The sequence below is a fragment of the Thioclava sp. GXIMD4215 genome, assembly GCF_045291555.1.
In the GTDB taxonomy this organism is placed as follows: domain Bacteria; phylum Pseudomonadota; class Alphaproteobacteria; order Rhodobacterales; family Rhodobacteraceae; genus Thioclava; species Thioclava litoralis.
Map to the genome: position 1 here is coordinate 567,483 of NZ_CP149515.1, position 115,343 is coordinate 682,825.

The window sequence follows — 115,343 nt, forward strand, 5'->3', positions numbered from 1 at the left end:
CCTGCGCGCCGCCGACCGTATCCGGCAGGCCGACGCCATCCTGTTCGATGATCTCTCTGCCGGACCGATCCTTGATCTTGCACGCCCCGATTGTGACCTGATCGGCGTTGGCAAGCGGGCAGGGCGCCCCTCGCCGAAACAGGACCATGTCAGCCGCCTTCTGGTCGACCATGCCCGCAGCGGCGGCAAGGTGGTGCGGCTGAAATCCGGCGATTGCGGTATTTTCGGGCGGCTGGAAGAAGAACTGGCCGCCTGCCGTGCGGCGGGGATCGCCTTCGAGATCGTTCCCGGGGTGACGGCGGCCTCTTCGGCGGCAGCGGCGGCGCAAATCCCGCTGACACGGCGGTTGACGGCGCGGCGGCTGCAATTTGTCACCGGCCATGATGTCACGGGGGCGCTGCCCGACGAGATGAATATGGCCGCGCTGGCCGATCCACAGGCCGTTACGGCGGTCTATATGGCACGCCGGACCTTTGTTGCGCTGTCCGAGCGGCTGGCCGAGGCGGGGCTGGATCTGGACACTCCGGCGCTGATGGCCGAATCGATTTCCCATCCAGACGAGGTGATCTGGCGCGGCACGATGCGCGCGCTGGCGGCCAAGATAACGGCGGAACTATCCGCCGGAGCCGTGTCGCAAAAACCGGCATTGATCTTTTACGGGGCGCTTGCCCCCGCCTGAGACGCGAATCCGAGACAGCTATAGAGAAAAAATTTTCGCTCGGGGCTTAGGTCTTATTGACCTGAGCCCTTTGCTTATTCAAAACCGGAGAGACGGTTTCCGGCAGCCAAGAGGTGTTGCCGGATGAAAAGGGAATCCGGTGCGGTGTAGCCATCAGGCGCCAAATCCGGAACTGCCCCCGCAACTGTAAGCGGCGAGTCCGCGCCTGACAGCCACTCCGGTCCGAAATCGGGGGAAGGCGGCGCGATGGCGATGAACCGCAAGTCAGGAGACCTGCCGTGCGTCGGGGCGCAAGCCCTGTCTGTTCCATCAATCACGCCGTCGGGGTCGACGGCAGGGAGATACCGCTATGCATATCGAACCGGGCGTCGTTACGGGCGCCAAACTGTTTCTGAGCTATGCCACCGCCGCAGGCGCGGCCACCTATGTCACCCGCGAGGCGATCAAAACCCTCCATCTTGGCGACCTGCCGGTCACGCTTGCACGCGCCGTTGCGGCCACCGCTGCCGTTTTCGTGTTTTTCGAAGTCTTTCCGCATCACGCGGTCGGCGTGTCCGAAGTCCACCTGATTCTGGGCTCGACGCTGTTCCTGACTTTGGGCCTTGTGCCGGCGGCCATCGGTCTGGCAATGGGGCTGCTGCTGCAGGGGCTGTTCTTTGCCCCCTTCGATCTGCCGCAATATTTCATGAACGTCACCACGCTGCTGGTCCCGCTTTTTGCGCTTTCGGCACTGGCCAAACGTCTCATCGCGCCTCACACGGCCTATGCCGATATCACCTATCGTCAGGCGCTGGCACTTTCGACCGCCTATCAGGGGGGCGTTGTCGCCTGGGTCGCGTTCTGGGTCCTTTATGGCGAGGGCGTCTCGGCGGCGTCTTTGGCAAATGTGGCGACCTTCGGCATTGCCTATATGTCGGTGATCCTGCTGGAGCCGCTGATCGATCTGGCCGTTCTGGCCGGTGCCAAGGCGATCGGGCGCAACCGTTTCGTGCTTTCGCGGGTCTATACCGCCTGAGGCCGCGCGACGGTTTCGCGGAAGAAACGGGGCGAAGAACTGGTGAGCCCCGTTCCAACCTGTTAAAGACAAGGCGCGTTCCGCAAGGGGCGCGCTTTTCATCTTTCGGGGGAGTAGGATGTTCCATCTGTCGCTGATCGGGATCGGGGCCGGTAATCCTGACCATCTGACCTTGCAGGCCATTGACGCGATCAGGGCCTGCGATGTGATCCTGATCCCGCTCAAGGGCCCCGGGAAAGACGATCTGGCCGAAGCGCGCCGCGCGATCTGTGCCAGGGTCACCGGCACGCAGGGGCCACAGTTGCGCGAATTCCGGTTGCCGGTGCGCGACCCCGCCCAACCCGATTACCGTCGCAGGGTCGATGACTGGCATGACGACATTGCCCGCATCTGGGAGCGCGAATTGCACGCGGCCTTGCCAAAAGGCGGGCGCGCGGGGTTTCTGGTCTGGGGCGATCCGTCGCTTTACGACAGCACCCTGCGCATTGCCGAAAGGGTGGCGCGCGCTACCCCGCTCGAGCTGAGCGTTGTGCCCGGGATCACCGCGATACAGGCGATGACTGCGGGCCACGCGATCCCGCTGAACGAAATCGGCGCGGCCGTGGCCATCACCACCGGACGCAAGCTGCGCCAGGAGGGCTGGCCCGAAGGCATCGGGACAGTTGTCGTAATGCTGGATCAGGGCGGAGCCTTCGAGGCTCTCGACCCGGAAGGTCTCGAGATCTGGTGGTCCGCCTATGCCGGTATGAAAGAAGAAATCCGCCTGAGCGGCCCGCTCTCGCGCATGGCACCGCAGATCATGAAGACCCGCGCCGAGGCCCGCAGAACCCACGGCTGGATCATGGATATCTATCTGATGCGCAAAACACGGCACAGCGCCTGAGGCAGAAAGGCGGGAAACTATCGCCCCCGGGCGATAGGCGCATGGTCCCTGCCTGGCATGGGCCACGCTCGAACCGCGCTCGACACCGCATATCTGAAGGACGCATATCGGAAGGATCAGGAAAAGGTCGATACCGCGGACCGACTGGCCCAACGGTACGAACCCTGAGAACCTGCACTCGTAAAACACGCCACTGTACTTGGCCGCGTCATCGAAAGGGCATCCACTTCTGGAACGAGCGGAGCCGATCCCGAAGCCAAGCAACCGGATTTTCGAACAGTATCCGGATTAAAAGGAAACTCGTTACGCTTTCAGCCTACTTTCGTAAGCTAGGCCGTTTTATAAATTGATCTGCCTAACGCACAATCCGCATTTGCGCGCAGGCGATATGCGGAGATATCATAAGACAATTACACGTAGTTGTGCTAAGGGGATAAATATACCCAATATACTGATCAAAACATATTGGATTTCTTTTTCCAACCATAACAGGGCCGATCCCCCGCCTTCTGCTAGTGCAGGTCCCGCCGTCCTTTGCGCTCTGACCGCCGAGGGCGAACATCCGCTTTGAGCCCGTTCGGCTTCCGAGCTCCTCGGCGGCGGTTTGTGCGCTTCCCCGAATTGCCCCAATCCCCCTTAAGAAGCCCCCCGTGAAATTCACCCTCGCAAAGACCGTACGCTACTGGTGGCCTGTCGGTGCAAGGTGATGTCTGTCGGTGACAGTTTCACGGGCGGGTGTACGACGGATGGCAGCGGGGTGTCCGCTCCCGTCGAAAGCACATCGTCTCCTATGTCATGTCGAAGTGCCTGACGGGCGTTATCGCAACTGCTGATGCGATTGTCGGCAGTAACGGGTATGATGACGGTGCTGCTTACGAAACCTACTGACCTGACGTGAGTGTGCAGGGTAGGCATTCGGCAGCTTCGCCTTGGTGCCTATGTGGACCCGTTCCACCACGACTGATCCTGTCGTTATGATATTCTGCGAAGTCTATGACACTGTTGACACTGTCGAAGTCATCACGGCCTGTGACGCTGCGGGCGTGATCAGTGTCGCAGGCCAAGAGTTCATGTCGACGGTCGGCGTATTGCAGCGGATTACCATCAGCCTCTCGCGGACCTCGGATCCTCTTTTCTTCGCACGAGTTTCGGGCGCCATCCAGATTGTGAGAGTCCAGTTTTACGATAGTGAGACACCACGCATTGCTATTGCCAATAGCGGACGAAAGGGACGCATGCGTGGGCACAGAGGTCGAATTAATGAAAAAGAGAGTGAAGAAAATTTTCTAACACTCTGTTTTATAATTCATTCTTGAAAGAATGGCTCCGGCGGTAGGGATCGAACCTACGACCAATTGATTAACAGTCAACTGCTCTACCGCTGAGCTACGCCGGAACACGGTATTTCATCTTGACCCAGATGACGGGATGTTGGCTCCGGCGGTAGGGATCGAACCTACGACCAATTGATTAACAGTCAACTGCTCTACCGCTGAGCTACGCCGGAACATGTGGCGCTGTATAGCGACGGGTTTTCGGGCATGCAAGAGGCTAAATGACGTTTTTTTGGCAGAAATTCATCTTCGTTGAAAAATCGCCTGATCGGTGATGGGACCTGCCACCGAAAGCTCATCTTTTTCCATCATGTCAATGAGATGGGCCAGACAATTCCGGGTTGCGGCTTGCAGGATGCGGGGGGGCAGATCGCCATAGATCTGCCGCGCGAGCGTTGTGGCGCAGACGGGGTCTGCGTGTGTGGCCTCGGTAATCTGGGCATGGCGGGCAAGGCGATGGGCGCGCAACTGGCCGATCCGTTTGCGCGGGGCAAGGATTGGCGCGCCATGTCCGGCCAGAAGCTGGTGCGGGGCAAGTGACTCGAGCCGGTCGAGCGCGGCGAAATAGGAGGCCAGATCGCCATCGGGGGGAGAGATCACCGTCGAGGTCCAGCCCATGACGACATCACCGCTAAACACCGTCGTGCCGAATTCGAAACTCAGATGGTTGCTGAAATGACCCGGTGTGTGATGGGCGGTGATTCTTGCCCCGCCCACAGTGATCTGCGCCCCATCTGCCAGATTGTGGTCGGGTAGGAAGTCATGATCGATACCTTCGCCCCCTCCAAGCTGGCCTTCCTCGGCCAATCGCTGCATCAAAGCGCTTCGACCCGCTTGGGGCGCCCCGAATCCATAGGTGGCCGCGCCCGTTTTCGCGGCAAGCGCCCTGGCACCGGCGCTATGATCAAGATGGGCATGGGTCACCAGAATATGGGTGATCCGCTCATCCGGACCCAGCGCCGCCAGAATCGCCGCAAGATGGGCCTCATCCAGCGGCCCCGGATCGATCACCGCCACATCGCCTTGCCCCAGCAGATAGCTGTTGGTGCCGTTCTGTGTCATCGGCGAGGGATTGGGGGCCAGCACGTGGCGGATGCCATAGGCTCCCGTGGTGCCATTATTTTCGTCGGAACACGGCATCTTGGCTTTCCCTTTCTGCGGCTGCTCGCTACGGTTTTGGCATGAAATTCCAGTGGCTGAAACAAATGATGCCGCGCGGGCTCTATGGTCGCGGCGCGCTGATCCTCCTGCTGCCGATCGTTACGATCCAGCTTGTGGTATCTATTGTCTTTATCCAGCGCCATTTCGAGCGTGTGACCGAGCAGATGACCGGCTCGATGCTGCTGGAAATCGACCTGCTGATTGATGCCGTGGATGAGGCCCCCGATCTGTCCGCCGCGCGGGCCGAGGTGGAGCGCCTCGGGACACCTTTGCAGATGACCACCGATCTGCCCGCGATTCTCGACGAGACACGCGGCGACCATCGCAAGTTCTATGACCTGACCGGATTGGTGGTCATGGACGTTCTGCACCAGCTTGTCCGTCCGGTGCGGGCCATCGATCTGACGGACGGGGATCGGGTGGTGCTGTGGGTTTCAACCGACAAAGGTCTGATGAAGATAGACTTTTCCCGTCAAAGGGCCTCTGCGTCGAACCCGCATCAGCTTCTTGTGCTGATGCTGGTGGTCGGGCTGCTGATGACGGTCGTGGCGTTCTTGTTCCTGCGCAACCAGCTCAAGCCGATCCGGCATCTGGCGTTGATGGCCGAAGCCTTCGGGCGTGGTCAGTCTGTGCCCTACAAGATTTCGGGGGCGACGGAGGTGCGCTCGGCGGGGGCGGCCTTTCTGGATATGCGCAACCGGATCGAGCGGCATATCGAACAGCGCACGATGATGCTGTCGGCCATTAGCCATGACCTGCGCACCCCCCTGACGCGGTTGCGTCTTGGCCTGTCGATGCTGCCGCGCGACCCCGAAGATGCCAAGGATATCGAGGATATGGAGATGGATGTGGCCGAGATGGGCCGTCTGATCGACGCTTTCCTCGAATTCTCGCGTAATCAGGCACAGGCCGCCGCGCCGGATGACACCGATATCGGCCAGCTTGTCCGCGAGGCGGTGCACTATGCCCAACGCAGCGGGCGCCCCGTGATTCTGGGTGATTGTCCGGAGGCGGGAGAGGTCATTGCGAAACTGCGCGGCGACGATATCCGGCGCGCGCTCGACAATCTGATCGGCAATGCGCTGCGCTATGGCGGGCAGGCCGAGGTTGGTGTGAGTTTGGGAGAAAAGACCATCAAGATCGCGGTCGAGGATCCGGGGCCGGGCATCGCGCCCGAGCGCCGCGAAGAGGCCCTGCGCCCGTTCACGCGCCTTGATCCGGCGCGCAATCAGGATTTGGGGCAGGGCGTGGGCCTCGGGCTGTCAATCGCATCCGATATCGTGCGCGCCCACGGTGGCAATCTCAATTTGCGCGAAAGCCCGTCGCTTGGCGGTTTGATGGCCGAGATCGTGCTGCCCCGTTAAGGGGCGGCACCTGCTGCGCTCAATGGGCCGACCAGATCGCCAGCGCCACCAGCAGATAGCTTGCCAGACCCAACCCCGCACTGGGAAGGACCCACCATCCCGAAGGCAGGGTGACCGTTGCGGCATGCGCCATGCATCCCTTGATCGAAGAGACGCGGAGGAATTGCCGAAGAGCGGCTTGCGCTGGACGTTGCTGGGTATTCATGGCGCTTATCCTTTAGGTTATTCTCACCTATCCACGAATTAAGATTACCGAATGCAATTCGCATACGCAACAATATTTCACGAAAATTCTGAAAAATATATTCGCACTCTTGCGATCCATATATCGCTTTCCGCCCGTGCTTGACGTAACATTTGCGTAACGCAGAGGTGGTTGAACAGGCACGAGACGCCGCCTATCTATTGCTGGACTAGGGAAGAGACGGGGTTGCCGAAACGGGGCCGGTTCTCTTTCGCCATATAAGGAATGACCATGACCGAAATCTCCTCGCAAACCCATCCGGTTCTGCCGCTGCGCGATATCGTTGTGTTCCCGCACATGATCGTGCCGCTGTTCGTGGGCCGCGAAAAATCGGTACGTGCGCTGGAAGAGGTGATGGCCGAGGATCGTCAGATTCTTCTGGCCAGCCAGATAGATCCCAGCGTGGATGAGCCCGATACCGATGGTATCTTCCGGACCGGCGTTCTTGCCAATGTGCTGCAACTGCTGAAATTGCCCGATGGCACCGTTAAAGTGCTGGTTGAGGGCAAGACGCGCGTGCGCATCACCGAATTTGTCGATAATGAGGATTTCTTCGAGGTCCGCGCCGAGCTTCTGGAAGAGGTGCGCGGCGACGAGGAAACCATCTCGGCGCTGCTGGGGTCGGTCGCCGAAGAATTCGAGCGTTACGCCAAGATCAAGAAGAATATCCCCGAAGAGGCGCTGACCGCCGTCTCCGACACGCGCGAGCCGGCAGAGCTGGCCGATCTTGTCTCGGGTCATCTGGGGCTGGAAGTCGGGCGCAAGCAGGAACTGCTGGAAACGCTGGACATCTCCGAGCGTCTGGAAAAGGTATATGGCCTGATGCAGGGCGAGGTCTCGGTTCTGCAGGTCGAGAAAAAGATCAAGACCCGCGTCAAGAACCAGATGGAGAAGACGCAGCGCGAATACTATCTGAATGAGCAGATGAAGGCCATTCAGAAGGAATTGGGCGATGGCGAGGACGGTCAGAACGAGATCGCCGAGCTGGAAGAGAAGATCGCCAATACCAAACTGTCGAAAGAGGCGCGCGAGAAGGCCGATGCCGAGGTCAAGAAGCTCAAGAATATGAGCCCGATGTCGGCAGAGGCGACCGTCGTGCGCAACTATCTCGACTGGATGCTGTCGATTCCGTGGGGCACCAAATCGCGCGTGAAGAAAGATCTGGGCCGCGCCGAAGAGATCCTTGATACCGATCACTACGGTCTGGAAAAGGTCAAAGAGCGGATCGTCGAATATCTCGCCGTGCAGGCGCGTTCGGCCAAGCTGAAAGGCCCGATCATGTGCCTTGTCGGCCCTCCGGGCGTGGGGAAAACCTCGCTGGGCCGGTCGGTCGCCAAAGCCACGGGGCGCGAGTTCATCCGCATCTCGCTGGGGGGCGTGCGCGACGAATCCGAGATTCGTGGCCACCGCCGGACCTATATCGGCTCGATGCCGGGCAAGATCATTCAGGCGCTGAAGAAAGCCAAGACCACGAACCCGCTGATCCTCTTGGACGAGATCGACAAGATGGGGCAGGACTTCCGTGGCGATCCGGCGTCGGCTATGCTGGAAGTGCTTGATCCGGAACAGAATTCGACCTTTGTCGACCATTACCTCGAGGTCGAATATGACCTGTCGGATGTGATGTTCCTGACCACGGCCAATAGCTATAATATGCCGGGTCCGCTTCTGGACCGGATGGAGATCATTTCGCTCTCGGGCTACACTGAGGACGAGAAGCTCGAAATCTCCAAGCGTCACCTCGTGCCGAAACAGGTGAAGGCGCATGGTCTGAAGAAGTCCGAATTCGAGATCGAGGATGAGGCGATCACCGATATCGTGCGCTATTACACGCGCGAGGCCGGTGTGCGGAACCTTGAACGCGAAGTGGCCAAAGTGGCGCGGAAAGCCGTGACCGAGATCATCAAGTCCAAGGGCGAGATCAAGCATATCGACGTGGATAGCGCGAAGCTTGGCGACTATCTGGGCGTGAAGAAATTCCGCTATGGTCTGGCCGAGAAGGAAGATCAGGTGGGCGTGGTGACCGGCCTTGCGTGGACGCAAGTGGGCGGTGATCTTCTGCATATCGAAGCGCTTCGACTGCCCGGTAAGGGCCGGATGAAGACCACCGGTAAGCTGGGCGATGTGATGAAGGAATCGATTGATGCGGCTTCCAGCTATGTCCGCTCGATCGCGCCGGAAATCGGGATCAAGCCGCCGCGTTTCGAAAAGTGGGACATCCACGTGCACGTGCCGGATGGGGCAACCCCGAAGGACGGGCCTTCGGCTGGCCTTGCCATGGTGACCTCGATTGTGTCGGTTCTGACGCAGATTCCGATCCGCAAGGATATCGCGATGACGGGCGAGGTCTCCTTGCGCGGGAATGCGATGCCGATTGGTGGCTTGAAAGAAAAGCTGCTGGCCGCTCTGCGCGGGGGCATCAAGACGGTGTTCATCCCCGAGGAGAACGAGAAGGATCTGGCCGATATTCCGGAGAATGTGAAGGAAGGCCTGAAGATCATTCCCGTGACCCATGTACGCGAGGTCTTGGAACAGGCGCTGGTGCGCAAACCCGAGCCGGTCGAATGGGATGAAGAGGCCGAAGAGGCCGCCGCAGCGGCCAAAGCGGCGGCAGCGGCCCAATCGGGGCAGGGCGCTGTGACCCATTAAGGGGCATGGTCTTTATTTGGAACGGGCGTGGGGAAACCTGCGCCCGTTCTCTTTTGTGGGGCCCTTCCGATTCGACCATAGAGCCGCTAATCTGAGGGCGCACCATCTCGCAAGAAAGGTTGTTAGAGCATGTCGTCTGATACTCCCGAGCCGGGCGCTGGCCTTGAAGCCATGCCGGTCGATACCGAGGCCGCTACCCCACCGCAGGCCCAGATTGCCTTGCGCAAGAAAGATCTGATCGAACGGGTCGTGGCGCGGAGCGGGTTGAAAAAACCGCAGGTGAAAGCGGCGATGGATGCGCTGCTGGAAGAGCTGGGGGAGGCTCTGTCGCAGGACGTGCCGCTGATCTTGCCGCCGCTTGGGAAACTGCGCGTCGCGCGGCGCGACACTAAGGGGCAGGGCGAGGTTATGGTCTTGAAATTGCGACGCAGTTCTGCCGCGCAGGGGCCGGAAACGGCTGATGAGGAAGAAGTTTAAAAAACTTCATATAGCCTCTTGCACCTGCGCGCGCGGGAGGCTAAACACCGCCTCATGGAGGGCGATTAGCTCAGTGGTAGAGCGCATCGTTCACATCGATGATGTCGGGGGTTCAAATCCCTCATCGCCCACCATCTTCCTCTATATGGAAACATGCTTTCTGGGCATCTTTCTTTATGACCGGTCTCAGGGCAAGGACGCGATAAGAGTGGCGATTCTTGCCGCTTGGAGCGTGAAAAGCAGCCCCCGTTTCACGCAGACCCGCGTAGCGGTCAATATGCTGGGTCAGGGGGCGTGACATGCTCCCTTAATTGGGGAAGATGCGGGTGACGGCGGCAGAATTGCGTATGCCGTCCGTTGTGATCACAGCCCCATCCGCAATCGCGTCCCAACAGGCAGCTTTGGTGGTGATGCCGCTTTCAGGCTGGCAGGCCGGATTTGCGCGCCAGTCCTGCAGCAGCAGGGCTTTGACCGCATCGCTTCGGGCCGCGATTTTCCGCAACGGCACAAGCGGACCAAGGTCAACGCCCGCCGCAAGCGCCGCGCGATAGGGCAGTTCGGCATTATAATATCGCCCATTGCCCAACTGCATCCACGGGTCAAAAGGCGCTTCATAGGCCTTACGCAGCGCGAATTTCGCAATCGGCCCCTGTTCCATCTGCTTGCCCGTGCGGTTGGGATCGAGCGCCTCGATCCGGTAGACGGCATAATCCCCCTCGTCCAACCCATCGAGAAACTGCTCGACCATAACTTCGGTCACGCCCTCCACCTCATCGGCATAGACTACGCGCGGGCTGCCGCTGGAGGCCCGCATAATGCCGACCGAAGCCCATTCCGCACCCTGTGCCTGCCGCAACGTGTCGTCGAAGGCATTGAGCCCATTGCGGAAAACAAGATCCCCCGGATGCCAGTCCCAAGCGGTTTCGGCCATAATCGCCGCCCAGTCCGTTTCTTGCGCAGCGAGCGCAGAGGCGAAAGTCATCGGTAATAGAATGGCAAAAAGCGGAAAAAACCGGTTCATAAATTCTGCTCCAAATGCATTTGGGCAGATCATCGTCCTTGTCCGGTAAAGGATCAACCCTGTCCTCAGGACGATAGGTGATCCGCCTCCATCCATGCACGCGCGGCAGAGCCGCCCGAAGGCTGCACCCCCGAAGAGACCTGTCACATAGCCGTTGTTTTCGCCAGACAGGCAGAAAACCGCGTAAAATCCGTCCATCATTACGCAAAGTCATGACAGTTTTGAATCATTTGTGATCCATCTTTCCTAGCGCGATTATGGCATCATTAACCCATAATCCGATAAGGTGCCCGCGAGCGAAGACTTTCTAAACCTCCTCTCTTAAAAGGACGCAAGGAATGGTCTTATACATAAAATCCGGTACCTCATCGGAAGACATTCAGAAAATCGTCTCGGGCGCAGAACCTGGGACGGTGATCGAACTTGAGGCGGGGGAATATACCTTCACCTCGACCGTCAAGATCGAGACGGATAATGTCGTTTTGCGTGGCGCGTCGGATGGTCAGACGGTGATCACCCTTGATGCTTCCATGAAGGGCGACCCCGCATTTCAGGTTGGCGACGATCTGTTCAAAGAAGATCTCGGGTCCGATATCGGTGTGACCTCGGGGGTGAAAGGAAGCCAGAGCCTGACACTTGCCTCGACCGACGGGGTTCAGGTCGGGGATGTGCTCTGGATCGAGACCCCGAACACCGCGGCGCTTTTCGCAGAAATCGGCGATACGCAGTGGCAGAAGGACAAGCCGCTGCAGACGCAGATGGTGGTGGTCACCTCGGTTGACGGCAAGACCGTCGGGTTCGATTCCCCCCTGCAATTCGATTTCGGCAAGGCCGCCACCGCGCAGGTTGTGGACACCGTCGATAATGTCACGATCTCGAACCTGACACTGAAGGGCGATTACGGCACCTCCGATCCGACCGATTTCACCAATACGATTTCGGCGGAAGATGACGGGATGATGATCCTCGTCAACACCTCGCGCGGGTTCACTCTCGAGGATGTGTCGATGATCGAACCGGGGTCGAACGGGCTGGTCGTGGCAAAATCGATCGATGCCGATATCGACGGGCTGTCAGTCTCGGGCGCGCATAACAAAGGCGATTCCGGCAATGGCTACGGGCTGTGGATCCGCGATGTCTATGACAGCTCGTTTACCGACCTGACGATTGTCGATACGCGCCACGCGGTCCTGTTTGCGTCCTACACCTCGGCCTCGGGCAATGAGGTACAGGTCAGCTATACCAATCGCGATATCAACTTTCATGGCGGGCTGGATCAGGACAATACCATCAGCGTTGACAATTCCATCCGTGACACGCTGGCCGAACAGAAGGCGCTCGGTTTGACGCTTTTTGTCAACGAAGAGGGGGCAAGCTATGGCCCGCCGACCGAGCGCGAAGCCAATACCGTGCTTTTCACCACGGTCGAGGGCAGCGTGCGCGCCGAAGAGATCACCCTGTCGGACAAGGGCGGGCATGTGCAGATGTATGGCAGCGCCGATACCGTCACCGGCGGGGCTGGAAATGACTATATCGACATGGGGACGGGGACCGATGTGATCGTGCTTTCGGCGGGCGAGGATACGCTTCAGGGCGGATCGGGCACGGACACGCTTGTGGTCAATGGCGGCTTGGCCGATCTCAAACTGGTGCAGGAGACGGAGGGGCTGTGGCTGTACCATGCGGGCGGGCGCTCGCTGCTGGAAAAGGTCGAGGTGCTGCAAACCACCGATGGCACCTATTCGCTGTCCGATGATCTGGACTATCTGCTGAAGGCAGGGGGGTATAGCGCGACGCAGATCCCAAGCGATGCGGATGTCAGCGCCAAAGATCCCGCGCCGCAGCAGGCGGTTGTGCAGGACACGGTGCAGGCGGACGCGGTCATCGCTGACGATACCGCCCCGACGGCGCTGGTCACCGCGCCAGAAGAGATCCCAGCAGCCCCCGTCACCGCCGAAACCAGCACCGAGACAGGCACCGAGACCGGCACCAAGACCGATGTCACGCAAGCCGATGCCGATGTTCTGGGCACGGCCTCAAAGGATTCGATCTCTCTGAGCGGAGGCGACAGTATCTGTTTCTCGCTTGCGGGCAATGACACGGTCAAGGCCTCGGATGCGGGGGCCTATATCGATCTCGGGGCCGGTGCCGACAAGGGAAACGGTGCCTCGGGCGATGACACCATTCTGGGCGGCGATGGCAATGATGTGCTGCGCGGCAACAAGGGTGTGGATGTCCTTTGGGGCGGTGAGGGCAATGATACGCTGTACGGAAATAATGATGACGACCTCCTCTATGGCGGGGCCGGAAATGACAAGCTGAACGCCGGAAGCGGTTCGGCCACCTTGGAAGGCGGCACGGGGGCGGACAAGTTCATCCTGACCGATGGCGACAACCTGATCCTCGATTTTTCCTTCGAGGAAGGCGATAGCGCCTATCTCAACGGTCACAAAGCCGACGAGATTTTCAAGGCGGCGCTGCTTTGGTCCAAAGACGGGGTGGCCTCCGACATCTTCTCCTTCTCTGTCGAAGACGATGGCAGCCTGACCGTTGCCACACCGGATGCCTCGATCGAATTCAGGGGGATTACGATGGATGTCGTCTCGGAGTGGTATGACCACGGGTGAGGCGCCACGCAAAGGGGCGGACACGCCCCTTTTTCCCCACCGGCCCGTGAGCATCCGGTGACTGTCTGGTGGACAGCACTCGGCGAATAATCGCTTGGGTTGAAATACCCCCGTACAGCACTACCTTGGCCACCGCAAAGCTCGCATTCTGTTAAAAAATAATCACGCACAGATATTCTTATTGAAAATCATCGTGCTAATATTGACGCAACGTAAGAATTGATCGGGGTTTCAGTGAAATCTCCGCGTCGCATCGGCAAGAAAGTTGCATTCAGGGATCGACTCTCCATAATTTGAATTAGCTAGATAAAGGCAGAATACGATTACGGCGAAAAATTGCCGAATGCTTCGTCCATTTACCGCCGAGCGCGGTAAATCCCCTTTAGCTTCAAATCCACAGATCGTGGTAGCCAAGGACCACATATGTTCAGAGACGATATCGTTCAGGTCGTTCTCGCCATCGACAGTAACCCGCTTCTTGCAAGAGGAATTTCCATGCTGCTTTCGGAGGAAAGCTGGCTGGAGGCGCGGTCTTTGTCTTTGCCGGGAGATTGGTCAAAACCGGAAGGGCTGAAGCGCGAGCATCTGCCCTGTCTGCCCAATGTTGTCATTCTTGATCCGTCCCAGTTTGAAATGGATGTCTCCACCATCGTGGGGCGGCTCAACGCGATCATCGGCAAGCCGCCGCTCTATATTGCCTATTGCGAGGCCCCCGATGACGATCTGATCGAGAATTTCTTCGATGTCGGATTTCGCGGCATCATCTCGAAACATCTCAATCTGGAAGCCGTGAAAGTGGCGGTGGCTTCGGTCTGCCACGGCTTCATCCATCTGGAAGAGACCTTCGCCCGCGAGGTGCTGGCAAAGGGGCGAGAGGTCGGGCCGCCCGTATCGGGCCGCGGCGGCAGATCCGACCCTCCGCAGCCGATCTTACTTGAGAAAGACGGGGGCGATCTGGCCGAAAGGATGAAAGACCGGCTGACGGACCGCGAAGCTTTCGTCGTGCAATCCATCGCCTTGGGCAAGAGCATGAAGGAGATTGCCCGAGAGCTCGACCTGTCCTCGAAAACCATTGAAACCTACAAGGCACGCGCGGCCAACAAACTGCAGCTGAAATCCCGAAGCCAGATCGTCGACTATGCGATGCGCAACGGTCTCGTTTAAGACTATCCACCTGATTTTATGACGAAACGAGCAGCCGAGAGGCTGCTTTTTTAATGCGCGTCTCCCAGCGGAAAATCCCCTACGACCCCGAGGTTCCGCCTGTAGGAAACCGATCAGTTCAGCGGCTCTTTTCCTGACAAGAATAGGCTTTTTTACGGACTATTTTTTCTTCCGCAGCGGCGCAAATCTTAACTTGTCATTAACGAAATTGATGGTCGGCCTCCCCGCCGATCTGTCTGGCCGAAGACCGGAACCGGCATGGCATTCGGTTTTCCTCCAAGGGCAGACACGGCTTGTAAGCTTGATGAAAGGAATGGGTATGGCGAATATCGCTGTGATCGGAATTGGATATGTCGGGGCTGTTTCGGCAGCATGTCTGGCACGGGACGGGCATGTTGTGGTGGCCGTGGATGTCGATCCGGGCAAAGTGGCGGCCATCAATGCGGGCAAGTCCCCGATTGTCGAAAAGGGCCTGCCCGAACTCATCGCGCAGACCGTGGCCGAGGGCAAGCTGAGCGCGACCACCGATATCGCCGAAGCCGTCGCCAGAACCGAGGCCTGTTTCGTCTGCGTGGGCACCCCCTCGGCGCCGGATGGCTCTATCGGGCTCGATTACGTCAAATCCGCCTGTGCCCAGCTCGGGCAGGCCATCGCCCATGAGCGCAAATGGTATTCGGTGATCATGCGCTCGACCATTGTGCCCGGATCGATGGAAACCACCTGTATTCCGATGCTGGAATCCGCCTCTGGCCTGACTGCGGGGGACGCCTTTGGAGTTGGCTATTACCCTGAATTCCTTCGCGAATCTACCGCTATCGAGGATCACAAAGAGCCGGGTCTGATTGTCTTCGGCTCGCTTGATGCGCTGACCGGCGATTTCCTGACCGAGCTGAACAAGAACACCATCGGCAAAATCCATTCGGTCGATCTGCGCACCGCAGAGATGGTCAAATACACCTCGAACAGCTGGCGCGCCGTCAAGGTGACCTATGCCAACGAGATCGGCAATATCGCCAAGGCCTCGGGGATTGATGGCCAGCTTGTGATGCGGATCCTGTGCTCGGATAACAAGGCCGCCATGTCGCCCTATTTCATGCGTCCGGGCTTTGCCTTTGGCGGGTCCTGCCTGCCCAAGGACGTGCGTGCGCTGCGGGCACTGGGCGATCAGCATGCCGTCGAGACCCCGCTTCTGGACGCGGTTCTGGTGGCCAATGACGAACAGATCGCCCGCGCCGAGAAGATGCTGGAGGAGGGCGGTCATAGCCGGATCGGCATGGTCGGGATTTCGTTCAAACCGGGCACCGATGATCTGCGCGAAAGCCCGCTGGCCACATTGGCCGCACGGCTGATCGAGAAGGGCCGCGAGATCAAGGTCTATGATCCCTATGTCAACGAAGCCTATTCCAATGACCATTCCGCCGCAGGGCGGGGCAATGATTACGGCATCGAATTGCGCGACCGTCTGGTGCCCTCGATCCAGGATCTGCTGGCGGAGACCGATGTGATTTTGGTCGGCAACAGCTATGCCGAGACGCTCGAACCGCTGACCCGCGCGATGGACCGCCCGATCATCGATCTGACGCGGATCTCTCCCGAAGCCCGCTCGAATGGCGTCTATGAAGGGATCTGCTGGTAACATGCAACGGATCGCTGCGCATTTTCTTTATCTCGCGGTCATGGTCTGGCTTATGACCCTGGTGGCCAGCGCCGACCTTCAGGCCGTCTCGAAAGGGCTGCTGGTGATCGGCGTCATCGGGATCTGGCGCTATAGCTGGGCCGCGCTGAACTTCACCCGCGCAGCGATCTATCTCAACTATGCCTTTCCGCGCCTGCGCGCCCGTGCCGAGCAGGCCTATGCCGCCCGTCCCGCACCGGCCCATGCATGGTTTCTGGTGACCTCCTTCAAGATCGAACCCGAGGTCACCGTGCCGGTCTACCGCTCCATCTTCCGCGCAGCGGCGGCATCGCGCGGCGGCGCCTCGGTGGTGGTTTCGGTGGTGGATCTGGCCGATCAGGCGCTGATCCAGCGGGTCTACGACACGATGCCGGTCGCTATGGGCAATGTCGCGCTGCTGATCGACCGTATTCCGGGCACCGGCAAGCGCGACGCGCTGGCGCGGTCGTACCGGCTGATTGCGCGCCAGCACCCGACACGCCACGATATCGTGGTGGTGGTCGATGGCGATACCTGCGTGCCCGAAGATATCGTCGAGACCTCGGCCCCGTTTTTCACCGATCCGCGGGTGGGCGCGGTCACCACCGACGAGATTGCCGAAACCCCCGAACCCGGCCTGTTCCGTGACTGGTATAACCTGCGCTTCTCGCAACGTCAGATGATGATGTCCTCGCAAGGGCTTGCAGGCCGCGTGCTGACCCTTACGGGACGGATGTCGGTTTTCCGCGCCGATCTTCTGATCGAGCCCAGCTTCATTGCTCAGGTGCAATCGGACCATGTCGAGCACTGGCGGCTGGGGCGCGTGAAATTCCTGACCGGCGATGACAAATCGACCTGGTTCTGGCTGCTGTCGCATGGCTATCTGATGCGCTATCTGCCCGATGTCGCCTCTGTCTCGATGGAAAGCCAGCCCAAACCCGGCTTCATGGACAGCGCGATAACCCTGATGACGCGCTGGTTCGGCAATATGCTGCGCACCAATGGCCGCGCCTTGGCACTGCCGCTGCGTGTGACGGGGCTTTACACATTCTGGGCGCTTCTCGACCAGCGCATGGGGATATGGACAACGCTTGCGGGGCCGATCTCGGTGCTCTTCGGCACGGTCTTCGTCAGCCCGATGGTGCTGCCCGCCTATATCGCGTGGATCCTGTTCACCCGCTACATCTTCTGCTGGATCCTGTCGCTGGTCCGCAAACCGGGCTTCCCGATCACCTATCCCTTCCTGCTGTATTTCAGCCAGATCGTCGGGGCCTCGGTCAAAAGCTTCATCCTGTTCCGCATCGACCGCCAAAAATGGACCCGCCAGCCGGGCGGTGCGAAAGGCAAACTCAAACCCACCCCCAGACAGAGACTGCGCGCATGGTCCTCGACCTATGTCCATGCGCTTGCACTTGGCTGGCTGGCTCTGGCGACGCTGATTGCCTCCGGTTCTCTGTGACCCGCCAGAATCTGCCCGACCCGAAGATCACGCCCCCTTTTTCGCGCCAACTCAAGGAGCCTTTCCCCGATGTCCACGATGGCCGATCCGCATAGATCCAACCTGACCACCCGAACCGCCCAAAGCGCCTTTCCGCCCCCCGACCTCACCCCCGATCTGGCGCTGCCGGGCGATCACCCGCTGCTGGAACTGCCCTTTTCCGCCGAAATCGACGGACGCCAGTTTCAAGGCCAGTCCATCTCGCTGATGCGCGCCAAACTCGGCGGTCTGGCCGACCCCCATATCGTGGGCGAACAACGCCTGCTGCGCGTGATCTTCCCCTTCGAGGGGTTCAACCTGACCTTGCCGATCCCTGCGCTGGTAACCGATATCGACCCCGGAAAGGGCACGATCGCGGTTGATTTCATCGACCCTTCCGGTAGCCATCTGCCACAGCTCCGCCATGTGCTGAACAGCTATATCGCAGGGGATGTGATCTCGCTCGGGCGGGTGCTGGGCGTGGCCTTGCAACCGATGCAGGTCGCCGGTGCCAAAGGCCATGCCGCCGCAACCGGCGGGACGGGCCTCGGGCGGCGTCTGGTCAATGGCACGCTGATGCTGCTGGCCACGGCCCTTCTGGTCGGAGGCGGGGCATGGCTCCTGCGCGAGCGCCTGTTCACCCTTGCCATTCCCGCCCCCGCACAGGCGCTTGCCGCAGGGCCGCAACTGAACGCCATCAGCGCGGGCCAGATCGACTATATCGACCCCAGCGCACAGATGGGCGAGGTCGCGTTCTCGATCCGCTCGACCACCGGCCAGACCCTTGCGGTCGCTATGCCCTGCGACTGTAACGCGCGCTCTGTAGGGCCGCAGCTTGGGGCCACCGTGCAGGAAGGCCAGCCGGTGTTCCAGCTCTCGGAGGCGGACGCCCCTGTTGTGCTGAAAACCAATATCGCCTCCGACCAGCTTTATGCGCTGGCGCAGGCCCGCGAGATTACCGCGCAATTTCCGGACGGGACGCGCATCGCGACCCATGCCGATGCCGCCTCTCTGGCTGCGGCGGCCGCCCTTGGTGCCAACCGTCAGGTTCGCGTGGATCTTGTGCCCCAGACACCGCTGCCTGCTGACCGCGAAGGTCAGTTGGCCCAGTTGACCATTCACCGCGCCACACCGCTCGACAGCCTGGTTGATCAGTTCACGCGTAAATCTGTATCGGAGGAGTAATTATGTATAATGCAATCCGACCGACCGTTCTTTGTGGCGGCATGGGATCACGTCTTTGGCCGATGTCCCGCGTCGAACAGCCCAAACAGTTCCAGTCCGTCAACGGGCGCGGAGGGGCCACCTTCTTTCAGGAAACCGTGCAGCGCCATACCGGCAAGGAATTCGGCGACCCGATCGTGGTGACCAACGCGCGCCAGACGGCGATTGTCAAACGCCAGTTGCGCGACATCCAGAAGACCGGCCAGATCATCGGGGAACCGATGGGCCGCAACACCGGACCGGCAGTGCTGGCGGCGGCCCTTTATGCCCTGCGCGACGACAGGGATGCCAAGCTGCTGGTGCTGCCCTCGGATCATATCATCTCGGGCGATATCAACACCATCATCACCGCCATGCTGCCCGCCGCAGAGGCCGGACAGATCATCACCTTCGGCGTGATCCCCACCTATGCCGAAACGGGCTATGGCTATATTACCGACGGTGGGGCCTATGACCATTTCAGCGGCCTGCACCGTGTGCTGCGCTTCGTCGAGAAGCCTCCGGCGGAGGTGGCGCTGAAGATGCTCGAGGACGGGCAATCCTACTGGGCCTCGGGCATCTCGATGCTGCGCGCCGATCTTCTGGTCGAGGAATTTGCCAAATTCGATCCCCAGACACTGGCCGCCGTATCGGACGCGCTGGCCCATGCCTCCGAGGACCAGCTCGGGGCCAGCGTGCTGGAGGAAAACGCCTTTGGCAAAGCCGCCAACGAACCGACCGAGCGGCTGATTTTCGAACGCTCGGAGCATATCTCGCTGGCGCCGCTGCCGGGGATCGACTGGAATGATGTCGGCGCTTGGAATTCGGTCCATTCGATTTCCGACCAGAAGGAAAACGGCAATGTCACCTTTGGCGATGTTGTCACCCATGACACCGCCAATTCGCTGATCCGTTCCGAAGACCGGCTGGTGGCGGTGATCGGTCTGGATGATGTGATCGTGGTGGACACGCCCGATGCGCTGCTGCTGGCCAATCGCGAACGCTCGCAGGATGTCAAACTGGTGGTCGAACAGCTCAAGAAAAACAAGCGCAACGAGGTCATCAGCCACCGCCTGCGCGATGTGACATGGGGCCAGAGCGAGACATTGCGCAGTCAGGGCGATTGCGAGATGGAAATGATGCGGGTGGAAAGCGGTGCCAAGCTGACGGTGAATGGCACGGGCGAGGGCCGCTCGATCCTGACCATGATCTCGGGGCAGGGCGAGTGCACGCTGCCCGAAGGCGAACGCACGTTGTTCGAGGGGTGCTCGATCATGATCGATGCCGATTACGCCATGCCGGTCAGCAATATCTCGGGCCGTGCGATCATCATGCTGCATGTCAAGCTGACCGAGCTCGAGAAGGTCCGGCAGGCGGCACTGGCCGAAACCCGCACCGAGGATGCGATCCGCAAACTTGTCGCCTTGGAGGAAGAGGTGGCGCAGGTCACGCTGGCCGCCAATGTCGCCGATATCCGCTGAACGGAGCCTGCATCCATGATCCGCCTCCCGCGCCCGCGATCCGCCCGTCCCGCTTGTCCGCCCCGGCACTTCTGGCCCAAGACCCTGCCGCTGGCCACTGCCGTGGCTTTGTGGGGGCTCGGGGGGGCGCAGCTCTCCGCTCAGGATATGACGGTCGGCAAGGGGTCACTACGGCTCGGGGGGCTGGCCGCACCAAGCTCGTTGCTGCGGCACGCCCCCACGGCCATGCCCGCCCCGCAGCGCGGGCGCGCGGGGCTGTCGCTGGACAGCCATGACGGGCTTGGCGGTTTTGGGCAGGCGGCCCAAGACGCAGACCCGACCCTTCTTTATGCCGCCTTCCGCAAGGAGATCGGCGCGCCCCTCATTCCGCAGGCAGAGGCCGCCCCACAGGCAGAGGCCGTTCCAGCCCCGCCTGTGGCGCTCCAACGGCCCTCCGCGAAAGCGGAGCTGAGCGAAGGCTCGCTGAACACCGCTTTGACATGGCTTGCCGTGATGGCAGGGCCGTCGAATTTCGCCCCGCTCGTGGCCGCCCGCGCGGGAGAGGATACGGCGATCTATATCACTGGCGGCACGGCCGATCTGGCAACGCTTGCCAAAGCGGGCCTGCCGGGGCTTTACGCGGTCGAGGACGGGGTGGTTGTCGAACGTCCACTGGTGTTGTGGAACGACGCCGCGCTACGGATGGCACCAGGCGAGACTCTTTATCTGTCACGCGCAGCCGGAGCCTTCGTGCTGGCCTTCGGAACGCTGGAATTGCAGGGCGCCACCATTGCCAGCACCCGACCGGTCAATCCCCATCTGGCCAGCTATGAACCCTTCGTGACGGTTGCGGGGCAGGGTGTGCTGCTGGCCGAGCATGCGGCCTTTATCGGGCTGGGGGCGCAGGGCAGCACCAATGGCACAGGCAGCGTTGGTACAACGGGCATGGGCGCGATAGCCGGCCTGTCGATCAGCTCCGGCCTTCTCTACCATGCCGAAGAGACCTCGCGCATCAGCGAGAGCCAGTTTCTGGATGTCGCGGAATTGCGCGTCGAAGGGGTGGACGGGTTTTCCCTGACCGATAGCCAGTTCGAAGGCCGCACCCGCGAAGGGGTCGTTTTGCGCAATCTGGCCAAGGCAGAGATCCGCAATGTCGCGTTCCGCACCACCGGCAGCGCCTCGGCGCTGGAGCTTGCGGGGCTGCGCCAGAGCCGGATCGAGCAGAACAGCTTTGCCGCCGGATCGGGGGGGATTCTGGTCAGCGGCGGATCACAGGCCCTGCGGCTGCGCCAGAACATGCTGTTGAAGCCCCTCGCCACCGGCCTCGAAATCCGCGACAGCCGCTGTGTGCTGATCGAGCAAAATCTGGTGGTAGGGGCCGGAACCACGGCCCTGCGCCTCAACCATGCCGATGCGGTCACAATCCACCAGAACGGTTTCCTGCAGGCCCGCACCGCAGCGGTCGAGCTGGTGGATATGGCGGCGGGGGGGCTGTCGCTTTCGGACAATCTGATAGCTCATAACCGCGAGGGCCTGCGCGGGGATCGGCCTGCGCGGCTGCATCTGCAGGGCAACCGGCTGGCGGCGCAATTTCCCCGCCTGATGAGCGGCCCCGTTGCCAGCCAGCAGCCCGCGTGGCTGGCGGCGCAAAAGGCCCATACCGCACTTTCTCTCACCACGCCGACAGCGGCGCCATCTGTCGCGCCCAGCTGCGAAGGGATCTGATCTATGGTCTTTGCCTCCGAAACGTTTCTGTTTCTGTTTCTCCCCCTGTTCCTGCTGGCCTATTTCCTGACACCGCGCCGCGGCAAGAACCTGACCATCCTGCTGGGCAGCTATCTGTTCTACGCATGGTGGCGGATCGATTTTCTGGGCCTTCTCGTGGCAACCACCGTGTTCACATGGGTCTGTGGCCGTGGCATCGCGGCGCATCTGGGCCGTCGGCGCGGCAAGGCATGGCTGGTGGCGGGGCTTGGCGGCAATCTCGCGGTGCTGGGCACGTTCAAATATCTGGGCTTCTTCATGGACAGTCTTGCCGCCGCCTTCGGTACCACGCCCGACCAACTCGGCTTTCACTGGCAAATCATCCTGCCCATCGGCGTCAGCTTCTATGTCTTCCAGTCGATTTCCTATCTTGTCGATGTCTGGCGCAAGGATGCGCCCGCCGATACCGGACTGATCGATTTTGCCGCCTTCATCGCGTTGTTCCCGCAGCTGATCGCCGGACCGATCCTGCGCTTCAAGGATCTGGCCGACCAGTTCCGCGACCGTCGCTCGACGCCCGAAATGGTGGCCGACGGCTTTGCCCGCTTTACCATCGGGCTGGCGAAAAAAGTGCTGCTGGCCGATGCCATCGCGCCTCTGGCCGATCTGGCCTTCACCACTGCCGATCCGGCGAGCCCCGTGGCGTGGCTTGGGGCGGTTGCCTATATGCTGCAGCTTTATTTCGACTTCTCGGGCTATTCCGATATGGCCATCGGTCTGGGCATGATCATGGGGTTCCGCTTTACCGAGAACTTCAACACCCCCTATGTCTCGCGCTCGATCACCGAATTCTGGCGGCGCTGGCATATCTCGCTTTCGGTCTGGCTGCGCGATTATCTCTATATCCCGCTGGGCGGAAACCGCTTTGGCACGGCGCGGACCTATTTCAACCTCTGGATCGTCATGGTGCTGGGCGGGTTGTGGCACGGGGCAAACTGGACCTTCGTGATCTGGGGCGCATGGCATGGCACATGGCTGGCGCTGGAGCGGGCAAAAATCGTGCCGCAGGGCAACGGGGCGCTATCGGTGCTGCGCACACTGCTGACGGTGCTGGTCGGCTGGGTCTTCTTCCGTGCCGCCGATCTCGATCAGGCGCTCGGGGTGCTGGCGGGCATGGCAGGGCTGAACGGCACCGCCATTCCGTTCGACATCGCCGTGCAGATCCGCAACGAGGCACTGGTTTTCCTTGCCCTGGCCATCATGGTCGCAGCCCTCGAACCCCGCCTGAAGGATCTGGTTCGCCAGTGGCGGGCACAGGACATCTCAAGCGGCACCGCCGCGGGTCTTGCGGGGGCAGATAGCGGGACCTCAGGTATGGCCTCCGTCATGGCCCCCACACGCAGCGCCACGGCGGCAGCGAGCTCTCTGGCGAGCTCTCTGGCGGGGTCTCTGGTACTGGCGCTGTTGTTCACCGCCTGTGTTTTGCGGATCTCCGAGGCCGCCTTCACGCCCTTCCTGTATTTCCAGTTCTAAGAGGGTGCCATGATCTCCACCACCATCCGCCTTGTCTTTCCCGCAGCCGTTCTGGCCTATGCCGCCTATGGCATTGCCGGTGCCCTTCCGGCGCTGGACAGAACCACACAGGACCACCGCTGGACGCTGGCCGACTGGATGCAGGGCCGCGCCAGTGCCACCATCAACGACACATGGCGCGCCGCGCTGCCGCATCACGATTTTGCCGCAGGGGTCGTGGGGGCCGGACGCTGGCTTGCGCTGAAAGAAGGGCGCAAGGGCGTGGTTTCGGGCCGCAATGGCTGGCTGTTCACGCAAGAAGAGGCCCGCAAGATGGACGAGCCGATGGAGGCCGTCTTTGCCCGCACCGAGATCCTGCGCGAGACTCTGGCCGATAAGGGCATCGATCTGGTGGTGGTGCCGCTGGCGGGCAAGGCCGATATCTATCGCAACGAACTGGGCGGCAGCGGAATGGCCCGCGATCTGGAAGAACGCTACGCGACCTTCTTCGCAGGGCTTCAGGCGATGGGCATCAAAGTGGTCGACAGCCGCAGCGCCTTGCTGGATGCCGCCCGCCACGCGCAGGTGTTCTATAGCTCCGACACCCATTGGACACGTGCAGGCGCCGCCGCAGTGGCCGAGGCCGTCGCGCAGGTGGTGCCGCAAGGATCGGCCAGCGTGAGCGCACAAGAGGAACCCTTGCAGCAATTCCACGGCGATCTGACGAAATTCATCACCTCGGCGGAATGGACCCAGCGGGTCGGGCTGCCGGAGGAAACCGCAAGGCCCTTCGTGACGCAGGTCGCGGAGAACGGGGACGATCTGTTCGACACGCTGCTGGGGCCTGCCTCTGTCGAGACGGTGCTGGTCGGCACGTCCTATTCGGCCAATCCCAACTGGTCCTTCGCGGAAAGCCTCAAGCTGGATCTGCATCAGGATGTGCTGAATTACGCCAAAGAGGGACAGGGGCCCGTCAAACCCTTCCTGGAAATGCTGGCCGATCAGGCCTTCCAGCTTTCGCCCCCCAAACAGGTGATCTGGGAAGTGCCCGTGCGCTATCTGGCCGACCCCGACATCTGGACCGCCCCCGAAAACCTGCAGGACGCGCCGCTTCTGGCCGGCCAGCGCGCCGCGATGGTGCTGGCGCATATCGGGGCCGACCAGTCGCCCGTGCGCAGTGCCGATCTCGCGCTGACCTATCCTGCCCGTTTCGCCGATCTGGGCGCGGGGCCGGACCTGCCGAAAGGACCGATATTCAATGACAAATAATCCCCGTCTGCATCCCGAAGTGACCACTCATGGACAGGACTGCCCGTCAGTGCAGATGGAACATGCCCGGCTAAAGCCACGGAGGTATCCGTATGGTCTTCGCTCACCGTCGGGTATGGTGCTTCTCCTCGTCGGTGCGGTGCTGGGCCTCGGCCTTGCACCGGCTGGCGGGGAGAGCATTCGATCCCCGTTCGGAGTATCCGCCACGCGCCAGTTGCCCAGCGCGCAGTTGCGCCATACCCGCCGCGCGATGATCGAGGACCGTCCGGTGACCATCAACCGCCTGCGTGCGCTGGCGGATGCGGGCGACGGGCTGGCGGCCTTCAATTTTGCCAAGATCCTCGAAGCCGAGCACCGGTCCGACCTGCGCGCAGATATCGCGCATTACTACGCGATTGCGGTGCATACGGGGCGCGTTTTTGCAGTCAACCGCCTGATCGAGACCACCGATCGCGGTCTGGCCGAGGGGGCCTTCGAGGGAGCGGCGACGCGGCTGAGACAGATCGGGCAGGCACTGGAATTTGCCGCGGTTCATGGCAATGCCAATGCCGCCTCGCGCGTGGCGGAGGCGTGGCGGACAGGCGATCTCTTCGGCACGCAGGATGCGGAAAAAGCCACCGAATACGGGCAGCTCGCGATTGCCAATGGCAACCTCAATCTGGCGTCCCAGATGATTGTCGAGAAGGCAAAAGCCAAGGATAGCGACGGGTTACAACAGGTTCTCGAGTTGGTTGGTCAGAATGCAAATATTGGAATGCTTGCCTTGGGGCAAAATGTTGTGCGCTTGGAAACTGACAGGAATTGAGAGGCAACACGCATGAAGGCTGACAGAAAGACCAGCGGATGCAGATGGGGACTGGCTGTGGCGCTTGCGGTCTGGGCGGTACCGGCTTTAGCCCGCGATGTTTCCGAATTCGGATGCTACGGGCTGAAGGAAGAGGCCGTTGTACCCGCGATGGAGGGCAAGGACGGGGTATTCTACCGTCTGGCCACGGATCTGACCTTGGGGCAGGATCTTTCGCCCGCCGCCGTCGAGGCCGTGGCGCGTCTGTCCGCCGCTCTCGAAGAGGCGGGCACGACGCTGATTTTCGCGCCCGTGCCGACCAAGGCTGAGGCTATGCCCGAAGCCCTTCCCGATGATCTGAGCGCCTTGGAATACGATTGGGCCAGCGCGCAGCAGGAATACCGCCAGTCGATCCGCGCGCTACGGGCGCGGGGGGTGATCACCGCCGATCTGCTGCACGGGATGCTGGAGGATATCGGCCCCGAGGATGTAGCGCGATATGGCACGGGGCAGGTGCCGCTTTTCTTCCGCTCCGATTATCACTGGACATCCGAAGGTGCGCGCCGCGCGGCCCGCCAGATTGCTGGCCAGATGCGCCAGCAAGCCAGCTATGAGGCCCTGCCGAAAACCACTTTCGAGACCGTGTCGATCGGCGCGCGCGAGGGGTTCTCGACCATGCGCCGCACCATGCAGATGCGCTGCCGTCAGGCGCTGCCCGAGGTCGAGACGATGGGGTTTGACACCACCCCCGTGGCCGACCCGTCGCAAACGGCCGACGAGCCTCTGGATATTTTCGCCGATGCCGACGAGCAGGTGCCGGTCGTGCTGCTGGGCACCTCTTTTTCGGACAATCCCACCAATAATTTCGCAGGCTGGATCGAACAGTATAGCGATCTTGAGGTGCTGAATTATGCCGTCACCGGCGGCGGGCAGTTCGGCGCGCTGCTATCTTACCTGACCAGCGATGACTATGCCCGCCAGCGTCCCGCCTTCATCGTGTGGGAAAGCCCGATCTATGCCGATATCATGCAGTTCGGCTCCGGCCCGATGGAGGAACTGGTGGCAGCAGCGGATGCCAAATCCTGCAGCCACAAGCTGGTCTTGCACGATGTCGACGGCACGCTTGAGGCCCAGCTGAACGGGTCCACCTTCGGCACATCCGATGCCATTTTCGCCCGCTTCGGTGATGAGGGCCCGCGCAAGGCAACCTTCGTGCTGCGCACCGAAAGCGGCATCGAACGGCAATACCATTTCCGGCGCGGCGACCGCCTGCGGGCCACCGGAAATTTCTGGCTCAGCCTCGCTCCCTATTCGCAAACCCCGCTCAATTCGGTGCGGGTCACCTTTGACCGCCCCGTCAATAACGGCTCGTCCCTATCCCTGTGCTTCGATATCGGAGAATGACCATGCGCAAGATTATGCTTTCCCAAGCCGCTTTGCCCCAAGCCGCTCTGGCTCAAACCGCTTCGATGGCGCGGCACAGACCTTTGGCCATCGCGATCCTTGGTCTGGCCATGCTGGGCCTGCCTGCCGCAGGCTTTGCGCAGGATGCCAAGCTTTATGCCGATGCCGTCAATCCCGATGCGGGCTATCTGCGGGTGATCATGCCCGGAAAATCCTCGGCCATCGTGGCGGGCGACAGTTTCTCGGAGCTGGATGACGGGGTCTCGCCCTATGTGATGATCGACACGCCCGGCACGATTGCCGTCAGCGCGGGGGCCGCGCAGGGCGAGGCTGAGGTCGGCAAGGGCAGCTGGAACACCTATCTGATCACTGCCAGCGGCGAAGGGCATATGGTGACCGATCCGCTGACCCATAGCCCCGCACAGGCCGATGTCACCTTCTACAACATCTCCGATCTGGATGATGTCGATCTTTACGTGCCAGCCGCCAAACGCGCGGCCATGACCGATATCGATACCGGCACCGGCGAATGGATTGCCCTCAAGGCCCCGTTATCGCTGGAGTTTCAGGTGCGACACGGGGAAGACGTTCTGGCCTCGGTGGCCGATGTCGCGCTGGTGCGGCGCGAGGGAACCACGCTGGTCTTCCGTGGCCAGTCCGGCCGCTACGAATTGGTGGCCCTGAAAGCTGCGACCAAAGCCAACTGAACAGAACGAGGGTTTCCATGACATATCGCGTCCATTCTCTTGCCGCCTTCTTGCGATTTCAGCCTTCGTCCGCTGGCCTGTCAGGACCCTCTCCAAGGGCCGGTTTCCTGCATGGCCGGTCATGGGCCAGATACGGTCTGCGCGCGCTGGCTGTCGGGACGCTCTGGGGACTTGCGCAGACGGCCTCGGCCAAAGATCTCGTTGCTGTGGATTTCGAGCCGCCGGTGATCGAGATGCAATCGGTCTGCGCCCCGCGCCTGAGCGACGAGCAGATCGAGGATCGCTGGAAAAGCTGGGACCGCAAGACATTGGCGGGCAGAAATGCCGAGGAGGTGCGGGGCGATATGCGGCGGCTGATGGAGGTCGATGCCGCCGAATGGAAGCCGGTCTATGCACGTGTGATCGCGCTGCTGCCGCAAATCGACCCCAGCTTCGACGCGGATAAGCAGCTTTTCGAGACCATCGCGATGCGGGTGGCGGCCGGAGAGGCGGCTGCGGTGAAATCGGAAGGGCTGGTGCGCAAGGCGCTGGACACGCCCGGTGCGAAGCTGCCGCATAACCAGCGGCGTCTGGGCGAGTATCTTGTATCGGGACAGGGGATCGACAAAGATCGCATGCGCGGCATCGGCCTGCTTGTCGAGGCCGCGCGCGGCGGTGACGCACAGGCGCTGTTGACCCTTGCCGATTTCCAGAACCGTGGTGTCGCGCTGCCCAACTGGACGGTGGATCCGCAGATGACAATCATGCTGGGCTTTGCCGCGCAGGTCGGGGCGATGAACCCCACGATCTGTGACCGCGTCATCAATATCGCCCGTGCCTATAACAATGGCGAACTGGTCCAGCCCGATTATGCTCTGGCGGAGAAATGGTATCGCTTTGCCGCCGATCTCGGGGATGGGAACGCCGCCTATGCGGTGGCCGAGATGCATTTGCGGTCTGAAAAGATCAAGAAGAACAACGAGGTCATGCTGAAATACCTGCATCAGGCTGCCAAGAACGGTTCGCCTTCGGTGCTGATTGCCTTGGGGCGGCTTTATGAAGAGGGCGCGCTGATCGGGCAGGATCTCGGCAAGGCAGAGGCGCTCTATGATCAGGCAGCCGCCAGCGGGGCGCGCGGGGCGCTGGTGCGTCAGGCGCTGTTTCTGGAAAAACGTGCCGATGTGAATCCCGGCTACAAGCCGCGGTTCGAGGCCGCCCTGACCCACCTTCTGGCGCGCGATGATGCCCCCGGTTGGGCCTATGCGCGGGCGGGTCAGATGGCGCTCGAGCGCAAGGGCCGCTGGGCAGGGCAGGACGAGGCTCTGGCGCTGTGGGAGAAGGGGGTCGCCTTGGGAGATGCCGAGGCCATTCGCGGGCGCGCCAGAGTGGCAATGAGCCTGAATGACAAGATGGACACGTTCTATTCCGGCGTGGATGACCTGATCTTTGCCGTTGAACAGATGGGCAAGACCGGCGCGGTTCGGGAACTGGTCGACGCCCATCTCTGCCTTGCGCCGCAGGGGCCTTTGCCCGAGCAGGCCGATTACTGGTCCTCGATGGCCGATCCTGCCGCGCTTGGTGCCAGCGAAACCCTGACGGCGGTGCTTGGACGCGTGGAAGAGGCGCAGGTGCCCGATCTGCCGCGCGAGATAGCGCGCAAGGTGATGGCACATGCGCAGGACGTGCTTCCGGCAAGCCCACAGCTTGCGGATCTCGCGACGCTTGCCACCAATCCCGCGCTGTCAGATGCGGAACAGGCCTATTGGACGCGCGTGGCGGGGCTTTTGCAGGTGGCCGCACCGCAATCGGTTCAGGATTATGTGACGCTGCTGCAACCGCGCCTTCTGATGCAATTCGCGCAGCTCTATCCGGCAAGCGCCGATACGCCCGCCCTCTTGCTGGCTCTGGCGCAGCAGGGCAATGGCGTCGCGATGGAGGCCCTGATGACCGCCGATCCCACACATTATCCCGATGAGGCCTCGCTCCTTGCCGCCTTTGACGATGTGATCCGCGACAGGGGGGATTTCGACGCAAGCCTTCTGGCGCTGGCCCATGCGGCCCCCGAGGATCAGGCCCTCTGGCTGCGTCACGCCAAATCCGAAATGGCCTGTATCTTTCCGCAGGCCCGCGAACTGGCGATGGTGGCGGGGCGTGTGCACAATACTGCAGCCCTCAAGCATTGGATCGCCGTCAGCGAGGCGCTGGCCCGTCATGAAAAACCGTGGGCCCGTACCCAGATTGCCGACCTCTACGCCATTTTCAAAGACCAGCTTGGCGAGGATGCGGCCCTGACCGCGCAACAGATGTATCTGGCCGCCTATGAGGCCGGAGACCGCACCGCGATCATGCGCCTGCTGCCCAAAGTCGAGAAACCGGGCAAGCCGGGCTTTGATCCGGCACGGGCGGCAGAGCTTTATGTGGCTTTGGCGCAGCGCAGCGACGGGGCAGGGCTTTCGGATGTCGTCGCGCGGATCAACGGGGCCGAGCCTGCCGTAAAACGCGCCATTGGTGACCGGATTGACCCTCGGGCGCTATATTTACGGGCAGCCGAGGCGGGCGATACCTTCGCGATGTATCAATATGCCGCCCTGACGCGTGACAAGGCGCGCACGCCAGCCGATATTGCGGATGCGGAACTCTGGCTTGGGCGCGCGGCAGAAGGGGGCAATGTGGATGCGATGATTGATCAGGCACGCTCGCTGGCCTTCGGCATCACCGGAACACCGGACCCCGACGCCGCGCGTGGCTGGTTGGTCAAGGCGGCGGCACTGGGTAACGAAGAGGCCAGCGGGTTGTTGAATTCCATGCAACTGGGAAAGGTGCCGATGCAATGAAGACCGCTTTGACCCTTCCCGCAGGCTGTCTGCTGCTGACGCTTTTCCCCGCCACAGCGATACTGGCCGAAACCGCTCCGGCAATGCCGGTCGCGCCAGACAGCCAGACAGGCGCTCAAACCGGTACGGATACGGCGGATTCCCCCGATACGGCCCCTGATACGGCCCCCGATACCGAAACTTCCGACCCGAAGGCGCAACAGGCCGAGACCTGCTTTGACGAAATCGCACCCGTTGTCAGCCTCTCCTATGGCAGCCGCTATACCGAAGACAGCGAGACACGCTCGGAGTTTGACGAGGCCTCGAACAAGGAGGTAAACGAGGCCCTGAAGCCGGTGGACATGTTCATCTCGAAGCTGGCGCGCGAAAGCAACCGTGCACTCAGCCGGAAGGGCGAACGCGGCGAGGCCTCGGCCCATTGTGTCTTCGACCGGCTGGAAACATGGGCGCAGGCCGACGCCCTGTCCGATCTTGGCAGCATGAATGCGCAGATCTCCGTGCCAAGCCGTCTGGGCGGGATTGTCTTTGCCTATCGCAACGCACTCGAGGTCGCCACGCCCGATCCCGTGCAGAAAGACCATATCGATAACTGGCTAAAAGCACGGGCACAGGCCCATATGACCTATTTCGACACGGACGCCCCCGAACGGGCCTCGCGCAACAATCTGCGCCAATGGGCAGGGCTTGCGGTGGCGCTGGTCGGGCTGACGACCGAAGACGAGGCCATGATCGCCTGGGCCAACGAGACTGTCGACTACACGGCCTGCCATGCCGACCCCGATGGGGCGCTGCCGCTGGAAATGGAGCGGGGCGAATTGTCGCTGCATTACCAGATGCATGCCGTCACCCCCTTGGTGGTCACGGCGGCGCTTCTGACCGAAAACACGCCCCTTAAACCTTTCGACGCCTGTGAGGGGGCCATCTCGAAAATCGTCAATTACACGCTTGCGGGCCTCGAGGACCCCAGCGCCATCGAGACCCGAACCGGCGTGGCACAGAAAATGGACGACGATCTGAAAAGCTACGATTTCGCTTGGGGGGCCGCCTATCTGAAATACGAGGATTCCAGCGAACTCAGCGAGATTGTCTCGGAATTTCCCGGGCTGAGCAATTCCAAACTGGGTGGCGATCAGAGCCTTGTGTGGTAACCCGCATATCGCATTGGCGTTATTGCTCCATAGCAGATTGCAGGTGATCCTTGATAGGTTGCCGCTCGACACCCCATCCGGTTAGGCCAAGCCGGAGGTGCGCCGCATCAAATCCTGTCATTCCCGGGCCATGGATCGCTTGCCGAAGTGACCCGTTACACGGTTCAAACCGACCGAAAAGAACTCGCAATGGAGCGAATGCTCGCGCTCGAACGAAACGATGGGGGACTGTTACCTGTCAAACCGTGCAATAGAGCCTGACAATTCGCCCCGCAGGAAGCTGACAAAAAACACAAAATTCAGGTAAGTGGCGGAGGAAGTGCCCTTCCAACCGGACCGTCTCCTGTGACCCCTGAGGGAGCTCCGGCAGGCTAACGTGTCTTATGAACTTCTAGGGAACTTTTCGCAATTTAACGCCGGTTCACGGGGCAATTCGCCGCTGTGCCCAATGTCCGATGGACGCAGCCCGCAACGCGCACATTCAAACAAAACACTGAATTTATTACGTTTTTCTTCTACGCATCCGTTGTCGTGCGACCATGGAGGTCGTTCGAAAGGAAACGAAGATGCGAGAATTTTTTTCTCATTCAAATCGATCTGGCTGCCCGATGGAGAATTAGCCCGAGGACACTTGAGCGGTGGCGGTGGACTTCGTCGGCGGGCATCTGCGTCTATCAAACAGCGCCAGCAGCTGCATGCGCGCGTGCGGCACCTAAGCGGCGCCATTGCAAACGATCAGGAGGAAATCATCAGTTGGGAGGACGTTGCCCGCAACATCGAGGACTTGTCGGACAGCTGGTTCACGGTAAAGATCGGCAGGAAGGTTTACGACGAACGTAAAAGCTTGGCGCGGATTTGATCGACATTGCCGACGCCGCGCTGGGTGGAACTGGAAAATCGCATGGCGATCTGGTGGGTGAAATCTCTGGGTTTCCCTTCGAGGTGTACGTCTGGCCCAGCTACCACACCGCTGGCTTTGAATTGCGGTTGCCGGATGTGCGGCACTTTGTCCGTCAGGCAGATTTGCGAGGGTTCAAGGTTCGCAATCTCAGAAGGGCGGCATCCGGTATTGATCATAGCCAGCATGATACTGGGCGCCTCGGGGTTCAGGTCATCCAGCGCACCGGGCTTGAGAAGCACGTCCCTGATCCAAACCGCCAAGACTATTTCCGCCGCGTTTGATCTACTCGAGCAAGAGGGCTGGGTGCGGCGCATTTCGGAAAAAACAGGGGGCAGGCCGAGTATCTTCTACCTGGTCAATCCGAGGCTGTGGGAGAAAGCATGAACTACTAGACGGTGCAACCAAAGACACCGAAGAGAGAGCGGAAGCTATAGCTGACAATATGACAAAACCCGACAAAAGCCCCTTTTGTCCCCTTTTGTCATATTGTCAGCAGGAGGATTTGACTATCGGCGCCATCGTGTAGCTGAGTTTGGGAAAACCGTTTACTAAGTGTACTTCCCATCGACAGACCAGCGCTGGGCAGGATGAACATCACCACGGACTCAAGCATTGCATCAACGGAGGGCTGAAAACATGGCGGGCCGTGTGGTGTCATCCGGTCAGTGGCGAAGGCTATCGGCCTGGGCGGGTAGCTATTCAATGACATCACTAGGAAATGGGAGCACCCACCAAAAGGGAAGAAATCGTTAGAAAGCGCTCTCAGCCGCATAAGCGACAGCTCCGAAAGACATTGCTCCAAAACGTGTGTCGGATTATTGTCATAGTGACGGCGTGGCCTTCCAATGCAGGACCGTTGAGCCCTTGGGCCAGCACCTCGGAACGTGATCCATCCATCATGAACCGCTCGCCGTCACCCTCCCCATCTGCCGCCCACAATCGAATTTCCGAATTGGTCGACGCCGCCAAACGGCCTCCTGCGGCGATTTACATGATGAAAAATGATGAAGTCGAAATTGGTTTTCAGCGCGAGCACTTCGCTGGCATGTTGAGAAATGTTGAGGTCGATTTCGAAGTTTCAGATATATTTTCCAGCTTTACAGCCTCTCACCGCGCCCGAATTGGGGCACAAGGCGCAAATTCCAATGAAAGTCTGCAGCTAGCTGCGATTTACCAATATGCTCGTCGCAGATGAGGCTGTTCAGCGGCTTAGCGTCTGAGCGGTTGCCGCGAATTCATCGTGTCCATCTGGGTAAAGCGCTTCCGTTGTAATTGCCGGGAACTCGTCGCGCTGCCAAAAAGTGGCTTTATCGAAGCAAAATTTGGCAATCAATCGCCTCCCAAAGTCTACTTCCTCAAGGCGATAATTTTGTTTCTCGTCGAATGTCGATAACTCGGGATATGAACCAAGAAGATAACCCTCTTGTATGTGCGGTCTTCGCGCTTGCGGAGGACATACGCTGGAAAGCCTGATGACCTGAAGCCCAGTTTCCAAGCTTGATGTGATAGTGCCCGTAATATTCGGGACACCGAGAACATATACAAATCCCTCAGTTCCTTCGCTTAAGGATGCGAACGATGCGGCGACGCGAAGCGAATAGGTGACATCGAGCAAAGGGGTCGCGCAAATCTCATAGTGTTGGAGTATTGACCACCGGAGAATACGGTATCTTTTAATATTGTCGTTGCTGGCAATTGGAGCTGTCCGCCATACATGCAGCAGGTTATTTTCCGCGCGTTTTAAAGATTCAAAGCGATTGATTAAATCGTGTGACTGAGGTCTACGGCCCCTCACGTCATTACGAAATATAGTAGGCATTATCGTAGTTCTGGAAGAGTGATCTCTATGGTCGCTTCCTTGTCCACGAAAAACCATCGCATGTTCAGGATTGAAATATTGAATTTCTGCGATCCGATTAGCCAACTCTAAGTAATTGGCTACCTTGATCGCGCTCGATTTCCTAACATTGCTATTCGAAGTTGTGCAAGCAGCCCCCACATCCTGCGGGCACCACTTTATTTCAGATTTGCCGATGGTCTTCATTAGGCGCTTTCTGCATAGAGGGCTTGCTGCAGGTCGTGGATGGCCTGCTGATAATCAGCCTTCTTGCCGAATGCACGCATGAGTTCAATGGGCGTTCCCATGTGGGTGAACGGATTGATCTGGAGGATATTCGAGTCGTCGAGGTTCAAGACGCCTTGGTCGGCGTATTTGTCGAGAAGTGCATCCAAGACGGCGCGAGCCTTATCGCCGTGCCGGTTCAAGATATCGCGCTTCCTGACGTTGTTCGCCCGTTCCTTGCGCGTTAGTGGCTTCCCGCGTGCCATCAGCACGTTCGATGATCTTCGCATGGGTCGACAGTTTTGCCATAGCTCCTGTGAATGGTCGGAAGTCGTTGACCATTGTCTGATCGACAAGAACATTGCGATCCGCGAGGAACAGGATCCGCTTCTTGGCGCCAGATTTCCATAAACGCCAGATGATCTGGAACGCAGTGAAAGTCTTACCCGTGCCTGTCGCCATGACCAAGAGCAGCCGCTGTTGTCCCTTTGCGATGGCTTCGACGGCTGAGTTGACAGCGTTGATCTGGTAGTAGCGCGGCGTCTTGCCCATGTCGCGGTAATCATGGAACGCAATTTTTGAGGCTTCTGGCGACAGGCCTTTCCAAGCTTCGTATTTCAACAACAACTCAGCAGGGGATGGAAAGTTATCAAGACCAAGTGTGGTCTCCACTAATGGGGACTGGCCGGTCGCGTCGTGAAACAGAAAACCGTCACCGTTAGATGAAAAAGCGAATGGCACTCGTAGCATTTGCGCGTAGGTGAGGGCCTGCTGCATGCCGTCGCCGATGGCGTGTCGGTTATCTTTAGCCTCTATGATAGCGATCGGTATATTCGGCTTTACATAGAGAACGTAATCCGCGCGCTTGCGCACTCCCCGCGTTGTGACGCGTCCCCTTACGGTTATCCTGCCATCTGTTAGCGTTTTCTCTTCAGAGACCTGCGCAAGTAAATCCCAGCCCGCACTTCGCAAAGCTGGTGTTATCAGCTTGCTGCAGACATCGCGCTCGGTGAAATCTCTTTTTCGCATATTGGCCACTTATCAATTTCCAGAAATTCTACCGGCTATTTTGATGGGCGCAATGCACTAAGCTGAGTTTGCAGCGCCGCTTGGTTTTGGTTCTTAAACACTGAGTGGTGTTCCATGCAGCAAGCATGACGAATTTATATACCAGCACATTCTGGCATGTACCGAGATGAATTGGGGGAATTAAAGGGGGGAAGAGCTAACGCGCCGCGCTTAATTTGCTAATATATTCATGCGCTTGCGTGAGTGCTGTGGCGGACAGGAAGCCCGCCTGAGTTAGGTTCCAAGTTTTAGCCAATTGATGATATTTGTCGTTATATCGCAGTGCCTTGACTGAAAAGTTTGGTTTCCGGACCCCACAATACGTTGCAATTTGTAGCCATTTTTTGCAAGATTTATGTGGGGTCGGATGTGAGGCCGAATTTTGCCGAAGATAGCCAAAGAACTTTCCGCAATCGAAGTGAAGCGCCTTGCGCATCCGGGGCATGGGCATAATGCGCTTGTGCCTGTGGGCGGGGTCGCGGGGCTACTATTGCAAATCAAGCCGAATGGCGCGCGGTCGTGGATCTTGCGCACCATGGTCGGCACGAAACGGCGCGACCTTGGCTTAGGGGCTTACCCTGAGATTACCCTAAGTATGGCGCGTGACCTTGCGCGCGACACCAAAGCCAAAATCAAAAGCGGGATAGATCCGCTGGAAGAACGCAAAGCTGCGCAATCAGCCCTCATTGCCGCCCAGCGTCGTGGGCTGACCTTTAGTGATGCCGTGGAGCGTTACCTAGACGCCAAGATGGACGCGCATAGCAATGCCAAACATCGGGCGCAGTGGGGAAGCACCTTGCGCAGCTATGCTATTCCGACGCTAGGGCCGATGCTAGTGCAGGATATCGCCGTGCAGGACGTTCTGCGGACGCTGGAGCCGATCTGGCAGACCAAAACGGAAACAGCCTCACGGCTGCGCGGGCGCATCGAGGCGGTGCTTAGCTGGGCAACCGTGGCGGGGCATAGGACGGGTGATAATCCTGCAAGCTGGAAAGGCAATCTCAAAGAGCTTCTGCCTGCGCCGGAGAAGGTCGCCAAGAAAGGCAATCAGCCCGCTATCCAGATAGCCGATATCCAACGCTGGATGGCAGATCTGCGGGGGCGGTCGGGCAATAGTAATCGTGCCTTGGAATTTGCCGCGCTGACCGCCTGCCGGAGCCAAGAGGTTCGGGGCGCGCGTTGGGAGGAAATCGACCTTGAGGCTGCGCTATGGGTCATCCCTGCCAGTCGCATGAAGATGGACCGTGAACACCGGGTGCCGCTGACCCGCGATGCTGTGGCGCTCCTAGAGGCTCTGCCGCGCTTCCCTGATGTGGATCTGGTGTTTCCTGCACCTAGAGGGGGCGAGTTGTCAGATATGGCCCTCAGCGCCTCTATGCGCCGCATACACAAGGCTGAGGTTGAGGCGGGCAGGGATGGATACCTAGACCGCGTAAGCAAACGCCCAGCCGTGCCGCATGGGCTGCGCTCGACCTTTCGCGATTGGGTGGCCGAATACACGCATTTTCCCGGCGATATGGCAGAGGTCGCCTTGGCGCATCGCGTTGGCAATGCGGTGGAGGCTGCCTATCGGCGCGGGGATATGGTCGAGAAGCGCCGCGCAATGATGACCGCTTGGCAAGACTTTGTCTCCGGAAAAGGAGATTCGGCTTTCCGTAATGATGGAAAAGGTCGGGGCAATAAGGTGGTGGGGCTAAAGCGATGACAGATGAAGAACGGTATCTGAGAAGATTGACCGCTAGGGCGGATCAACTCGCGACTGGGGTGTGCGAAGGCAGTTTGGAGAAAAACCTTGTCGCGTTTGAGCTATTGGCGTCGATGATGTCCGCATTTGACGCTGGTATCCCATCGGATGAAGTTACCGGAGCACTGCCCGTCGAAAGTTGGCGTGAAGATTTGGTTGTTGTGCCTGCGGCTCTTTTGAGAACGCTCACGGCTTCTTGGATGAAGTATCGAAGCGCCGATGCGGGCGTAAGCGTGGGGGAAGCCTTTGGTCTGGAAGGACGCGGGCAGGGTGCCCGTCCAGCCCTTAGCGCCCTTAGGGCGCATGACTTGCAAGCTATCTATGGCAACAGGGTCGCGCTCGTGAAACGGCTTTCTGAAATAGCTGGTGAGAGGCTGAGCGTTGACGCTGCCATCGATAAGGCGGTTGATGAACTCATCGCTGAAGGTCATTGCGTCTCTCGTCAGACAGTTAAAAAGGCTTTCTACAATCGGCGTGGAGATACCGATGGCAAACGGACCCTAGAAGAAGTTCGGAGGCGAACATCAGATTTGGGTAAAAACCTCCCGAAGTCTTGGGAATAGCTTGGGCAGAATTGACGCCATAAATTGCTTTTTATCGCAACCGATAGGAGCAAGGCGCATGGCGCAGATCTATCTTTCAGACCTTCAACTGGCGGCGCGCTATGGGGTGCATCGCACGACCCCTTGGCGCTGGCTTAAGGCCGATCCGAAATTCCCGCGCCCTGTCAGCCTGACACCGGGCTGCACGCGCTGGAACCTCTCTGATATCGAAGCTTGGGAAGCCGCGAAGGTATCCCGTTAAAACGAAACCGCGCCCATAGGGTCGCGGCTTCAGTCTCATTCCTCACAGGTGAAACATGCCACGACCTTGGGTGCAAATCCATGGAGGAAATAGCCATGCGCTATTCCAATCCCCCACGCGCGTTCGATGTAACACGCTCGGACGGGCGAGAACTGACGATTTATGTCAGCGGTCGCAATCGCTGGATGCTCGAACAGATGCTACGCGACGGGCCTAGAGGCACTACCTCTGCCGAATGTGCGCCGGGGCTGCGCCTGTCGGGCTATGTCCATAGCCTGCGCAATATGGGCGTGGAAATCGAAACCTTGATGGAAGAGCATCACGGGACGTTTCCGGGGTATCACGGGCGGTATTTCCTGCGCTGCAAAGTGGTGCCGTTGAAAGGCGGTGCTGCATGAAAGGGGTGCACCTGATCTACCTGCGCCACGTCTACGGGCTGACAGAAACCCAAGCGCAAATCATTGCCGCGCTGTTCTGGGGAAGCGCCTGAGATGGTGCGGCAACACGAAAACGGGGTGGGCTATGGCTCACCCTCCACCATTCATTGCGGGGCTATCTATGGCGCGTAAGACATACAAGCGCGGCGGCGAGAAGTTTGTGCAGTTGGGCCGCTCACTGCTGGCGCATTGGCGACGGCTGCACCTGTCTTGCGGGGCGCGGTCGCTGCATGTCGAATTGATCGACCGCTACAACGGGTCCAACAATGGCCGCATCTATTTGTCGAGCCGTGAGGCGGCAGAGTTGCTGGGCGTCACGCGCAACACAATCATGCGCTATTACGAAGAACTCGCAATATTGGGGTTTATAAAAGAGACCCGCCCTCATGCGCTGGGCGTCGAGGGCAAGGGGCGAGCATCCGAGTGGCGGCTGACGCATCTTGCGGCGGATGGCAAAGGGCCTACGCGCGACTTTGAGAAAACAGAACCCCTGCTCAAAAATCGTGCCACCCCTGCATCAAAACCGTGCCAAGAAATTGTGCCTGCGCCCGTTGATAAATGCTGATGTGGTGCAAAAACCGTGCCAAGCTGCGCGGAAGTCCCTGCACGAAAATCGTGCCAATCTATACATCTAGCCATAGGCAGGTGCTTTTGTTCTGGGGGCTGCAATGACGGGGGCGGAACTTGCGCAGATCCGCAAGGCGGCGGGGCTTAGTCAGACGGCGCTGGGCCAGTTGGTTGGCATCGGGCGTCATGCGGTGAGCTATTGGGAATGTAAGCCCGTGATAGATGGCAGGGCATGGGCAATCGAGCGGATGCGCATTGTCCTGCCGCTGCCGTATTTTGCGCCTCCTAAACGCGCGCGCACGGGATGGGGTGTTACAGCGCTTCTGCTCAGCATTGAGACGGGAGGAAATGCAAAGCCTAGTCGTTCGATATGTGGTGCGAGAACACGCAAAGGCGCGCCATGTCGGGCGCGTGCGATTCTGGGCAAGATGCGCTGCAAATATCACGGAGGTCTAAGCACTGGCCCGAAGACAATAGAGGGCAGGAAACGGATTGCCCGCGCCCAGAAACTCAGGTGGGCGGCATATCGAGCCAACACAAGAGACCAAGAAAACTACAAGGGTAAGTGGCGGACAGGAAGGGATTCGAACCCTCGAGACGGTTCCCCGCCTACACACTTTCCAGGCGTGCGCCTTCGACCACTCGGCCACCTGTCCGAGGGGGTGTCTATTCAAAACCGCAAATAGGTGCAAGCAGCTTTTTGGCTGAAATGTCATTTATTTTTCAAGCCGTCAGAAACCCTCTTTCGGGCTGTTCTTGTTTTGGCGCGCCGGCGAAATTAGGTTGGAACAGAACAGCAGGAAAATCTTGGCCCTGCTGCATGACGCCGCCCTTCAGCCAGCAGGAATACCATGTCAGATCAGAACCTCCCGACGCAGCGCGCGCCCTCTCGACGGGAACCACGCCAGCTTACGAATACCCTGCTTGGCCTCATTGCCTTCGTGCTGGTGCTCTTTTTACTGACACAGGCGCGGTTCGTGCTGATTTCTCTGGCCATCGCGATCATCCTGTTCTCGCTGACCTCCGAAGCGATCAACGCGATCGCGCGCCTGAAAATCGGGCCGGTGCGGATTCCGATGTGGCTGGCCTCGATCTTCGCGATGATCCTGATTGCAACGGGACTGCTTTCCGCCTCGGCCTTCATTCTGGCACAGGCCAATCAGGTGGTGACGCTGGCGCTGACCTATACCGAACCCGCACAGCGCGCCATTGCTCAGATTTTCGGCTGGATGGGCAGCGATGTCGAGGCCGCCGTGCTACAATATATGCAGAATATCCGCATCGGAGGCTACCTGACGGCCTTGGCGGGGCAGGCATCCTCGCTGCTTTCGGGGGCGATCCTCATCATTCTGTTTGTCGGCTTCCTCTTTGTGGAGCGGATCTGGTTCCGCTCGAAGCTGCTCAGCCTCTTCGGCGGCGAGACCGCCCGCGCCGACCGTATCTCGGCGATGGTGGAGCGGATCATGCAGCTGGTGAACCACTACCTGCTGGTAAAAGCCATCGTGTCGCTGGCAACGGCAATCGCGATCTATGCGGTCTTTTTCTTCGGCGGGCTGGAACTGGCGCTGCCGGTGGCCATTCTGACCTTCTTTCTCAACTTCATTCCGTCGATCGGCTCGATTATCGCGACCGTCATTGCAGGGCTTGCCGCCTATATCCTGACGGGCGATCTGACCTCGGCTTTTGTGGTGTTTGCCATCGCCGGTGGCGTACAGTTCATCATTGGCAATATCATCGACCCGATGCTGATGGGCCATGCGCTGCGCCTGTCGAGCTTCGGCATCATCATATCACTGGCATTCTGGGGCGCGATCTGGGGCCTGCCGGGAATGTTTCTGGCAGTACCGATCATGGTGGCGCTGATGATTTCCTGCGCCCATTCCCCGACGCTGCGCCCGCTGGCGATTCTTCTCTCGCGCGAGGGGTTGCCGGATTAAGGCCGGACCGGGGGCGTCGGCAGATAATGTTCTGAAAACGTTCCAATTCCTAATAAAATCCTAAGGCAAAATCTAGTCGCAAGAGCTGCGACCATTTTGCCATTAACCATTTGCACAAAAGCAACACGGTATTTTTTCATAAGCTGAATCATATTGTTACAGGGCGTATCTCAGACCCGCTATGAGGGCGGTACCATCACATTCTTAACTATGAGCAAAATCCCGCCGAACTCACAGCAAGTCACTTTCCCTTAACCGCGTTTTCGCGCAAAAAACTGTCGTGCTCCAAGTGGATCTGACGACTGCGCGGGGTGCCCATAATAATTTTCGAGGTCCCGAGCGTGACAGGCGTTCTTTCCACTTTACGTGGGCCGGCTTTGGCAGCCGTAGCCCTGCTTTCTCTTACGGCTTGCTCGTCCAAGGGCGATCTGAGCCAGATGAGTTCGATGAATTTCGCCTCGGCGCGTATGGACCACCAGACCACATTCGGTCTGGACCCCGCGCGCCGGGATGCTGCGGTCGAGATCGCAGCGGCAATGCGAGCCAAGGGCCAGCGCGTCTGGTGCGTGCCCTTCGCCCGCAATGCAAGTGGGATCGAGCTGCGCGGCAATGCGCGCACTTGGTGGGGGCAGGCCGAGGGCAGCTACCTTCGCCGCCACAGCCCCGCACCGGGCGCTGTGATGGTGTTCAAGGGCACCAAATCCATGCCGATGGGGCATGTGGCCGTGGTCTCCAAGATCGTCGATAGCCGCAAGGTTCTGGTGGATCATGCGAACTGGAAACGCAACCAGGTCTCGCTTGGCATGGAAGTCATTGACGTTTCTGCCAAAAATGACTGGAGCGAAGTGCGCGTGCGCTCCAGCAGCGCCGCCTATGGTCGCAACTATCCGGTCTATGGCTTTATCCAGAACACCAATCGCGGCTGATCCGCGCGCCGAGCGTACCCTTTTGAAGGCCTCGTCCGTAACTGGACGGGGCCTTGAATTTTGTTCATGTTGTTCATGACCAATATGAGTTGGATTTACTTTTTTCAGCGAGCTATGTAACGCATCTTGAAACCACAGGAGTAAATTCTGCCGTGTCCCGTACGACTTTGACCCGTTCCGCTGTCTTTGATCACATCGCACATGCCGCAAAAGACCGCATCCTGATCCTTGACGGGGCGATGGGCACGCAGATCCAGAAACTGGGACTGGGCGAGGCCGATTTCCAGATCTCCGCAAAAAGCGGCCCCTTCGAGGCGCACCTGAAGGGCAATAGCCACCCCCAGCAGGGGAATAATGACCTGCTGAACCTGACGCTGCCCGAGGCGATCGAGGAGATCCATTATCGCTATGCGATGGCGGGGGCCGATATTGCAGAAACCAACACCTTCTCCTCGACCACCATCGCGCAGGCGGATTATGCGCTGGAAGGCGCGGTCTACGACCTGAACTATCAGGGCGCGCAGCTGGCCCGCCGCGCTATGGATCGTGCCGAGGCCGAGGATGGCCGCAAGCGGTTTGTGGCGGGCGCGCTTGGCCCGACCAACCGTACGGCCTCGATCAGCCCCGATGTGAACAATCCCGGCTACCGCGCTGTTACCTTTGATGATTTGCGCATCGCCTATACCCAGCAGATCAATGCGCTGATTGATGGCGGCGTGGATATCCTACTGATCGAGACGATCTTCGATACGCTCAATGCCAAGGCCGCGATCTTCGCCTGTCAGGAGGTTTTCGACGCCCGTGGGATCGAGCTGCCGGTGATGATCTCGGGCACCATCACCGACCTGTCGGGCCGCACGCTTTCGGGGCAGACGCCGACCGCCTTCTGGTATTCGGTGCGCCATGCCAGCCCGCTGACCGTTGGCCTGAACTGCGCCCTTGGCGCCGAAGCCATGCGCGCCCATATCTCGGAACTGGCGGGGGTGGCCGACACGCTGATCTGCGCCTATCCCAATGCCGGTCTGCCCAACGAGATGGGCGAATATGACGAGTCGCCCGAACATATGGCCGAGCAGGTGGCGGGTTTTGCGCGCGACGGGCTGGTCAATATCGTCGGCGGCTGCTGTGGCTCGACCTTCGAACATATCCGCGCCATCGCCGAAGCCGTGAAAGATATCGCGCCGCGGGAAATCCCCCAGCCGCCGGTTCTGATGCGCCTGTCGGGGCTGGAGCCCTTTACCCTGACCTCGGACATTCCTTTCGTGAATGTGGGCGAGCGGACCAACGTCACGGGCTCGGCCAAATTCCGGAAATTGATCACCGCAGGCGATTATGCAACCGCTTTGGATGTGGCCCGCCAGCAGGTCGAGAACGGCGCGCAGATCATCGATATCAATATGGACGAGGGTCTGATTGATTCAAAAGCCGCGATGGTCGAGTTCCTGAACCTGATCGCCGCCGAGCCAGATATCGCCCGCGTGCCGATCATGATCGACAGCTCTAAATGGGAGGTGATCGAGGCCGGTCTGAAATGCGTGCAAGGCAAAGCGATTGTGAACTCGATCTCGATGAAAGAGGGGGTCGAGGCCTTTGTCCATCACGCGCGCCTGTGCAAGGCCTATGGGGCCGCCGTGGTCGTGATGGCCTTTGACGAGGAAGGTCAGGCCGATACCTGCGCCCGCAAGGTCGAAATCTGCCAGCGCGCCTATAAGATCCTCACCGAGGATGTGGGCTTTGCGCCCGAGGATATCATCTTTGACCCGAACGTCTTTGCCGTGGCGACCGGCATCGAAGAGCATGACAATTACGGCGTCGATTTCATCGAGGCCACCAAGATCATCACCGAGACCTGCCCGCATGTGCATATCTCGGGCGGTGTGTCGAACCTGTCTTTCTCGTTCCGCGGCAACGAGCCCGTGCGCGAGGCGATGCATGCCGTCTTCCTGTATCATGCCATCCAAAACGGGATGGATATGGGGATCGTCAATGCGGGCCAGCTTGCGGTCTATGACCAGATCGATGCCGACCTGCGCGAGGCCTGCGAAGATGTTGTTTTGAACCGTTCTCCGAAGAACGGCGGCGTAGCCACTGAAAACATGCTGGAAATCGCCGAGAAATATCGCGGGCAGGGCGGTGCGAAAGGCCGCGAGAAGGATATGACCTGGCGGACTTGGGGCGTCGAGAAGCGCCTCGAACATGCGCTGGTCAATGGCATCACGGAATTCATCGAGGATGACACCGAAGAGGCCCGTCAGGCGGCCGAGCGTCCGCTGCATGTGATCGAAGGCCCGCTGATGGCGGGGATGAATGTGGTGGGCGACCTCTTTGGCGCGGGCAAGATGTTCCTGCCGCAGGTGGTGAAATCGGCGCGCGTGATGAAACAGGCCGTGGCCGTTCTGCTGCCCTATATGGAAGAAGAGAAGCGCCAGAACGGCACGGGCGATAGCGAGGCGGCTGGCAAGATTTTGATGGCGACCGTGAAGGGCGATGTGCATGATATCGGTAAGAATATCGTGGGCGTCGTGCTGGCGTGCAACAACTACGAGATCATCGACCTTGGCGTGATGGTACCCGCCGAGAAGATCCTTGAAACCGCCAAGCGCGAGAAGGTGGATGTGATTGGCCTGTCCGGCCTGATCACGCCCTCGCTGGACGAGATGGTGCATGTGGCCTCCGAGATGGAGCGTCTAGGGATGGACCTGCCGCTGCTGATTGGTGGTGCGACGACCTCCAAGGTGCATACGGCGGTGAAGATCAACCCGCGCTATAACAAGGGGCAGGCGATCTATGTGACCGATGCCTCGCGTGCGGTGGGGGTTGTGTCGCAGCTGCTATCGAAGACGCAGAAACCCGGCTATGTGGCTGAAATTCAGTCCGATTATGCCGAAACGGCGGAAAAGCACGCCCGCGCGGAACTGGCGAAAAAGCGTCTGCCCCTAGAAGACGCGCGCGCCAATGCGTATAGGGCCGATTTTACGGACTATACGCCGAAAACGCCCAGCTTCCTTGGTACCAAGACCTTTGACACTTGGGATCTGGCCGAGCTTGCGCGCTATATCGACTGGACGCCGTTCTTCCAGACATGGGAGCTGAAAGGCGTTTATCCGAAGATCCTCGAGGATGAAAAGCAGGGCGAGGCGGCGCGTGCGCTTTTTGCCGATGCGCAGGCGATGCTGGCCAAGATCATTGACGAGAAATGGTTTACGCCCAAGGCGGTTGTCGGCTTCTGGCCGGCGAATGCGGTGGGCGATGACATCCGGCTTTATACCGGCGAAGATCGCAGCAGCGAGCTGGCGACGATGCACACCCTGCGCCAGCAAGTGACCAAACGCGAGGGGCGTCCGAATGTGGCGCTGTCCGACTTCATCGCGCCCGAGGGCGGCAAGGCGGATTATCTGGGCGGTTTTGTGGTGACCGCTGGCCCCGAGGAGCAGGCCATTGCCGAGAAGTTCGAAGCCGCGCATGACGATTACAACTCGATCCTTGTGAAGGCCTTGGCGGACCGGTTTGCCGAAGCCTTTGCCGAGCGACTACATGAATATGTCCGTAAAGAGCTTTGGGGATATGCGCCCGACGAGGCCTGCAACAACGAGGATCTGATTGCCGACAGATATGACGGTATTCGTCCGGCCCCCGGTTATCCGGCACAGCCTGATCACACCGAAAAAGACACATTGTTCAAACTGTTGGATGCCACTTCTCAGACAGGGGTCGAGCTGACGGAAAGCTATGCGATGTGGCCGGGATCATCGGTCTCGGGGCTGTATCTTGGTCATCCCGAAGCCTATTACTTCGGTGTGGCGCGGGTCGAGAAGGATCAGGTTGAAGATTATGCCGCGCGGAAGGAGATGCCGCTTCGCGAGGCGGAGCGTTGGCTGGCACCAATTCTCAACTACACGCCCAAAGCCGCTGAAGCCTAATGGAATTTTCCCGCTATGCCATCTATGCTGTGCCCGAGGGCGAACTTTTTGCCCGTGGCACGGCATGGCTGGGCTGGGATCTTTCACGCGGAGCAGCAGCTGTGCAGCCTGCATTGGGATTTGACTGGGCATCCGTCACAGAAAAACCTGCGCGTTACGGGCTTCATGCCACACTCCGCGCGCCTTTCGCATTGAATGCCAATGCTTTGCCAACCGATCTTGAAAACCTATGCGAAGAGCTATCCCTGACTCTTCGCCCATTACCCTTAGGGGAGCTACGACTGGCGCGCTTGGGGCGTTTTCTTGCGCTTATCCCAGAACATAACACGCAGATCGAAGATTTCGCTTCCGATATTGTCAGGCAGAGCAATCCGCTGCGTCGTCCCTTGAGCGATAACGAAATCACAAAACGCCTGCCCAGAGCCTTTCCGGATGAAGGACGACAAAACCTGGTGGATTGGGGCTATCCGCATGTGATGCAGCGGTTCCGCTTTCATATAACACTGACGGACACACTTTCCAAAGCTCAGATGCCGATAGTAGAGCAGGCGGCAACCCATTGGTTTTCAAGCGTCTTGCACGATCCTGTCACCCTGAGATCGCTTTGCCTTGTCGGGGAAAACGCCGTTTCCAAGCGCTTTCATCTTCTGCAGCGTTTCCCGATCCGCCAATAAAAATGGCGCCCGTAGGCGCCTTTTTCAGCTTAGGCACCCCAAGTGCGCACCGGACCGCAATCCATATGGACAAAGTTGGAATTGCTATACTTTCCAACGCCCCCTGCATGGCAAGCCATTGCCGCCTTATACATCTGGTTGACAGAGCGGGATTTCAGACGAAGATCGGCGGCTTGACCGCGCATATGCAGCGAATTCTTGGCAACACCGCCCGAGCGGGAACGCAACATCGCATTGGTTTTGGGCGAACGGTATCCGGAAAGCATGATATAGGGTTCGTTAATGCCCATCAGGTTATGGGACGCTGCTGCAATATCGATCGTGCGGCGGTCAATCGTCTTTTTCGTGCCGGTGCGCCAGTCGCGCATGAAATGGGTAATCTCGTTCAACGCTTCGTCGATATATTCGCCATCGATCCAATAGACCGTGTCGATGCTTTCGCCGGTTCGCCCCGAATACATGCGGATCCGACGGACATCGCCTGCACCGCGCAGGAACCCGAACGCATTGGACATGGTCGGTGCAGCGACGACTGCCGTGGCTGCAAAAGCCCCAAGGAGCCCGCGACGCGTGAACAACTGATTGCTTGCCATTTCTTTGCCTGCCTAAGTTAATTGCGCGCCGCTTATCTGCGGCTTGGCGCATGCCTCTCGTCAGATCGCGATCACGTTAGGTCGCCCACGGCATCGCGATCAACTGTGAATTTTCTGATTAACCGAACGTTAACTGAAATTTGGGCGAAATCTCGCCAATTCAAGGGTCATGAAGGGGCGTTTGTTGATGTTATGCGACATAGTTGCCAATAAAATGGTTAACAAATGCTTGATACTGGACATTTAGCCGCTGTCGCGCGATCCCTGTTTCAGAGTTTTTATTAAGTTCCGACAGGCTGGCCGATGATCGATTCTCTCAAATATGCAGGCATGGCGGGTTTGGTCGCGACCATTCTGGGGTCCGCCGCGTTTGCCCAAAGCGATGTGTCGCAGGCAGCGGTCGGGGCGATACAGATGCCCGCTCTGGCGATGTCGGGTTTTATGCAGGCGATTTCGGAAGAGACGGCGGACCATCCCGCTTTGTCGCAATTCTATGCGGCCCGTGACTATCGTCCGCTCTGGACCAGTGGAGAAGATGCCCCCCGCAGGGCTGCGTTTTTCCGCGCCCTCGGGCAGGCACAGGCGCAAGGCCTACCGGCAGAAAGCTACCACGCCCGCGCATTGCAACAGGCGTTTTTCGATCTGAAATCCGAGCGGCAGCGCGGCCAGCTTGAAGTGAGAATGTCCGAAGCTTTTCTGCGCTATGCACAGGATGCGTCACGCGGCGTGCTGACACCGTCAAAGGTCGACCCGACGATCGTCCGTGTGGTGGAACGACCCGATAATCTGACCCTGCTGCGTGAGTTCTCGCAAAGCGACAGCCCGCTTGCATGGCTGCATGGCCTCGCACCGCAAGATCCGGCCTATGCGAAACTGTTAAAAGCCAAACTTGATCTGGAACATGAAATTGAAACGGGCGGCTGGGGGCCGCAGGTTCCATCCAGCGTGCTCCGCCCCGGAGATACAGGCCATGCGGTTCTGGCTCTACGGGACCGCTTGCAGCGCATGGGCTATCTCTCGCGCACGGCGACGGCCCGCTATGATGCGCAGATCCAGAAAGCGGTGCAGCAATATCAGGCGGATCAGGGGCTGAGCGCGGATGGTATCGCCGGTGCATCAACCCTTGAAGCACTGAATGTCGCGCCGGAAGAGCGGCTGAAGTCACTTCTTGTCGCCTTGGAACGGCTGCGCTGGATGAATGGCATGGATCTTGGCAAGCGCCGGATCTGGGTCAATATCGCAGACTTCTCCGTTAAGGTGATAGATGATGATAAAGTCACCTTCCAATCTGTTACAGTTGTTGGACAAAATCGCCCCGACAGGCAGACACCGGAATTTTCAGACAGCATGGATCGGATGGTGATCAATCCGGCATGGCATGTGCCGCGGTCGATCGTGACCAAGGAATATCTGCCGATGATGCAGCGTAACCCCAATGCGGCGGCGCAGATTCAGGTGGTCGATTCCCGCGGTCAGGTTATTCCACGTAACGCGATCAATTTTGCGCAATACACCACAAAGACCTTCCCATTCGCCATGCGGCAAGCCCCATCGCGGTCAAATGCACTCGGGCTGGTAAAGTTCTTGTTCCCGAACAAGTATAACATCTATCTCCATGATACGCCGTCCAAATCTCTGTTCTCGAAGGAGCAGCGTGCTTTCAGTCATGGCTGCGTGCGGGTGGGCCAGCCTTTCGAACTGGCCTATACTTTGCTTGCGCCGCAGGTGACCGATCCCAAGTCCTATTTCCAGCGTATCCTCGACAGCGGTCGGGAGACAACGGTCAAGATTACGCCGCCGGTGCCCGTCCATCTGGTCTATTTTACCGCATGGCCCAATGCGAAGGGCGGGATCGAATATCGCAAGGATGTGTATGGTCGCGATGCGCGTCTTTACGCAGCGCTGCATAAGGCTGGGGTGGAATCTGCAGCCCTGACGAATTAAGTCATTTGGAAAGGGCCCGATCTTCGGACCCATCCGAAAGAAAGGCAGTTCGATGGCACATCGCATTGATACGATTGCAAAAGCTCTTGGTGCTCGGTTCGAGGGGGATGGCGCGATCTGCGTTACCGGCGCCTCCGAGCCCGCGACTGCCAGCGCCAATCAGATCGCCTTGGCAATGGACCCGAAATATGCCGCCGGTCTGCAAGAGGGTCAGGCACGTGCTGCGATGTTGTGGGAAGGTGCATCGCTTGCAGATTTCCCGCTTGAGGCGGCCATTTTCGTGCCCCGTCCACGTCTGGCGATGGCCGGCCTGTCGCGCGTCTTCGATCCGGGTCCGGAAATTGCCCCTGGCATCCATCCTTCTGCCGTGATCGATCCGAGCGCCGAAATCGGCGAGGGCGCGGCGATCGGGCCGTTCACCTATATCGGACGCGGTGTGAAGATCGGGCCGCAAGCCCGTATCGCTGCACAGGTTTATATCGCAGAAGGTGCGCAGATCGGTGCGCAGGCGCTAATCCATTCTGGCGTCCGGATCATGGCCCATGTGAAGATCGGCGACCGTTTCATCTGCAACCCCAATGCGGTGCTGGGCGGAGACGGATTTTCTTTCGTGACGCCCGAAAAGTCCGGTGTGGAAGAGATCCGCGATACCGTTGGCAAGCGGGCGGAAATCCGCGAGCAGCATTGGACGCGCATCCATTCTCTGGGCACGGTCGAAATTGGACATGATGTGGAAATCGGTGCCAATAGCACGGTGGATCGGGGCACTATCCGTGCGACGAAAATCGGGAATGGCACGAAGCTCGATAATCTTGTCTGTGTCGGTCATAATGTCCAGATCGGCGAGGACTGTATGCTCTGTGGTCAGGTCGGGATTGCCGGTTCCACCAAGATCGGCAACCGTGTCGTGCTGGGCGGCCAGACCGGCGTTTCGGATAATATCTTTATTGGTGATGACGTTATCGCCGGTGGTTCAACCAAAATCTTCACAAATGCACCGGCCGGACGGGTGCTTCTTGGCTCGCCGGCCGTGAAGATGGAAACACAGGTTGAAATCCAGAAATCACTGCGCCGCTTGCCGAGATTGTTTGCACAATTCGCAGATCTTCGTAAAACTGTTGCAGATCTGAGAGAAAACAAGGGCACCGAGTAATCACCTCATGAGGTCTGACGTGCAAGAGCAAATCATCTCCATCATTGCGCGGGAAGCTGTTATGGCGCCCGCAGATGTGCAACCGGATATGACGCTTGAGGATCTGGGGCTGGACAGCCTTGGTCTGGTTGAAATGATTTTTGCCATCGAGGAAGCGTTCGATATCTCCGTGCCGTTCAACGCAAACGAGCCGAGCCAGTCGGATTTCGACATCTCTTCGGTCGGTGCGATTGTCGGCGCGGTCGAGCGAATGATTTGCGGTCAAAAAGGCGGGGCGCTCGCCTGAGCCATGCAGCGCGTCGTTATCACCGGAGCCGGAACCGTTAATGCGCTCGCGCAGGATGTGCGCGGCACGTTCGAAGCCATGCGTGAAGGCCGTTGCGGGATCGGCACATTGGATATCCCCGATCTTGAGCGGTTACAGATCCGGATCGGGGGGCAGGTAAGAGGCTGGCAGCCCGAGGCGCGCTTCACCCGCACAGAACTGGGCCTTTACGATCGCTTTACGCAATTTGCGCTTGTGGCCGGGGCCGAGGCGATGTCACAGGCCGGATTAGAAACGCCTGATAACCCATTGAGATGGGGATGCATCATGGGAACGGCAGGTGGCGGGAACGGCACTGTCAATGATGCGTTTCATGCCGTTTATGCAGAAGCCAAATCCCGCGTTCATCCGTTTACCGTACCACGGTTGATGAACAATGCCGCCGCCTCCCATCTTTCTATGCGATGGCAGCTTCAGGGACCAAGCTTTTCGGTTGCGACAGCCTGCGCCAGTTCGAACCATGCAATCGGTCTGGCCTATCAGATGATCCGCGCGGGTCTTGCCGATGGTATGCTGGCGGGCGGTTCGGAAGCGATGCTAAATTTTGGCGGGCTCAAGGCATGGGAAGGCTTGCGGGTGATGTCAAAGACCGGATGTCGTCCTTTTGCCAAAAGCCGTGACGGGATGGTGCAGGGCGAGGGTGCCGGTGTTTTCGTTCTGGAAAGCCTTGAGCATGCGCGGGCGCGAGGCGCGCAAATTCTTGCCGAAATCTGTGGTTTTGCAATGTGTTCGGACGCGAGTGATATTGTGATGCCGTCACAGGACGGGGCTGCCCGTGCGATCCGTGGCGCTTTGGAGGATGGCCGGATCGAGGCTGGTCGGGTGGGCTATATCAACGCCCACGGGACCGGCACAACAGCCAATGACAAAACTGAATGCGCCGCGATCCAAAGCGCTTTAGGACTGCATGCATCCTGCGTTCCGATCAGTTCGACGAAGGCCATGCATGGTCATTGCATCGGCGGCACAGGGGCGGTGGAGCTTTTGGCCTGCCTTCTGGCACTGAACGAGGATACGCTGGCCCCGACGATCAATTATGACGAAGCCGATCCCGAATGCGCCCTTGATATCGTAGTGAATACCGCGCGGCAAAGCAGGGTGGATATCGCCTTATCCAATGCCTTCGCCTTTGGTGGCATGAATGCCGTGCTGGCATTGAAGAGGGCCTGAACGCAAAAAGCCGCCCCAAAAGGCGGCTTTTTCGTTCTATATCAACATCTTACTTGTTGTCTGCCGGTTTTTTCTCGGCTTGGATTTTTGCGTTGGACGCTTTGACTTCGTCAAAGGCAGCCGTAAAGCCAGACAGCGAGATCGTCACATTAACCTTCTGGGTCGGTGCGGCCACCGGAACAATGGTCATTTCAACCTTGTTGCCTTTTTTATACTGGTTCAGCTCTTCGGGGGTCAGACCGATGCGCGCAAAACAGCCCGCCTGAGCACAGAAGGTAAAGGGATAGACCTTCGGCTCGTTCCCATCGAGCTTCATGACCACATTCTGGGTCAGCAGCGTTTCCAGCGGCACCATGATGGTGGCACCAACAGCTGCGCGCGAATTATCGGGCAGCGGGAACATCGAGATATCGGCAACGTTATTGCCGGTCTGATCTTTCAGCAGCTGATAAAGCTGGCAGGGATCCGAACCGTCTTCGGTATGCACGCATTGCACTTTCCAATCGCCATGAGTCGAAGCGATATAGGTCGTGCCGGGGCCGTCTTTAGCAGGCTCTTTAGCGTCTGCAGCAGCGTCACCGGAAGCTGCGGGCGCCTCTGTCGCCGGTGCGGCTTGCGCGGGTGCGGCGGGGGTGTCGGTTGCCGGCGCTGCATCTTGCGCCATTGCGAACGAGGCGGACATGCTCAGCGCGCAGGCGAGCATCAATGTCTTATTCAGATTGGTCATAATGCCTTTCAATCCTTCATTCGGGCCAATCATGGCCGTCGCGGTCAGGCATAGCACGGAGATAAGAGAGTGTCAGGGCAAAATCCTTGTGATCAAAACCAAGCGAGGCAGGTCGTGAAAACGGAACAGGATGGTCTGAAGTAAGAAAAGGGCCCGATTTTTCGGTGCCCTTTTCAAGAGGTTCCCCCTGTCGGACTTGGCCGACGTCGTCATTTAAGGCGACGCTAGAAGCCTCTTGGAAACTCGTCAACAGGCTTTGCGCATGAAACCTGTGTGACACAGTGAATTTTCAAGCGATTGCACAAAAAAAAGCCGCACCTAGATGCGGCCAGTCTGACAGGGAGGAAAAATCAGAAAAAGCGATGCTCAATTCGCCGTCCTGATATCTAGAAGACTAGGGGAAGATACTTAATTTTTCGTTGCCGTCATTGAACGTAGATTTTACCCTCACTCAACTGCCAGAGTTCGAGAGTCCAGCATGAGTGATCTTTCCCGCCCGACACGGCCCAATACGCTGACAGAAACAGGGATTTTCGTCGGCGGCGGCGGTATCGATTATCAAGACGTCCAGTCCCTGCGCCTTGACCACGGCAACCGCCACGGCCTGATCGCAGGTGCGACAGGAACAGGAAAAACCGTTACCTTACAGGTTCTTGCAGAGGGTTTCAGCGACGCTGGCGTGCCGGTTTTCATGGCGGATGTCAAAGGCGATCTCTCCGGATTGGCCCAGGCCGGCAGTGAGACAGCCAAGCTTCACAAGGCTTTTCAAACGCGCGCCGAAACCATTGGGTTTGACATCCGGTATCGCGCCTATCCAACTGTTTTCTGGGATGTTTTCGGCCAGCAGGGCATTCCGGTACGCACGACGATCTCGGAAATGGGGCCGGTTCTTCTGACACAGCTTCTTGGACTGTCGCCGGCGCAAGAAGGTGTATTGCATATTGCCTTCCATCTGGCGGACCAAGAAGGCCTGGCCCTTCTCGACCTTGATGACCTGCGGGCGCTGCTTCTGTACGTATCTGAAAAAGCGGATGAAATTCAGGCACGCTATGGCAATGTCGATGCCCGTTCCATCGGCGCGATCCAACGCCAGTTGCTTATTCTCGAAACGGAGGGGGCCGGAGTTTTTTTTGGCGAACCCGCGCTATCGCTTCCCGACATGCTGCGGAGCGCACCTGACGGGCGCGGCCAGATCAACATTCTGGCTGCAGATAAACTTATAAATTCGCCAAAGGTTTACGCGACATTCTTACTATGGCTTCTCTCCGAGCTATTTGAAACTCTTCCAGAGGTTGGCAACCCCGAGAAACCTGTTTGCGCCTTTTTCTTTGACGAGGCCCATCTGCTTTTTGACGACGCCCCCAAACCCTTGCTGGAGAAAATCGAACAGGTCGCGCGTCTGATCCGCTCCAAAGGGGTAGGCATCTATTTTGTGACGCAAAATCCGACGGATATTCCGGATGATGTTCTCTCGCAGCTTGGGAATCGGGTGCAACATGCGCTGCGCGCGTTCACCGCAAAAGATCAGAAAAATCTGGAACGCGCTGCCGAGACATATCGCGACAATCCGCGCTTTTCGATCCTCGATACACTTCGGGATGTCGGGACAGGCGAGGCTTTGACCTCGTTTCTGGATCGGAAGGGCATTCCGGGCATCGCCGAACGCACATTGATCCGCCCGCCCATGTCAAAGCTTGGGCCGATAACGGATGTCGATCGGCAGGCGCTCATCCGGTCCTGCGATCTTTTTGAAAAATACCGGCAACCGGTCAACCCCGACTCTGCCTACGAGATTTTGCAACGCCGCGCGGGCCAGAGTCAGGAAAGCGTCCAACCCAGCGAGGAAAAAGCGCATAGCCATGCCCGCCGCTATAGCGGAACCCATTCTAAATCCAGCTCGGGCAGCGCAAGAAGAAGCTCTGATACAATTCTGGAAACATTTGGAAAAAGTTTTGCGCGCCAATTAGGAAGCCGTAGCGGTCAGGCATTGGTGCGGGGCCTATTGGGATCTCTTTTCCGCAAATAGCAAAGCCGCCCATCCCAGGGATAGGCGGCCCGAATGTTATCATGCAGCGTGCCGCTATACCGCTTGCGGCCCGCAGCGCGGCAATTCACACAGAATGGCGGCCAGCACATCGATATGCCGCGCGATGCTGTACCGGCCTGCCTGCAATGGCGAGACCCGCCTGAGCGCGTCCAGTTCGGCCTCCTGCACCAGCAGGGTTTTCAAAACATCCCCTGAGCTCCCGAGAGGCGTGATCCCCGAAATACGCCGCAGATCGCGGTCGCGACGATAGTGTTTTGCGCTGTAACGTGCCGCCTGAAGAAGCAGGCGGGGACGGCGGATATCGATTGCGAGAGAGTCCGATACTGTCACTTTTGCCTCCATTTTTCCCGAAGACAAATGCTAATCAACCTCTGGGTGTGTTGCGTGTTTTTGCAAAGGACCGTGCGCAGGTATTGGTAATCTTTATCAGATTCCGCCCGAACATTCCCTTCCAAACATGGTTAACAAATAGACGGCACAATTCTGTGAATGACACTTATTCAACCTTTGCGTGCCGCCACCTTTTTGGGAGAACCGAAATGCATTCTGACTTGCGTCATGGCTCCGTTCCTAATTGGTTAACAAGCTACGCGAAACTGTATCTCAACCATGTCGAAGACGGGATCTCGATTCGGCAACTGGCCCGCCAAGAGGGCTGTCACGCCTCGACCATTCTGCGGCGTATCCGTCGCATCGAAGAACGTCGCGAAGATCCTCTGGTGGATGCGGCTCTGGAACATCTGCGCGATGGCGGTGCGTGCCTTGCGCTCCAAGATGACACGCCTCCGAAGAGAGACGATATTGTCGATTTCTCCTATGAGTCCCGTCGCGTTTTGCAACGTCTGACCGAATTTGGCGCCTTGCTTGTGATGGCCTCCAATATGGACAAGGCTGTTGTGCTGCGCGGCACCGTGCGGTTAATGGTGGTCGAGGTCGGGCTGGCGGAATCCCTTGCGTTGCGCAACTGGATTGCCGTCAAGCATCAGGGCCGTGTGACCAGTTACGAGATCACGCGGAGTGGTCGCGATGCCTTACGGTTGGCGGCGGGCTCCAAGCAGGGCAGCAAGCCGGGCGCACATCCTGAAGATCCGGAATGCGAGACAACCGCCCGTCGCCCCAGCATCAACACTTCCGAAAGCCCTTTGGGCATTCTTGCGCGGCGGCGTGACAGGGATGGCAAGCCGTTTCTGGGGGCCGAGCTTGTTGCCGCGGGCGAGCGGCTGCGCGAGGATTTCGAACTGGCGCAAATGGGGCCGCGCGTGACGCAGAACTGGGACCGCTTCCTGACGGCGGGCATTTCGGGGGGGCTTTCGGTGCAGGGCAATCTCGAATCCGGATCCGAGGCAGCCAAACTGCGGGTCGGCGCGGCCTTGCAGGATCTGGGGCCCGGACTGGGCGACATCGTGCTTCGTTGCTGCTGTTTTCTGGAAGGGCTGGAGACGACCGAGCGGGATATGGGCTGGTCGGCGCGCTCTGGCAAAATCGTTTTACGCATCGCTCTGATCCGGCTGCACCGCCATTACGAGGAACGCTATGGCGGCAAAAGCCCGTTGATCGGTTGATCCGGCGCCCGAACCTTGGGGCGCATGCCATGTTGAAGGCCCGAGAGATCTCCATCTCCCGGGCCTTTTTCAGGTCTTACACACTCCGCTACGCGCCAAGGCGAAAAGGCCCGAAAGGCTCTTGCGGCATCTTATCCCTGAAGCGCCTTGCGCACACCCGCCGCATAATCCGGATGCACACGGTTCAGCACGGACAGCCAGCGTTCCGTGACCGGCGTGGAACAGGACGCCATCGCTTCGGCCATATTGTGATGCAGGCGGTCGCGTTCGGCATCATTCATGACCTCCAGATAAAGCGCGCGCGGCTGGATATAATCGGCATCCGCATCTTCTTGCACATAGCGATCGGCATTGCCGTCAATCCGCAGCGGCGGTTCCTGAGCCGCAGGGTCCGCAACGGCCGCTTCCTCATACTGGTTGGGCGAATAATAGGCGTCCGGATGACCGGTCTGCTGCGAGAAAAACCGCATCGCACCGTCTTTGTGATAGTGATGCACCGGACATTTCGGCGCATTCGCGGGCAGGGCCTCGTAATGCGTGCCAAGGCGGTAGCGATGGGCGTCGGCATAGGAAAATACGCGCGCCTGCAGCATCTTATCAGGGCTATAGCCAATGCCCGGCACCTTGTTCGAGGGCGAATAGGCCGCATTTTCCACCATCTGGAAGTAGTTGTCCGGATTGCGGTTCATTTCCAGAATACCCACTTCGATCAACGGATATTCCTTATGTGACCAGACCTTGGTCAGATCGAACGGATTGAACGCCAGCGTCTCGGCCTCTTTCTCGGGCATCACCTGGATCATGAAACGCCATTTGGGGTAATTGCCCGCCTCGATCATCCCGAAGAGATCTTCCTGATAACTCTCGCGGGTTTTGCCGATCAACGCTCCGGCTTCGGCATTGGTGTAATGGGCATGTCCCTGCATGGTGCGGAAGTGGAACTTGACCCAGAACCGCTCGCCCGCCGCATTCCACATGGAGTAGGTATGCGACCCATAGCCATTCATATGGGCGGGGTTTTTCGGAATGCCGCGATCGGACATCAGGATCGTTACCTGATGCGCACATTCGGGACTTCGTCCCCAGAAATCGAACATTGCTTCCGGAGAACGCATATTGGTGCGGGGATGGCGCTTCTGGGTGTGGATGAAGTCGGGAAACTTATAGGCATCGCGCACGAAGAAGACGGGCGTATTGTTGCCCACCATGTCCCAATTTCCGTCCTCTGTGTAGAATTTCAACGAGAATCCACGCACATCGCGCTCTGCATCGGCGGCTCCGGCCTCTCCGGCGACGGTAGACCAACGCGACAGGACTTCGGTCTGTTTGCCGATCTCCGAGAAGAGCTTGGCACAACTATATCGTGTAATGTCATGTGTGACAGTAAATGTGCCTTGCGCGCCCCAACCCTTGGCATGGACGGTACGTTCCGGGATGCGCTCGCGATTTTGATGTGCAAGTTTTTCAATCAATTGATAGTCTTGCATCAAAACCGGCCCGCGCGCACCTGCGGTTTCGGAGGTTTCGTTCGACACCCAAGGGGCACCCGCACTCGTTGTTAATTTGCACTTATCGGTCATTTGTTCCTCCGCTTTGCAAATTTAGCCTTATTCCTTACGACGGAACTATCCGGCAGATACGTGATAAAGGGAAATCGGTAATACTTAGATTAGCAATAAGGTAGTCTTATGAATATCACCCTGCGCCAGTTGCAATACATGCTAGCTCTTGAAAAATTTAGGAATTTTTCCAGGGCAGCGGAGTCAGTCCATGTCACCCAGCCGGCGTTGTCGATGCAGGTCCGCGAGCTGGAACAATCACTCGGGCTTACATTGGTGGAACGCCGTCCGCGCGATATCCGACTGACGCGGGCAGGGCGCATGGTGATTGATCACGCACTCCGGATCGATGCCGAGCTGAAATCGCTCGAAGCCGATCTGCGGCGCGGGCAGGGGCAGGTGAACCTTGGTGTCATTCCGACGGTTGCGCCGTATCTGATGCCCTCGGCGCTGCCCAGACTGCAATCTGTCCAATCGGGGTTCAGGCTGCGCGAGGCCCAGACGGCAGAGCTTCTGGAAGATCTGCGCAAGGGGCGTCTGGATGCCGCCGTGATTGCCACGCCCGCTCCCGAGACCGAAGAGATCGAGCTGTTCGAGGATCATTTCCTGCTGGCAGGTCTGCCCGAAGCACTGGAGCGCATGGCCGGTCTGGCTCCGGATGCGCTGGATCCGGGCGAGCTTTTGCTGCTGGAAGAGGGGCATTGCCTGGCCGATCAGGCGCTCAAGGTCTGCAATGTGAACCGCGAGGCACAATCGGTCGATCTGGGGGCTTCGTCGCTCTCGACGCTCTGCGCCTTGGCGGCCAGCGGCATGGGCGTGACCCTGATCCCCGAGATCGCCGCGATGGCCGAAAAGAACTCCAGCCCCGATCTGGCGCTCTCGCGCTTTGGCGAGCAACCCGGTCGGGTCTTGCGCCTTGTGCGTCGTGCCGATGCGGTTGATGATGGCGAATGGTTCGAAAACGTGGCCAATATCCTGCGCGAGGCGGGGCAGTCCGTGATCGACAAGGCGCGTAGCGAATTCCCCGTCGCCGGAAGTTACCGTCGTCCGCGCCTGCAAGCGGCGCAATAAGAACGGGTGCAGGGTGTGCGCAGACCGAAAGGCTGATATGCGCAAGCTGTCAGGCGGGACGATCTGTCGCACTCTCCGTTGCATTCGCCGGAATTTGGGCCTATGTGCTGGTTCAAAGCCGAAAGGATACCCATCCCATGCGCGATCTCAAAATCCCCGACCAGCGCCACCCGGAAAAGGCACACCGCCCCGATAATGCCCAGCCCAAGAAGCCGGACTGGATCAGGGTCAAGGCGCCCACATCGGCAGGCTACAAGCAGACGCGCGATCTGATGCGCGAGAACAAGCTTGTGACCGTGTGCGAAGAGGCCGGTTGTCCCAATGTGGGCGAATGCTGGTCGCAGGGGCACGCCACCATGATGATCATGGGCGAGATCTGCACGCGCGGCTGTTCTTTCTGCAATGTGGCCACCGGCAAGCCCGACGCGCTGGATGTGTTCGAGCCGGGTCGTGTGGCCCATGCCGTTGAAAAGCTCGGCCTGAAGCATGTGGTGATCACCTCGGTGGACCGTGACGATCTGGAAGATGGCGGGGCAGAGCATTTCGCCCAGACCATCCGCGCGATCCGCCATCGCAGCCCGTCAACCACGATCGAGATCCTGACGCCGGACTTCCTGAAATGCGGGCCGGAAGTGCTCGAGAAGGTCGTCGAGGCGCGTCCCGATGTATTCAACCACAACCTCGAAACCGTGCCGTCGCTTTACCCGACAGTGCGTCCCGGTGCGCGCTATTTCCACTCGCTGCGTCTGTTGCAACGCGTGAAAGAGCTGGATCCGGCCATGTTTACCAAATCGGGGATCATGGTCGGCCTTGGCGAAGAGGCCCATGAGGTCCGTCAGGTCATGGACGACATGCGCTCTGCCGATATCGATTTCCTGACGATCGGTCAGTATCTGCAGCCGACGCCCAAACACCATGCCGTGGCAAAATTCGTGACGCCGGAAGAATTCAAAGCCTACGAAAAGGCGGCCTATTCCAAGAGCTTCCTGATGGTTTCGGCAACGCCGCTGACCCGTTCGAGCTACCATGCGGGCGATGATTTCGCCCAGCTGCGTTCGGCCCGTCTGGCGAAACTCGGTCGCGCCTGAGCGCGATGGCACAGGCAGAGCTTTTCGCGCGCCTGTCCCGATCCAGATTCAGATCCCGCTTTCATCTGGGCCCGCGCGAGCGGGCCTATTGCGATGCAAAGGGCCGGTCGGTGATTATGCGCCATGCGCAGGATTTCATCGCTATGCGGCTGGCCCCTGCATACCCGCATAAGGACGGCAAACAGACCCCGATGCGGGGCCATCCGGTGTTTATTGCACAACATGCCACCGCCTGTTGTTGCCGTAGCTGTCTGGAAACGTGGCACCATATCCCGCAGGGACAGGCGCTAACGCCTGCGGTGCAGCAACGTCTTGTCGCCATAGTGATCGCATGGGTGGATCGCGAGATGGGCTTTGCCCCCGGCTCTGCGGACGCAAAGCGACAAAATCCTGATTCTATTTAAAAAACCATATATGGCATTAACCAGACATTCGAACATTTGAGACAGGATGGCCTCATCTCTCTGGCCACGTGTTTCATCTGTGAGTTTGTATGTCGACCACCTATACCTTTGTTGGTTACAGCACCAGCGACTTCCAGCTTGTCAGCGGGGGGTATCGGCTCCGGCCGGACTGGGAGGCGTCAACCAACGGGCTGACCTATACCTTCACCGATGATGACAGCCAGCTATCGGGCGATACGGCCACCGATAACGTCAGCAATGACAACTTCCAGCATCTGGAGATCCGCGATTCCAGCGGCACGTTGATCACCTCGGGCACCGCCTATATCGAGGATGCGTTCAACTATACCGATCCTAGCGGCAATCCGCAGGTCTTCTATACCGTCAAGATCGGCAACACGATCGTCGGCTATCTCGCCAGTTCCGAGATCCAGCCGGGCGTCGTTATGTCGCCCTCGTCAACCACCAACACCTCGGGCGTCAACTATTCGGCGATCCATTCGGCAAGCTACAGCTCTACCGGCAATAACACGATCATCGGCGCGTCCAATGGCGACTCGCTCGCGGGTGGCACCGGAGATGATTCCATCACCTCCAATGCTGGTGCCGATACTATTGATGGCGGCGCGGGCAATGACACCATCTATTACGGCCAAGGCGGGGCCAGCTCGCTTGATGGCGACAGTGTCAGAGGCGGCGATGGCGACGATATCATCGACGACATCAGCGGAACCAATAACTGGACCTATAACGATACGATCGATGGCGGTGCGGGCAACGACACCATCTGGTCCAATGCCGGTGCGGATTCGGTCCTCGGGGGGACCGGCAATGATGTGATCTACGGCGAAGGAGACAATGACACCCTCTACGGCGGCGATGGCAATGACTTCATCAGCGGCGGAACGGGCAATGATCTGCTTTATGGCGATGCGGGCAATGATACGCTGCTCGGGGATGAAGGCAACGACACCATCCACGGCGGCGACGGCGCGGATGCGATCACGGGCGGCAGCGGCAATGATTCCCTTGATGGCGGGGCCGATGCCGATGTCTTCTTCTTCGGCGATGGCTGGGGCATCGACACGGTGCTGGGCGGCGGCACGACCACCACCGGTTCGGATAACGACATCCTCAATTTCTACAGTCTGGGGCATGGGGTCACCATCACCTCCAGCGATTTCGAGGATGGCTCCGCCACCGATGGCACCAGCAGCCTGACCTATGACAATATCGAAGGCTATGTCGGCTCGAATTATGCGGATTCGCTGGACGGTGCCCTCGATGGGTCGGGCTTTTACGCCAATATGGAGGCGGGGGACGATACCGTTCAGGCGGGTGCGGGGGACGACACGCTCTTTGGTGGCGATGGCAATGACAGCATCGATGCCGGTGCGGGCAATGACTATGTGGATGGCGGGGCCGGAAATGACACCCTGCGCGGCGGCGCGGGCAATGACACGCTTTGGGGCGGCACCGGCCAGAACCAGCTTTATGGCGATGCCGGAGACGACCTGTTCGATCTGCGCGCAACCGACGGGGCGAGCAGCATCTATGGCGGGGCGGATTTCGATACGGTCTCGCTCTCGGGCGGGGCCGCAGAGGTCAGCTGGACCTCCGACCCCAATGGTGTCGGCACCATCAGCTATGATGGCGGCAGCACTCTGACCTATTTCTGGGATGTCGAGAAAATCGACGGTACCAGCTATGATGACCAGTTCGATGCCGGTCTGGCCGGCAGTGGCGTCAATATCGATGCGGGCGCAGGGGCCGACAAGATCGATGGCAGCGCCTATGCGGACACAATCAATACAGGCACGGGGGATGATACCGTCTATGCCGGTGCTGGTGATGACATCGTCTATACCGATCACGGCAATGATGTCGTTTATGGCGAGGCGGGCGATGATTACCTTCATGGCGGTGCCGGCAATACGACGCTTGACGGGGGCGATGGCAACGACACGCTGATCGCCGGAACCGGTGCCAATTCCCTGTCAGGCGGCGCGGGCAACGATTCCCTCGTCGGCTCGACCACCACCGGACAGGACACGCTGGATGGCGGTGAGGGCAATGACACGATCCTTGCCGGTCAGGGGGCCAATCTTATTTATGGTGGCACCGGCGACGACCTGATCACAACAGGCGACGGTGCGGATACGCTGGGTCTGGCCGATGATTTCGGCTCTGACATCGTCACCGATTTCGACATGACCGATAGCGGCGACGGGCATACGGTCGACCAGCTCGACGTGTCCGCACTCACCGATACCAATGGCGATCCGGTGAATGCATGGGATGTGGTGATCAGCTCGGACGGGGCAGGCGGCTCGGTTCTGTCTTTCCCAAATGGCGAGACGCTCACATTGCAGAATGTGGACCCGAGCCTGCTATCCACCGCGCCGCAGCTCTATTCCATCGGCATTCCCTGTATCGCGGCGGGGATGCAGATTGCCACCCCCGAAGGGCCGCGTGCCATCGAAACCCTGCGCGCGGGCGATTTCGTGCAGACGCAGGACAAAGCCGCGCGCGTGCTCTGGGTCGGGCGTCGCGATCTCGGGGAGCAAGACCTGAAGACCCCCCGTCTGCTGCCGATAGAGATTCGGGCCGGATCACTGGGGGCGCATGAAAGGATCGTGCTGTCGGGCCAGCATTGCGTCTGGCTCAGGACCGAGACCGGTCCGCGTCTTATCCGTGCCAGACATCTGGCCGATTGCGGCTGGCAGGGGGCAAGGATCATGCGCGGCAAACGCCAGATCAGCTATATCCACCTGCTGCTCGAAACGCATTCCGCCGTTCGGATCAACGGTCTCTGGGTCGAAAGCTTCTGGCCCGGCCCTGTGGGGTTTCAGGCGCTGTCGCGGCAGGACCAGATCTCGTTGCTGCGCACCTGTCCGCAGCTTGCGCCCGCGCTACTGGGCAACTGGCCCGTGCAAAGCCTCTACGGGCCGCAGATCGCCCCTGTGCTCGCACGCAAAATGGTGACCCCCGAACATCTCCGGCGCTGGCGGGCGATGGCCCAGCCTGTCACCTGAGACAATTTGCCCTTACGTTGCCTGCATCATGGCGCTTGTGGGGAGATCTTCATCTGCGTAGGCGAAGCATGCTAGCGTTCATCGCCAGCGGTGAGAGTCGCTTTCTTCAGCCAAAAGGGGATCATCGTGATCATCCGCAAACGCCCCACAATTCTGGGGCTGTTCTTTATCCTGCAAGGCTCGGTCGTCCAGATCATCTGGCCCCAGATTCTGGTGGTATTCGGCATCGGGATTGCCGTCGTTCTGGGGCATGATCATTTCCCCGATTATATCAAGGGCCTTGATCCCTCGCCCTTCGCACTGATCGGGATTGCGCTGTCGATCTTTCTCAGCTTCCGTAACGGCGCCTGTTATGATCGCTGGTGGGAGGCGCGCAAACATTGGGGCGTGCTGATCCAGTCCTCACGCGATGTGATCCGCCAGACCACCATGCTGGAAGACCTGCCCGAACGGAGCGCCCTTCTTCACAGCCTGATCCGCTTTGCGCATCTGGTAGAGACGCAGTTGCGCGGACACAGCCAGAACTGGCAGAGCGACGAGGCTCTGGCGCAGGCCGCGCGGATCGTGGGGCAGGCCGAACGCGAGGGCAAGCTGACCCATGTCGAGGCGCTTGTACTGCATGAAAGCCTGACCCGCCTGTCGCAATCGCTTCTTGCCTGCGAACGGCTGGCCAATACGCCGGTGCCCTTTGCCTATTCGCTTTTGCTCCACCGCACCGCCTATATCTATTGTGTCATCCTGCCTTTCGGCTTTGTCGACACGCTCGGGGCAGTGGCCCCCTTGGTGGCGGGGCTTGTGGCCTATGCGTTCTTCGGACTTGATGCGCTGGCCGAAGAGCTGGAACAGCCTTTCTCGGACCGCGTCAACGCACTGCCGCTGACAGCTTTTGCGACCGCCATCGAAATCTCGCTGAAACGCGCCTTGGGCGAAACGGATCTGCCGCAGATGCCCGAAGCCGTCGATTTCATCCTGCGCTGACACCCCTTGCAAGACAACGGGCAACCGCATGGTCCATCCGGTTGCCCCCGGCACAAGCCCGAGCCGCAATTACGTCTCCGCGGTCATAAGACGGCTGCGCCATCCGGACAGCCATCGCCACTGTCGCATCCCGCACCCTTTCCAAAAACATCCCTTACCACTTAGATGGTAAGGGATATTTCATCTCAAAACGTGCGATATGGAGGTATGACCGTCAGAACGGGATCTCGTCGTCAAAATCGGGACGGCTGCTGCCGCCACCGCTTTGCGACGGGCCGCCATAGCCGCCCGAGGACGGGCCGTCATCATAGCCGCCCGAAGAGGGGCCGCCATAGCCGCCGCCCTGACCTCCACCGTAACCGCCGCCACTTTGGCCGCCGTCATTGCGCCCGTCCAGCAAAGTCAGTTCGCCGCGATAGGGGCGCAGCACGACTTCGGTCGTGTAACGGTCCTGACCGGATTGATCCTGCCATTTACGAGTTTCAAGCTGGCCTTCGATATAAACCTTCGACCCTTTACGCAGATATTGTTCCGCGATTTTCGCAAGAGGCTCGCTGAAAATCGCGACCGAATGCCACTCGGTGCGTTCCTTGCGCTCGCCACTATTACGGTCACGCCAGTTTTCCGAGGTCGCGATCCGCAGGTTGCAGACCTTGCCACCATTCGAAAAGCTGCGAACTTCCGGATCACGGCCGAGGTTACCCACGATAATGACCTTATTGACCGATCCTGCCATCAAAAAACCTCCGCTGGCTGGCTGACATGCGACGCATGCCGCGATTCAAGTGATTGCGCCGGGTATACCAGACCGGCACGGCATGCAAAGCACGAATGCGCCTGCATGGCGGGTCACCCCGCCAAATCCGCGCGCCCGCACGCTTGCCCCAACGGCAGATTCAAAGGGTTTTCAACACGACGTTTTTGGGTATATTCAGCCGCAACCAAAAAAGCTGGGGACAGAGGATGATGCGGATGAAGGCTGCGGGGACGCTCCTTGCTTTGATCACTTGTGCCATCTCGGTGGCCAGCAGCCCTGCGATTGCAGAAGGTCTGCGCCTTTCAGGCGCCTCCAGCTCGAACCGTACCCAGCTTTTCCGCAACCAGACCCAGCTTCTGGATTCCCGTGCTGCCGGACAATATGAACACAGCTCGCGCCTGCGGCCCGATGGCAAGACCATCACGGCGGCGGTCATTCCCAGCTATACCGGAAAATATCGCGGGAAATACATGCCCATTGCGCGTGCTGCGGCCCAGAAACACGGCGTTCCGCCCGATCTGTTCCTGCGTCTGATCCAGCAGGAAAGCGGTTGGAATCCGCAGGCGGTCTCGCATGCAGGCGCGCGCGGGCTGGCCCAGTTGATGCCCGCCACGGCGGCCAAACTGAATGTCGATATTTCCAATCCGGAAGAGAATCTTGATGGCGGGGCGCGATATCTGCGCATGATGTATGACCGCTTCGGGAATTGGCGCCATGCGCTTGCCGCCTATAATGCGGGTCCGGAAGCTGTTGCCAAATATAACGGTATTCCGCCGTATCAGGAAACGATGAATTATGTGAAGGTCATTCTGGGCAGCTGAGGCACAGACCAAAGACCAGACATAAGAAAGCACGCGAAGTTCGCGTGCTTTGTCTTTGTTATACAGGTATTTATTACGGAATAATGCGGGTGTATTTGCTGCCCGCAAGCGACGCCCCCGCAATCAGACCGGCCTGACCGAAGACCAGCGCAATGACCGGCGCGCGCGAAGTGGTGGTGTCGGTGCCAAGCGAGCCGCCCCGATCGGGCAGCGCATATTTGGCATCCGCGCCAATCTGCCAGCCATCCGCACGGCGGAACCCCGACAAGGCTTCGGGGGTCATGAAGAACAGCGCATGCGCATATTGCTGCGCCCCGATCTGGAACCCGAAAGACGCCGAGGTCACGGCGTAATAATCAACCGTGGCGCCATTGATCCGCAGCGCACCGCGCCCGTAAGAGCCGCCAATGCCGAAGCCCGCCTCGGTCACCAGCGGCATGTAGAGAACACCGACCGCTTTGCCCATCAATTCCTGCGTCCCCGGATAGCGGTTCAGCAAATAATCACGCGTCGCGTCGACCCGCGCATCGATCTGCGGCCCGCCATTGGACCCGATCCCGTTGCCACAGGCTGCAAGACCGCATGCGGCGCCGCCCATAGCCAGAAGGTTACGTCTGGAAATCATCTCACTGCCTCTCGCTCGATTTCACATCGGGCTTGACCGCCCGCCTAGGTGGGGCGCACCCCTTTGTTTGAAAGACTAGCCCGAAAAATCGGGCCTGTCACTTCCTGTAAGGGGCTGTCGGCCTCGGGCCAAGCCTTGATCAGGCCCCGTTGGCCAAAGCCCGCGCGGCGGCGGGGGCGAAATAGGTCAGCACCCCGTCACAACCGGCCCGTTTGAACCCCAGAAGGCTTTCCAGCATCACCTTGTCATGATCCAGCCAGCCATTGCGGATCGCGGCCATCGCCATCGCATATTCCCCCGAGACCTGATAGGCGAAGGTCGGCACGCCAAACTCGTCTTTCACGCGGCGGCAGACATCCAGATAGGGCTGGCCCGGTTTGACCATCACCATATCCGCCCCCTCGGCCAGATCACGCGCCACCAGACGCAGCGCCTCGTCGGAATTGCCCGGATTCATCTGATAGGTCTTCTTGTCGCCCTTCAGGGCGCCCGACGCACCGACCGCATCGCGGAAAGGACTGTAATAGACACTGGCGAATTTGGCCGAGTAGCTCAAAATCGAGACATCGCGCCCGTAGCCCGCATCCTCGATCGCCTTGCGCATTGCCGCGATGCGCCCATCCATCATATCGGAAGGCCCCAGAATATCGGCACCGGCCTCGGCCTGAGCCAAAGCCATTTTCACAAGCGCCTCAACCGTTTCGTCATTCAGGATCACGCCATCCTTCACCAGACCGTCATGGCCGAGCGAATTATAGGGATCCAGCGCGATATCGGTCATAATCGCGATTTCCGGCACATGTTTCTTGATTTCGCGGATCACCCGATTGGTAATGTTTTCGGGGTTCCACGCCTCTTCGCACAGCTCCGTCTTCACCGCCGGATCGGTATAAGGGAACAGACATAGCGCCGGAATGCCAAGCTCTGCCGCTTCTTCCGCCGCACGCACCGCGCCCTCAATCGTCTTGCGAAACACACCGGGCATCGAAGGCACCTCGACATCGGCCCCCGCGACATCGGTGATGAAAATCGGCCAGATGAGGTCTTTCACGCTCAGACGGTTTTCTTGCACCAGATCGCGCAAAGCCGCCGTCCGGCGCAAACGCCGCATACGGTTATGAGGAAAAGCAGGAAAAAGCGGTGTCATTCTATGTCTCCGTTATTACAAACGAGGTGCCACGCAGCGGCCAGAAACTCAAGCCTTTTGACCGCGGGGATGCTTCCCTCTAGCCTTTGAATCGGCTAGAAAAAGAACACATCCACGCGATCAAGCCAAAAGAAGATAAAGAGTGGACTTCACCAACACCATATTCGCCCTGATCGACATGCACTCCTTTTCCAGCCTCTGGTACTGGATCATGCTGGCGGTCTGCTGGTCTTTTGCCGCCCATTTCGCGATGGGCATCCCCTATGATCTGGTCACCCAGTACCGGCGCAATGCCGAGACGGCGGACGATCTGGTTCTGGCCGCAGGGCTGAGCGCGCGCCGCCTGATCCGTTTCAGTCAGGCCAAGGCGGCGCTGACGGCGGGGTGGTTTTTCCTGACAAGCTTCCTTCTGGTCACAGGGTTTGGCTATGGCGCCGAACTGGCACAGGCCGCCTTTCTTTTGGGCGTGCCTCTCAGTTTTGTAACAATCATGACCCTTTACAACGCAAAGCTCTTGTTGAGCCTGAGCGAGAACGGGCAGGCCGAGGCGATTGCCAACTTTGTACATGGTGCGAGATTTCGGGTGCAACTTCTTGGAATGTCCGTGATCTTTGTCACTGCACTCTGGGGGATGCTGAGCAATCTGCTGTCACAGACCATTCGACTTTGGTAGGCGCGGCACCTATCTAACCCTGCGGACCGCGCCCGAGACGCGCATAGACAAAGGCCCCAAGCGATGACGCATTTCGTTCTTTCCGGCGCACCCGAAGGGTATGACGCGAAACTTCTGGTCCGCGAGCTGGAGCGTGGTCAAAGCGTGATCCATATCGCCCGCGACGACAGGCGGCTTGAGGCGATGCGTCTGGCGCTGGGATTTTTTGCCCCTCAGGTGACGGTGCTCAGTTTTCCGGCATGGGACTGCCTGCCATATGACCGCGTCTCGCCAAATCCCGAAATCTCGGCAGCCCGCATGGCGACCCTGGCAGCCCTTCAATCGGGGGTGCCAGGACCCTTTGTCCTGCTGACGACGCTTTCGGCGGCAATGCAGAAAATACCTGCGCGTCAGGTACTTGCAGATAATTCTTTTGTGGCCAAGGTTGGTGGGCACCTTAAGGATGAGGCGCTGCGCGGTTTCCTGACACGCATGGGATTTTCGCCTGTGCCCACGGTGTCGGAAGCGGGCGAATTTGCCCTGCGTGGCGGTATCATAGATATCTATCCCCCCGGAGAAAGCGGTCCCGTGCGTCTGGATCTGTGGGGCGATGTGCTTGACGGGGTGCGCCGGTTTGATCCGGCAACCCAGCGCACGACGGAAAAGCTCACTCGGATCGAACTGGCACCTGTCTCCGAGGTCATCCTCGACGAGACCTCGATCGCCCGTTTCCGACAGAATTATCGCGTGGAATTCGGTGCGGGTGGTGCCGAAGATCCGCTCTACGAGGCCGTCTCCGCCGGTCGCAAACATGCGGGCATGGAACATTGGCTGGGTTTTTTCCATGACCGGATGGAAACGATTTTTGACTATATTCCAGAGGCCTCCATCTTGCTGGACGATCAAATTCCGGTCTTGCGCGAGGCGCGTTGGGAACAGATTTCCGACCAGTATGACACCCGTCGCGAGGCGATGACACGGCGCGACAGGGTGGATAGCGTCTACAAACCCGCCGCACCGCAACTTCTCTATCTTGATGAAGCGGCGTGGGACAGCATCCTGAAGCCGCGCCGTGTGCTTGCCCTGCAAGTGCTCTCTGCACCGCCGGGACCAGGGATTCTGGATGCCGAGGCGCGGATCGGGCGCAGTTTTGCCCCCGAACGACAGATGGAAGACGTCAGTCTTTTCGGTGCGTTACGTGACCATGTTCAGACACGGCTCAAACAGGGGCCCGTAGTGATCGCCTCCTGGTCGGACGGCGCGCGCGAGCGGCTCAAGGGGCTGATGGAAGATGAAGGGCTACATATCGCGCGGCTGATTTCGGATGCGCGCCAGATCGGGCCGGGGGTCAACCTGACGGTCTGGACGCTTGATCAGGGGTTCGAAGCACCGCCCAAGGGGGATGATCCGGCGCTAACCGTGATTTCGGAACAGGACGTGCTGGGAGACCGGCTCATCCGCAAACCGAAAAAGAAGCGTAAAGCGGATAACTTCCTGACCGAAGCTCAGTCGTTGTCTCAAGGTGATCTGGTCGTGCATGTCGATCATGGGGTCGGGCGCTATAAGGGGCTGGAAACCGTTTCGGCACTCGGGGCGCCGCTGGATTGCATCTTGCTGGAATATGCGGGCGGCGACAGGCTGTTTCTGCCGGTCGTCAATATCGAATTGCTCAGCCGTTTCGGGCATGAAGACGGACTTCTTGACAAACTGGGCGGTGGGGCATGGCAGGCCAAGAAAGCCCGCCTGAAAGAGCGTATCCGCGAGATCGCAGACAAGCTGATGCGCATTGCCGCCGAGCGTTACCTGCGCAAGGCCTCGGTTCTGGAGGTTCCGCATCACGAATGGGAGGCCTTCGCCGCGCGTTTCCCCTATAGCGAGACCGATGACCAGCTTGCGGCGATCGAGGATGTGGTGGAGGATCTGAAATCGGGCACACCGATGGACAGGCTGGTGGTCGGCGATGTCGGTTTTGGCAAGACCGAGGTTGCCATGCGTGCAGCCTTTGTCGCCGCCAGTGCAGGGGTACAGGTTGCGGTGATCGCCCCCACCACGCTGCTGGCGCGCCAGCATTACAAAACCTTTGCCGAACGTTTCCGGAATACCGCGATCAATGTCCGCCCCTTGTCGCGCTTCGTGACCGCAAAAGAGGCCGCGGCAACCCGTGCGGGCTTGGCAGATGGCAGCGTCGATATCGTGATCGGCACCCATGCGGTGCTGGCCAAAGCGGTTCGGTTTATGAACCTTGGCCTGCTTGTCATTGATGAAGAACAACATTTTGGCGTCCAGCATAAAGAGCGTCTGAAAGAGATGCGCTCGGATATCCATGTGCTGACACTCACCGCGACCCCCATTCCACGGACGCTGCAACTTTCCCTGACCGGAGTCAGGGATCTATCCGTGATCGGCACACCGCCTGTCGACCGTCTGGCCATTCGCACCTATGTCTCGGAATTCGACACGGTGACCATCCGCGAGGCGCTTTTGCGCGAACGTTTCCGTGGCGGGCAAAGCTTTTATGTCGTGCCACGCATCACCGATCTGGCTGAAATCGAGGAGTTCCTGCGCAATGAGGTGCCCGAAGTCACCTTTATCACCGCGCATGGGCAGATGGCGGCGGGCGAGTTGGATGAGCGGATGAATGCGTTTTATGATGGCAAATATGACGTGCTTCTGGCCACGACCATCGTGGAATCGGGGCTGGATATTCCGACCGCCAATACGATGGTGATCCACCGCGCCGATATGTTCGGCCTCAGCCAGCTCTACCAGATCCGCGGGCGGGTCGGGCGCTCGAAGATGCGGGCCTATTGCTATCTGACAACCAAGCCGCGGATGCCGCTGACCCCGCAGGCCACAAAGCGGCTTCGGCTTCTCGGATCGCTGGACAGCCTTGGGGCAGGGTTTAATTTAGCTAGCCAAGACTTGGACTTGCGCGGCGCAGGTAACATTTTGGGTGAAGAGCAATCGGGGCATATCAAGGAAGTCGGCTACGAGCTTTACCAGTCCATGCTGGAAGAAACGATTTCGAAGCTGAAATCGGGCGAGCTGGGGGAAGATGTAGCCGATGGCGAATGGTCGCCCATGATCAATCTGGGTGTGCCTGTCACCATTCCGGAAAACTATATCCCCGATCTGGATGTGCGGTTGGGGTTGTATCGCCGTCTGAGCCAGATCACCACCAAGGTTGAAATGGAGGGCTTTGCCGCCGAGCTGATTGACCGTTTTGGCCCGCTGCCGAAGGAAGTCAACACGCTGCTACTGGTGATCCGCATCAAGGGCATGTGCAAGCGGGCCCATATCGGCAAGCTGGATGCGGGGCCGAAAGGGGTCACACTCCAGTTCCACAATGATAAATTCCCCAATCCCGCGGGGTTGGTGGATTATCTTACCACGGAACGTGATCTGGCGAAGCTGCGCGACAACAAACTGATCATCCGTCGCGACTGGTCCAATGACGCCGAGAAGATCAAGGGCAGCTTCGCGATTGCCCGTGATCTGGCCGCAAAAGTGCGCGAGGCCGAAAAGGGAGCGAAATAGAAAAGGCCGGGAAATCCCGGCCTTTACGCTTCATCCTTCACCCTGCGTGCGTGTCATCAGCAGCATGGCCAGCCCCGAGCAGACAAAGGTCGCGATCACCAGCGGCAGGACGGTGCCGTTGAAGGCCAGCCCGATAGGGGCCGCAATCATCACCGATCCCACGGTCGACAGCGCGGTGATCACCGAGGCCGCCATTCCCGCCAGATGCCCCACATTCTGCATCGCCAGAGCGTTGAGATTACCAAAGGTGACCCCCGCCATTGCAAAGACCGAGGTGAAGTAAAGGAAGAACACCGCAAAGCCCCAGCCGCTTTGCGGCATACCCGCAATCTGCAAAGCCAGCATGACCAGCGAAATCACCACCTGCGTGCGATACGCCACCGACACGATCCGGCGCATCCCCAGCCGCACGACAAGGCGCGAATTGAGGAAAGAGAAACTGCCCGCCATCAACGCCCCAAGCGCGAACCACCGCGGGAAATGATCGGTGACGCCATAGGCTTTATAAAGCTGTTCCGCCGAACTGACGGCTGCGAACATCTGAGAAAAGCCAAGGGTCATGATGACAATGTAAAGGCAGACCTGCCGGTCGCGCAGCACTTCGCTGGCACCGGCCACAAGCGCGCCCAGCCGCAGGGGACGACGGCGCTCGGGCGGGAGGGTTTCAGGCTGACGCAGGAACAGCCATGTCACGCCGATCGTCCCGAACAGACAGAAGACATAGAAGATGCCACGCCAGTCGGAAAAGGCGATGATGGCCGCCCCGATCGAAGGCGCGAGCGCCGGCACGATAATGAAGATCATCATGATGATCGAAGTCACCTGCGCCATTTCCCGCCCGCGATAGAGATCACGCACCAGTGCCATCGGCACCAGACGCGGGCTGGAGGCCCCGAACCCCTGAATGAAACGGGCGACAAGCAGCGCCTCGAGCGAATTGGCAGAGATCGCGATAATGGCACCGGTCATATAGATGACGATCCCAAGCGCGATTGTGACACGGCGCCCAATCGCATCGGAAATCGGGCCGACAAAAAAGGTTCCGGCCCCCATCCCGAAGACGAAGGAGGTCAGGATCAGCTGGGCCTTGTTCACATCCTCGGGGGTGAGGGCTGCGGCGATATCGCTCAAGGCCGGAAGCATGGCGTCAATCGAAAACGCGACTGTGGCGATCAGAGACGCCAGCATGACGGTGAACTCGCGCAGCGACAACGTCCTAGCCGTCTGCTCGAGGCTATGGTCCATATGGGTCATGTATATCTCGAAGAAGGAATGTTTGAGCCTGACTATAATAAGCAGCCTTGGCGCGTCCACCTTTTAGGACGCGCAAAAAAGCACAACCGGCAATATCAGATGTGCAGCGCCTGAAAGCCTCAGTTCAGAATGGCATCCGAAGGCGCGCCAGACAGCTCGTCGATCACTTTAAGCCACAGCTCTTTCGGCTGGGCGCCGGTGATGGCATGGGTGTTGGCCACGATGAAGGTCGGCACAGCGGTGATGCCGCGCTCGCGGGCATGGGCATCACGGCTGGCAATCGTGTCGCAATCGGCATCGCTGGCCAGAAGGCGGCCAATCATCGTGCCATCAAGCCCCGCCGCCTGCGCAATGCGCACCAGTTCGCGCGGATCGCCGATATCGCGCCCCTCATACCAATGCGCCGCCATCACGCCCTCCATCACAGCGGTCGCTTTCTCTTCCAGACCGGCCCAATAGACCAGACGCAGCGCATCCAGCGTGTTTGGCTGGCGCAGCACTTTCAGCGGGTCAAGCGGCAGGGCATCGGAGGCGGCGATCTCCAGAAGCTGCTGGTGCATCTTCACCGCTCCGTCCTGCCCGAATTTGGCCTGCAGGTAATCCGCGCGCGCCATGCCCTCGCGGGGCATGGAGGGGTTGAGCTGGAAGGGGTGCCATGCCAGTTGGAAAGGATGGCCGGGCCGCTCTGCGAGCGCGCGGCGCAGCCGTTCATAGCCGATCAGGCAGAAGGGGCAGACCGGGTCGGCAAAGATATCAAGCGCGATCATGGGCTTTCTCCAGAGGGGGCAAGACGTTCAGAACGTCTGTGTTTCAGGCCCGACCTCTGGCGTCAAGACGCAAGCTCACGCGGCGCCATCTTCCTCCTCGTCATCGCCGAAGTTTTCATCCTCGTCATATTCGTCTTCGCCATCGCCGACATATTTTGCGGAATTGCGGATCGAGTGGTCATCATGGGTCGGGTCCATCACCACATCCGAGGGCAGCTCGCCCGCCAGCCATTCGCGCAACTCTTCAGCAACATCTTCGGCCTCATCGCCGGTGGCGTCGCACACAGCCTTGATGAAAGCGCGCCGGTCGCCATCGATCTCTTCAAGGTCATCCTCGGTCAAGTCGGGCCAGCGATCAGTGATCGCCTCGTAAAACGCGGTCCAGTTCTGCTCGACATGGCTCCATTTCATGGCGTCCTCCTGAGTAGCAGCCCCTCATGACGGGGCATCGTCATCCTGTGGAGAGAAAGCCCGCCAATCGCCATTTGTTCCCAACTATCTGCCACCCCCGCAGGCAAGGGGGCAAAGCACGGCAAAGACGGGCAGCCTCCGGTCCAAGAACCGGAAAACGCACAAAACAAAAGGGCCGTTGCTTGCACATCGGCCCTTCTTCCAATGCGGCATATAGCAGGGCCCGCAAGGCCCGCCACAGACGCGTTCAGTTCATCCAGCCCTGCACGGTGCGCGCGCCATCGGACACGTCATCCCCGACGCCTGCAATCGTGTTGCACGCGCTCAGCGACACCATCAGAAGGCCAAGCAAAACGAGCTTTTTCATTTGTCTGCCTCATACCACCAAGTGTCGGGCATGAAGCCCGGCCAGTCACCATAGACCGGCAAGGTTTCGGGATAATGAAGGCTGGATTTATGTGCAAGCCTCGTGCTTTTGGAATACCATGCGGGGATCACATAGCGCCCCTGGGTCAGGATCCTGTCCAAGGCCCGCACTGCGGCCACGTATTCATCGTGATCAGTGGCTGCCAGCATATGGCGGATCATCGCTTCGGCGGCAGGGCTTGCCATGCCCATGTAGTTCCAGCTTCCCGGCTGCGCCACACCGGCAGAGCCCCAATAGAGCATCTGCTCGTTGCCTGGGCTCAGCGAGAGGGCGCGCCAGTACCATGTCATATCGAACTGGTAGTTGCGCGCGCGCTGGACATATTGCGCATCGTCGATCGTGGTCACGCGGGCCTTGACGCCGATCCGTTCAAGCGCCTGCACATAGATATCGACCACCGATTGCGGATCATAGGGACCGCTGCCATAGCCGCCGCCCTGACGCAGCAGGATCTCGAACTGGAACGGCTGGCCCGACGCATTGCGCAGCACCCCGTCACGCGCCACAGTCCAGCCTGCGTCTTCCAGAAGTTTCAACGCCTTGCGCGTGTTCTTTCGATTCATCTCCCGACCATCCGAGACGGGCAGGGGCGTGCCCTCCAGCGTGCCCGGGGCAAGCTGGCCGGCAAAGGGGGCCAGCAGAGCCTTGACCTTGCCGCTGGCAGGGCCGGGCTGCATGCCTAGCTCAGAGTTGGAAAAGAACGATGTAACGCGGGGTTCGGCGCCATTGTTGAGAGTCTTGTTGATGAATTCGAAATTGAAAACCTCGGTCAGCGCCTCGCGAACCCGCCAGTCCTTGAACAAGGGGTTGCGGGTATTCATCACCAGACCGTCAATTCCCGAAGGACGGGCATGCGGGATCTCGTCCTTGACGATCTCGCCGGATTGGGCGGCGGCAAAATTGTAGTTATTCTGCCAGCGCGCATCGCTCATCTCGCGCCACGCATCGACATCCCCAGCTTTAAAAGCTTCGAATATCACATTGCCATCCTTGAAATATTCATGGCGGATCGTGTCGAAATTCCAAAGGCCGTGATTGAAATTCACATCCTTGCCCCACCAGTCGGGATCGCGCTTGAAGCTGATGAACCGCCCGTTGGAAACCTGATCCACCACATAAGGGCCAGAACCGACCGGAACCATATCGGTGGTGGCCTCGAAATCCTTGCCCGCCCATTGCGCTTTTTCCAGAATAGGGCGCATCCCCATCAGCAAGGCCAGCTCGCGGTCGGGGGCGTTGAAGGTGATACGTACGGAGCGCGGACCGGTCTGGCGGATGTCTTTCACCTTGGCCCAGGCGTTCCGGTAGCGCGGATGCCCGTGTTCGCCAAGCGTCTTGTAGGACCAGATCACATCCTCGACGGTCACCGGCTTGCCGTCGGAAAAATGCGCTTCGGGACGGAGCGTGTATTCGACATAGCTGCGCGCCGCATCGGTATCGACGCTTTCCGCCAGAAGACCATAAAGGGTGAAGGGTTCGTCGATCGAGCGCGCCATCAGCGACTCGGTCACATATTGGCTGATTCCCGTCGCGGGCCGGCCAAGCAGAATCCACGGATTAAGAGAATCAAACGTGCCGACTTCGCCCAGTTTCAGCGCTCCGCCCTTGGGCGCGTCGGGATTTGCATAAGGCAGGTGGTCAAACCCGTCGGGCAGGGCAGGTGCACCGGTCATCGCCAGAGCATGCTGCGGTGCCGCAAAGCCTTTTGAGCCAATCAATAAAGGGCTTGCTGCAAGCATGGCACCTATAAGCATGCGTCTAAAGGCGGTTCGTTGCATCGCGATGATCCCGTTTCTGCTCGTGGTATTTGAAGGAAATCTAACGGAGCATTAGGGCTTACGCAATTTTCCCTTTGAAACTACGCGCAGTTCGGCCTATAACAAACTCACTGCTCGATAGGTTTCTTGCCTGTATGAAACCTGCCTCATGACTTAGCGCCCGCCTTGTGCGGGCGTTTTTTTTGGTTCTAACGGCAGTTCTTAGCCAGTTTCCCGCTGCAGTTGCATCCATTAACGTTTTGAACGCGCAGGTTTTTTAGGTCCAAATCAGAAAGGCACCAGCCCGGAAAGATCCGGCGGCACCTCGACGAAGCGGTTTCAGATAATAGGGCGCTTTTGCTTGATGCGATTCGTGAACGCAAGCGAAAAAACCGCACGGCTGCGTGAATAAGCGATTTTTCACGTGATTGGACCTTGCCAGATTCGGCCCTAGGATGATGATCGCAGGCATAATCCAAAGGAGGACCTCATGAGCCTAAACGGAAAAACTGCAGTTATTACCGGATCTAATTCGGGAATCGGATTGGGCGTCGCCCGCGAACTGGCCCGCGCGGGGGCGAATGTTGTCCTGAACTCTTTCACGGACCGTCCCGAAGATCATGAACTGGCGAAGAGCATTGCACAGGAATTCGGCGTCGAGGCGCGCTATATCAAAGGCGACCTTTCCAAAGGGGCCGAGGCGCGTGGTCTGATCGAGCAGGCTGGCACCTGCGATATTCTGGTCAATAATGCCGGTATCCAGCATGTGGCCCCGATCGACGAATTTCCCGTCGATAAATGGGACACCATTATTGCCATCATGCTCAGCTCGGCGTTCCACACCACGGCTGTCGCACTGCCGATGATGCGCAAGGCAGGCTGGGGACGGGTGGTCAATATCGCCTCGGCCCATGGCCTGACCGCCTCGCCCTATAAATCGGCCTATGTCTCCGCCAAACATGGCGTGGTGGGCATGACGAAGGTTGTGGCCCTGGAAACCGCGAAAGAGCCGATCACCGCCAATGCGATCTGCCCGGGCTATGTGCACACGCCTCTGGTCGAGGCGCAGATCCCCGATACGGCCAAGAAATACAACATGACCGAAGAAGAGGCGGTGGAGAAGATCATTCTGGACCGTCAGCCTTCGAAACAGTTTGCCACCGTCGAACAGATCGGCGGCACGGCAGTATTTCTTTGTTCGGACGCAGCGGAACAGATCACAGGCACCACGATTTCGGTCGATGGTGGCTGGACCGCCTTGTAAGATCGCTACCGAAGGGGGCGCAGGCCCCCTCCGATTTCACCGGCACCGTTCCGACGGGCACGATTGGTCGCCCGATTGCGGCTACACCATGATGGATTTGTAATTCAAAGCGGTTTGAAACGGCTGCGGGAGTATCACGGATGGACACCAAAAGGATCAATCTCGCGCTTCAGGGCGGCGGCGCACATGGGGCCTTCACATGGGGCGTTCTGGACCGCCTCCTTGATGAGGACTGGATCGAGATCGCCGCCATCTCCGGCACCTCTGCGGGCGCGCTGAACGGTGCCGCGCTGAAATCCGGACTGGCGCAGGCAAGCGGCACGAAAGGGCGCGAGGCCGCCCGCGAGGCGTTGAACTGGCTGTGGTCGCAGGTGGCCGAAGGCAATGATTTCCGCACGGATCGCTGGGTCTCGGCACTGTTTCCCTATCCGGACACGGTGACGCGCTGGTTCGACCTGTTCACCCCTGCCTTCTATATCGAAAACTGGCTGAGGCTGCTTTCTCCCTATGATTCCGGCCCGTTCTACATCAACCCGCTCGCTCGGGTGGTTCAGGATCTGGAATTCGAGAATGTCTGCGCCAAAGAAGGACCGGCATTTTTTGTGTCGGCCACCAATGTGCGCAATGGCAAGATCCGTATTTTTTCGGGCGATGAGGTCACGCCCGATGCGCTGCTGGCATCGGCCTGCCTGCCCAACCTGTTTCGCGCGGTCGAAATCGACGATCCCGTGACCGGACGGCGTGAAGCCTATTGGGATGGCGGTTACACCGGCAATCCGGCACTGTTTCCGCTTTTCGAGCCGCAATTCCCGCGCGACATCATGATCGTGAATATCAATCCACTGGCGCGCGAGGGCATTCCGACCACGCCGCAGCAGATCGAGGAGCGGATCACGGAAATCTCGTTCAACACCTCGCTGCTGCGGGAATTGCGCGCGATCAATTTTGCCCGTCGGGTCATCGCCGAGAAGCACCTGCCCGAACGCGCGATGAAAGACGTGCTGATCCATCTGATTGCCGATGACGACACGATGCTGTCGCTCAGCCAAAGTTCCAAGGTCTCTCCCAGCTATGGCACGCTGGGGCGGCTGAAAACGGCCGGTCAGCAGGCGGCAGACCGGTTTCTGGACCAGCATGCCGACAAAATCGGTAAGGAGCCTTCGGTCAATCTGGCGGAGCTTTTCGGCTAACCCTTGCGAAAACGCGGCTCAACGCGGTTTGGGCGCGTCTTTTTCCGTAGGATAGACCAATCCGGCAGAGATGATCAGCTTGGCAGCATCTTCGATCGACATATCGAGATACGTGATCTGCGAACGCGGCACAAACATCAGAAATCCCGAGGTCGGGTTCGGTGTGGTCGGCATGAAGACCGAAATCAGCGGATCTTCGGGGGTATCGGCCAGCCGCGCGACTTCGCCCTTGGCGGTGGAGGAAACGAACGCCATCGCCTTGATACCGGGGCGCGGATATTCGATGATACAGGCGCGGTCGAATTTTTCTTCGCCTTGGCTGAAAACCGTTTCCGCAATCTGCTTGATACCGGAATAGACGGAGCGCACGACGGGGGTGCGGTCCACAATCGCCTCCCCCGAACGGATCAGCGCGCGCCCGAAGAACCCTTTGGCCAGCCAGCCGACAACCAGCGTGAAGATCAGGAAGATCAGCACCCCGATCCCGCGCAGATTGACCCCGATATAATGTTCGGGGCGCAGCTCGTGCGGCACCAGCGGCAGCACCCAGCCATCAACCCATCCTGCCACCGTCCAGATCAGCCATGCTGTCAGGCCGATAGGGGCAATGACCACAAGACCGGTCAGGAAAGACGCCCTGATCGCGGCGAAGCGCCGGCGGGGCTTGGGTTTCTGGTCGGTCGGGGGAAGGGTCATACCATGTCCTACAATCACGAATCCCCCGCCTGCCGGGGGGCAACCCGCCCTAGATGGGAGAGCCCTACCGCTTTAGCAACATTTGCTTAGCGCAAAGTGACGATTTCTTTCGCAATTTGCGCCGCCAGTCGCGCATTGTTCAGAACCAGCGCGATATTGGCGGCAAGCGAACGCCCCTCGGTCAACTCGAAGATGCGTTGCAACAGGAAGGGTGTGACCGCTTTGGCCTTGATATTGCGCGCGTCCGCCTCGGCCAGAGCCTGTTCGATCACCGGCAGGATGACCGCGCGCGGGATCTCTGCCTCGGGCGGCACCGGATTGGCCACAAGCTGCCCCCCCGGCAGACCCAACGCTGCCCGCATCAGCGCCGCTTTCGCAATCTCGGCAGGGTGATCCGCCCGCAACGGCGCCGCAAGCCCTGAATCGCGCGACCAGAAGGCGGGCAGGGTATCCTGCCCATAAGCGAAGACCGGCACACCATCGGTTTCCAGCACCTCGAAGGTCTTCGGCAGATCCAGAATGGCTTTGGCACCAGCACAGACCACGGTTACGGCGGTCTGGCCCAGCTCTGCCAGATCGGCGGAGATATCGAAGCTTTCTCCGGCACCGCGATGCACGCCCCCGATCCCGCCCGTCGCAAAAACCGAGATACCCGCCCGCTGCGCACAGATCATGGTGGCCGCCACCGTGGTGGCCCCATAGGCCCCGCGCGACAAACAGACCGCCAGATCGGCCCGCGAGACCTTCATCACCCCTTCGGCCTGTGCCAGTTCCTCGAGTTGCGGATCGCTCAAACCGATATGGATACGGCCCCGCATCAGGGCAATCGTTGCGGGCACGGCCCCTTCGGCACGGATCGCGGCCTCGACACGGCGCGCTGTCTCGATATTTTGCGGATAGGGCATACCGTGGGTGATGATGGTGGATTCCAGCGCCACGACGGGCTGTCCTGCCGCGAGCGCGGCAGAGACCTCGGGGGTGAAGACAAGTAGATCGGTCATGTCGCAATATCTCCGGAAACATAACGGGCAGCAGCCAGAAGGGCGCGCGACAAAGCCTCTTCGCGCGGGCAACCAGCATATTCGGCCACCAGATGGGCAGCCATGAACGTGTCGCCCGCGCCAGTCACGCGGGAAACCAGAACCTCGGGCGGGCAGGCGGTCAGGACGCCCTCTGCCGACATATCGGCCGCATCGCGCCCGCCATCGGTCACCAAGGCGCGCCGCGCACCACGACGGGCCAGCCCCTCGGCGGCCTCGCGCGCCGAGCCGAACTGGCTCTGGCACAGAATGCTCGCCTCTTCGAGATTGACATAAAACGTGACGCGGGGATGGGCGAGCAATGGCAAAAGCCGCTCGGCCTTGCCAGGGCTGGCCGGGGCCACGCGCAAATCGGCGCGCGCGAAAAGCGGGGATCGGGCGATCTGTGCCAGAAGGTCGGTCGTCAGATTTCCGTCCAGCGCCACAGGCCCGTGCCAAGGCGCGTCGGCAGAACCCAGACGGCCATCCGCCAGCGGCTGCAGGATCTTGTCGCCCGCGGCCTCCAGCGAATGCGCGTCGGCAAGCGCGGCCACAAGGCCCGTCGCGCATTCTATCGCCATATAACGATCCGTCGGCAGGTCAGCCGAACGGTAGACATGGCCCGCATAGATCCCCAGCCGCCCGGCCTGCGCCAGAAGCTCCACCCCCTGACTGTCGCGCCCGACGGCGGATAGCAGGATAGGGCGCATACCGAAGCGCGTCAGGGTCATCGCGATATTCATTGCAACGCCCCCCGGCAAGCGACTGATCCGTCCGGGCATATCCGCCCCGAACCGCATCGGAGCGGGCGTCCGGCCGATAATGTCCCACAGCACCGAGCCGATACATACTATGTCACGCATCTCTGTCATAAGCCCTCCTTGCCGCGCGGCAGAACACGGCGCAAGAGAAACCTGATCAGAAGGTCAAATCAAGATCCAGCCCGCAATCGAAACTGTCATACCGGTAAAGCGCGACATTCGAGCGGTTATTGGTGTAGCTGCAACGCAGCTTCGGAACACTGTTGCCAATGCGGATCTGGCGGAAGCTGGCAAAGACCGAAAGCTCGGCCGTCTCGTCATGACGCACCTCGCCCAATAGCGGGAAATCGGCATCGTAGCGGCGCCAGTCATAGCGCAGCGTGGCCCCCGCCGTCACCTTGCGCCCCAGCGGACGGATGATCCCCGCCGAAAGACCCAGCGCGCGATACCGATGATAGTCCAGCCGCACATCCGAGCGCCCGAGCCGCAGCCCGTAACTTAGCTGGGACGCCCCCGCCTGATGTGAGAAACTTCCAGCAGCTTGGTAAAAACGCCCGTCATAGCCTTGTTTATCAAGATAATCCCGATATTCCGCCAGAAGTGATCCGCTGAGGCTGGCTTGCGGCACCGACGCGGCGTCCAGCCACCAGCGCTTGCGGGCCACAACCCCATAGGCGCGATAATCCGAAGTCTTCTGATCCGCCAGCCCGTCATAGGCCCGATACCGGCCATAGGCACTTACCCCCCAGTCATCCGGTGTGAGGAGGTTTTCATAGGCCAGCGTCACCGACGGCTGGAGATAGCGCAGATCGCGCTGCGCATACCACTCGCCCGAAAGCACAGAGGACAGACGCAGCCTGTGGCCGGGCCCGGGGTGCAAGATCCAGTCGCCACTGACCGAAAACTCCGCGCCGATGCCGGTTTTTTCATCACCGCCATTCTCGATCAGAAAGGTGCCGTAATCGGTCACCAAATAGGTCTGCGAGGAACTGCGCGCGATATTGGTCGAGGGCAGCAGACCGAAAGATCCGGAAAATCGGAACGGATGCGCGCGATCGAGCTGCCGAAGCGCCGCAAGATAGGCGGGACGGTTGCGCGTTTCATGCCGCAGCACATAGCGCAGAACGGCCTCGGCCCGCTGCGGCCTGCCCATCTGCGCCAGAACCCTGTCAATCGCGGTGGCCGCAGGCCGGTAATCGGGGCGCTGTGCGGCAATCTCGCCATAGACTTTCAACGCCTTGAGCGGCTGCCCCGACATCTCCAGCTGCGCGGCCAGCGCCATCCACTGTGCAATCGTCCGCGTCTGCTCGGCGCGCAGGGGCAGGGTGCAAAGCCCCACAAACAGGAAGAACCAAACAAAACGCATCAGAACAGAGCGGGCAAAAGACAGCACGTGGGATATCCGATTTCAAAACGTAAAAAGATGCGCCAATGCTGGCGCATCCTATCAGTTATCATAAGCGATAAAGTCAGTCTTCATAAGCCACAAAACCACCGCCCGTGGTTTCGGTCACGCCCTCATCTGTGGTGAACGTGCCCTCGACATCGCCAAGCGCCATCAACGCATCGTCCTGCTCGTAGACATTCCCGGTCATCGTCAGGTCGAAATCGGCCCCACCATCGCCATCCGACAGATGCCCCGTCGCACTTGCGTCAATGGCAGCAGAGGTCACGGTGCCATCCACCGTCAACGCGCCGGAAACATTGCTGACTTTCACCGGATTGGCTTCATCGGACGTATCGAAGAGCGCGAAATTATCCGCCGTGCCGCTGACGGTGCCATTATCGAAATCGACATCCATGCTCAGCTTGCCGAGCGCATCAATCTCGTCCTCCTCTTCCTCGATGCTGAAGCCCATATAGCCCGACATGGACACAGCGCCCGAGGCATCGGTGGCCACGGTGGCATCGCCGTTCTCCACGGCGGCAATAGCCTCGTCATATTGCGTCATCACCGTCGCCGCCTCGGACGCGCTCAGGCGGGCACCGCCACCCGTGCCGTTGCTGCCACCGCCGCTGCTGCTGCCACCACAGGCAACCAGCGCCGTACAGGCCAAAAGTGCAAAGCCGGAAAGTTGAATACGCATGAAATTCTTCCTTTGATATGCCTGCGCAACATCGTCACGCCCTTAGGTAACGGGAAGTTGAGGTGATGTGATGCTGCACCGCAACCTAGGAATTCTTATAGGTTGCGATCTGCGATAAACGCTGCGTAAACTGGAAAATGGTGGGACAAGTCAGGTAAAATCGGCCGTGAACATTATCACGGACCGGCGATGTTGATGTTAGACAATTCGGGAGCCGAGGCACGTTTATGAGACGTCCCAAGCCACAAGACCCTTTCCTCCAGACGCCCGAACCGCTTGCGCCTGCCTTTACACCGCCCGTATATGAACGCCCCCAGCGCCGCCCCTTCGAGGGTGCCTATCTTCTGGTCGGCGGTGATGGCAGAATTTCCAGCCAGACCGAGGCCGCAACAGAATTGCTGAACGCCTCGGACAGCTTTGCAGAATGCAACGGCCAGTTCTGCGCCGATGCGCCGGTCTTACGGGCGCTGGATGAGGTGATCCTGTCGCAATCGCTGGTGCCTGTGCGGCTGGATGTGAGCGACAGCAAGCTGGGGCGGATCACCTGCCATATCTTTGCGCATAAGGGGCTTAAAAATACGGCGCTGGTCTATTTCTGGGCGGCCCATATGACACCGGAGCCTGCCTTCTCGACATTGCTGAGCAAGCGGGAATTGCAGATATTCCATATGATTGCCGACGGGATGCGCCGCGACCAGATCGCGTTCGAGCTGTCGATCTCGCTGGCAACCATCGATCTGCACATGACCGGATTGCGGCGCAAACTGGGGGCCAAAACCCTGCCGGAGGCCGTGGCGCGTGGCTACGAGCTGGGTTTGCGCTGAAATCTGCGCCCTAAAGTCGTTTCCATGCCCGTTCATGGCATATTTCGCTTGTCACGCTGGAAAAACCACGGTAACAGGCGCGCACTTCACAGGCGAAGGCGGGCCTCTCGGGGGAGACATCCTCGAAGGTCCACCGGTTGGGGCCACCTAGCACGGTGGTTCTCAAAACCTTCGCCCAGGCGCAAACCGGAAAAGGAAAAGACCATGGCGCTTCCCGATTTCACCATGCGTCAGCTGCTTGAAGCTGGCGTTCACTTCGGTCACCAGACGCAACGCTGGAACCCGCAGATGCAACAATACATCTACGGCGACCGTAACGGCATCCACATCCTCGACCTGACCCAGACCGTCCCGATGCTGGACAAAGCTCTGCAAGTCGTGCGTGACACCGTTGCAAAAGGCGGCCGCGTTCTCTTCGTTGGCACCAAGCGTCAGGCTGCGAAGCCCATCGCAGAAGCCGCAGAGAAATCCGCACAATACTACATGAACCACCGCTGGCTCGGTGGTACGCTGACCAACTGGAAAACCGTTTCCCAGTCGATCTCGCGCATGAAAACCATCACCGAGAAGCTTGAAGCAGGCGCAGAAGGCCTGACCAAGAAAGAGCGCCTCGGCATGGAGCGTGACCACGAGAAGCTGACCGCGTCGCTCGGTGGTATCGCCGAAATGGGCGGCCTGCCGGACCTGCTGTTCGTCATCGACGTCAAGAAAGAAGATCTGGCCATCGCAGAAGCCAACAAACTGGGTATCCCGGTTGTGGCTGTTGTCGATACCAACTGCTCGCCCAAAGGCGTTGACTATGTGATCCCGGGCAACGACGACGCCGCACGCGCCATCTCGCTCTATTGCGATCTGGCAGCACGCGCAGCACTTGACGGTATGACCGCTCAGATGGGCGCTGCAGGCGTTGACCTTGGCGCTCTGGAAGACGCACCGGTTGAAGAAGCCGTCGAGGCAGAAGAAGCGTAATCGCTTCACCGTCATCCCAATGACACGGGAGGGGGCTATGACCCCTCCCAATTATATTTGACAGGAGATCCGAGCATGGCGATCACCGCAGCAATGGTGAAAGAACTGCGCGAAAGCACCGGCGCAGGCATGATGGACGCGAAAAAAGCGCTGACCGAAACCGATGGCGACATGGAAGCCGCGGTTGACTGGCTGCGCACCAAAGGTCTTGCAAAAGCCGCCAAGAAATCGGGCCGCGTTGCAGCAGAAGGCCTGGTGGCCGTGGCTGTGAACGGTGGCAAAGGTGTGGCTGTCGAAGTGAACTCGGAAACCGACTTTGTTGGTAAGAACGCCGAATTCCAAGCGATCGTTGCGAAAATCTCGGCAGCTGCACTGACCGTTGACAGCACCGAAGAGCTGGCAAACGCTCCCGTTGACGGCAAGCCGGTTTCGGAAGTCCTCACCGACGCAATCGCGAAAATCGGCGAGAACCTGACCCTGCGCCGCATGGTGAAAGTGGAAGGCGAGACCGTTGTCTCCTACGTCCACAATGCCGCAGCTGAAGGCATGGGCAAAATCGGTGTTCTGGTTGCGCTGAAAGGCGACAACGAAACCATCGGTAAGCAAATCGCGATGCATATCGCAGCAACCAATCCGGCGTCGCTGTCGGAAGCGGATCTGGATCCGGCAATCGTCGAGAAAGAAAAGCAGGTTCAGATCGATATCGCACGTGAATCGGGCAAGCCCGAAGCCGTGATCGAGAAGATGATCGTGGGTCGTATGCAGAAGTTCCTGCAAGAGATCACCCTCGTGAACCAAGCTTTCGTTATCAACCCCGATGTGACCGTTGGCCAAGCCGCCAAAGACGCAGGTGTTGAAATCGTTGCATTCGCCCGCGTCGAAGTCGGTGAAGGCATCGAGAAGAAAGAAGAAGATTTCGCAGCAGAAGTCGCAAAGACGGCCGCTGGCAACTGATCTCTTCGATCTGAACGATTTGAAACGAGCGTCCTGCGGGGCGCTCGTTTTTTTGTGGACGCCTGACAGGCACAGCAGGATTTCAAGCTAGGAGACGCGCATAGGGCAGGCGGGTTCCCTGAGGGGCCGGATGCAAAGAACAGGCGCTAGGGGACCTAAACCAAAAAGGCCTGACATACGAAAATGCGTATGTCAGACCCGAAACCGGTACCCCGGCAAGACCTCGAAACAACGCGGATGAATGCTCGCACGCCTCAAGATCCCCATGTTCCTGGCCAAAGCCACCACTCACGGAACAGATTTAATCTAACGTAAATTCATCCTGCTTGAGAAGTAAGGAAAACCATACCTTGCTCATCGATCAAGAAAATAGAAGATACGGTGTTAAACTCTTGGATGATTTTTAAGATCTGCGCCCGCAGCGATTGCCCCGTGTTGCGGCTGGAAGATCTGGTTCATGACGGCGGCTTTCAAAACAGCCTGTGCCGTTGTCTCGACATTCAGGGATTCGCGGGCCAGCCGCAGATGTTTCTCGACCGTGGTGACGGTAAGTCCCATCAGACAGGCCACGTCCTGCGCGGTTTTGCCATCTGCGATCCATTCCAGCACTTCGCGCTGGCGGGGCGAGAGATGGCGTTTCGGGGGGATATAGGGCAGGCTGGACAGGCGCATATGCATCAGCTGGCAGGCCACAAGAAGCGTCCGCTGATGTTCGTACCAGATCTGGTCCACCTCGGCCTGCGACAGCCCCTTGCGCGCGCAGAGGCCAATGCCACCGCGCGCCCGCGTATTCGATTGCGGAAAGCCGATCGAGATACCGGCCAGAATGTCATAGCGGCGATTGAGTTCGAGCACCTTCAAAGAGGCGGCATCCAGAGCCCCCGACTGGAGCTTCTGGGCAACCAGTCCCCAGCTTTCCCAGCCCTCGTTCTCCCAGGCCCATTGGATCATCGGGGCATCGGCATAAAGGCGCCCGTCCAGCAGCGCCTTTATGTAGCATTTTTCGTGATTGGACAGAACGATGGTCTCATCCAGATCCAGCAGATTCGGCTGGGTCTGAAAGCGAGTGTAACCATAAAGCAGGCGATCGAACCCGTAATCGTCCATAAACCGGCAGTGATGCGCCCAGATCTCTTCGACCGAGGTCAAACTCAGGAGAGTTTCGATATATTCCAGCATACGCAAGTCACCACTCTTTCTCGCAAGGAGTAGTCTGCAACTGCTAAAAATATCAATACCTCAACACGCGTTGACCTTTGAAGGAAATATCCGAATACACGGAATGATCAGGCCTTTTGTTCCGCATATGATGCCAAAGTTGTAATAAGCGGACGATGGTCATAGCCCGCAGAGGCCGCCGCCGACACGATCTCGGCAATGTCCATGCGGCCCGCCTGTGCCATCGCCCACAGATGCGAGCTGCGCGTGCCAGAGCGGCAATAGGCGAAACAGGGCTTCTCGGCATCGTTCAGACAGGCTTCGAACGCCTGCACCAGTTCAAGCGTCATTTCCCCCGGATAGAACGGCAGGTAATGCGCAGTCATACCATTCTCCGCAGCCGCTTTTACAAAATGCTCATGCGCGAGTTCGGGCGGATTCTCCTCATCGGGGCGATTGATGATGAGCGAACGGAAACCCTGTTCGGCCAGCGTCGAGACATCCTCCAGAGAAATCTGCGGCGAGACGGCAAATTCAGATGAAAGCGGGCGAATATCCATAACATGCTCCTTTCCGGAAAACCGGCAGTATTCGGAGTTTATAGAGCCCATAGGGCAGGGTGGCCGCAAGAGCGATCTGTTCAAGCCTCGGGGATTTCGCGCAGAAACTTCGCGACATAGTCAGGAAACTGCGCGAAGTCATCGAAACTCGCCCAAGGAGCAAGGCTGTCGATCGTGCTTTTGCGATAACCGCGTGTGAACAGCAAGAACGGCACGCCCGCCGCATGGGCCGTCTCGGCATCCACCTCGGAATCCCCGACATAAAGGCAATGCTCGGCAGATAACGCGGCCCTGGCGACCAACAGCATCTGCGGATCGGGTTTGCGGACAGACAAGCTGTCACCCGCAATAATATAGTCAAAAAACTCTTCAATATTAAGGTACTGCAAGACAGTCTTCGCAGGCTGCATCGGTTTGTTCGTGCAAAGGCCGAGCGCCACACCCTGAAGGCGTAGCGCCTGCAGCGCCGAACGTGCGCCCTCAAAGAGCGTATTCCCCTCGCGCTGGACCTCGTATTGGGCCGAAAACGCATGGAAAAGCTGCGAGAGTTTGGATGAACTTCTAGGTATTTCAAGATGATCCGCGACGCAGTTCATCAGATGCGGCACCCCATGCCCGATGAACCCGCGCACGGTCGCAACCGGAAGTTCGGGCAGGTGCTGCGCCGCAAGCGCCTGATTCAGGGCAAGCCGGATCGCCGCAGCGCTTTCAACCAGCGTTCCATCAAGATCGAATATAACGGAAAGCGGCGGAGCTGCTGCGGCGATCGCGGTCATTCTTTCACACGTGCCGCTTCGGCCGCCGTGCGGATCGCCGTGATATTGCGGCCGTAGACATCGGGATTCGTCACCGAACCGCCTTTGAACACGGCAGACCCGGCCACCAGAACATCGGCACCGGCTGCCGCCATCAGCGGCGCGGTCTCGGGCGTGATCCCACCATCAATCTCGATATGGATCGGACGGTCTCCGATCATGGCACGCAGCTTGCGGACCTTGTCGATCTGGCTATGGATGAATTTCTGACCGCCAAAACCGGGATTTACGGTCATGACGCAGATCAGGTCGAGCTGGTCGAGAAGATAGTCGATCTGCTCGATACCGGTACCGGGGTTCAGCGCCAGACCGGCTTTGCAGCCTGCGCCACGGATCGCTTGCAGCGTGCGGTGGATATGCGGACCGGCTTCAAGATGCGCGGTGATGACATCGGCACCAGCCTCGGCATAGGCATCGATATATTGATCCACCGGCGAGATCATCAGATGGACATCCATGACCGTCTTGATATGCGGGCGGATCGCCTTGCACAGCGGCGGCCCGAAGGTCAGGTTCGGAACGAAATGGCCGTCCATAACATCGACATGGACCCAATCGGCGCCTTGCGCCTCAATGGCCTGAATTTCACGACCGAAATCCGCGAAATCCGCCGAAAGGATCGAGGGGGCAATTTTGATGCTGCGGTCAAAGCTCATGGCTCAGTGTCCTGCGATTTAAAGGGAATTACCGATGCTTTAGTGGGTTGCGTGGCTCAGGTCCAGCAAACAATCGGAAAACTGTCCTGAATGATATGAGATAGAACCAAGTATTTTACATAATCCTGATTATTCGCATTTTATATAGCAGATCAAATAAGCCGCATTACTCATTGTAATATATGCATTTTTATATCTCCCGCCGACATCGTGATGCCGATGGGAGATTTCGGAACAGTCAGCCCGCATTTTCCGACAATTTACGCAACCGCGCGATAAGCGAGGATGTATCCCAACGGCCACCACCCAAGGCTTGGACATCCTTGTAAAACTGGTCCACCAAAGCTGTCAGCGGCAATGGTGCCTTGATTTCATCCGCTGTGGTCAGGCAGATACCAAGGTCTTTCCGCATCCAGTCTACGGCAAATCCGAACGCATATTCCCCCTTGGCCATTGTCTCTGACCGGTTGGACATCTGCCAGCTACCGGCCGCGCCCTGACTGATCACCTCGACGACATCCGCAATCGACAAACCTGCCTTTTCCGCAAAAAGAAGCGCCTCGGACAGGCCTTGCACCACGCCCGCAATCGCGATCTGATTGGCCGATTTACATAATTGCCCGGCACCGCTTTCGCCCAAACGGCGGCAGATCTTGCCATAGGCCGCCAACACGGGCTCGACCGCGTCATAATGGGCTTGGGTCCCACCGCACATGATGGACAGCGCGCCATTTTCCGCACCCGCCTGACCGCCTGAAATCGGCGCATCGACAAAGCCCAGACCTTTTCCGTCAGCCAAAGCCGCCAATTCGCGCGTGACCATCGCAGACACGGTCGTATGGTCCACCAGAATGGCGCCGCTCTTCATGGCGGAAAACGCGCCATCGGCACCGGCACAGACCATGCGCAGATCATCATCATTCCCGACGCAGGTCATCACCATATCCGCGTCCCGAACCGCTTCGGCAGGCGTTTTTCCAAGCGCACCGCCGTGGTCAGCAACCCATTTTTCGGCTTTAGAAGTAGTGCGATTATACACCGTGACGTCATGGCCTGCGGCCTTCAGATGGGCCGCCATCGGATAGCCCATTACGCCAAGCCCCAGAAATGCGATTTTTGTCATCGGCAAACTCCCTCATCCGATCGGCAAACTCGCGCAAACGCGCGTTGATCCTTTGTCATACCTGACTTACTAAGCCGCAACCCCTGCTGGTCACATCCGGCTCAACTTTTGCAGACCTACCCGGAGCGCGCATGTACAAACTCTTCCGCTGGATGGTGCGATTGACCGCAGTCGCAATCGCATTGGTGGTGCTTGGCGCAATCGGCGTGTGGTATTTTGCCTCGCGCTCCCTGCCTGATTACAATGCAACCTATCGCGTTTCGGGCATTTCCGCACCGGTCGAGATCGTGCGCTCGACAGAGGATGTCCCCCATATCTTCGGCAAGAACGATCCGGACGTCTTTTTCGGCCTCGGTCTCGCCCATGCGCAAGACCGGCTATGGCAAATGGTCATGCTGCGCCGCACCGTTCAGGGGCGGCTTTCGGAAGTCTTCGGGCAAAGCACGGTCAAAACCGACGAGCTGATGCGCAGACTGGGCCTCTATGACGCGGCTCTGGCTTCGGTCGATGCGCAGGACCCGCAGACCAAAGCCGCCCTTGAAGCCTATTCGGCAGGCGTGAACCAATGGATCGCGCAGGTCAATAAAGGGGCCAAGGGGCGTGGCGCGCCAGAGTTCTTTTTGTTCGATAATTCAATATCCTATTGGACGCCCGCGGATTCCCTCGCAATCCTGAAGCTAATGGCTGTCGAACAGAACAACCAGTTCAGCCGCGAAGTGCTGCGGGCCCGTGTGTCGCTGCTGGACCCGTCTTGGGTGCGCGATCTGCTGCCCGATATGCCGGGGAGCGTGACAGATACCCTGCCCGCCTATCACGACCTCTTCCCCGATGTGCCGCGCGCCTTACAGCAGGAAAGCGCGCCCGAGCCGCTTTCGCCCTTTCCCGCCGCAGGCCTTGAGGCAGGCTCGAACGGTTGGGCGGCAGCGCCTGACCGATCTGCCGCAGGCGGGGCGCTTCTGGCCAATGACCCGCAACTCGGGCTGACCGCCCCTGCCCTTTGGTATCTGGCGCGGCTGCAACTGTCTTCGGGCGGCGTTATTGGCGGTACTATCCCCGGCATTCCGCTGGTGATCACGGGCCGTAACGAACATATGGCCTGGGGCGTGACCGCCGCCTATGTCGATGACATGGATCTGCATGTCGAACAGATCAATCCCAAGGACCGCGAAACCTATCGCACCCCCGATGGCTGGCAGAAATTCATCACCAAGCGCACCATTCTCAAGGTCAAGGATGCACAGCCGCTGACCCTGACCCTGCGCAGCACCGAAAACGGACCGGTCCTGCCGGGGACGCATTTCGATCTGGGCACGATCACGCCGCCCGGATCGGTGATTTCTGTCGATTGGACGGCACTCGACCCGCATGATACCACCATGAGCGCGGCGATGAAGCTGATGGAGGCCAAGGATGTCACCGCTGCAATCGAGGCCGGCCGCGACTATATCACTCCGGCGCAAAATCTGATTCTCGCGGATCAGAAAGAGGTGGCGCGTGTGCTTGTCGGAGCCATCCCGAAACGCGATCCGACCAATCAGACCGAGGGGCGCATGCCCTCGGCGGGCTGGCTGGCACAAAACCGCTGGATGGGACGCCTGCCCTATGACAGCAACCCGCGCGAGGTTAATCCTGCCGATGGTATCGTGCTGAATACGAACAATAAAACAACCGATGCCAATTTTCCGAACAATGTCACCTTTGACTGGGGAGACAGCCAGCGCATCCAGAGGCTGAGCAAGCTTCTGAGCGAACGCGAGGTGCATTCCCGCGAGAGCTTCATTTCGGCCCAGTTGGATACGGTCAGCCCCGCCGCGCGCAACCTGCTGCCATTGGTGGGCGCGGATCTGTGGTATACCGGCACGCCTGCCCCCGATGGTACTCCCGAACGGCTGCGGCAACGCGCGCTTGAGCTTCTGGCGGCATGGGATGGCGAAATGTCCGAGCATCTGCCGGAGCCGCTGATCTATGCCGCATGGATGCGCGAGCTGCAAAACCGTCTGATCCGCGACGAACTGGGGCCGCTGGCCAGTAAATTTACCGCGCTAGACCCGCTCTTTATCGAACGTGTTTTCCGCAATACCCAAGGGGCGGCCCATTGGTGCAATGTTATCCAGTCCGATGCGCAGGAAAGCTGCACCGATATCGCGCGGATCTCGCTGGATGCGGCCTTGCTGTCGCTGAAAGAGAAATACGGCCCGAATGTCGAGAGCTGGCGCTGGGGCGATGCGCATGAGGCCCGCCACGACCACCCTGTTCTGAAGAACATGCCGCTGATCAGCTGGTTCGCAGATATCCGGCAATCATCTTCGGGCGGGGATTTCACCCTGATGCGCGGCAAGACCCTCGGCACGCCCGACGCCCCCTTCGCCAATGTGCAGGCGGCAGGCTATCGTGGTGTCTATGATCTGGCCGATCCCGATAGCTCTGTCTTTATCATCGCCACAGGACAATCGGGGCATCTCTTCTCGCGCCATTATGACGATCTGGCCGAACTCTGGCGTCGCGGCGAATATATTCCGATGTCCCTTGACCCGGAACTGGCGCGCGCGGCAGCGGCAGGCATTACCAAGCTGGTGCCTGCCTCTTAAGAGCATAGATGAAGACCAACCGCTAATACGCAGGTATCAAAGCGTTTCAAGAAGACCTGAGGCAAGCGACGCAGGGCTATGACACGGAACATGAAAACCTCGGCGTAACCATTTGCTACGCCGAGGAAATTCATCACCATCGTTCACAGAACAGCGTCAAAGGGCGTTAAAACGCCCCTTCTGGGAGGCCGTCCACTCGACCTGCAAGACCCAGCCCTCTTTCGACTGCGCCTCGTCACGCACAACATTCTCGGCATGAAGCCATGCATGGCGGCGGCCATCGGCAAAGGGCAGATGCAGCTCCTCGTTCAGACGCTCTTCCCCCAGACGCTGCTCGATTTCAAGCAGGAGCGCCTCGAAGCCTTCCCCCGTCAGTGCAGAAATCGCACAGACATCATCCCGCCGCTCGGCCTGCAAGGCGGTCGCCGCATGATTTTCTTCCGACAACAGATCGAGCTTGTTCCAGACCTCGATGAAAGGAACATCATCATCCACTTTAAGTTTGTCGAGAATGTCTTCTACATCAGCCGCTTGCGCGTCACTTTGCGGATGGGAAATGTCACGCACATGCAAGATCAGATCGGCTTCAAGCACCTCTTCCAGCGTCGCACGGAAAGCGGCAACCAACTGGTGCGGCAATTCCGAGATGAAGCCCACCGTATCCGACAGGATCACCTTGCGCCCTGAAGGCAGCGTCACCCCCCGCATCGTCGGGTCAAGCGTGGCAAAAAGCATATCCTTGGCCAGCACATCCGCGCCGGTCACCTTGTTGAACAGCGTGGATTTTCCGGCATTGGTATAGCCGACAAGCGCGACAATCGGAAACGGCACCTTGCGCCGCGACGCCCGATGCAACTCGCGGGTTTTGACCACCTTCGCCAGCTGGCGACGGATACGGACCATCTGTTCGTCAATCGCCCGGCGGTCCGCTTCGATCTGCGTCTCACCGGGGCCCCCGACAAAGCCAAGTCCGCCGCGTTGGCGTTCAAGGTGTGTCCAGGCCCGCACAAGCCGCGTGCGTTGATAGCTGAGCGCGGCAAGTTCAACCTGCAGCACCCCTTCACGGGTTCGCGCCCGATCAGCAAAAATCTCGAGAATCAAACCGGTTCGGTCAAGAAGTTTAACCTTCCATTCCTTTTCCAGATTGCGCTGCTGCACAGGCGTCACCGGCCCGTCTACCAGCACCAGTTCAATCTCCAGCTCCTGAAGCCTGGCGCCCAACTCCTCCATCTTGCCGGTCCCGAACAGATGTCCGGCATGCGGCTTGGGCAGGCGCACAATCTCCGAGCCCACAACCTCGAGGTCGGGCAAAGCCGCAGCCAGCGCCACGGCTTCTGCCAGACCGTGTTCGGGCAGTCGCATCCCGTCCCCGATCTTGAGGTCAGGATGCAGCACATAGGCCCGCGTGGGAGCCTTATCGTGGGAAACGCTCTCGCTCAAAGGAAACTCAGTCGTCGCCTTCATAAAGCGAAATCGGCTGACCCGGCATGATCGTCGAAATCGCGTGCTTGTAGACAAGCTGGGACTGGCCGTCGCGGCGCAAGAGGACGCAGAAGTTATCGAACCAAGTAATAACCCCCTGCAGTTTCACACCATTGATCAAAAAGATCGTCACCGGAATTTTCGTTTTCCGTACGTGGTTCAGAAACGCGTCCTGCAGGTTCTGTTTATCGGCAGCCATTATATTTTGCCTTTTCTCTTAGCATTTCGGGGACGTTGGCTCGTCCCACTCTGGCTTGAGTATGCGCAAGTCAACGGGAGTTACCACCCCCAAAAAGCGCTGGCCCCACATGACGCGACAAATCGTGCCATTAAAGCACTCATTTTCGCCACAGTTCGGGATTGAAGAGCGCAATGATCGCCAAAGTTTCCAGCCGCCCCAGCACCATAGCAGCCGCCAGAATGGCCTTGGCGGCGGTGCTCAGATCCCCCCAAGCCAGCGGAAAATCTCCTGCCACAGCGGTCAGCGGGCCGGTATTGGACAGGGCCGCAACCGTGAAGATCATGGCGGGTTCGAAATCGAGGCCTGTATAGGAAATCGCGATCATGACCACCGAAATCGAGAGCGCGAAGAGCATGAAGAAAATCCATGCCACGAATGCCCCCTGACGGCGCAGACGGCGCGCCGCAGAGCCTCCGCCGCCGACCGAGCTGGGATAGACAAGCAGATCCAGTTCGCGCTCGCCATGCCGGATCAGCGCATAGACCCGCAGCAGTCGCACACCGCCGGCGGTGGTGGCGATGCCGCCGCCAATGATCGCCAGTCCCGACAGGATCAGACCCGGCGTCCCCAGCCCCGCCCATGCCCGCGCATCCTCCCAGCCGCTTGATTCAAAGCCGGTGGTGGTCAGAAAGGACAATGTCGTGAACAGCCCGCCCCAAAGCGTGCGCAAGATCACCCCCGGACCGGGATGGGAATCCGTATCCAGCGCCGCAAGCCAGTGGCGGAAAAAGAGCAAGATCACCGTCAGCAATACGATCATCGCCGCCAGCCGCAATTCAGGATCGTCGCGCAACCGCTTGGTCGCGCGCATTTCTCCGTCACCGGGCCAGAACCGGCGCGACAGGGCGGGCAGGAAGAAAACGAAGATGATGACCTCGGTCAGCACGGAGCTTTGCCCCGAGGCCAGGCTGCTGGTCGGCAAGATCCCCGAGGTTGCCAAGGTGGACATTGCCGCACAAAGCGCCACCAGATTATCTTCGCCCGAAATCCGCAAAAGCACCCAGAGAATGCCGGTCAGCCCCGTATAAACCGGAAGCAATTCAAGCGCATATCCGATCATCTTGTCACGGGTGACAACCCCGCGCTGGGTGCCGCGCAGATTGACATCCTTCACCTCGCCGCCCGGCCCGCCAGCAAAGAAGATCTCGAAGCCGCCGACCCGCAGCGGGGCCAATACGGCAATCGTCATCACCAGCATGAAATAGCCGCCGCTCCAGCCCACAAGCGCGCGCCACAGATGTAGCGACGGCGGCAGACGCGCGGGCGCATATAGCGTGCCGCCCGTCGTCGTCAGCGCCGAGACCATCTCCCACCACGCATTGAACAGCGAGGTGTCGCGCATGACCTCGTGGAAAGGGATCGCCAGAACCAGCGGCAGCAGCGTGAAGGCCCCGACCATCGTCAATAGCGAGGACCGCTCGCGCGGGCCGCGCCGGTTTGCCACCGTGGCCAGCGCCAGCAGCACGAAAACAAAAAGCAACAGCGAGCCGGTATAGAAAAACGGTCGTGCCACCGCGTGCTGATGCAGGGTCAGCGCGTGTATCGCGGGCAGATACATCAGCAGACCCGACACCGCGACCAGAATCACGAAGAGCGGCAGATTGCGCAGATTGGCTCCCATCGGACGCGCTTCAGAAATAGTCGATGGAGACCTGCAGCAGGCGCTCCACCTCGGCCACGTCATCGGCCAGCGCGAAAAGAACGACGACATCGCCTTCCTCGATGCGGGTATCGGCACGCGGGCGCACCACGATCTTGTCGCCTTTTTTCAACCCGCCAAGCAGGACGCCCTCGGGAAAATCTATGTCGCGCAACAACTTGCCAGACAAAGGTGAGGTTCCAAGCACCTGCGCTTCGATCACCTCGGCCTCGGCATCGCCGATCGAATAGATCTGGCGCACCCGCCCGTGCCGGATATGGCGCAGGATCGAGGACACGGTCGTAGCGCGCGGATTGATCTGGGCATCGATCCCCAGCGGCTCCATCATCGGGATCAGCGTCGGGTCGTTGACCAGCGTGATCGCCATCTTGCAGCCCGCCTGTTTCGCGCGCACCGCAACCAGAAGATTGGTCTTGTCATCATCGGTCACCGCCAAAAGCGCATCGGTGGCCGAGACATTGGCCTCCTCCAGCAGCTCCTGCGACATCCCGTCACCATGCAGCACAATGGTGCGCTCAAGCGAATCCGCAGCCCGTTCGGCTTTCTCGCGCGACATCTCGATGATCTTGGCGCGCGTCCTGTCGCTACGGGCTTCCAATTTCTTGGCCACAGCCAGCCCGACATTCCCGCCCCCGACAATCAGGATCCGCTCCTGCTTATGGGTGTTCTTGCCGAAAATTTCGAGCGTGCGCGATACATCATCGCGATGGGTGCAGAGATAGATCTGGTCGCCGGCAAAAAGCTGGTCATTGGGCTCGGGCGCAAACAGCCGCCCGTCGCGGCGCACGCCCACCACAATCGCCCGCAGGGTCGAAAACAGATCCGTCAACTGCCGCAAAGGCGTGGACAGCACCGGACAATCGGGCTGAAGCGATATGCCCATCAGCCGCAACTGGTCTTCCATAAAACTTTCGGTATCGAATGTCGCAGGGGCCAGCAGCCGCCGCATCGCCGCCTCGGCCACCTCACGCTCGGGGCTGATGATCACATCAATGGGCAGCTGGTCGCGGCGGTAGATGTCGCGATATTCCTCGTTGAGATAGCTCTGCGAGCGCAACCGCGCAATCTTGCGGGTCACGCCGAAGACAGATTGCGCAACCTGACAGGTCACCATATTGACCTCGTCGGAATGGGTCGCGGCGATGATCAGGTCGCAATCGCGCGCGCCCGCGGCCTCCAGCACATCGGGATGCGAGGCAAAGCCCACCGTCCCCTGCACATCCAGCATATCCGAGGCACGGCGCACCAGCTCGGGGTTGCTATCGACCACTGTCACATCATTGCGCTCGCCCGAAAGATGGCGTGCAATCTGCCAGCCAACCTGTCCGGCCCCACAAATGATCACCTTCATGCGACCCTCCGCAACTCACTGGCTCCGGTTCTATGCGGCAGCGCGGCAGGGGTCAATCACCCGCGCCCGTGCCTTAATCCGCATCCTCTTCAATCCGCGCCATACGACCGCCCGTTTTCGCCCCGGTCACAACACCAAGAGACTTCAGTTTGCGATGCAGGGCCGAACGCTCCATGCCGACGAAATTTGCCGTGCGGGAGATATTGCCGCCAAAACGGCTGATCTGGGTCAGCAGATATTCCCGCTCGAACAATTCGCGCGCCTCGCGCAGCGGCAAAGTCGCCAACTGCCCCGACAGCACGATGCGGCTGGATTCGGATTCTGCCGGCTGGTCCCCCTCAAGCTCGCGCGCCTCGATCTCGCCCGTGCCATCCCCGAGGATCAGAAGACGTTCGATCACATTGCGCAACTGGCGGATATTGCCCGGCCATTCCATCGTCTGCATCATTGCCAAGGCGTCGGCGGACAGCTTGCGGAGCGGCAGACCCTGGGTCTCGTTGAACTGCGCAAGGAAGTACTCGGCCAGCAGCGCCAGATCCTCGCGCCGCTCCGCAAGGCCCGGCACGGCAATCGGCACCACATTCAACCGGTCATACAATTCCTGCCGGAACCGGCCCGCCGCGATTTCGGCGGTCAGATCGCGCGTGGTCGAGCTGATGACGCGCAGATCCACCCGCACCTTATCCGCACCGCCCACACGCAGGAATTGCTGTTCCGTCAGGACACGCAGGATCTTCGATTGCGTGCCCAGCGGCATCTCGGCGACTTCGTCAAAGTAAACAACGCCGCCATGTGCCTGTTCCAGAAGGCCTTTCTCGATGCCGCGCTCCGGCGTTTCGCGCCCGAACAGGACCTCTTCCATACGGTCGGGTTCGATCGAGGCGGAATTGACGGTGATAAAAGGCGCAGTGGCGCGGGTCGAAAGCTGGTGGATATACCGCGCAGCAGTCTCCTTGCCCGAACCGGGCTCGCCGGTCAGCATGACACGACCGTTGGATTTCGTAACCTTATCAAGCTGATCGCGGAGCTTTTTAAACGCCGCACTCTCGCCCAGCATCTCGCCCGTCTGCATATCACGGCGCTTCAGCGTAGAATTTTCGCGCCGCAAACGCGATGTTTCCATAGCACGTGAAATAACCACAAGTAACTGGTCGATATTAAACGGTTTTTCGATAAAGTCATAGGCACCCTGCTTGATCGCGGCCACCGCGATCTCGACATTGCCATGCCCCGAAATGATGATGATCGGAATATCGGGATTGTCACGCTTTGTCGTCTTCAGGATGTCGATCCCGTCCATCCGGCTATCCTTGAGCCAGATATCAAGGATCATCAGCGCCGGTGGCTCTGCATTGACAGCATCCATACATTCATCGGAATTCGACGCCATGCGGGTCGAATAACCTTCGTCTTGCAGGATCTCGGAAATCAGTTCCCGAATATCCTTTTCATCGTCGACAATCAGAATATCGCTCATGTCAGCTCACTATCCTTGATGGCGCGCACTGCCGCATGGGCACGAGGCAGGCGGATTTCGGCAAGGGCACCGCAATGGGCACCGGGGTGAAATGGCGGCGCATCCCGAAGCATCAAAGTGCCGCCATGCTCTTCAATGATTTTCTTTACAATAGAAAGCCCTAGACCTGTTCCTTTAGAGCGGGTCGTCACATAGGGCTCGAACAGACGCGACCGGTCTTCGGGCAGACCTATCCCGTTATCCATAATGCGCAGCGTCACGAACTCGGGCTGCACCTGCATCACAACGCGCACTTCCGGCGCATACCCCTCTTCAGCGCCTTTTTCATAAAGCGATTCAACCGCTTCACCGGCATTCTTGATAAGGTTTGTTACCGCCTGCCCGATCATGGTCTGATCAAGCTCGACCAGAAGCGGGCCCTCCGGCAGATCGGCATTCAAGACAGCGCCATGCAGCGCACCTTCCTGAATGGTAATGGCATCCCGCAGCAACTGCACCAGATCCACCTCGCGCCGGTCCGGCTCGGGCATACGCGCGAATTTAGAGAACTCGTCAACAATACGCCGCAAGTCATTGGTCTGGCGAATGATAACGCCCGTCAGCTGCTCAAGGGCCGGCTCCTCATCGCCCACATGTTTGCGGAATTTGCGCTTGATCCTTTCGGCAGAAAGCTGGATCGGGGTCAGCGGGTTCTTGATTTCATGCGCGATACGGCGGGCCACATCCCCCCAAGCCGCCATCCGTTGTGCAGACACAAGCTCTGTCACATCCTCGAAGGCGATCACATAGCCTTCGCGCAACCCGTCCTCGCGCAGACGCAGCGCCACACGCACAAGAAGGCTTTCCAGCTTGCCATAGCGCGAAACCCGAACCTCTTCTTGAAGCACGTCCTGAACAGCACCGTGCAAACGACTGAAAATATCCAGAAATTCCGGAACGGCATCAGCGATCATCCGTTGGTGATCCTTGATATTATCCAGATCGAGGAGCTTGGCAGCAGAGCGGTTGATGAAATCGATGCGCCCTTCGGCATCCAGTCCGATCACACCCGATGTCACCGACCCCAGAACCGAGTCAAACAGGCGGCGCTGTTCTTCGGTGATCGAATGGCTGGCCATCAGAGCCACTCGCTGGTCCTTAAGCTGGCCGGTCATCCGGTTGAAGCTCCGCCCGAGCATGGCAATCTCGTCATCGCCCTCGGCCTCGAGCACGCGCGCATCCAGATCCCCCGCACCGACCTTTTCAGCGGCCACCGCCATACGCCCGATCGGCAACGAGAGCCTCTCAGCAAACCACAACCCAAGCCAGACAGCGGCGAGAATGAGAATGAGCGCGAAGCCCATATAAACAAGCCCGAATTCAAACAGAACCCGTCCGCGCGTGGCTTCCAGTTGCTGATACAGCGTCACCGTGGTGCGCGTGTCGTCCAGCAGCGACAAAATCGAGCCATCCACTTTGCGTGACACGTAAAGGTATCTGTCAGCAAAGGCGTCTAACTGCTTGAGCGCGCGAAATTCGTTGTCATCCCAATCCTCGATCAGGACAGTTTTACCCGATTGCGCCTGAACAATTTTCTCTGGCGCTGGCTTCTCGAAATCGAACAGATAGCTGCGATCGCCACGCGCGACAATCTCGCCGGTTCCGTCAATGACATAGGCTTCTTTTAAACCGCGTTGAATACCGCTTTGCCCCGCCACCAGCAGTTCGCGCAGCTCCCCATTCGACATGAAGGTCGCGGCCTGTCGGCGCAGATTCAGAAACCCTGCAAGCGCATTGGCATCTTCCAGAAGGTCACGACGATGTTCATCCTGATAGGCTTCGGCAGCTTGCAAAGACGTGCCCACCACCTGCCGGACCCGATCCGAAAACCAGCCTTCCATGCCAATATTGACCGTCAAACCGGCAAATAGCGCCACCAGAACTGTCGGGACAAGCGCGACAAAGGCAAAGATCCCCGTCAGGCGCAATGTCAGTCGGGACCCGACAGAGCGCTTTCGTCGCGCGGCAAGCATCTGTGCAAGTCGCGTGGTAATAAGCCCTGCCAAGCCCATGAAATAAATGAAATCCGCAAGCAGGATAAGACGCAGGGAACCGCTATCGCTCCCCTGTGCCAGCGGCCCCAGAACCACGAATGTGGCAATCGCCAGAATCGGCCCGAGGATAACAAGACTTAGGGTCATCATGTTCTGGACCCGACGCTGCCTACGCAAACGCACGAGCCGATCCCACCACGCCCCTCGATGTCGATTGACCGATTTCACTGCCGCCCCCGAATACCGGAAAAAGCCGGATGTCCTTCTTTTGGGCGCATCTCTTGCTTCTGTTGCCAGATTACATCAGCGCGGCAGGAGTGTCACGCTAAATAAGTCACAGAAACGAAAATTTAAATATGGCTTTGCAATGGGAAACCGCCCGGAGAAACCTCCGGGCGGTAGGATTTCAGGTCAGTTTCCGGCGGCGTGTCACCTGAATATCGAGATCGGTGATTTTCTTTCGCAAGGTGTTTCTGTTGATGCCCAGAAGGTCGGCGCAGCGGGCCTGATTGCCACCGGTGGCATCCAAAGCGATTTCAATCAACGGCGCTTCCATCTCTTTCAGGATCCGGTCATAGAGCCCCGGAGCTGGCAGGTTGCCCCCGTGAAGATCGAAATACCGGCGCAGGTGACGGGCAATCGACGCCGAGAGTTTTTCGCCTTCCCCGCCGGGTCGAAGCGGTTCGACAGCCGGTTGATTGCCCAGAACGGCCTCAACCTCAAGCCGCGAGATCTCTTCCTCCGAAGAGGTCACAACCAGCCGCCGGATGGTGTTTTCCAACTGGCGCACATTGCCCGGCCAGGCGTAAGCCCGCACCAAGGACATCGCATCCGCCGAGAAATGCCGCAGCCCCAAGCCCTCATTCTCCGAGCGGCCAAGGAAATGTTCGGCCAGCAGCGGGATATCCTCCACCCTTTCACGCAGCGGCGGAACCGCCAAGGTCACCCCCCCGAGGCGGTAATAGAGGTCCTGACGGAACTTGTCCGCCTCCATCAGCGCCGCCAGATCGACCTGCGTTGTTGCCATGATCCGCGGCGCGGGGTCCGGCAGCGCATCCAGCAAGCGCACGATTTTCGCCTGCGTCTCGTCGTCATAATCGCCCACCTCGTCAAACACGAGACTGCCGCCCTTGGCCCGCGTGATCAGCGAGGCCGCCCCTTCGCTGCCTTGCAGATCCGAGGCCTGCGCGACCACGAAGGGCAATGTCCGACGATCAGAAAAATCGTGGATTGCCCGTGCGATAAGCGACTTTCCTGTACCGGATTCCCCCAAGATCAGCACCGGCAGATCGGCATTCATCACCCGCGCGACAAGGCGATAGAGCGCCTGCATCGACTGGGTGCGCCCGACCAGCGGCAGGTCGCTTTTCTGCTCGCGCGGCTCGATCTCGACGGGCTTCGGCGGCGAGACCTGATGCTTGCGTTTCTGCTCGAGCGCCTTTTGCGCGCGCTTCATCAGATCGGGCAGATCGAACGGCTTGGGCAGATAGTCATAGGCATCGGCCTCGGCAGCCTGCACGGCCGTCATGATGGTGTTCTGCGCCGAAATCACGATGACCGGCAGGCCGGGGCGCAATTCGGCAATTTTCGGAAGCTGCTGCAACCCGTTTCCGTCGGGCATCATCACATCCGAGATCACCAGATCGCCTTTGCCCTCCTCGACCCAGCGCATCAGCGTGGTCAGGGAGGCGGTCGCATGCACGCGGCACCCTGCCCGCGTCAAAGCTTGGGTCAAAACGGTTCGGATGGTGCGATCGTCATCAGCAACAAGGACTGTACCGTCCATGGGCGTTACTCCTCTTCTCGGGCGACTGGCAGGGAAATACGGAATACGGTCCGACCGGGAACGGAATCGAGATTGATCCATCCATCATGGTCGGAAATGATCTTGGAGACGAGCGCGAGACCAAGCCCCGTGCCGTTCTCGCGTCCGGAGACGAAGGGTTCGAACACATTCGCCGCAATATCTGCAGGGATGCCGGGGCCGTCATCGATGATCTCGATCTGCAGCGGCAGCGCCTTCCCGCGCCCATCCGCCGTGCGGATACGCAGCTTGTGTTCGTAGAAGGTGTGAATCGTGATTGTGCCTTCTGTTTTAGCGGCTTGGCTTGCGTTCTTCAGAAGGTTCAGGAAGACCTGCGTCAACTGATCGGCATCGCCCAGCGTCAGCGGCAGCGACGGGTCGTAATCATCGCGGATGACCATATGCCCGCCAAAGCCGACCTCTGCCGATTTGCGCGCACGGTCCAGCACGTCATGGATGTTGACAGGCTTCTTCTCCGGCGGACGGACATTGCCGAACTGCTCGACCTGCTCAAGCAGCTTGACCACCCGCCGCGTCTCGTCAACGATCAGATCCGTCAGTTCCAGATCCTCGCCCGTCAGCCCCATCGACAAAAGCTGCGCCGCCCCTGCAATCCCCGCCAGCGGGTTCTTGATCTCATGGGCCAGCATTTCGGCCATGCCAATCGCCGAACGCGCCGCGGTCTTTGCCATATTGGCGCGGCCAAGGCGGTCCGACAGCTCGCGCGGGGTGATGAGAAACAGGATCTGGTCGGGATCGGAGCCCAGCGTGGCAGTTTGCAGGTTGCATTGCACCGGCGCTTTCTCGCCCGTGGTCACCTCGACATCATTCACGAAAACCGTGGTCTGGCCGGAGCGGGTCCGCGCAAAGATTTCTTCGAGCGGGGCATTGATGGCCAGCCGCTCGGAGACGGATTTGCCCTGCATTGCACGGGCCGACAGATTGAGGAACTGCTCGGCTGCGGGATTGACCTCGCTTACGCAATCATAGCGGTCAATCAACAGGGCCGGAATAGGCAGGGAGTTCCAGATTACACCAGGAGCAGGCAGGGTCACGCGGCCATCCTTTCACCGAATGCGGCCCGGATCAGAGCGCGCGTGGCCTCTGGCGTCTGGGCACGAACCATCTCGTCACGCAGGGGCGCACCCGCCGCCTCGGCATACCAGCCAAGATGCTTGCGCGCGAGCCGAAGCCCCAGCTCAGCGCCGTAAAAGCGCAAAATCTCTTCGTAATGTCCAAGGATCAGCTCGGCCAGATCCACCCCTTGCGGGATCTCCGGCGCGGGCGTGCCGTAGATCTCATGGGCAATCTGGGCCAGAAGCCACGGGCGGCCCTGAATGCCGCGCCCGACCATCACCCCCGCCGCGCCGCTCTGGCGCAGGGCCTCGCGCGCGCTTGCAGCATCGGTGATGTCGCCATTGGCCACCACCGGAATGCGCACTGCCTCGACCACCTCGCGGATGGCAGCCCAATCGGCCTCGCCCTTATAAAACTGCATCCGGGTGCGCCCGTGCACGACAATCATCTGCACGCCCGCATTTTCGGCCCGACGCGCGATCTCGGCGGCATTCCGGCTTTCGTCACACCAGCCAAGGCGCATCTTGAGCGTCACCGGCACCTCGACCGCCGCCACCACGGCCGCGATCAAGGTCAGCGCATGGTCGGGATTGCGCATCAGCGCCGAGCCGGAGGCCCCGCCTGTGACTTTCTTCGCGGGGCAGCCCATATTGATGTCGATGACACGTGCGCCCATCCCCGCCACCAGTTTGGCTGCCTCGCCCATCGGCTGCGCCTCGCGCCCCGCAAGCTGCACCGAAGACGGCATGTCCAGCGACATATCGGTACGGGCCTTCGCCCGCACGGAAGGCTTCGCCGTCAGCATCTCGCCGGAGGCCACCATTTCGGACACCACAAGCCCCGCGCCGAACCCGCCGACAAGGCTGCGGAACGGCCTGTCGGTAATACCGGCCATCGGTGCCAACAGCACCGGCGGATCGATCAAGACATTATCAAGCTGGATGGACACGGAACTTCCCGAAGTAACTCTGGTTTTCTGCTACCGCCTTGAACCGCGATTCACAAATCCCCTCGGGCGATTCTATGGGCAGAAAGGCAGGAAAAATATGCATCCGCACATTATTTAGGCATCATAACGCGGAAATTGGTCGCATTTCAATAAAAGCCTGTTCTGATTGCACAGAACTTGCGCTTCGCCTAAGTCCTTGGCACAGATTTCGACAGGCAAGAGGTTCGGATGTCGATTGCATTGATCATCGTTGCCGCAGGGCGTGGCACCCGCGCCGGAGGGACGCAGCCCAAACAATGGCAGATGCTGGCCGGAAAACCGGTGCTGGCCCATACGATCGACAGTTGCCAGACGGCTCTGCGCAACGCGGGCAGGGATGCGCGGCTGCTTCTGGTGCTGCATCCCGATGATATGGCGCGCGGACTGGAACTGACCGGCGGCACCGTCACGCTCATTGCAGGGGGCGAAAGCCGTGATGCCTCGGTTCGAAACGCTTTGGAAGCCTTGGAGCACCAGAATATCGACAAGGTGCTGATCCATGACGGCGCGCGCCCCTTCCTGCCCGAAACCGTTCTGACAGGCGTGCTGGACGCGCTCGAGACCCTGCCCGCCGCCGCACCGGCCCTGCCCGTTTCGGATGCGCTCTGGCTGGGAGACAGGGCCCGCGTGGCGGGCACCCGCGACCGTAGCGGCCTCTATCGCGCGCAAACCCCGCAGGGTTTTCACTACGATGCCATTCTGGCAGCCCATCGGTCCCATCAGGGCCCTGCCCCCGATGATGTCGAAATTGCGCGTAGCGCAGGGATGGACGTTGCGATCACTCTTGGGCATGAAGACAATCTCAAGATCACCTATCCCGCAGATTTCGCCCGCGCCGAGGCGATCCTGCGGGCAAGAAAGGACGCCAGAATGGATGTAAGACTGGGCAACGGATATGACGTGCATGCGTTCACCGAGGGCGATCACGTCATTCTCTGCGGGGTGGAGATTCCGCACTCCAAAGCGCTTTTAGGCCATTCGGATGCCGATGTCGGCATGCATGCGCTGACCGACGCGATCTATGGCGCATTGGCGCAGGGCGATATCGGCCGCCATTTCCCGCCATCGGACCCGCAATGGAAAGGCGCGGCCAGCTGGATTTTCCTGGATCATGCCGCCAAGCTCGCGGGCGAGATGGGCTACCGGATCGGCAATGCCGATGTCACACTCATCTGCGAGCGCCCCAAGATCGGCCCCCACGCGCCCGCGATGATGGCCGAACTGGCCCGCATCATGGGCTGCGAGGCAAGCCGTGTCTCGGTCAAGGCCACCACTTCGGAGAAGCTGGGCTTTACGGGCCGCGAAGAAGGCATCGCCGCCATCGCCACCGTCACCCTGATTGCCGACTGACCCGACCGCCCTATCTGCGCCTTGAGGAGACGCCCATGCTGAATTTCATCAATACCTTCTTCTGGTCGGGCAAGCTGAAACCGGCCTCCGGCACCTGGGGGTCGCTGGCGGCGCTGGCCGTGGGATGGTCGATCGAGCACTGGCTGGGCTTCTGGCCGCTGGTTCTGGCCTTCGTCATTGCAACCGTTGTGGGCTTCATCACGGTGCCTGCCGAACTGAAAGACCGCCCCGGCGATGATCCCTCCGAGATCGTGATCGACGAGGTCGCGGGGCTCTGGCTCGCCATGCTATTTCCTGCTGTGGGCTTTTACATGCGCGATATGTCGATGGTCTGGCCCGGCCCCGTTGCGGCCTTCCTGCTGTTCCGTCTGTTCGACATATGGAAACCCTCGATTGTCGGCTGGGCCGACCGCCTGCACACCCCGCAAGGCGTGATGCTGGACGACCTCTTCGCGGGGATCTTCGCGGGCATCGGCACCATCGTGCTGGCCGCGCTATACCATATCCCGCTGATCCTGATGTCCTGATCCGGAGCCCCGTCATGTCCGACCTCGCCCCCCGTGTCATTGCCGAAGCCAAAGCCCGCGCGATCATGATTGCTACCGCGGAAAGCTGCACAGCGGGGCTGATTGCAGCCGCCCTCACCGATCTGGCGGGGTCCTCCGCCGTCTTCGAACGTGGTTTCGTCACCTATTCCAACGCCGCCAAAACCGAAATGCTGGGCGTGCCTGCCGAGATGATCGCCCGCTACGGCGCGGTCTCGGAAGAGGTCGCCCGCGCAATGGCCACCGGCGCCCTGCGCAACAGCCGTGCCACGCTTGCCGTTTCGGTCACCGGCATCGCAGGCCCCGGCGGATCGGAGCATAAACCCGAAGGGCGCGTCTGTTTCGGACTGGCCTGTGACTGGGCGGCCCCCGTCACGAGCACCTGCGAATTCGGCGCCATCGGGCGCGAACTGGTGCGCCTGCATACCCGCGAACATGCTCTGGATTTAATCCTGTCGGCGCTAAAATAAGCGCCGGAAAAATTCTCATAACGGCCAGTATTTAATCATACACCCCAAAATATACGCCATTTTTGCAGCATTTCATAAAATGCGCAGATATTAACCCGTTCAAGGTCCGATTTGCCTCTTTCAAGGCCCCCAAGAAGAGATATGCCGCCTGCGCGCTATCTTTTTACGGAGGACGTCGGATGAGCGGAGCAGATACCGCATGGGTTATGGTTGCCACGGCCCTTGTTCTATTCATGACCTTGCCGGGGCTGGCCCTATTCTATGGCGGGCTGGTGCGGGCGCGCAACGTCCTGTCGGTCTTCATGCAATGTTTTGCCGTCGCCGCCCTGATGAGCGTTTTGTGGCTTGTCTTCGGCTACTCGCTCGCCTTTGGTCATGCGAACGGCTTCTGGGGCGGCTTCGGGAAAATCGCGCTGATCGGGCTTACACCCGAAACGCTTTGGGGCACGATTCCCGAAATCGCCTTCTTCGCGTTCCAGATGACCTTCGCCATCATCACACCCGCCCTCATTATCGGGGCCTTCGTCGAGCGGATCAATTTCTCTTTCGTGCTGGCCTTCTGTGCCCTGTGGATGCTGGCGGTCTATGCGCCCGTCACCCACTGGATCTGGGGCGGCGGCATGATGGCCGATGGCGGGATTTTCGGCGCGACCGGCACCAAAGATTTCGCCGGCGGAATCGTGGTGCATGAGACCGCAGCTCTTGCCGCGCTGCTTCTGGCAGTCATGGTCGGGCCGCGCGCCAAACGCCACACGCCGCCGCATAGCCCCGTGCTGGTGGCCATCGGTGCGGGGATGCTCTGGGTCGGCTGGTTCGGCTTCAACGGCGGATCGCAACTGGCCGCCGATGGCGGGGCGGCAATGGCAATCACCGTCACGCATATCTCGGCCTCGGCGGCCTCGCTGTCTTGGGCCTTGTGGGAGCGCATCAAATTCGGCAAATCCAGCCTGATCGGCCTTGTCACCGGCACCATTGCAGGGCTGGCCTCGATCACCCCAGCGGCAGGCTTTGTCGGCCCGCTCGAAGCCTTGGCCATCGGCGTCATCGCGGGGATCCTGTGTCAGGAAGCCGTGATCCTTCTGCGCGACAAAATCCGCATCGACGACTCGTTAGATGTCTTTGCCGTGCACGGAATCGGTGGCATTTTCGGCACCATCATGATTGCGGCCCTCGGCCACGGTGCGTGGCTGGCACAGCTGGGCGCGCTGGTGGTGGTCGGGCTTTACACACTTGGCGTCAGCTGGCTGATCGCGAAACTCGTCGCACGGGTCTTCCCGATGCGGGTCTCAAAAGAAGACGAGAATAACGGCCTCGATCTCAGCTCGCATGGCGAGCGCGCCTATGACCATACGTCCTGAGCCATTTAAAAAGCCGCCTCTTGGGGCGGCTTTTTTTTGACAGCATCTAGCGACGGCCCTCAGGCATTCCGGCCGCCTCAGGCATTACCGTAAAGCGCGTGAGCGCGATCCTCGAACGCCTTCACGATACGGCGCATGGCCTCGTTGAAAACCGTGCCAATAACGCCTTGCAAGATCATGTTTTTAAATTCAAAATCCACAAAGAACTGAACCTTGCAGCCGCCCTCGGGAAGGTCTTCGAAATCCCATGTGCTTTTGAGATATTTGAATGGCCCGTCAAGATATTCGGTATCGATATGGTAGCGGTCGGGCCAAAGCGTCACACGCGATCCAAAGCGTTCGCGGAAAACTTTAAACGAAATCACCAGATCCGCGAGCATGACCGTAGAGCCATCGGCCTGAAGCTCGGTCGAACGGATACGCGCCGCAGAATTCCACGGCAGGAATTTCGGATAATTCTGCACATCTGCCACCAGATCATACATTTGGCGTGCGCTATACGGTAGCACGCGACTGTCAGACTGTTTTGGCATACCCGGCCTTCTTCCCATTACCCTTGTTTCGCCGCCCCTTTACTTGCGATAAACGGAACGAGATTCAAGAGCCGATCACGCAAAGCGGCTCTCCCAAGGAGCCAAAGCCGATGACCGACCGTCCCTATGAAATCGAAACGTTCATTTCTGCCAAGCAAATCGCCGCGCGTGTCGAGACATTGGCCGCCGAAATCACCGAACATTTCGCCGGAACCGACAAGCTGGTGGTCATCGGCCTGCTGCGCGGGTCATTCGTGTTCATCGCCGATCTGATCCGCGAGATCCATCTGCCCTGCGAGGTCGATTTCCTTGAGGCATCAAGCTATGGCAATGAAACGACATCTTCGCGGGAAGTCCGCATTCTCAAAGACTTGCGCGGAAATATTGGCGGGAGGGATGTGCTTGTGGTCGAGGATATTGTCGACACCGGCCACACGATCTCGAAGATCATGGAGATGCTTCGGGCGCGTGGTCCGCGCAAAATCGCCTGCTGCGCCATGCTTGATAAACCTTCGCGACGGGAAGTCGACGTTAAAGCCGACTGGTGCGGCTTTTCGATTCCCGACGAGTTTGTCATCGGCTACGGGCTTGATTTTGCACAAAGTCATCGCAACCTGCCTTATATCGGCACAGTCAAATTTCTGGATGACAAAAAGTGAACCTGATCTGGCTCCTGCGGATGGCGAAATGGGTACGTCATCCGCCCTCAAAACGACAGGTGCGGATCATGCTGGTGGTTGCGGCCTGCGTCCTCCTTGTTCTGGGGCTGGATTGGCTGGGCCTATGGCCGGATTGGGCCAAGAGCACGCCACAGAGCCGGCAGAGGATTTATTGAACAACCAAACCGCTTTGGATGATTTTCAAAGCGGTTTGAACTCAAAAAACACGTCATCATGGGCGCATCTGAGATAACGGAGCACAACCGGCCATGAACCACATGTCGGACAGGGCTCCCCAGTGTCGCAGGCTCTCAAACTGGCGGGCGTAAACATCTGCCAAGGCCCGCAAGGGGCCTTCGTCCTCCGGCAACATGATCGATGATCAGGCCAGCCGTCCATCGCGTGGCATCCGGTGATCGACAGGCTCTATTGCGACGCTTTCGGCAGCAGAGGCCGGATTTTCTGGGCAATCACATCCTCGGTCAGAGGCCCTGCATACCGCATCAAAACCTTGCCCTGCCCATCCACGACGAAAGTTTCCGGCACCCCGTAGACGCCCCAGTTTAACGCCATCTGACCTTGCGGATCCTGACCGGCCCGCGCAAAGGGATTCCCAAGACTATTGAGGAATTTCAGCGCCTTATCAGGGGTATCTTTATAGTTTACACCAAGAATTTCCACCCCCTGCCCAGAGAGCGCCTCAAGATTTGGATGCTCGACCCGACAGGGCGCGCACCATGATGCCCAGAAATTCACCAGCTTCACCTGACCGTCGCGCAGATCGCTATCGTTGAAGTCCGGCAGGCTGCCCAGCGGGGACAGGGCCACGGCGGGCGCGTCCTTTCCGGCAAAGGCCGTGGGCAACTGGCTTGGATCCTGCCGCCACATCCCCCAGACGAACAGGATTGCCAATCCCGCGAAAACCAGCGGCGGTGCCAGCATCAGAGGCTTAACCATTGTGGCTCTCCTCACGGCTGTCCTGCATCGGCGTGTTTTGCCGACGGATGTCGTGCATACGGGCCTCCTGCCGCGCCAGTGCCGCCTTCACGCGGCGCCCCTGCCAAAGCGTGACAGCCACAAGCACCAGCAGCAGAAACAGGCAGGCCCCCCAGCTGATCAGCACCGTATATTCGTATTTCCCCAGATCGATCATCATGCCATCCGCTCCCGTTGTTCAAGCGCATGCAAACGACGACGCCGGATCTCGGTGCGGGTCCGCAGCAGAACCAGCGTCACGAAAAAAAGGCCGAACCCCACCAGACACAGCAGAAGCGGGAACCAGTAGACATTGGCGATATGCTGTTCGCGGTCCATCGACAGCGTCGCCCCCTGATGCAGCCCCTGATTCCAGAAATTCACCGCATAGCGCGACAGCAGCGCAAACACGGACCCCACAAGACACAGCACGCCCGTCAGATCGGCGGCGGTATCGGGATTATCGATAGCGGCCCAAAGCGCCATATAGCCGAGATAGAAAAGGAACAGGATCAGGAACGAGGTCAGACGCGGATCCCATGCCCACCACGTCCCCCACATCGGCTCGCCCCAGACCGCACCGGTGATCAGGGCGATGACCGTCATGACCATACCAACGGGGGCAGCGGCCTTGGCCGCAAGCGCGGAGACATGGTGGCGACGGATAATCCAGATCAGCGAGGTGACCAGCATCATGATCCAGATATTGATCGCCATCATCGCTGCGGGCACATGCACATAGATGACCTTGACGCTGGAGCCGAAATTATCGGCGGCAGGCGTGAAGAAGAACCCCCAGACCAGCCCCGGCACGAGGGTGAGGACAGTCAGGACCACCACGAATGGCAGCAGCTTATCGGTCGTTCGCATGAACTTGACCGGATTGGCGTATTCCCAAATGGACATCAGTGGCGGCACCTTTCAACGAACGTCGCAGATGACCCATGCCCGCCACGGGCGTGAGAGTCTCTGATCTATCTCAGATTTATCCGGATTGCGGCTGCGGATGCAAATGGGACCAAAGCGGCACAGGCAAGGGTGATCCCTGCCAGCACCAGAGCGGGCGCCTCGACATTTGCACCCTCCGCCCCGCGGCGCACCAGCTCCGCGGCAAAAATCAGCGTGGGCACATAGAGCGGCAGCACCAGCAACGAAAGCAGCAACCCGCCACGTTTGATGCCCACCGTAAGGGCCGCGCCGAATGTCCCCAGCACCGAAAGCGCGGGCGTTGCCAGCAAAAGCGCGCTTACCAGCCAGATATAGCCCTTGGGGTCCAGATGCAGCAGCAGGCCGAAAAGCGGCGAGGCGAGCGTCAGCGGCAGGCCCGTCACCAGCCAATGCGCCAGCGCCTTCATCGAGACCACCGCCTCCATCGGAACGGGGGCCGTTGCCAGAAGGTCGAGCGAGCCATCTTCGTAATCGAGCGCAAAGATCCGGTCCAGCGACAGCAGGCAGGCCAGCAGCGCCCCCACCAGCAGGATTCCCGGCGCGATAGGGGCCAGAATCTCTGCCTGCGGGCCAACACCGAAGGGCACAAGTGTTACCACGATCAGAAAGAAGGCCAGCCCGAGACCGAAGCCACCACCAGCCCTGACCGCCAGTTTAAGATCGCGCAGCAAGAGGGCTCTCATAGGAAGGCCTCGTCGAAAGCACCGGCGGACCCGCCTGTGGGGGCCAGCGGATCGGCGCGATACGGGCCAAGGTCCAGCACGCGTGCCTCGGGGAGACCGAGGTCGATATGGGTCGCCATCAGGGCCGCCCCGCCTTGCGCAAGGTGGCTGCGGATGGCCTCGGCAAACAGCTGCACCGACGCCTGATCCAGCGACACGGTCGGTTCGTCCAGAACCCAGATCGGTCGCCCCGTCACCAGCAGACGCGCCAGCCCCAAGCGCCGTTTCTGTCCGGCCGAAAGACTATGCGCCGCGCGATCCGCCAAAGCGTCGAGATTCATCTGCGCAAGGGCAGGCGCGATATCCTTTGTCGCATAGATATCGGCCCAGAATCTGAGATTTTCGACAACGCTCAGCGTGGCCTTCAACCCGTCCGAATGGCCGGCATAGGCCATAGATTCGGCGGCCAGGGACATCTCTCCCGCCAAGGCCGGTTGCAGGCCGGCAATGGTGCGCAAAAGGGTGGTCTTGCCAATGCCATTCGGCCCGCGCAGCACAAGTGCCTCGCCATGATCCACGCAGAAGGAAAGCGCGGAGAGGATCGGAAGCCCCGCACGCGCGACACTGAGATCGGTGATCGTCAGAAGGGGCATCGGGCCGCCCTCAGTCACGCGCCAGCTCGGGCGGCAGGTCGCCCGGCATCGGCAGCAGCGCCACGGCCACACGGCGGCCTTCGGTCAGCAGGACATTGTAGCTGCGCGCGGCAGAGGGGCTGGACATCGGTTCGGGCATCAGGCCCATTTCCTCGACCGCCGCGATGAAATCGGCAGGCGGAAAGGCGATATCTGCCCCCATGCCGACAAACAGCACATCAATACGCCCGACCAGCGCACGGATCGCGGCGAGATCCTCGAAGCCGCCCCAATCGACAGCCCCTGCCCCATATACCAGTTGCGCACCGCGACGCACCGCGCCAGCAATCCGGAAAAACCCCGGCCCATAGCCGTCAATGGGCGTCTGTCCGGAAAAACTGGCTTCGGTCATCTGCATCGCGGTCCCCTTGGGTCGTTATTTGGCTTCGCTACCGGTGTTCTTGTCAAAGAACTTCTCGGCGGGGTCTTTCTTTTCAGAACGGTTGAGACCGATCATCAGAACAATGTTTTTCGCAACAAAGACCGAGGAATAGGTCCCGACCACCACACCGAAGGTCATCGCGAACACGAAACCACGGATCACGTCGCCCCCAAGCACCAGAAGCGAGATCAGTGCAATCAGCGTGGTGCCAGAGGTCATCACCGTCCGCGACAGGGTCTCGTTGACCGAGATATTCATTACCTCGCGCAGCGGCATGGTTTTGTATTTGACCAGATTTTCACGCAACCGGTCAAACACCACCACGGTGTCGTTGATCGAATAGCCCAGAATGGTCAGCAGCGCTGCGATGATCGTCAGATCGAACTTGATCTGCGCCACGGCGAAAATGCCGACGGTGATCACAAGATCATGCACCAGCGCGGCCACAGCGCCCACGGCAAACTGCCATTCGAAGCGCAGCCAGATATAGACGAGGATCGCGGCGGTTGCCGCCAGAACCGACAGGATCGCCGTTTTGATCAGCTCGCCCGAAACCTTCGGACCGACGGATTCCGTAGCCGTGAATTTGACATCCGGCGTTACCTCTTTCAGCGCGGCATTGATTGCATCGACGGTCTGCGGCGTGATCGACCCTTCGTCATTTTGCGCCTGAATGCGCACCTCGGCCACATTCTGGTCGGGGCCGAAGGAGGGGTCGAACACCTCGGTAATCACCACATCGCCCAGATCAAGCGGCTGGAGCGCCGAGCGCCAGGCCCCCACATCGATCGACTGGCTGCTTTCCGCGCGGATGGTGGTCCCGCCGCGGAAGTCGATGCCGAAATTCAGCCCCATCACCGCGGTGGCGATAATCGAGGCAATGACCAGAACCACCGAAAACCCGAAGGTCAGGAACTGGTGACGGAAAAAATCGAATTTGGTCTCGTCCGGAACGAGCTTGAGACGGAATGCCATGTGTTTCGCTCCTTCAGAGGTCTAGCGTTTTCGGACGACGGCGGTCGTACCAGGTCACCACCATCAGGCGGGTCACCCAGATTGCGGTAAACACCGAAGTCACAATCCCGATGATCAGGGTCACGGCAAAGCCGCGCACCGGCCCTGCCCCCAGCACAAACAGGATAAGGGCTGTCAGGAAGGTGGTGACATTGGCGTCGATAATGGCCGACATCGCCTTTTCATAGCCGATCTCGATCGCCCGCGCAGGGCCTTTGACGCGCTTGAGTTCCTCGCGGATACGCTCGTAGATCAGCACATTGGCATCCACGGCGGTGCCCATCGTCAGCACGATCCCCGCAATCCCCGGCAATGTCAGCGTGCCGCCGATCATCGACATGATCCCGAAGAGCAAGCCGATATTGATCAGCAGC

Annotated in this window: 100 protein-coding genes, 4 tRNA genes, 4 pseudogenes and 1 riboswitch (2 of these 109 cut by a window edge); of the genes and pseudogenes, 59 read left to right on the top strand and 49 right to left on the bottom strand. The window is 59.4% G+C overall.

The window, feature by feature from the left end; genetic code table 11:
- From cobA to cobF, 3 genes are all read left to right on the top strand, one after another.
- Window positions 1–679 carry the 3' portion of a uroporphyrinogen-III C-methyltransferase gene (gene cobA, locus WDB86_RS02715; RefSeq protein ID WP_339107347.1) on the top strand. Its footprint begins 56 nt before the window's first position, so the window shows 679 of its 735 coding nt (coding positions 57–735); its start codon lies beyond the left edge, outside the window; its stop codon occupies window positions 677–679.
- Window positions 680–755: 76 nt separating this feature from the next.
- Window positions 756–975, top strand: a riboswitch (cobalamin riboswitch).
- A 53-nt stretch (window positions 976–1,028) separates the two neighbouring features.
- The gene (locus WDB86_RS02720) at window positions 1,029–1,694 is read left to right on the top strand and encodes an energy-coupling factor ABC transporter permease (protein ID WP_339107346.1); all 666 of its coding nucleotides are present in this window, start codon (window positions 1,029–1,031) and stop codon (window positions 1,692–1,694) included.
- Window positions 1,695–1,812: 118 nt separating this feature from the next.
- On the top strand, window positions 1,813–2,577 hold the full coding sequence (gene cobF, locus WDB86_RS02725) for a precorrin-6A synthase (deacetylating) (protein ID WP_406736525.1): 765 nt from the start codon (window positions 1,813–1,815) through the stop codon (window positions 2,575–2,577).
- Between the two features lie 1,321 nt (window positions 2,578–3,898).
- On the opposite strand, the gene WDB86_RS02730 is transcribed toward cobF, so the two are convergent.
- From WDB86_RS02730 to WDB86_RS02740, 3 genes are all read right to left on the bottom strand, one after another.
- Window positions 3,899–3,973 (bottom strand) — tRNA-Asn (locus WDB86_RS02730).
- 36 nt (window positions 3,974–4,009) lie between these two features.
- Window positions 4,010–4,084, bottom strand: a tRNA-Asn gene (locus tag WDB86_RS02735).
- A 70-nt stretch (window positions 4,085–4,154) separates the two neighbouring features.
- Window positions 4,155–5,051 carry an MBL fold metallo-hydrolase gene (locus WDB86_RS02740; protein ID WP_406736526.1) on the bottom strand — a complete coding sequence of 299 codons (897 nt, stop codon included), beginning with the start codon at window positions 5,049–5,051 and terminating at the stop codon, window positions 4,155–4,157.
- Window positions 5,052–5,092: 41 nt separating this feature from the next.
- On the opposite strand from WDB86_RS02740, the gene WDB86_RS02745 reads away from it, so the two are divergent.
- Window positions 5,093–6,436 carry an ATP-binding protein gene (locus tag WDB86_RS02745; RefSeq protein ID WP_406736527.1) on the top strand — a complete coding sequence of 448 codons (1,344 nt, stop codon included), beginning with the start codon at window positions 5,093–5,095 and terminating at the stop codon, window positions 6,434–6,436.
- A 19-nt stretch (window positions 6,437–6,455) separates the two neighbouring features.
- On the opposite strand, the gene WDB86_RS02750 is transcribed toward WDB86_RS02745, so the two are convergent.
- A complete protein-coding gene (locus WDB86_RS02750) occupies window positions 6,456–6,641 on the bottom strand; it encodes a hypothetical protein (protein WP_339107342.1) in 186 nt (61 codons plus the stop codon).
- A gap of 270 nt (window positions 6,642–6,911) precedes the next feature.
- Between WDB86_RS02750 and lon the strand changes: the two genes are divergently transcribed.
- The 3 genes from lon to WDB86_RS02765 all read left to right on the top strand — a co-directional run bounded on the left by lon (window position 6,912) and on the right by WDB86_RS02765 (window position 9,940).
- Entirely contained in the window at window positions 6,912–9,329 is a 2,418-nt protein-coding gene (gene lon / locus WDB86_RS02755) for an endopeptidase La (protein WP_406720791.1), read from the top strand.
- A 129-nt stretch (window positions 9,330–9,458) separates the two neighbouring features.
- Window positions 9,459–9,806 (top strand): HU family DNA-binding protein, encoded by a 348-nt coding sequence (locus WDB86_RS02760; RefSeq protein ID WP_339107340.1) that lies wholly within the window; start codon window positions 9,459–9,461, stop codon window positions 9,804–9,806.
- Window positions 9,807–9,865: 59 nt separating this feature from the next.
- Window positions 9,866–9,940 (top strand) — tRNA-Val (locus WDB86_RS02765).
- Between the two features lie 173 nt (window positions 9,941–10,113).
- Here the strand turns inward: WDB86_RS02765 and WDB86_RS02770 are convergent.
- Complete coding sequence (locus WDB86_RS02770; RefSeq protein WP_406736528.1) at window positions 10,114–10,827, bottom strand: peptidoglycan peptidase; 714 nt, start codon at window positions 10,825–10,827, stop codon at window positions 10,114–10,116.
- Between the two features lie 338 nt (window positions 10,828–11,165).
- Here WDB86_RS02770 and WDB86_RS02775 point away from each other — a divergent pair, with 338 nt between their 5' ends.
- The 17 genes from WDB86_RS02775 (at window position 11,166) to WDB86_RS02855 (ending at window position 33,849) form a co-directional block, all read left to right on the top strand.
- Window positions 11,166–13,454 carry a hypothetical protein gene (locus WDB86_RS02775; protein WP_406736529.1) on the top strand — a complete coding sequence of 763 codons (2,289 nt, stop codon included), beginning with the start codon at window positions 11,166–11,168 and terminating at the stop codon, window positions 13,452–13,454.
- A gap of 423 nt (window positions 13,455–13,877) precedes the next feature.
- Window positions 13,878–14,618 (top strand): response regulator transcription factor, encoded by a 741-nt coding sequence (locus tag WDB86_RS02780; protein WP_339107337.1) that lies wholly within the window; start codon window positions 13,878–13,880, stop codon window positions 14,616–14,618.
- Between the two features lie 319 nt (window positions 14,619–14,937).
- Entirely contained in the window at window positions 14,938–16,254 is a 1,317-nt protein-coding gene (locus tag WDB86_RS02785; protein ID WP_406736530.1) for a nucleotide sugar dehydrogenase, read from the top strand.
- 1 nt (window position 16,255) lies between these two features.
- Entirely contained in the window at window positions 16,256–17,731 is a 1,476-nt protein-coding gene (locus WDB86_RS02790) for a glycosyltransferase (protein WP_339107335.1), read from the top strand.
- A 69-nt stretch (window positions 17,732–17,800) separates the two neighbouring features.
- Window positions 17,801–18,934, top strand: coding sequence for a hypothetical protein (locus WDB86_RS02795; protein ID WP_406736531.1), 1,134 nt, complete (start codon window positions 17,801–17,803; stop codon window positions 18,932–18,934).
- Between the two features lie 2 nt (window positions 18,935–18,936).
- The gene (locus WDB86_RS02800; RefSeq protein ID WP_406736532.1) at window positions 18,937–20,433 is read left to right on the top strand and encodes a mannose-1-phosphate guanylyltransferase; all 1,497 of its coding nucleotides are present in this window, start codon (window positions 18,937–18,939) and stop codon (window positions 20,431–20,433) included.
- Window positions 20,434–20,448: 15 nt separating this feature from the next.
- The gene (locus tag WDB86_RS02805) at window positions 20,449–22,137 is read left to right on the top strand and encodes a right-handed parallel beta-helix repeat-containing protein (RefSeq protein WP_406736533.1); all 1,689 of its coding nucleotides are present in this window, start codon (window positions 20,449–20,451) and stop codon (window positions 22,135–22,137) included.
- A gap of 3 nt (window positions 22,138–22,140) precedes the next feature.
- Entirely contained in the window at window positions 22,141–23,649 is a 1,509-nt protein-coding gene (locus WDB86_RS02810) for an MBOAT family O-acyltransferase (protein ID WP_406736534.1), read from the top strand.
- A gap of 9 nt (window positions 23,650–23,658) precedes the next feature.
- On the top strand, window positions 23,659–24,897 hold the full coding sequence (locus WDB86_RS02815) for a hypothetical protein (RefSeq protein ID WP_406736535.1): 1,239 nt from the start codon (window positions 23,659–23,661) through the stop codon (window positions 24,895–24,897).
- 115 nt (window positions 24,898–25,012) lie between these two features.
- Complete coding sequence (locus WDB86_RS02820) at window positions 25,013–25,702, top strand: hypothetical protein (RefSeq protein ID WP_406736536.1); 690 nt, start codon at window positions 25,013–25,015, stop codon at window positions 25,700–25,702.
- 12 nt (window positions 25,703–25,714) lie between these two features.
- Window positions 25,715–27,085, top strand: coding sequence for a hypothetical protein (locus WDB86_RS02825; protein WP_406736537.1), 1,371 nt, complete (start codon window positions 25,715–25,717; stop codon window positions 27,083–27,085).
- A gap of 2 nt (window positions 27,086–27,087) precedes the next feature.
- Entirely contained in the window at window positions 27,088–27,792 is a 705-nt protein-coding gene (locus WDB86_RS02830) for a hypothetical protein (RefSeq protein ID WP_406720779.1), read from the top strand.
- A 17-nt stretch (window positions 27,793–27,809) separates the two neighbouring features.
- On the top strand, window positions 27,810–30,605 hold the full coding sequence (locus WDB86_RS02835; RefSeq protein ID WP_406736538.1) for a tetratricopeptide repeat protein: 2,796 nt from the start codon (window positions 27,810–27,812) through the stop codon (window positions 30,603–30,605).
- Complete coding sequence (locus tag WDB86_RS02840; protein ID WP_406736539.1) at window positions 30,602–31,753, top strand: alginate lyase family protein; 1,152 nt, start codon at window positions 30,602–30,604, stop codon at window positions 31,751–31,753. The genes WDB86_RS02835 and WDB86_RS02840 overlap by 4 nt, the downstream gene beginning before the upstream one ends.
- A gap of 376 nt (window positions 31,754–32,129) precedes the next feature.
- On the top strand, window positions 32,130–32,612 hold the full coding sequence (locus WDB86_RS02845) for a hypothetical protein (RefSeq protein ID WP_406736540.1): 483 nt from the start codon (window positions 32,130–32,132) through the stop codon (window positions 32,610–32,612).
- On the top strand, window positions 32,609–32,935 hold the full coding sequence (locus WDB86_RS02850; RefSeq protein WP_406736541.1) for a hypothetical protein: 327 nt from the start codon (window positions 32,609–32,611) through the stop codon (window positions 32,933–32,935). The genes WDB86_RS02845 and WDB86_RS02850 overlap by 4 nt, the downstream gene beginning before the upstream one ends.
- Window positions 32,936–33,552: 617 nt before the next feature.
- Window positions 33,553–33,849 carry a hypothetical protein gene (locus tag WDB86_RS02855; protein ID WP_406736542.1) on the top strand — a complete coding sequence of 99 codons (297 nt, stop codon included), beginning with the start codon at window positions 33,553–33,555 and terminating at the stop codon, window positions 33,847–33,849.
- 6 nt (window positions 33,850–33,855) lie between these two features.
- Here the strand turns inward: WDB86_RS02855 and WDB86_RS02860 are convergent, their stop codons facing one another.
- The 3 genes and pseudogenes from WDB86_RS02860 to WDB86_RS02870 form a co-directional block, all read right to left on the bottom strand.
- Window positions 33,856–34,698, bottom strand: coding sequence for an FRG domain-containing protein (locus WDB86_RS02860; protein ID WP_406736543.1), 843 nt, complete (start codon window positions 34,696–34,698; stop codon window positions 33,856–33,858).
- Window positions 34,698–34,970, bottom strand: a pseudogene (locus tag WDB86_RS02865) (type I restriction-modification enzyme R subunit C-terminal domain-containing protein); the annotation flags it as partial. The gene WDB86_RS02860 and the pseudogene WDB86_RS02865, both read right to left, overlap by 1 nt.
- Window positions 34,969–35,745: pseudogene (locus tag WDB86_RS02870) on the bottom strand (DEAD/DEAH box helicase family protein); the annotation flags it as partial. The pseudogenes WDB86_RS02865 and WDB86_RS02870, both read right to left, overlap by 2 nt.
- A 421-nt stretch (window positions 35,746–36,166) precedes the next feature.
- Between WDB86_RS02870 and WDB86_RS02875 the strand changes: the two are divergent.
- The 6 genes and pseudogenes from WDB86_RS02875 to WDB86_RS02900 all read left to right on the top strand — a co-directional run.
- On the top strand, window positions 36,167–37,489 hold the full coding sequence (locus WDB86_RS02875) for a tyrosine-type recombinase/integrase (RefSeq protein WP_406736544.1): 1,323 nt from the start codon (window positions 36,167–36,169) through the stop codon (window positions 37,487–37,489).
- Complete coding sequence (locus WDB86_RS02880) at window positions 37,486–38,091, top strand: hypothetical protein (protein WP_406736545.1); 606 nt, start codon at window positions 37,486–37,488, stop codon at window positions 38,089–38,091. The genes WDB86_RS02875 and WDB86_RS02880 overlap by 4 nt, the downstream gene beginning before the upstream one ends.
- Window positions 38,092–38,149: 58 nt before the next feature.
- Window positions 38,150–38,332, top strand: a complete 183-nt coding sequence (locus WDB86_RS02885; protein WP_406736546.1) for a helix-turn-helix transcriptional regulator — start codon at window positions 38,150–38,152, stop codon at window positions 38,330–38,332.
- Window positions 38,333–38,427: 95 nt separating this feature from the next.
- Entirely contained in the window at window positions 38,428–38,730 is a 303-nt protein-coding gene (locus tag WDB86_RS02890) for a hypothetical protein (protein ID WP_406736547.1), read from the top strand.
- Window positions 38,731–38,890: 160 nt separating this feature from the next.
- Window positions 38,891–39,334 (top strand): hypothetical protein, encoded by a 444-nt coding sequence (locus tag WDB86_RS02895; RefSeq protein WP_406736548.1) that lies wholly within the window; start codon window positions 38,891–38,893, stop codon window positions 39,332–39,334.
- A gap of 250 nt (window positions 39,335–39,584) precedes the next feature.
- A pseudogene (locus WDB86_RS02900) lies at window positions 39,585–39,809 on the top strand (HGGxSTG domain-containing protein); the annotation flags it as partial.
- A 93-nt stretch (window positions 39,810–39,902) separates the two neighbouring features.
- Here WDB86_RS02900 and WDB86_RS02905 read toward each other — a convergent pair.
- Window positions 39,903–39,992, bottom strand: a tRNA-Ser gene (locus WDB86_RS02905).
- Window positions 39,993–40,187: 195 nt separating this feature from the next.
- Between WDB86_RS02905 and WDB86_RS02910 the strand changes: the two genes are divergently transcribed.
- The 4 genes and pseudogenes from WDB86_RS02910 to WDB86_RS02925 all read left to right on the top strand — a co-directional run bounded on the left by WDB86_RS02910 (window position 40,188) and on the right by WDB86_RS02925 (window position 46,793).
- On the top strand, window positions 40,188–41,273 hold the full coding sequence (locus WDB86_RS02910) for an AI-2E family transporter (RefSeq protein ID WP_339107321.1): 1,086 nt from the start codon (window positions 40,188–40,190) through the stop codon (window positions 41,271–41,273).
- Window positions 41,274–41,809: 536 nt separating this feature from the next.
- Window positions 41,810–41,989, top strand: a pseudogene (locus WDB86_RS02915) (CHAP domain-containing protein); the annotation flags it as partial.
- Window positions 41,990–42,351: 362 nt separating this feature from the next.
- Window positions 42,352–46,119, top strand: a complete 3,768-nt coding sequence (metH, locus tag WDB86_RS02920; protein ID WP_406736549.1) for a methionine synthase — start codon at window positions 42,352–42,354, stop codon at window positions 46,117–46,119.
- Window positions 46,119–46,793, top strand: coding sequence for a DUF1045 domain-containing protein (locus WDB86_RS02925; RefSeq protein WP_406736550.1), 675 nt, complete (start codon window positions 46,119–46,121; stop codon window positions 46,791–46,793). The genes metH and WDB86_RS02925 overlap by 1 nt, the downstream gene beginning before the upstream one ends.
- A gap of 29 nt (window positions 46,794–46,822) precedes the next feature.
- Here the strand turns inward: WDB86_RS02925 and WDB86_RS02930 are convergent, their stop codons facing one another.
- A complete protein-coding gene (locus WDB86_RS02930; RefSeq protein ID WP_339107317.1) occupies window positions 46,823–47,386 on the bottom strand; it encodes a DUF882 domain-containing protein in 564 nt (187 codons plus the stop codon).
- Window positions 47,387–47,689: 303 nt separating this feature from the next.
- Between WDB86_RS02930 and WDB86_RS02935 the strand changes: the two genes are divergently transcribed.
- Genes WDB86_RS02935 through WDB86_RS02950 form a run of 4 tightly spaced genes read left to right on the top strand, consistent with a single transcriptional unit; the run spans window position 47,690 to window position 51,978 of the window.
- On the top strand, window positions 47,690–49,330 hold the full coding sequence (locus tag WDB86_RS02935; protein ID WP_406736551.1) for a murein L,D-transpeptidase: 1,641 nt from the start codon (window positions 47,690–47,692) through the stop codon (window positions 49,328–49,330).
- Between the two features lie 52 nt (window positions 49,331–49,382).
- A complete protein-coding gene (locus tag WDB86_RS02940; protein WP_406736552.1) occupies window positions 49,383–50,483 on the top strand; it encodes a UDP-3-O-(3-hydroxymyristoyl)glucosamine N-acyltransferase in 1,101 nt (366 codons plus the stop codon).
- 7 nt (window positions 50,484–50,490) lie between these two features.
- Window positions 50,491–50,769: an acyl carrier protein gene (locus tag WDB86_RS02945; protein ID WP_339107314.1), complete on the top strand. Its 279-nt coding sequence runs from the start codon at window positions 50,491–50,493 to the stop codon at window positions 50,767–50,769.
- Between the two features lie 3 nt (window positions 50,770–50,772).
- On the top strand, window positions 50,773–51,978 hold the full coding sequence (locus tag WDB86_RS02950) for a beta-ketoacyl-[acyl-carrier-protein] synthase family protein (protein ID WP_406736553.1): 1,206 nt from the start codon (window positions 50,773–50,775) through the stop codon (window positions 51,976–51,978).
- Between the two features lie 49 nt (window positions 51,979–52,027).
- Here WDB86_RS02950 and WDB86_RS02955 read toward each other — a convergent pair whose 3' ends face one another.
- Entirely contained in the window at window positions 52,028–52,705 is a 678-nt protein-coding gene (locus WDB86_RS02955; RefSeq protein WP_406736554.1) for an invasion associated locus B family protein, read from the bottom strand.
- A gap of 478 nt (window positions 52,706–53,183) precedes the next feature.
- Between WDB86_RS02955 and WDB86_RS02960 the strand changes: the two genes are divergently transcribed.
- The gene (locus WDB86_RS02960) at window positions 53,184–54,731 is read left to right on the top strand and encodes a helicase HerA-like domain-containing protein (RefSeq protein ID WP_406736555.1); all 1,548 of its coding nucleotides are present in this window, start codon (window positions 53,184–53,186) and stop codon (window positions 54,729–54,731) included.
- 54 nt (window positions 54,732–54,785) lie between these two features.
- On the opposite strand, the gene WDB86_RS02965 is transcribed toward WDB86_RS02960, so the two are convergent.
- On the bottom strand, window positions 54,786–55,082 hold the full coding sequence (locus tag WDB86_RS02965; protein WP_406736556.1) for a DUF6477 family protein: 297 nt from the start codon (window positions 55,080–55,082) through the stop codon (window positions 54,786–54,788).
- Between the two features lie 209 nt (window positions 55,083–55,291).
- Here WDB86_RS02965 and WDB86_RS02970 point away from each other — a divergent pair, with 209 nt between their 5' ends.
- A complete protein-coding gene (locus tag WDB86_RS02970; RefSeq protein ID WP_406736557.1) occupies window positions 55,292–56,314 on the top strand; it encodes a DUF6456 domain-containing protein in 1,023 nt (340 codons plus the stop codon).
- A gap of 131 nt (window positions 56,315–56,445) precedes the next feature.
- Here WDB86_RS02970 and WDB86_RS02975 read toward each other — a convergent pair whose 3' ends face one another.
- Window positions 56,446–57,894 carry a catalase gene (locus WDB86_RS02975; protein ID WP_406736558.1) on the bottom strand — a complete coding sequence of 483 codons (1,449 nt, stop codon included), beginning with the start codon at window positions 57,892–57,894 and terminating at the stop codon, window positions 56,446–56,448.
- A 108-nt stretch (window positions 57,895–58,002) separates the two neighbouring features.
- On the opposite strand from WDB86_RS02975, the gene WDB86_RS02980 reads away from it, so the two are divergent.
- The 5 genes from WDB86_RS02980 to WDB86_RS03000 all read left to right on the top strand — a co-directional run bounded on the left by WDB86_RS02980 (window position 58,003) and on the right by WDB86_RS03000 (window position 64,449).
- The gene (locus WDB86_RS02980; protein WP_339107307.1) at window positions 58,003–58,944 is read left to right on the top strand and encodes a LysR substrate-binding domain-containing protein; all 942 of its coding nucleotides are present in this window, start codon (window positions 58,003–58,005) and stop codon (window positions 58,942–58,944) included.
- A 137-nt stretch (window positions 58,945–59,081) separates the two neighbouring features.
- On the top strand, window positions 59,082–60,032 hold the full coding sequence (lipA, locus tag WDB86_RS02985) for a lipoyl synthase (protein WP_339107306.1): 951 nt from the start codon (window positions 59,082–59,084) through the stop codon (window positions 60,030–60,032).
- 5 nt (window positions 60,033–60,037) lie between these two features.
- Entirely contained in the window at window positions 60,038–60,436 is a 399-nt protein-coding gene (locus WDB86_RS02990) for a DUF4186 domain-containing protein (protein ID WP_339107305.1), read from the top strand.
- A gap of 89 nt (window positions 60,437–60,525) precedes the next feature.
- Window positions 60,526–63,471 carry a Hint domain-containing protein gene (locus tag WDB86_RS02995; protein ID WP_406736559.1) on the top strand — a complete coding sequence of 982 codons (2,946 nt, stop codon included), beginning with the start codon at window positions 60,526–60,528 and terminating at the stop codon, window positions 63,469–63,471.
- Window positions 63,472–63,597: 126 nt separating this feature from the next.
- Window positions 63,598–64,449, top strand: coding sequence for a bestrophin family protein (locus WDB86_RS03000; protein WP_406736560.1), 852 nt, complete (start codon window positions 63,598–63,600; stop codon window positions 64,447–64,449).
- A gap of 214 nt (window positions 64,450–64,663) precedes the next feature.
- Here the strand turns inward: WDB86_RS03000 and ssb are convergent, their stop codons facing one another.
- Window positions 64,664–65,185 carry a single-stranded DNA-binding protein gene (gene ssb / locus WDB86_RS03005; protein WP_406736561.1) on the bottom strand — a complete coding sequence of 174 codons (522 nt, stop codon included), beginning with the start codon at window positions 65,183–65,185 and terminating at the stop codon, window positions 64,664–64,666.
- 230 nt (window positions 65,186–65,415) lie between these two features.
- Here ssb and WDB86_RS03010 point away from each other — a divergent pair, with 230 nt between their 5' ends.
- Window positions 65,416–66,027, top strand: a complete 612-nt coding sequence (locus WDB86_RS03010) for a lytic transglycosylase domain-containing protein (RefSeq protein ID WP_406737007.1) — start codon at window positions 65,416–65,418, stop codon at window positions 66,025–66,027.
- A 73-nt stretch (window positions 66,028–66,100) separates the two neighbouring features.
- Here WDB86_RS03010 and WDB86_RS03015 read toward each other — a convergent pair whose 3' ends face one another.
- Window positions 66,101–66,652 carry a lipid-binding SYLF domain-containing protein gene (locus tag WDB86_RS03015; RefSeq protein ID WP_339107300.1) on the bottom strand — a complete coding sequence of 184 codons (552 nt, stop codon included), beginning with the start codon at window positions 66,650–66,652 and terminating at the stop codon, window positions 66,101–66,103.
- A 139-nt stretch (window positions 66,653–66,791) separates the two neighbouring features.
- Window positions 66,792–67,799 carry a porphobilinogen synthase gene (gene hemB, locus WDB86_RS03020; RefSeq protein WP_339107299.1) on the bottom strand — a complete coding sequence of 336 codons (1,008 nt, stop codon included), beginning with the start codon at window positions 67,797–67,799 and terminating at the stop codon, window positions 66,792–66,794.
- Between the two features lie 142 nt (window positions 67,800–67,941).
- Between hemB and WDB86_RS03025 the strand changes: the two genes are divergently transcribed.
- On the top strand, window positions 67,942–68,472 hold the full coding sequence (locus tag WDB86_RS03025) for a component of SufBCD complex (protein ID WP_406720757.1): 531 nt from the start codon (window positions 67,942–67,944) through the stop codon (window positions 68,470–68,472).
- A 63-nt stretch (window positions 68,473–68,535) separates the two neighbouring features.
- Window positions 68,536–71,988 carry a transcription-repair coupling factor gene (gene mfd, locus WDB86_RS03030; RefSeq protein ID WP_406736562.1) on the top strand — a complete coding sequence of 1,151 codons (3,453 nt, stop codon included), beginning with the start codon at window positions 68,536–68,538 and terminating at the stop codon, window positions 71,986–71,988.
- Window positions 71,989–72,018: 30 nt separating this feature from the next.
- Here the strand turns inward: mfd and WDB86_RS03035 are convergent, their stop codons facing one another.
- The 5 genes from WDB86_RS03035 to WDB86_RS03055 form a co-directional block, all read right to left on the bottom strand.
- Complete coding sequence (locus tag WDB86_RS03035) at window positions 72,019–73,242, bottom strand: multidrug effflux MFS transporter (RefSeq protein WP_339107296.1); 1,224 nt, start codon at window positions 73,240–73,242, stop codon at window positions 72,019–72,021.
- 119 nt (window positions 73,243–73,361) lie between these two features.
- Window positions 73,362–74,009 (bottom strand): DsbA family protein, encoded by a 648-nt coding sequence (locus WDB86_RS03040; protein WP_406736563.1) that lies wholly within the window; start codon window positions 74,007–74,009, stop codon window positions 73,362–73,364.
- 75 nt (window positions 74,010–74,084) lie between these two features.
- Window positions 74,085–74,420, bottom strand: a complete 336-nt coding sequence (locus tag WDB86_RS03045; RefSeq protein WP_339107294.1) for a hypothetical protein — start codon at window positions 74,418–74,420, stop codon at window positions 74,085–74,087.
- Between the two features lie 247 nt (window positions 74,421–74,667).
- Window positions 74,668–74,787, bottom strand: coding sequence for an entericidin (locus WDB86_RS03050; protein WP_339107293.1), 120 nt, complete (start codon window positions 74,785–74,787; stop codon window positions 74,668–74,670).
- Window positions 74,784–76,625, bottom strand: a complete 1,842-nt coding sequence (locus tag WDB86_RS03055) for an extracellular solute-binding protein (RefSeq protein ID WP_406736564.1) — start codon at window positions 76,623–76,625, stop codon at window positions 74,784–74,786. The genes WDB86_RS03050 and WDB86_RS03055 overlap by 4 nt, the downstream gene beginning before the upstream one ends.
- 469 nt (window positions 76,626–77,094) lie before the next feature.
- Here WDB86_RS03055 and WDB86_RS03060 point away from each other — a divergent pair, with 469 nt between their 5' ends.
- Together WDB86_RS03060 and WDB86_RS03065 are read left to right on the top strand one after the other, a co-directional pair.
- Window positions 77,095–77,868: a 3-hydroxybutyrate dehydrogenase gene (locus WDB86_RS03060; RefSeq protein WP_339107291.1), complete on the top strand. Its 774-nt coding sequence runs from the start codon at window positions 77,095–77,097 to the stop codon at window positions 77,866–77,868.
- A 140-nt stretch (window positions 77,869–78,008) separates the two neighbouring features.
- Window positions 78,009–79,058 carry a patatin-like phospholipase family protein gene (locus WDB86_RS03065; RefSeq protein WP_339107290.1) on the top strand — a complete coding sequence of 350 codons (1,050 nt, stop codon included), beginning with the start codon at window positions 78,009–78,011 and terminating at the stop codon, window positions 79,056–79,058.
- Between the two features lie 18 nt (window positions 79,059–79,076).
- Here the strand turns inward: WDB86_RS03065 and WDB86_RS03070 are convergent, their stop codons facing one another.
- The 5 genes from WDB86_RS03070 to WDB86_RS03090 all read right to left on the bottom strand — a co-directional run bounded on the left by WDB86_RS03070 (window position 79,077) and on the right by WDB86_RS03090 (window position 83,621).
- Window positions 79,077–79,754 carry a DUF502 domain-containing protein gene (locus WDB86_RS03070; protein WP_339107289.1) on the bottom strand — a complete coding sequence of 226 codons (678 nt, stop codon included), beginning with the start codon at window positions 79,752–79,754 and terminating at the stop codon, window positions 79,077–79,079.
- Between the two features lie 86 nt (window positions 79,755–79,840).
- Entirely contained in the window at window positions 79,841–80,755 is a 915-nt protein-coding gene (locus tag WDB86_RS03075; protein ID WP_406736565.1) for a pseudouridine-5'-phosphate glycosidase, read from the bottom strand.
- Window positions 80,752–81,645, bottom strand: coding sequence for a PfkB family carbohydrate kinase (locus WDB86_RS03080; RefSeq protein WP_406736566.1), 894 nt, complete (start codon window positions 81,643–81,645; stop codon window positions 80,752–80,754). Before WDB86_RS03080 ends, WDB86_RS03075 begins: the two co-directional genes overlap by 4 nt.
- Window positions 81,646–81,691: 46 nt before the next feature.
- Window positions 81,692–82,927, bottom strand: a complete 1,236-nt coding sequence (locus WDB86_RS03085; protein ID WP_406736567.1) for a surface lipoprotein assembly modifier — start codon at window positions 82,925–82,927, stop codon at window positions 81,692–81,694.
- Between the two features lie 76 nt (window positions 82,928–83,003).
- On the bottom strand, window positions 83,004–83,621 hold the full coding sequence (locus WDB86_RS03090) for a hypothetical protein (protein ID WP_406736568.1): 618 nt from the start codon (window positions 83,619–83,621) through the stop codon (window positions 83,004–83,006).
- 227 nt (window positions 83,622–83,848) lie between these two features.
- Between WDB86_RS03090 and WDB86_RS03095 the strand changes: the two genes are divergently transcribed.
- The 3 genes from WDB86_RS03095 to tsf all read left to right on the top strand — a co-directional run bounded on the left by WDB86_RS03095 (window position 83,849) and on the right by tsf (window position 86,368).
- Complete coding sequence (locus tag WDB86_RS03095) at window positions 83,849–84,445, top strand: response regulator transcription factor (RefSeq protein WP_406736569.1); 597 nt, start codon at window positions 83,849–83,851, stop codon at window positions 84,443–84,445.
- 204 nt (window positions 84,446–84,649) lie between these two features.
- Entirely contained in the window at window positions 84,650–85,414 is a 765-nt protein-coding gene (gene rpsB / locus WDB86_RS03100) for a 30S ribosomal protein S2 (protein ID WP_339107283.1), read from the top strand.
- Between the two features lie 75 nt (window positions 85,415–85,489).
- Window positions 85,490–86,368: a translation elongation factor Ts gene (tsf, locus tag WDB86_RS03105; protein WP_339107282.1), complete on the top strand. Its 879-nt coding sequence runs from the start codon at window positions 85,490–85,492 to the stop codon at window positions 86,366–86,368.
- A 384-nt stretch (window positions 86,369–86,752) separates the two neighbouring features.
- Here the strand turns inward: tsf and WDB86_RS03110 are convergent, their stop codons facing one another.
- From WDB86_RS03110 to WDB86_RS03130, 5 genes are all read right to left on the bottom strand, one after another.
- On the bottom strand, window positions 86,753–87,547 hold the full coding sequence (locus WDB86_RS03110) for a helix-turn-helix transcriptional regulator (RefSeq protein WP_406737008.1): 795 nt from the start codon (window positions 87,545–87,547) through the stop codon (window positions 86,753–86,755).
- A 107-nt stretch (window positions 87,548–87,654) separates the two neighbouring features.
- On the bottom strand, window positions 87,655–88,086 hold the full coding sequence (locus tag WDB86_RS03115; RefSeq protein WP_339107281.1) for a TIGR01244 family sulfur transferase: 432 nt from the start codon (window positions 88,084–88,086) through the stop codon (window positions 87,655–87,657).
- Window positions 88,087–88,166: 80 nt separating this feature from the next.
- Complete coding sequence (gene gph, locus WDB86_RS03120; RefSeq protein WP_406736570.1) at window positions 88,167–88,862, bottom strand: phosphoglycolate phosphatase; 696 nt, start codon at window positions 88,860–88,862, stop codon at window positions 88,167–88,169.
- Window positions 88,859–89,557: a ribulose-phosphate 3-epimerase gene (rpe, locus tag WDB86_RS03125; protein WP_339107279.1), complete on the bottom strand. Its 699-nt coding sequence runs from the start codon at window positions 89,555–89,557 to the stop codon at window positions 88,859–88,861. Before rpe ends, gph begins: the two co-directional genes overlap by 4 nt.
- A gap of 238 nt (window positions 89,558–89,795) precedes the next feature.
- On the bottom strand, window positions 89,796–90,680 hold the full coding sequence (locus WDB86_RS03130; RefSeq protein ID WP_406720748.1) for an NAD(P)-dependent oxidoreductase: 885 nt from the start codon (window positions 90,678–90,680) through the stop codon (window positions 89,796–89,798).
- A 131-nt stretch (window positions 90,681–90,811) separates the two neighbouring features.
- Between WDB86_RS03130 and WDB86_RS03135 the strand changes: the two genes are divergently transcribed.
- Window positions 90,812–93,268 (top strand): penicillin acylase family protein, encoded by a 2,457-nt coding sequence (locus WDB86_RS03135; RefSeq protein WP_406720747.1) that lies wholly within the window; start codon window positions 90,812–90,814, stop codon window positions 93,266–93,268.
- 156 nt (window positions 93,269–93,424) lie between these two features.
- Here the strand turns inward: WDB86_RS03135 and hflX are convergent, their stop codons facing one another.
- The 9 genes from hflX to dusB form a co-directional block, all read right to left on the bottom strand.
- Complete coding sequence (gene hflX, locus WDB86_RS03140; RefSeq protein ID WP_406721657.1) at window positions 93,425–94,630, bottom strand: GTPase HflX; 1,206 nt, start codon at window positions 94,628–94,630, stop codon at window positions 93,425–93,427.
- An 85-nt stretch (window positions 94,631–94,715) separates the two neighbouring features.
- Window positions 94,716–94,949: an RNA chaperone Hfq gene (gene hfq, locus WDB86_RS03145; RefSeq protein WP_339107276.1), complete on the bottom strand. Its 234-nt coding sequence runs from the start codon at window positions 94,947–94,949 to the stop codon at window positions 94,716–94,718.
- Between the two features lie 139 nt (window positions 94,950–95,088).
- Window positions 95,089–96,612, bottom strand: a complete 1,524-nt coding sequence (locus WDB86_RS03150; RefSeq protein WP_406736571.1) for a potassium transporter TrkG — start codon at window positions 96,610–96,612, stop codon at window positions 95,089–95,091.
- Between the two features lie 10 nt (window positions 96,613–96,622).
- Entirely contained in the window at window positions 96,623–98,002 is a 1,380-nt protein-coding gene (trkA, locus tag WDB86_RS03155; protein WP_406736572.1) for a Trk system potassium transporter TrkA, read from the bottom strand.
- Window positions 98,003–98,075: 73 nt separating this feature from the next.
- The gene (locus WDB86_RS03160) at window positions 98,076–99,479 is read right to left on the bottom strand and encodes a sigma-54-dependent transcriptional regulator (protein WP_406736573.1); all 1,404 of its coding nucleotides are present in this window, start codon (window positions 99,477–99,479) and stop codon (window positions 98,076–98,078) included.
- The gene (locus WDB86_RS03165; RefSeq protein WP_339107272.1) at window positions 99,476–101,662 is read right to left on the bottom strand and encodes a PAS domain-containing sensor histidine kinase; all 2,187 of its coding nucleotides are present in this window, start codon (window positions 101,660–101,662) and stop codon (window positions 99,476–99,478) included. The genes WDB86_RS03160 and WDB86_RS03165 overlap by 4 nt, the downstream gene beginning before the upstream one ends.
- 256 nt (window positions 101,663–101,918) lie before the next feature.
- On the bottom strand, window positions 101,919–103,298 hold the full coding sequence (locus tag WDB86_RS03170; RefSeq protein WP_339107271.1) for a response regulator: 1,380 nt from the start codon (window positions 103,296–103,298) through the stop codon (window positions 101,919–101,921).
- 5 nt (window positions 103,299–103,303) lie between these two features.
- Window positions 103,304–104,371: an ATP-binding protein gene (locus WDB86_RS03175; protein WP_339107270.1), complete on the bottom strand. Its 1,068-nt coding sequence runs from the start codon at window positions 104,369–104,371 to the stop codon at window positions 103,304–103,306.
- Window positions 104,368–105,342, bottom strand: a complete 975-nt coding sequence (gene dusB, locus WDB86_RS03180; RefSeq protein ID WP_406736574.1) for a tRNA dihydrouridine synthase DusB — start codon at window positions 105,340–105,342, stop codon at window positions 104,368–104,370. The genes WDB86_RS03175 and dusB overlap by 4 nt, the downstream gene beginning before the upstream one ends.
- A 228-nt stretch (window positions 105,343–105,570) precedes the next feature.
- On the opposite strand from dusB, the gene WDB86_RS03185 reads away from it, so the two are divergent.
- The 4 genes from WDB86_RS03185 (at window position 105,571) to WDB86_RS03200 (ending at window position 109,104) form a co-directional block, all read left to right on the top strand.
- Window positions 105,571–106,731 carry a bifunctional 2-C-methyl-D-erythritol 4-phosphate cytidylyltransferase/2-C-methyl-D-erythritol 2,4-cyclodiphosphate synthase gene (locus tag WDB86_RS03185; RefSeq protein WP_339107268.1) on the top strand — a complete coding sequence of 387 codons (1,161 nt, stop codon included), beginning with the start codon at window positions 105,571–105,573 and terminating at the stop codon, window positions 106,729–106,731.
- Between the two features lie 35 nt (window positions 106,732–106,766).
- Window positions 106,767–107,258 (top strand): phosphatidylglycerophosphatase A, encoded by a 492-nt coding sequence (locus tag WDB86_RS03190; protein ID WP_406720744.1) that lies wholly within the window; start codon window positions 106,767–106,769, stop codon window positions 107,256–107,258.
- 14 nt (window positions 107,259–107,272) lie between these two features.
- On the top strand, window positions 107,273–107,746 hold the full coding sequence (locus WDB86_RS03195; RefSeq protein ID WP_406736575.1) for a CinA family protein: 474 nt from the start codon (window positions 107,273–107,275) through the stop codon (window positions 107,744–107,746).
- A gap of 179 nt (window positions 107,747–107,925) precedes the next feature.
- Window positions 107,926–109,104: an ammonium transporter gene (locus WDB86_RS03200; RefSeq protein ID WP_339107265.1), complete on the top strand. Its 1,179-nt coding sequence runs from the start codon at window positions 107,926–107,928 to the stop codon at window positions 109,102–109,104.
- 77 nt (window positions 109,105–109,181) lie between these two features.
- Here WDB86_RS03200 and WDB86_RS03205 read toward each other — a convergent pair whose 3' ends face one another.
- Window positions 109,182–109,637 carry a type II toxin-antitoxin system RatA family toxin gene (locus tag WDB86_RS03205; RefSeq protein ID WP_339107264.1) on the bottom strand — a complete coding sequence of 152 codons (456 nt, stop codon included), beginning with the start codon at window positions 109,635–109,637 and terminating at the stop codon, window positions 109,182–109,184.
- 110 nt (window positions 109,638–109,747) lie between these two features.
- Between WDB86_RS03205 and hpt the strand changes: the two genes are divergently transcribed.
- Complete coding sequence (gene hpt / locus WDB86_RS03210) at window positions 109,748–110,296, top strand: hypoxanthine phosphoribosyltransferase (RefSeq protein WP_339109505.1); 549 nt, start codon at window positions 109,748–109,750, stop codon at window positions 110,294–110,296.
- A gap of 426 nt (window positions 110,297–110,722) precedes the next feature.
- Here hpt and WDB86_RS03215 read toward each other — a convergent pair whose 3' ends face one another.
- The 8 genes from WDB86_RS03215 to secD form a co-directional block, all read right to left on the bottom strand.
- The gene (locus tag WDB86_RS03215; protein ID WP_406736576.1) at window positions 110,723–111,253 is read right to left on the bottom strand and encodes a DsbE family thiol:disulfide interchange protein; all 531 of its coding nucleotides are present in this window, start codon (window positions 111,251–111,253) and stop codon (window positions 110,723–110,725) included.
- A complete protein-coding gene (gene ccmD, locus WDB86_RS03220; RefSeq protein ID WP_339107262.1) occupies window positions 111,246–111,452 on the bottom strand; it encodes a heme exporter protein CcmD in 207 nt (68 codons plus the stop codon). The genes WDB86_RS03215 and ccmD overlap by 8 nt, the downstream gene beginning before the upstream one ends.
- Entirely contained in the window at window positions 111,449–112,177 is a 729-nt protein-coding gene (locus tag WDB86_RS03225) for a heme ABC transporter permease (protein ID WP_339107261.1), read from the bottom strand. Before WDB86_RS03225 ends, ccmD begins: the two co-directional genes overlap by 4 nt.
- Window positions 112,178–112,245: 68 nt before the next feature.
- Window positions 112,246–112,902, bottom strand: coding sequence for a heme exporter protein CcmB (gene ccmB / locus WDB86_RS03230; RefSeq protein WP_406736577.1), 657 nt, complete (start codon window positions 112,900–112,902; stop codon window positions 112,246–112,248).
- Complete coding sequence (ccmA, locus tag WDB86_RS03235) at window positions 112,899–113,534, bottom strand: heme ABC exporter ATP-binding protein CcmA (RefSeq protein WP_339107259.1); 636 nt, start codon at window positions 113,532–113,534, stop codon at window positions 112,899–112,901. Before ccmA ends, ccmB begins: the two co-directional genes overlap by 4 nt.
- A gap of 10 nt (window positions 113,535–113,544) precedes the next feature.
- Entirely contained in the window at window positions 113,545–113,931 is a 387-nt protein-coding gene (locus WDB86_RS03240) for an Mth938-like domain-containing protein (RefSeq protein ID WP_339107258.1), read from the bottom strand.
- An 18-nt stretch (window positions 113,932–113,949) separates the two neighbouring features.
- Window positions 113,950–114,930, bottom strand: a complete 981-nt coding sequence (gene secF, locus WDB86_RS03245; RefSeq protein ID WP_406720740.1) for a protein translocase subunit SecF — start codon at window positions 114,928–114,930, stop codon at window positions 113,950–113,952.
- A 13-nt stretch (window positions 114,931–114,943) separates the two neighbouring features.
- Window positions 114,944–115,343, bottom strand: the final stretch of a protein-coding gene (secD, locus tag WDB86_RS03250) for a protein translocase subunit SecD (protein ID WP_339107256.1). Its footprint extends 1,265 nt past the window's final position; only the last 400 of its 1,665 coding nucleotides appear in the window; its start codon lies beyond the right edge, outside the window; its stop codon occupies window positions 114,944–114,946.

Excerpts from the sequence above, each read along its gene's own strand:
- WDB86_RS02720 (WP_339107346.1), top strand. The coding sequence starts at position 1,029 with ATGCATATCGAACCGGGCGTCGTTACGGGCGCCAAACTGTTTCTGAGC.
- cobF (WP_406736525.1), top strand. The coding sequence starts at position 1,813 with ATGTTCCATCTGTCGCTGATCGGGATCGGGGCCGGTAATCCTGACCAT.
- WDB86_RS02740 (WP_406736526.1), bottom strand. The coding sequence starts at position 5,051 with ATGCCGTGTTCCGACGAAAATAATGGCACCACGGGAGCCTATGGCATC.
- WDB86_RS02745 (WP_406736527.1), top strand. The coding sequence starts at position 5,093 with ATGAAATTCCAGTGGCTGAAACAAATGATGCCGCGCGGGCTCTATGGT.
- WDB86_RS02750 (WP_339107342.1), bottom strand. The coding sequence starts at position 6,641 with ATGAATACCCAGCAACGTCCAGCGCAAGCCGCTCTTCGGCAATTCCTC.
- lon (WP_406720791.1), top strand. The coding sequence starts at position 6,912 with ATGACCGAAATCTCCTCGCAAACCCATCCGGTTCTGCCGCTGCGCGAT.
- WDB86_RS02760 (WP_339107340.1), top strand. The coding sequence starts at position 9,459 with ATGTCGTCTGATACTCCCGAGCCGGGCGCTGGCCTTGAAGCCATGCCG.
- WDB86_RS02770 (WP_406736528.1), bottom strand. The coding sequence starts at position 10,827 with ATGAACCGGTTTTTTCCGCTTTTTGCCATTCTATTACCGATGACTTTC.
- WDB86_RS02775 (WP_406736529.1), top strand. The coding sequence starts at position 11,166 with ATGGTCTTATACATAAAATCCGGTACCTCATCGGAAGACATTCAGAAA.
- WDB86_RS02780 (WP_339107337.1), top strand. The coding sequence starts at position 13,878 with ATGTTCAGAGACGATATCGTTCAGGTCGTTCTCGCCATCGACAGTAAC.
- WDB86_RS02785 (WP_406736530.1), top strand. The coding sequence starts at position 14,938 with ATGGCGAATATCGCTGTGATCGGAATTGGATATGTCGGGGCTGTTTCG.
- WDB86_RS02790 (WP_339107335.1), top strand. The coding sequence starts at position 16,256 with ATGCAACGGATCGCTGCGCATTTTCTTTATCTCGCGGTCATGGTCTGG.
- WDB86_RS02795 (WP_406736531.1), top strand. The coding sequence starts at position 17,801 with ATGTCCACGATGGCCGATCCGCATAGATCCAACCTGACCACCCGAACC.
- WDB86_RS02800 (WP_406736532.1), top strand. The coding sequence starts at position 18,937 with ATGTATAATGCAATCCGACCGACCGTTCTTTGTGGCGGCATGGGATCA.
- WDB86_RS02805 (WP_406736533.1), top strand. The coding sequence starts at position 20,449 with ATGATCCGCCTCCCGCGCCCGCGATCCGCCCGTCCCGCTTGTCCGCCC.
- WDB86_RS02810 (WP_406736534.1), top strand. The coding sequence starts at position 22,141 with ATGGTCTTTGCCTCCGAAACGTTTCTGTTTCTGTTTCTCCCCCTGTTC.
- WDB86_RS02815 (WP_406736535.1), top strand. The coding sequence starts at position 23,659 with ATGATCTCCACCACCATCCGCCTTGTCTTTCCCGCAGCCGTTCTGGCC.
- WDB86_RS02820 (WP_406736536.1), top strand. The coding sequence starts at position 25,013 with ATGGTGCTTCTCCTCGTCGGTGCGGTGCTGGGCCTCGGCCTTGCACCG.
- WDB86_RS02825 (WP_406736537.1), top strand. The coding sequence starts at position 25,715 with ATGAAGGCTGACAGAAAGACCAGCGGATGCAGATGGGGACTGGCTGTG.
- WDB86_RS02830 (WP_406720779.1), top strand. The coding sequence starts at position 27,088 with ATGCGCAAGATTATGCTTTCCCAAGCCGCTTTGCCCCAAGCCGCTCTG.
- WDB86_RS02835 (WP_406736538.1), top strand. The coding sequence starts at position 27,810 with ATGACATATCGCGTCCATTCTCTTGCCGCCTTCTTGCGATTTCAGCCT.
- WDB86_RS02840 (WP_406736539.1), top strand. The coding sequence starts at position 30,602 with ATGAAGACCGCTTTGACCCTTCCCGCAGGCTGTCTGCTGCTGACGCTT.
- WDB86_RS02855 (WP_406736542.1), top strand. The coding sequence starts at position 33,553 with ATGAACCGCTCGCCGTCACCCTCCCCATCTGCCGCCCACAATCGAATT.
- WDB86_RS02860 (WP_406736543.1), bottom strand. The coding sequence starts at position 34,698 with ATGAAGACCATCGGCAAATCTGAAATAAAGTGGTGCCCGCAGGATGTG.
- WDB86_RS02880 (WP_406736545.1), top strand. The coding sequence starts at position 37,486 with ATGACAGATGAAGAACGGTATCTGAGAAGATTGACCGCTAGGGCGGAT.
- WDB86_RS02885 (WP_406736546.1), top strand. The coding sequence starts at position 38,150 with ATGGCGCAGATCTATCTTTCAGACCTTCAACTGGCGGCGCGCTATGGG.
- WDB86_RS02890 (WP_406736547.1), top strand. The coding sequence starts at position 38,428 with ATGCGCTATTCCAATCCCCCACGCGCGTTCGATGTAACACGCTCGGAC.
- WDB86_RS02895 (WP_406736548.1), top strand. The coding sequence starts at position 38,891 with ATGGCGCGTAAGACATACAAGCGCGGCGGCGAGAAGTTTGTGCAGTTG.
- WDB86_RS02910 (WP_339107321.1), top strand. The coding sequence starts at position 40,188 with ATGTCAGATCAGAACCTCCCGACGCAGCGCGCGCCCTCTCGACGGGAA.
- WDB86_RS02925 (WP_406736550.1), top strand. The coding sequence starts at position 46,119 with ATGGAATTTTCCCGCTATGCCATCTATGCTGTGCCCGAGGGCGAACTT.
- WDB86_RS02930 (WP_339107317.1), bottom strand. The coding sequence starts at position 47,386 with ATGGCAAGCAATCAGTTGTTCACGCGTCGCGGGCTCCTTGGGGCTTTT.
- WDB86_RS02935 (WP_406736551.1), top strand. The coding sequence starts at position 47,690 with ATGATCGATTCTCTCAAATATGCAGGCATGGCGGGTTTGGTCGCGACC.
- WDB86_RS02940 (WP_406736552.1), top strand. The coding sequence starts at position 49,383 with ATGGCACATCGCATTGATACGATTGCAAAAGCTCTTGGTGCTCGGTTC.
- WDB86_RS02945 (WP_339107314.1), top strand. The coding sequence starts at position 50,491 with ATGAGGTCTGACGTGCAAGAGCAAATCATCTCCATCATTGCGCGGGAA.
- WDB86_RS02950 (WP_406736553.1), top strand. The coding sequence starts at position 50,773 with ATGCAGCGCGTCGTTATCACCGGAGCCGGAACCGTTAATGCGCTCGCG.
- WDB86_RS02955 (WP_406736554.1), bottom strand. The coding sequence starts at position 52,705 with ATGACCAATCTGAATAAGACATTGATGCTCGCCTGCGCGCTGAGCATG.
- WDB86_RS02960 (WP_406736555.1), top strand. The coding sequence starts at position 53,184 with ATGAGTGATCTTTCCCGCCCGACACGGCCCAATACGCTGACAGAAACA.
- WDB86_RS02970 (WP_406736557.1), top strand. The coding sequence starts at position 55,292 with ATGCATTCTGACTTGCGTCATGGCTCCGTTCCTAATTGGTTAACAAGC.
- WDB86_RS02975 (WP_406736558.1), bottom strand. The coding sequence starts at position 57,894 with ATGACCGATAAGTGCAAATTAACAACGAGTGCGGGTGCCCCTTGGGTG.
- WDB86_RS02980 (WP_339107307.1), top strand. The coding sequence starts at position 58,003 with ATGAATATCACCCTGCGCCAGTTGCAATACATGCTAGCTCTTGAAAAA.
- lipA (WP_339107306.1), top strand. The coding sequence starts at position 59,082 with ATGCGCGATCTCAAAATCCCCGACCAGCGCCACCCGGAAAAGGCACAC.
- WDB86_RS02990 (WP_339107305.1), top strand. The coding sequence starts at position 60,038 with ATGGCACAGGCAGAGCTTTTCGCGCGCCTGTCCCGATCCAGATTCAGA.
- WDB86_RS02995 (WP_406736559.1), top strand. The coding sequence starts at position 60,526 with ATGTCGACCACCTATACCTTTGTTGGTTACAGCACCAGCGACTTCCAG.
- ssb (WP_406736561.1), bottom strand. The coding sequence starts at position 65,185 with ATGGCAGGATCGGTCAATAAGGTCATTATCGTGGGTAACCTCGGCCGT.
- WDB86_RS03010 (WP_406737007.1), top strand. The coding sequence starts at position 65,416 with ATGCGGATGAAGGCTGCGGGGACGCTCCTTGCTTTGATCACTTGTGCC.
- WDB86_RS03015 (WP_339107300.1), bottom strand. The coding sequence starts at position 66,652 with ATGATTTCCAGACGTAACCTTCTGGCTATGGGCGGCGCCGCATGCGGT.
- hemB (WP_339107299.1), bottom strand. The coding sequence starts at position 67,799 with ATGACACCGCTTTTTCCTGCTTTTCCTCATAACCGTATGCGGCGTTTG.
- mfd (WP_406736562.1), top strand. The coding sequence starts at position 68,536 with ATGACGCATTTCGTTCTTTCCGGCGCACCCGAAGGGTATGACGCGAAA.
- WDB86_RS03035 (WP_339107296.1), bottom strand. The coding sequence starts at position 73,242 with ATGACCCATATGGACCATAGCCTCGAGCAGACGGCTAGGACGTTGTCG.
- WDB86_RS03040 (WP_406736563.1), bottom strand. The coding sequence starts at position 74,009 with ATGATCGCGCTTGATATCTTTGCCGACCCGGTCTGCCCCTTCTGCCTG.
- WDB86_RS03045 (WP_339107294.1), bottom strand. The coding sequence starts at position 74,420 with ATGAAATGGAGCCATGTCGAGCAGAACTGGACCGCGTTTTACGAGGCG.
- WDB86_RS03050 (WP_339107293.1), bottom strand. The coding sequence starts at position 74,787 with ATGAAAAAGCTCGTTTTGCTTGGCCTTCTGATGGTGTCGCTGAGCGCG.
- WDB86_RS03055 (WP_406736564.1), bottom strand. The coding sequence starts at position 76,625 with ATGCAACGAACCGCCTTTAGACGCATGCTTATAGGTGCCATGCTTGCA.
- WDB86_RS03060 (WP_339107291.1), top strand. The coding sequence starts at position 77,095 with ATGAGCCTAAACGGAAAAACTGCAGTTATTACCGGATCTAATTCGGGA.
- WDB86_RS03065 (WP_339107290.1), top strand. The coding sequence starts at position 78,009 with ATGGACACCAAAAGGATCAATCTCGCGCTTCAGGGCGGCGGCGCACAT.
- WDB86_RS03070 (WP_339107289.1), bottom strand. The coding sequence starts at position 79,754 with ATGACCCTTCCCCCGACCGACCAGAAACCCAAGCCCCGCCGGCGCTTC.
- WDB86_RS03075 (WP_406736565.1), bottom strand. The coding sequence starts at position 80,755 with ATGACCGATCTACTTGTCTTCACCCCCGAGGTCTCTGCCGCGCTCGCG.
- WDB86_RS03080 (WP_406736566.1), bottom strand. The coding sequence starts at position 81,645 with ATGACAGAGATGCGTGACATAGTATGTATCGGCTCGGTGCTGTGGGAC.
- WDB86_RS03090 (WP_406736568.1), bottom strand. The coding sequence starts at position 83,621 with ATGCGTATTCAACTTTCCGGCTTTGCACTTTTGGCCTGTACGGCGCTG.
- WDB86_RS03095 (WP_406736569.1), top strand. The coding sequence starts at position 83,849 with ATGAGACGTCCCAAGCCACAAGACCCTTTCCTCCAGACGCCCGAACCG.
- rpsB (WP_339107283.1), top strand. The coding sequence starts at position 84,650 with ATGGCGCTTCCCGATTTCACCATGCGTCAGCTGCTTGAAGCTGGCGTT.
- tsf (WP_339107282.1), top strand. The coding sequence starts at position 85,490 with ATGGCGATCACCGCAGCAATGGTGAAAGAACTGCGCGAAAGCACCGGC.
- WDB86_RS03110 (WP_406737008.1), bottom strand. The coding sequence starts at position 87,547 with ATGCTGGAATATATCGAAACTCTCCTGAGTTTGACCTCGGTCGAAGAG.
- WDB86_RS03115 (WP_339107281.1), bottom strand. The coding sequence starts at position 88,086 with ATGGATATTCGCCCGCTTTCATCTGAATTTGCCGTCTCGCCGCAGATT.
- gph (WP_406736570.1), bottom strand. The coding sequence starts at position 88,862 with ATGACCGCGATCGCCGCAGCAGCTCCGCCGCTTTCCGTTATATTCGAT.
- rpe (WP_339107279.1), bottom strand. The coding sequence starts at position 89,557 with ATGAGCTTTGACCGCAGCATCAAAATTGCCCCCTCGATCCTTTCGGCG.
- WDB86_RS03130 (WP_406720748.1), bottom strand. The coding sequence starts at position 90,680 with ATGACAAAAATCGCATTTCTGGGGCTTGGCGTAATGGGCTATCCGATG.
- WDB86_RS03135 (WP_406720747.1), top strand. The coding sequence starts at position 90,812 with ATGTACAAACTCTTCCGCTGGATGGTGCGATTGACCGCAGTCGCAATC.
- hflX (WP_406721657.1), bottom strand. The coding sequence starts at position 94,630 with ATGCGACTGCCCGAACACGGTCTGGCAGAAGCCGTGGCGCTGGCTGCG.
- hfq (WP_339107276.1), bottom strand. The coding sequence starts at position 94,949 with ATGGCTGCCGATAAACAGAACCTGCAGGACGCGTTTCTGAACCACGTA.
- WDB86_RS03150 (WP_406736571.1), bottom strand. The coding sequence starts at position 96,612 with ATGGGAGCCAATCTGCGCAATCTGCCGCTCTTCGTGATTCTGGTCGCG.
- trkA (WP_406736572.1), bottom strand. The coding sequence starts at position 98,002 with ATGAAGGTGATCATTTGTGGGGCCGGACAGGTTGGCTGGCAGATTGCA.
- WDB86_RS03160 (WP_406736573.1), bottom strand. The coding sequence starts at position 99,479 with ATGAGCGATATTCTGATTGTCGACGATGAAAAGGATATTCGGGAACTG.
- WDB86_RS03165 (WP_339107272.1), bottom strand. The coding sequence starts at position 101,662 with ATGATGACCCTAAGTCTTGTTATCCTCGGGCCGATTCTGGCGATTGCC.
- WDB86_RS03170 (WP_339107271.1), bottom strand. The coding sequence starts at position 103,298 with ATGGACGGTACAGTCCTTGTTGCTGATGACGATCGCACCATCCGAACC.
- WDB86_RS03185 (WP_339107268.1), top strand. The coding sequence starts at position 105,571 with ATGTCGATTGCATTGATCATCGTTGCCGCAGGGCGTGGCACCCGCGCC.
- WDB86_RS03190 (WP_406720744.1), top strand. The coding sequence starts at position 106,767 with ATGCTGAATTTCATCAATACCTTCTTCTGGTCGGGCAAGCTGAAACCG.
- WDB86_RS03195 (WP_406736575.1), top strand. The coding sequence starts at position 107,273 with ATGTCCGACCTCGCCCCCCGTGTCATTGCCGAAGCCAAAGCCCGCGCG.
- WDB86_RS03200 (WP_339107265.1), top strand. The coding sequence starts at position 107,926 with ATGAGCGGAGCAGATACCGCATGGGTTATGGTTGCCACGGCCCTTGTT.
- WDB86_RS03205 (WP_339107264.1), bottom strand. The coding sequence starts at position 109,637 with ATGCCAAAACAGTCTGACAGTCGCGTGCTACCGTATAGCGCACGCCAA.
- hpt (WP_339109505.1), top strand. The coding sequence starts at position 109,748 with ATGACCGACCGTCCCTATGAAATCGAAACGTTCATTTCTGCCAAGCAA.
- WDB86_RS03215 (WP_406736576.1), bottom strand. The coding sequence starts at position 111,253 with ATGGTTAAGCCTCTGATGCTGGCACCGCCGCTGGTTTTCGCGGGATTG.
- ccmD (WP_339107262.1), bottom strand. The coding sequence starts at position 111,452 with ATGATGATCGATCTGGGGAAATACGAATATACGGTGCTGATCAGCTGG.
- WDB86_RS03225 (WP_339107261.1), bottom strand. The coding sequence starts at position 112,177 with ATGTCCATTTGGGAATACGCCAATCCGGTCAAGTTCATGCGAACGACC.
- ccmB (WP_406736577.1), bottom strand. The coding sequence starts at position 112,902 with ATGAGAGCCCTCTTGCTGCGCGATCTTAAACTGGCGGTCAGGGCTGGT.
- ccmA (WP_339107259.1), bottom strand. The coding sequence starts at position 113,534 with ATGCCCCTTCTGACGATCACCGATCTCAGTGTCGCGCGTGCGGGGCTT.
- WDB86_RS03240 (WP_339107258.1), bottom strand. The coding sequence starts at position 113,931 with ATGCAGATGACCGAAGCCAGTTTTTCCGGACAGACGCCCATTGACGGC.
- secF (WP_406720740.1), bottom strand. The coding sequence starts at position 114,930 with ATGGCATTCCGTCTCAAGCTCGTTCCGGACGAGACCAAATTCGATTTT.